This is a genomic window from Deltaproteobacteria bacterium (assembly GCA_019308995.1).
In the GTDB taxonomy this organism is placed as follows: Bacteria; Desulfobacterota; Desulfarculia; order Adiutricales; family JAFDHD01; genus JAFDHD01.
In genome coordinates this window covers 1-115,343 of sequence record JAFDHD010000002.1, presented here as the reverse complement: position 1 = coordinate 115,343, position 115,343 = coordinate 1, and the positions used below count along the sequence as shown (strand labels likewise).

The following is a 115,343-nucleotide window of genomic DNA, read 5'->3' as shown; positions in this document are numbered from 1 at the left end:
GTCGTTGATAATTCTTCGGCCTTTCGCATGGAGCCGCATATACCACTGGTTGTGCCCGAAGTCAATCCCAGGGCCTTGAAAGGCCATCCCGGGATCATTGCCAACCCCAACTGTTCCACGATTCAGATGGTCGTAGCCCTTAAGCCAATTTACGACGCGGTCGGTATCAGACGGATCGTGGTTTCAACTTACCAGGCCGTATCCGGGACCGGACAGAAGGCGGTTGAAGAACTGGCCGATCAGACCAGGGCCCTCCTCAGCGGCGCTGAGATGAAGAAAAAGGTTTACCCGCACCGGATCGCTTTCAACTGTTTGCCTCATATTGACGTCTTTCTGGATAATGACTATACCAAGGAAGAAATGAAGATGGTCAACGAGACCAGAAAAATCATGGGTGATGATTCGATCATGATCTCAGCCACAACGGTCCGGGTGCCTGTCTTTTACAGCCACTCCGAAGCGGTTTGGATCGAAACACAGGAAAAAATAACCCCGGAAGAGGTGCGGCGTCTCATGAAAAAGGCCCCTGGCCTGACCGTAATTGACGATCCGTCCAAGAATGATTATCCTCTGGCCTCGGAGGCCGCAGGTAAGGACGACACCTTTGTCGGTCGTATTCGGGAGGATATCTCCTGTGACCGAGGCATTATCATGTGGATCGTCTCTGACAACGTCCGTAAGGGCGCTGCCCTCAACACCATTCAGATCGGAGAAGTCTTGATCGAAAAGGGACTTCTTAAGGTTAGCTAGCCGGCCGGACTCGAACGATCCGCCCGGCTAGAAGTCAAGAAGAATCACCAGAAGGAGGAATTAATCATGCCGCTTACCGTTCCCGAGAGTCTCCTGGCCAAGCGACCGCTGAACGTGCTGGATAAACTCGGTCCTTCGAGCAGGGTTTGCCTGCTCAACTCCAGAGATATTTTAAACGTCCTCAGGGAAGAAAAAGTCATCATCATGGCCTGCAATACCCGCATTCGTCATGCCATTCCCGGAATCATGCGGGCGGCTGAAGAACTGGACGCCGTGGTCGCCTTTGAGCTGGCTAAGAGCGAAGGGCACATTGACGGCGGGTATACCGGGCAGACGCCTCAGATTTACTTTGAGACGATCGTCGAATATGCTGAAGCCGGTAATTTCACCCGGCCTTTTTTCATTCATGGAGACCATATCACGGTTAAGAACACCAGCGAGGAGGAAATAGCAGCGGCCCGGGCCTTGATCAAAGCCGAGTTGGAGGCCGGTTACAGCAGCTATGCCATTGACGCCTCCTTCAATGAAATCCCGGATAATATTCGCATCACTAGCTCACTGGCACAGCCCATCCTGGAGGCTGGCCTCGGACTGGAAGTGGAAGTGGGTGAAATCAAGTCGGCCGGTTCCGAGGGGACCGTTACCTCGGTTGACGAAGCGGTTGAATTCGTTTCCGGATTGAAGGCGAACAATATCTCAGCCAATCTGCTGGCTATTAACAACGGTTCCAAACACGGGAACTACCTTGACGGCGAACCGGTATCCATTGACCTGAACCGGACAGCTGAGATCTACGAAGCGATTAAAGAATATGGTTACGTCATCGCTCAGCACGGTATCACAGGCACCCCGCTGCATTTGGTGGGCCGTTTTGCCGACTATGGCATTCGCAAGGGTAATGTAGGCACCCACTGGCAGAATGTCGTTTATGAATTCCTGCCACCCGATTTAATGACTGAAATGAAAGAATGGGCGGCTGAGGCTGGCAAGAACATCAAAGAGGCTACCAAGCCCTTTAAAAACAAGATTGATTCAATTCCACAGGAGGCTAAAAGCCAGATTGTCGAGAAGGCCTTTCAGACGGCCAGAGAATATATCGAAGCCTTTAGGGCCGTGGGAACCGCCTCCAAGGTAATCAGCGGCCTGTCTTGAGCGGGCGCCTTGACTCAGAGATACATCTTCCTGAAATGAAAAAATAAGGCAGCACCGCTGGCAGTCTCAGTTCCAGACTCGAAATGAAAAATTGAGACGCTTTCTCTTGTTAAGGAGCCCATGCGCATAATCGGGGGAAAGTACCGGGGACGCCGCCTCATCGTTCCGCGCGGGCTGGCCGTCAGGCCCACGGCTGACCGCGTCCGGGAAGCGATCTTTAATATCCTGGGCCCTGGGGTGGAAGGACGCAAAGTCCTGGATCTTTTTGCCGGAACAGGCGCTCTAGGCCTTGAGGCTATGAGCCGGGGCGCGATCAGGGCGGTCTTTGTGGACAAACGGCCCGAAGCTCTGGCCGCTATTAACCGCAATATTGACGCATTGGGGTTGAAAGAATCAACACGGATCCTGAAGATTGACCTTAATCGAGGGCCGGGACCTCTTAAAAATGAAGCCAAACAATTTGACCTGGTTTTTATGGACCCACCATACTGCGAGGATTTGATCCAGCGAGCCTTGAGCATGATGGTTCGGTTCAGGCTCGCCTCCCCCGATACCCTGGTGGTGGCCGAATACTGGCGCAAGGAAGACCTGAGTCAGATCAGTAAAAATTGGTCCTTGACCGAGGAGCGAATATATGGTCAAACCAAAGTTGTTTTTTTTGTTTATAAGGGTTCTTAGGTGGATGATTAACCCGGGATAAAGTCGGGTTGTGTTTAGAGTTGTACATATTTCATAAGGAGGAACAGCATGTCAAAAACTGCAATCTACCCAGGTTCTTTTGACCCCATCACAAACGGACACTTGAGCCTGATACGCAGAAGCCTTCAGATCTTCGATAAAATCATCATCGCCGTGGCCGTCAATCCTGGGAAGGATGCGCTTTTCAGTGTCAACGAACGGGTGGAAATGATCCGTGAAGCCTTAAATAATGATAACCACGTTGAAGTGGACACCTTTGAAGGGCTGACTGTTGATTATGTCAAAAGTCGGGGTTCAAACATTATCTTGCGGGGAATCAGGGCCCTGTCTGACTTCGAGTTCGAGTTTCAATTGGCTCTGATGAACCGGCGCCTTAATCGGGACATCCAGTCAATCTTTATGATGACCGATTACAGATGGTTTTATATCAGCTCGGCCATTATAAAAGAAGCGGCCTCTTTTGGCGGCAACATTGAAGGCCTGGTGCCTGAAGTCGTTAACGCGCGTTTGAAAGAAAAATTCAAACAAAACAAAAACTAAAAATTAAACATCACCTCGTTTCCGTCAAACAGAAACGATGGACCCAAGACTTTATTCACCAAAAACCTGGGCTGAAAAAATAAATATCTGCGTCTCCTTTGAGCGCCAGCAATCTCGGTCCAGACCGGCTTTCAAACAGGTTTGTTCTAAAAAAGTCTGTTTGTCCCAGTTATTTTCCGTGGCGACCTGAGGGAGGAGCACCCCGCTGTAAGGCCCCTGGGTAATGTAAATCCCGTCGCGGCCGACCTCGATCTCATCAACGCTTTCCACCTCACGCATGGGTGACAGAGCTGAGATTTCCAGATCAATCTCCTGGAGTTCATCCGGCCTGAGCGGCGGGAACCGCGGATCCTGAAACGCCGCGGCCAGGGCCATCTCCTCGACAGTTTTACTTAGGGAATTTTGCGCCGAGAAGGTCCCAATGCAGCCCCGGAGTTGACCGGCCTTGCGTAGGGTGACAAAGGCGCCGCAAGGTGTGGAGAAGGGTGGTATGGGCTGAATTTCCGGAGGCGTTACGCCACCCTTAAGCCTGCCTTCAATGAATGATCTGGCCAGTTTGAGAAGGAGCTTCTGCTCCTCTGGATTAATTTTCTCCTCCATCATCATTCTCCCCCTTTTGAAGCCAGCTCGCAGCCTTTCGAGGCCGTAAACTCAAAATAATCATTAATGATTTTTGCATGGTCAAACGCCAGGGGCGCTGGCAGCCTCGTGGCCCAGAAAACCTCGGCCCGGCGAGCGTCATCTCTGCCTCTGGGGATGCCTCGAGCCTTGGCTAAAAAAACATGGGTCACAGAATGCTGCCTCGGATCACGGTTCGGATCTGAGTAGGCCCGAAATTGACGAAGCTCCTCCACCTCGAGACTGGTTTCTTCCAGGGCCTCCCGGCAGGCCGCCTGCTCCAGCGTTTCCCCATAATCAACATATCCGCCAGGCAGAGCCCAGCCCAAGGGCGGGTTCAAGCGTTCGATAAGCACAATGCCTTGACCCTCGATCTCGATGATAATATCCACTGTCAGGGCTGGGCTGCGATAGCGCTGGACCATACCCTGACAATGAGGACATATGAGCGGTTCACTCATCAGGACTAATCTTTGATGTGCTGGCGCAGGAAAGCGTTTAGCCGAATCTGATCCTGGGTGCTGAGGTTAGTAAATTGGATGCCCATCCCTTTTTCCTCAGTCTCTTTCAGCCAAACAACCTTACCGGCAGTATTGAAAGGCAGATCATCCCCTGGCAGGGTAAATTTGAGATTCACCTCGGTTCCAACTTGCAGCAGGTTATTGATCTTGAGGAAGAGGCCGCCACCGCCGATGTTTTTTGAGTAGGCTTTATAAAATTCATCGGCGCTCTTGTAATGAACCTCGATTGTCTGCTCCACCCGTTCTGTTTTCCGACCGGCCAGATTAGCGGCCACGTTGGTCATTTTGCGCAAACGTCGGGCCATAAAGTCAAAAACACGTCGAAAGTCGCTGGGCAGCTTGTTGTATTCCTGAATCAGAAAATCCCGGTCATAGACTCCCAATTTGACCTCGCCCGCGGCTTTGGCCGAGGCAGAGCGGGGCTTCCTGTCAACGAAGCTGACTTCACCAAAGATATCACCAGGTTGGAGAATATCAACCACGATCTTCTTGCCACCGATGACTTTATATATTTCCACCTTGCCAGAGAGGATGGTGTAAATCCAGTCCCCGGAACTGCCTTCTTGAAAGATGATTTCGCCGTCAGAATATGCTTCTTCAGCCGCGATACTCAGATCGCTCTGTAAATTTTCAGGACTCATTGAATTTAAAGCTCCTTTGGGTCGTTCTTTATATTGAATCCCAAATTTCTTTTTCAAACTGTGAACTTTATTTTATCACCCCGTCAGGCTAAAAGCAAATACACTTATTAAATCTCTTGTCTTAACCGCTTGAAACAAATATAGTTTATAAATATGAGCCCGGTTAGTTCAAAGGAAGATACCATTACTCAAGCCCTGGAGGCTCGTTTTTGCGAAGCTTTTTTGGCCCTGGTTAAACCTCAGCCAGGTCAAAGGCTGGTGGTGGCATTCTCTGGGGGTGCAGATTCAACCGCCCTGCTAACTCTCTTGCGGGCCGTATCAGGTGCGCTCGGTATTGAATTGATCACGGCTCATCTGGACCATGGCCTCAGAGGTTCCGAAAGCCAGAGGGACCGAAAAGCAGCTGAAAGCATGGCTCAGGAGCTGGACGCGCCTTTCATCTGGGCCAAGGCAGACTGCCAGGCTCTGGCCCGGGCCGAATCGCTTTCTGTGGAAGAGGCGGCGCGTAAAGCCCGTTACCGCTTCCTGGAGCGGGTTCGGCATGAGCGGAATGCAGATTATATCGCCACCGGCCACACGGCCGATGACAACGCAGAGGTCCTTCTCCTGAACCTGATGCGAGGCGCTGGTCCTCAGGGCCTGGCTGGTATCCCTCCAGTCCGGCAGGGACATATCCTGCGGCCATTATTGACTTTTTGGAAGGAAGAGCTTCTGGATTATCTAAAGGCCAAAGGCCTGAGCTGGGTTGAGGACAGCAGTAACAGGAGCTTGAGCTTTACCCGGAACCGGGTTCGTCACGATCTTCTCCCCCGTATGGCTCAGGATTATAATCCGGCCGTTAAAGCCGCGTTAGTCCGAACGGCCCGGCTTATTCAAGCAGAAGAATCGGCCTGGGAGGAAATCCTGGTCGGGTTAAAACCAGGTGTGGGTTGGGAGAAGGGGGAAGAGGCAATTCGGCTGCTGGCCGGACAGCTGACCGGTTTAAACCGGGCGTTGGGGCGTCGCCTGGTTCGAGAAGGGGTGCGGTGTTTAACCGGGCAGACTCAGGCCCTGACAATGGCTCATGTGGAGGACGTTTTGGAACTGGCATCTTCAGGCACGGACCGGGGTCTGGATCTTCCAGCAGGGCTTCGAGCCTGGGTCCAAGGGGAATATCTTTTTTTAGGCACGCCTCCACGTGAGGCTGATGTCTCTTTTGAGTATCCCCTGGTTCTTCCAGGCCTGGTTCATCTTAAAGAGCTCGGTCTTGAATTGCGAGCGGATATCTCTAATGAGTTTCAACATTCAGAGCCGCGGAATCTCGGCCCTTTTCAGGCAGTAATGGATTTAAACCGACTGGCACTGCCCCTGCTGGTCCGGAACCAGCGTCCAGGGGACCGTTTTCAGCCTTTAGGGATGAAGGGCCGTAAGAAGTTACATGATTTTTTCATTGACGCCAAGGTTCCGGCCCGTCTGCGGCCCAGAACACCCTTGGTCCTTGATCAGGAGGGTATTGTCTGGGTTGGGGGCTTAAGGATCGCCGAGAGGGTCCGTGCGGGAACTGAGACCAGGCAGGCAGTGGTGCTTACCCTTAAGAAGGCCGCTTTGACTTAAAAACGTATTTATCTTGAATATTTTCAAGAATCGAAATATAATTTAATGCTGTAAACAAAGAAAGTTGACTGAGCTGACAACCCCGTGTATAAGGGTTGACCCTGGGAGAAAAATTTTTGAGTCCTTTCTATAAAAATCTAGCTTTGTGGCTGGTCATCAGTCTGATGATGATCCTGCTTTTCAATTTGTTCAACAACCGCCAGCCGACCTCTAATCTGGTCGCATACAGCGAACTCATGACCTCCATTCAGCAAGGCGAGGTCTCCGAAGTGATTATCAAAGGCAATGAAATCACTGGCAATCGGATTGACGGCCAAAAATTCACGAGCTACGTCCCGAATGATCCGGATCTGATAAAAACGCTGCGGGCAAAGAATATCAAAATTTCAGCCGAGCCAGCAGACGATTCGCCCTGGTATATGACGATCCTCATATCCTGGTTTCCCATGCTCCTCCTCATCGGCGTTTGGATATTCTTTATGCGCCAGATGCAAGGCGGGGCTGGAAAGGGGCCTCTCTCCTTTGGCAAAAGCAGAGCGCAACTCCAAACCGATCAATTTCATAAGGTCACTTTTGATGACGTGGCCGGGATCGAGGAGGCTAAAGAGGAGCTGGAGGAGATTATTGAATTCCTGAGAGACCCGAAGAGGTTCACTCGCCTGGGAGGCCGCATTCCTAAAGGGGTCCTGCTCATGGGCTCGCCGGGCACGGGTAAGACCTTGCTCGCGCGTGCCATCGCCGGTGAGGCCGAGGTGCCGTTTTTTTCCATCAGCGGTTCCGATTTCGTGGAAATGTTCGTCGGAGTGGGCGCTTCCCGCGTCCGGGACCTCTTTGTCCAGGGTAAAAAGAGTGCTCCGTGCATCATTTTCATTGATGAGTTAGACGCTGTGGGCCGCCACCGCGGGGCTGGCCTGGGCGGCGGTCATGACGAACGCGAACAGACCCTGAACCAGCTTCTGGTCGAGATGGATGGTTTTGAGTCTAGTGAAGGGGTTATCCTGATTTCTGCCACGAACCGGCCTGATGTCCTGGACCCGGCCCTTTTGAGGCCCGGGCGTTTCGACCGGCAGGTAGTCGTGCCCGTGCCCGACATCAAGGGCCGGGAAAAAATCCTCGAAGTGCATACCCGCCGTATCCCTTTGGCCGATGACGTGGATCGTTCCGTCCTCGCTCGTGGAATGCCGGGTTTTTGCGGAGCGGATATCGAGAATCTGGTCAATGAAGCCGCCTTACTGGCTGCCCGCGAGAGCAAGGAAAAAGTTGACATGAGCGATTTTGAGGAGGCCAAGGACAAGGTCTTGATGGGCAAAGAAAGGCGGAGCATGATCATCTCTGACGAGGAGAAGCGCAACACCGCCTACCATGAGGCCGGTCATGTTCTGGTGGCCAAACTCATCCCCGGGAGTGACCCGATTCACAAGGTGACCATTATCCCCCGAGGTCGGGCCCTCGGCCTGACGCAGCAGCTGCCCATGGATGAAAAGCACACCTACCCCCAGGAGTTCCTGCTTGGGAATCTGGCGATGCTTTTGGGCGGAAGGTCGGCCGAGGAACTGGTCCTCAACGATATGACTACCGGCGCTGGCGATGACATCGAACGAGCCACCGAACTGGCCCGAAAGATGATTTGTGACTGGGGTATGAGCAAGAAGCTGGGGCCATTGGCCTTTGGCAAGAAAGAGGAGCAGATTTTCTTGGGGCGGGAGTTCGCCCAGCATCGAGACTACAGCGAAAAGACAGCTCAAATGATTGATGCTGAAGTCTCGGCTCTGATCAAGGGCAGCCATGACCGGGCCACGGATTTCCTGAAGCGGAACATAGATGTCCTTCATACTCTGGCCCAAACCCTCCTGGAAAAGGAGACCCTGGACAGCAATGAGATTGACGAGATCGTGGCTCCAGCCCTAGCCCGCGAGCAAGGCGATCAGGACCATGCCAGCGAACCGGCGCAGTTCGATCAAAAATCAGCAAGTTAGTAAATAATCTTGAGTAATTTCAGGCTTAAATGGGGTCAGTGGTGTCTGGACCTCAAAGCGCGGCCCCACATCATGGGTGTGATCAATGTCACACCCGATTCATTTTCCGATGGCAAAGACTTTTACGCTCAGGATTCGGCTGTGGCCCACGGGCTGCATCTCGTTGAAGCAGGCGCGGACATTTTGGATATAGGCGGGGAATCCACCCGTCCTGGAGCCAGGTCTGTGAGCCAAGAGGAGGAGCTGCGCCGGGTTATCCCGGTCATCGAGTCCCTGGTCAGGCAGGTTACTGTTCCCCTGTCCATAGACACCTGCAAATCCGGCGTTGCCAAGGCCGCCCTGCAAGCCGGTGCTTCGATGATCAACGATATCAGCGCCGGTCGGCTCGACCCGGAACTTATTTTAGTAGCCTCCCGAGCCGGTGTGCCTCTCATTTTGATGCACATGCAGGGAGAACCCCGGACCATGCAGGATAACCCGACCTATCAGGATTTGATGGGCGAGGTCAAGTCCTTCCTGGTTGAGGCCGCTGAAAGGGCCGAGAATATGGGCCTGGCCAGAGAAATGATCATCATTGATCCGGGCATTGGATTTGGTAAAACATTTAATCACAACCTGACCCTGATCAACCGCCTGGAAGAATTTATCGCCCTTGGACGCCCCGTTATGGTCGGCCCTTCCCGCAAGGCGTTTCTGGGACAGATTCTGGGCGGTGCCCTGCCCAAGGAGCGGGACGTGGCCTCGGCAGCCGTTATCGCGCTGGCGGCTTATAAAGGCGCGCATATCCTGCGGGTGCACAATATTGATCTGACTCGACAGACCCTGGCCGTGGTTAAGGCTGTCAAGCATGAAAAGGTGTGATTTAAAAAAACGACAGAGAATCCGTGAATCAGAATGAACGAAAGCTCTTTGGCACAGACGGCGTGCGCGGAAAGGCCAATGAGCACCCCATGACCCCCGAAATGGCCGTGCAGATCGGCCGGGGTGCGGCCTGCATTGCAAAAAAAGATGCCGGTAAGCGGGCCAAGATCATCATTGGCAAAGACACGCGCCTCTCAGGATACATGCTTGAAAACGCCATGGCCAGCGGTATCTGCTCCATGGGCGTGGATGTGCTTCTGGCCGGGCTTTTACCCACACCGGGTGTCGCCTTTCTGACCACGAGGCTGGGAGCCGACGCCGGGGTTGTCATTTCTGCCTCCCACAACCCATTTCAAGACAACGGGATCAAGATCTTTTCTCATGATGGTTTCAAGCTGCCCGATGAGGTGGAGGTTCAGATCGAGGACCTCGTCTTCTCAGGTGCAATGGACTCGCTCAGGCCCTTGGCCAGCGAGATAGGCCGGATTGATCGCCTTGAGGACGCGGCTCAGCGCTACGTTCTTTTCTTGAAAAGCACCTTTCCTCAGGACATGACGCTCGCCGGCCTGCGACTGGTCGTTGATGCCGCCAACGGTGCGGCCTATAAATGCGCGCCCGCGGTCTTTGAGGAGCTGGGAGCGGAAGTCATTCTCATCAATGCCGAACCCAACGGCGAGAACATCAACCTCAACTGCGGCTCTCTCCACCCTGAGGTAACAGCGGCTGTGGTTCTTGAGAAGCAGGCCGACCTGGGCCTGGCTCTGGACGGGGACGCCGACCGGGTCATCTTTATTGATCAGCAGGGAAAGATCGTGGATGGCGATCACATCATGGCCATTTGTGCCCGGGACCTGGATCGCCGGGGTCTCCTGGCCCGGAAAACCGTGGTCGCCACTGTCATGAGTAACCTCGGCCTGAAAATAGCCTTGAAAAATTTAGGCCTTGACCTGATTCAAACCGATGTCGGGGACCGTTATGTCGTTGAAAGGATGCGCCAGGGGGGCTATAATTTCGGCGGAGAGCAGTCCGGCCATTTGCTTTTTCTGGACCATAACACGACCGGGGACGGCGTCTTGAGCGCCTTGCAGGTCCTGGCCGTCATGAAACGGGAAGGAAAATCCCTGTCCGAACTGGCCGGGATCATGGAGAGCTTTCCGCAGATCCTGCTTAACGTCAGGGTGTCAAAACGGGTGGACCTGATGGAAATTCCTGAGATCAAGAATCAATGCCAGCTGATCCAGGAGGCCATGGGAGATGAGGGCCGGCTTTTAGTTCGCTACTCCGGGACAGAGCCGCTGGTCAGGGTCATGATCGAAGGCAGGGATGCGCAGGAAATCAGAACCATGGCCGAAGAAACCGCGGCCTTAATCGCCAGGGAGCTGGGATAAACGATGCTGATCGCCATTGACATTGGGAATACGAATACCGTTATCGGAGCCTTTGAAGGAGATACCCTCAAGGCGGACTGGCGTATCCGGACCGAAAGGGATGTGACCGTGGACGAGCTGGGCATGCTTTTCCGAAATCTTTTCGACTCCCAGGGACTCGATTTTGCACAGGCTGACGAAATGATCATCTCGTGTGTGGTGCCTCCCATGCTGGATGCTGTGGTAAATTTTGGACGGAAGTATGTACGCACCGAACCGTTGGTCGTGGGTCCTGGCATCAAAACGGGTATTCCTATACTTATTGACAATCCAAAAGAAGTCGGAGCTGACAGGGTCGTAAACGTGGTGGCCGCGTATGAGAGATATCACCGCGCCCTGATTGTCGTTGACCTAGGCACATCCACGAATTTTGATTACGTCTCCCCCAAAGGCGAATACGTGGGCGGCGTCATCGCTCCCGGCCTGATTATCTCCAGTGAAGCGCTCTTCCAGAAGGCCAGCAAACTCCAGCGTATTGAAATCTCGCGGCCGAAAAGGGCTATTGGCAGAGATACCATCTCCGCCATGCTCGCCGGCCTGGTCTATGGACACGTCGGCCTGATTGACGGGGTGGTCCGCCGCATGAAGACCGAAGCCGGGACCGATCCCATGGTTATCGCCTCCGGCGGCCTGGCACATCTGATTGCCGCAGAATCGGAGACGATTGACGAAGTCATCCCTGATTTAACCCTGGACGGTCTGAGGATTATCTTCAACCTTAATCGGACCCCTCGTGACCAGAACTGAACCCCGGAAACTCCTCCTTTCCCGGCCCCTCAGACAGGGGGATATCGTGGGGGTGGCTGCGCCCGCCGGTCCTTTTAACGAAGCCCGCTTTAAAACCGGTTTGGCTCGTCTCGAATCCCTGGGTCTGAAAACCCGCTGCCCTGGGGACATCTTCAAACAGGACGGTTTTTTAGCCGGTACGGATGAAAATCGGGCCGAAACAATCAACACCCTGCTGAACGACGAGGAGGTCAGGGCGATTTTTTGCGCTCGCGGCGGTTACGGATCAATGCGGATCCTCGACCGGATCAACCTCAGCCTTATCAAGGCCAAACCCAGGATTATGATCGGATTTTCCGATGTGACCGCACTGCTCCTGGCCCTGCACCATGCCACCGGCTTGGTCACCTTTCATGGTCCGGTTATTACATCCCTTTCTCAGGCCGATGAAGAAACAACCTCAATGCTCAAAAGAACGCTTTTTGGCCAGCCAGTCTTTCCTCTGGCTCTGAAGGATATTCGCGTCATTATGCCTGGGCAGGCTGAAGGCCCTCTTCTGGGAGGGAATTTAACCATTCTGATACATCTCCTGGCCACACCAGTCCTCCCAAACCTGGACGGAGCCATCCTCTTCCTTGAAGATACCGGCGAATCGCCTTACCGCCTGGACCGGATGCTGACCACCCTCAGACTCTCCGGGGTCCTCGAGCGATGTTCGGGCATAATTTTTGGGGAGTTTAACGATTGCGGATCAAGCTCTGAGGTACATGGCGTGCTTGAAAGGAACCTGGCCGGTTTCCACGGCCCTGTGGTGGCCGACTTCCCTGTGGGTCATGGATCGCGGAATCTAACCTTACCGCTCGGCCCTCGCGCCATCCTGGACACTCAGGCCCGGAGCCTGGACCTGACCGAACCATACCTGGCGTGAGAGAGAGTAACAGAAAAAGTGTGAATATCGGGCGACTGCAGGAAGAGATGGATCGGGCGGTTGCGGCCGGGGTTTTCCCGGGCGGTGTGCTGCTGGCGGCCCGAGGCAGTCAGGTGGCCGCGACTATTACCGCGGGCAGACTTGAATACAGCCTCAAGGCCAGCCCGGTCCGCACTGAAACTATATACGATTTGGCCTCCCTGACCAAGGTGCTCTCCACCGCCATCCTAACTATGATCTTTCTGGAACAGGGCCGGTTCGGCCTTGAGTCTTCCTTGAAGCAACTCTGGCCGGGCCGTGTGCCGCCGGATAAAAGAGGCCTGACCCTGACTCAACTTCTCAGCCACACCAGCGGCCTGCCAGCCTGGCGGCCTTACTTTGAGGTTCTTAATCAAGTCCCGATTGGAAAACATCGCACCCGCATGGCTGAATTGATACTCGAGGAGCCTCTTGAGTCTGAGCCGGGTAAGCGATCGGAATACAGCGATCTGAATTTCATCTTATTAGGTCTGATCCTGGAGGAAATCGCTCAGGCCCGTCAGGAACAGTTGTTTGAGGAGCTTGTTGCCAGGCCCCTGGGTCTCAAGCGAACAGGGTACCGGCCCATGGATCGCAAGAATCTTGCCTCAGCCGGGTCCATTGCTCCGACCGAAGACTGCCCTGACCGGGGCGGAGTACTTAAGGGTGAGGTGCACGATAAAAACGCCTGGGCCCTGTCCGGTGTGGCCGGGCATGCGGGCCTGTTCGGGACCGCGGGTGAGGTTTGGCGTATCATGGCTTCTCTGCGCGCCTCCTTTCGACATGAACCTGGCAGCCGCCTGGTCTTAAAACACATTGTTCAATCCTTCTGGCTGTGGGAGAGTCAAGCCATATCTTTAAACAGCGCCCTGGGTTTCGACAGACCGGTGGAGAACGATTCTGCGGCAGGTCATTATTTTTCCCGCGCCAGCGTCGGGCATCTCGGCTTCACAGGCGCCTCCCTCTGGTACGACCCTGACCAGGACCTGACTGTAATCCTCCTGACCAACCGCGTTCACCCCTCCTCAACCAACGAGGCCATCAAAAAATTCCGGCCGTTTATTCATGATCTGGTCTTTGAGAAACTGGTAGGTAAAAGATTGGTCAGAGGGAATTTTTGATAAAAGCTCTTTAAGGTTTCAATCAGGGTGTGGCTTCTGATGAGCCAATGGCAAGGCTTTCCAGAACCTTGACACCTACCCGAGGAGCATATATGCTTACGGGCCATGTAACGGGAGCATATGGATTCTAAAAAGCCCCGACGAGGTTTGATACCTACCATGGTAAAAACCGCCTTTATCTTTCCCGGCCAGGGCTCCCAGTTCGTGGGCATGGGGCAGGATTTTTACGAAGCCCATGCCTGGGCCAGGGAGATCTTTGACCTGGCCGACGAGGTCACGGGCAAGCAAATTACAAGGCTCTGCTTCGAAGGACCGCTCGAAGAACTGACCCTGACCGTTAATCTTCAGCCTGCCTTGACCGCGGTCAATCTGGTCTGCCTCAAAGCCCTGACCGAAAAAGGTCTGACCCCGGAAGCTACGGCCGGGCATTCCCTGGGAGAGTACTCCGCCCTAGCCGCGGCCGGTGTCATTTCATCCGCCGATGCCTTGAACCTGGTCAACCGCCGCGGCGAGCTGATGCACCGCGAGGCTGAAAAGCGGCCTGGAGCCATGCAAGCCATTATTGGCCTGACGCCCGACCGGGTCGAGGGAATAACGGAACTGGCCAGGGATAAGGGCACAGTCGTGGTGGCTAATTATAATACGCCCCAGCAAACCGTTATTACCGGTGAGGCCCAGGCTGTGGCCGCGGCAGCGAAACTAGCCGGGACTGACGGGGCCAAGACAGTGCCTCTTCAGGTCTCCGGGGCCTGGCACAGCCCGCTCATGGAGGCCGCGGCCGAGGATTTTGCCCGCGTCATTATGGAGACGGACTTTTCAAGGCCAAGATGCGATCTTTACTTGAACGTGACGGCCCGGATTGAGACAGACCCTGATGAAATCAAATCCATCATGGCCCGGCAGATGATCTCTCCGGTCAGATGGTTCGAAATCATCGAGAATATGCTGGCTGGCGGCGCGAGCCATTTCCTTGAAGTCGGTCCGAAAAAGGTTCTGGCCGGACTGAACAGGAAGATCGTACCCAGGGACGCGCCCGTGGAAACCATCAATATTCAGGACATGGCCGGTCTGGATAAGGCCGTGGAGAGTGTGGGGAGATAAAAACATGCCAGCCGCAGCGGCTGAAACAAAAGCGAAAATATCTTTCAGGGAAGAGAGATGCAAGGGCTGCGGGCTGTGTGTCGAGGCCTGCCCGCGCAAGCTGATTGTTGTGGGCAGCAGGCTCAACAACCAGGGTTATGCGGTGGCTGAACTCGAAGACCCGGAAAGGTGCAACGGCTGCGCTCTCTGCGCCGAGATGTGTCCGGACGTGGTGATTGAAGTATGGCGCTAGCGGAAAAAAACAAAAGAAAGAAGGTCCTTATCAAAGGCAATGAGGCCGTGGCTATGGGGGCGATCGAGGCCGGCTGTCGTTTCTATTTCGGCTATCCCATTACCCCTCAGAACGAAATCCCGGAGTACATGTCTGCTCATCTGCCCGAAGTAGGCGGGACCTTTATTCAGGCTGAAAGCGAGATCGCTTCGATCAACATGATGCTCGGGGCCGGCGCCACCGGCGTTCGGGCCATGACCTCCTCTTCATCCCCTGGCATTTCCCTGAAGCAGGAAGGCCTCAGTTACATGGCAGGCAGTGAGATTCCCGGGGTGGTGGTCAATATGAGCCGCAGCGGACCGGGCCTGGGCGGAATATCTCCCTCGCAGGGGGATTATTTCCAGGCCACCCGAGGCGGCGGGCACGGCGATTACCGCGTCTTTGTTCTGGCTCCGGACTCGATTCAGGAATGCTACGACCTGATCATGCTGGCTTTTGACATGGCCGACAAATATTCAAATCCGGCCATGATCCTGGGCGATGCCATGCTGGGCCAGATGAAAGAACCGCTGGAGCTTAAAAAATATGAGCCTAAAATATTCGAAAAGAAATGGGCCTTAACCGGCGCCAAGGGACGACCGGCCCAGTATCTCAAAAGCCTGTACCTTGATGATGGCGAATTGACCGAGCACAACTGGAAGCTCTTTCGCAAATACCAGCGCATGAAAGAGGATATTCGTGTCGAGGCCCTTTATCTAGAAGATGCCCGTCTGGTCGTGGCGGCTTTCGGTTCCATGGCGCGGGTCCTGAAATCCTCGGTTAAAATGGCCCAGGAAGAGGGGTTAAAAGTCGGCCTCATCAGGCCCATCACCATTTTCCCCTTTCCCCAGGATTTCATTCGAAAGACCTCGCACCAGGTTAAACACTTCCTGACCATGGAGTTGAACACCGGCCAGATGATCGAGGATGTGCGGCTGTCCGTGGAACCGGGTACCCAGGTTGATTTTTTTGGCCTGCCTCCCGGTTCCCTGCCCGCGCCGGACGTATTTTTAAAGGAGATCAAGAAGGCCTATTCAGAGTGATGGGCCTTAAGGAGCGCCGCCTCTTGGCGGTGAAAGAGGAAAATGAAACAGGTTTTTAAACGACCCGAAAGCTTGATTGATGTCCCCTTCCACTTCTGCCCGGGCTGCCACCATGGCATCATTCATCGTATCGTGGCCGAGGTCATTGATGAGTACGAACTCCGGGAGCAGGTTATCATCGCGGCTTCGGTCGGTTGCTCGGTCTTCATGTATGATTATTTTGACGTGGATGTGATCGAGTCGCCGCACGGACGGGCCGCCGCAGTAGCGACCGGCGTGAAGCGCGCCCGCCCGGATAATTTTGTTTTCACCTATCAGGGCGACGGCGACCTGGCGGCCATCGGCACGGCGGAAATTATCCACGTTGCAAACCGGGGTGAAAATGTGACGGTCTTCTTCGTCAATAACACCATCTATGGCATGACCGGCGGCCAGATGGCTCCCACGACCATGATCGGCCAGAAGAGCACCACCACTCCGAGAGGCCGGGACCCGCAGGAGGCCGGGCATCCGATTCACATGGCCGAACTGCTAGCCAACCTGGCCGGAACGGCCTATTCCGCGCGGGTAGCCGTCAACAATATTAAGAATTTGATGCAGGCCAAAAAAGCAACCCGGCAGGCGGTCGAGGCCCAGCTTGAAGGGATGGGGTTGGGGTTTGTTGAGTACCTGTCAGCCTGCCCCACCAACTGGAAGATGACACCGGCCCAGGCCTGCGAGCGAGTGGGCCAGGAGTTGATTCCCGCTTTTCCCCTGGGAGTTTTCAAGGAATTCAAAGCTGAAGCCCAGGCCAAGGCTGGTTAAGGAGCGATTTTTTGTACTTTGATCTGATCATTGCGGGTTTCGGCGGACAGGGCGTCATGTTCATCGGCAACCTTCTGGCCCAAGCCGCCATGCTGGAGGGCCGCAAGGTGACCTACCTGCCTGTTTACGGCGTTGAGATGCGCGGAGGCACCGCCAACTGCACCGTGGTCATTTCCGACCAGGACATCGGCTCCCCCAGCATCACCAACCCGAAGGGGTGTGTCGTCATGAACAAGCCCTCTCTGGTCAAGTTCGGGCCTCGAGTTAAGAACGATGGGCTGCTGCTGGTGAATTCATCTTTAATCAGGCCGGAAGAAGTGGAGGTTCAAGGCCCTGAAGTGATAATGGTTCCCTCAACCGAGCTGGCCGCTGAGGTGGGCAACGACCGCTTAGCCAACATGATATTCCTGGGCGTACTGATTGGCAGGACAGAGACGGTTGCTCAAACAAGCATCAAGCAGGCCCTCATCGAGACCGCAGGTTCAACCAACCACGAAATACTGGCCCTGAACACCAGAGCCGTGGAAAGAGGGGTGGCTTTCGGTCGCCAGGGGAGTTGAAAAGCCTTTCTATGGGATAAATCGCCTCAAGGCCCACGAACCGCGGCCTGATAATGATACGTTGACCTGGAAAGCCCTAGCAGTTCACACTGACGGCTCATTTAGAAAATATTTTGCAAACCCTCATAAGTCCCTTGTAAAGAAAGGTGAGCAATGAAAATTAATAAAGCAAGACTGCACCCACTCTATGACCGGTATGCCAATGAGGAAAACCGCCTCACACACGCCTTGCTCCACACCGTTAGTTCATCAGAATGGTTGTTTTCCAGATTTCTAAAGAATTTTGTAGGAGTGAATGTTTCGCTGGCTAACAATATTTGAGTCTGGCAGGTTGTTTTATTGGCGTTCTGTGAGGAACGCAATGATAATAGCCTGGCAATTCATTGCCAGGCTAGATATCCACAATTTTTTGAGTCCCATCGGGACGGTTTAAAAAAAAGTTATCAGCTCTTATCTTCCTCCTCCAGCTCCAGGTCGTCAAAATCCAGTTCAATCTCGTCGAGCTCCTCGTCCTGCTCCGGCTCAGCCGCTGCGGCCGTGGCCGCCTCCCCGGTGTCTTCGATGATCACGGTGGAGTCATCGAGCGAAATTCCCTCATCCTCAGCACCAGACGCGAGGGCCTCTTCCTGGATTAACTCCTCAGACGGCGCGGCGGTGGGGGTTATGGTATCTTCTTCCAGCTCCAGGTCGGTCAGCCCCAAATCTTCAATGTCGCTCTCTTCAAGGCCCTCTTCCTCGCCCAGCTCCAGGTCCAGGTCGGTGAGGTCCAGTTCTTCTTCCGGGGCCGCTTCAGGCTCTTCCTCGGGCTCCCGGGCAGGCACTGTGGCCTCCAGGGCTTCATCCTCAAGTGAAAGATCGCCCAGGTCCAGTTCTTCGGCTTCTCCTTCAGCAAGCTCCTCATCAGCCATGGAATCTATTTCCAGGTCAATTTCCTGTTCTGGCGCTTCCTCTGCCTCGGCTTCAAAGCTAACCGTCTCCTCTTCAAGTTCGGGTGAAACTTCCAGGCTAAGTTCAGGTTCGACTTCCTCTCCCGGTTCAAGAATCAGGGTCTCTTCAGCCTCCAGATCGGCCACGGGCTCGGCTTCTTCCATAACGACCACCTCGGAAGGCTCTTCAGTTTGAATCTCTAGCTCCTCACCCTCTTGAGGCAGCTCGAATTCAATCTCGTCTCCGGGCGTAACTTCAACCATGCCCGGCTGAATTTCTTCCCCCGGTTCGGCCTCGAATTCAAGAGTGGCCACCTCTTCCAGTTCAGCAGGCGCTTCGGCCTCCTCCGGCATCTCGGAGACCTCTTCATCATAAGTGCCCAGGTGTTCGGTCTCCTCCCCTTCAAAGGTGAAATCCTCGGATTCCCCTTGACTCAGCAGAGACCCCAGGAAGAAAACCGGCTTGGGAGTTACGGCTATGAGGCCGAGCTGCTCCCGCACCGGAGTCAGGCCTCGCCCGCATTTGGGGCAGACCTCGTTGTGATCAAAACTGGTCAGGCCACATTTGGGACACCTCATACGGCCCTCCTATTGTTCGGGCTAAAGAGATTTTTAAGTTTAACCTCTATATATTACACGGTTAAATGATAAAAATCAATCAAAATTTTACAAATCGCCCCAGGCGAAACCTAAAATAGCCATCAAGGCCAGGGCCGCTGTTTCGGAACGCATGACCCTCGGCCCCAGCCCCAGAATTTCAAAACCCGCCTCTTCGGCCCGGGAGACCTCCTCAGAGGTGAACCCGCCTTCAGGTCCGACCAGGACAAAGACGGAGCGCGGCTCAGGACTCTGGCGTAGCAGTTCCTTGAAGCGCGCTCCTAAGGCGCTTCTTTTTTCTTCATAAAGCATGAGCCTCAAGTCAGCTTGAGACGCCGCGGACAGGAAGACCTCCAGGCTGGCCAGAGCATGGATTTCCACCGGCCAGCCACGCTGGCACTGCTTCAGGGCCTCCAGGGCGATCTTTTGCCAGCGCGCCCGCCTCTTTTCAGCCTGGCTTTGGTTCATACGAACCGCGCTGCGGGCGGAGTAAAGGGGGATCAGCCTTTTCAGCCCCAGCTCGGTTCCCTTCTGGATGACCAGGTCCATGGGGGCGGCCTTCAGGACCGCCAGCCCCAGGGTCAGTTCCAGGGGGGACTCCTTGAGGGAGGCCTTCTGTTCTATGACGTCCAGTTCGACCCGGTCAGAGGCGGTCGAGACGATACGAGTCTCCCATTCATGCCCCTGGCCGTCTATTAAACAGACCTGGTCCCCGGGTTTGAGACGTAAGACGCGCAAGGCATGGCGGGCTTGTGACCCGGTCAATGCGGCCTGATCAGAGATTGGCAGCGCCGGATCAATCAGAAAGCGCCTCATGATGCCTCCGTTCTGGTCATGGTCAGGGTCGCCCATTCCCCCTTGACCGATTGTTGCGTCAGCGAAAGGCCCTGGGGTCGTTTTTTTCATCAGCGGCCATGAGAACAATTTTTCTCAGGCCTCATGGTAGCCCAGTTGCAGCTTTATGGCAAGATATGGGACAGGCTTTCCAGCCTGCCATTTTTCGGCGTCCAGCAGGTATCTATCCCCAAAGCTAATGATTAACTGATCTTTGTATATTTCCTTCCAGCCTCGTCAAAGACGACATAGCCGATATCTGTTCTTTCAGCCATTTCGACCAGGTGCGGGAGAAAATCGCCAAAGGTAAAGCCCAGGTGATTGCAAGGCCACAGGTCTATCATCTGTGCGCCGCTGATAGGGAGCTTTCCGTGGATGATGGGCCAGGACGCATTGTACTTCTCATGATCTTTTTTACTTACCCTGGCCGTTTTCATAACCGTGGCCACGAGATAATATCTTAAATTTTCTCTGGCCAGTCGGGCCACGGTCATTGTTTCACCGGCCGGGGTTCTGCCTCGCACCGCTGCCCGGCCGGTAGAAGCGTTCTTTTTCGCTGTAAATGCAACCGCAGTATTGCTGGCGGTACATGCCCAGCTCCTTGGAGCGGACGATTCCTTGCTTCCAGCCTTCACGGAAGTCCTGGTAAAAGAACTCGATACGCCTTTTCCGCGCCGCCTCGCGGCCGATCTCGGTGATGAGTTCATGGTTTTGATGCTTGCTGTGAAGGAGCGTCGTGGTGACGGCCTCGAACCTTCCCCTTTTGGCCACATGAACGGCCTGATTCAGGCGGAGGCGGTAGCAGAACCGGCAGCGATCCGTCTCCCGGAAGACCATCTCTCTGAGGAAGCCTTCGAGGTCGTATCCTTTGGCGAAGATGAGAGGCAGTTCAATTGATTCGGCATACTGAGCCAGAGTATCCCGCCGCCGGAGGTATTCCTGATAGGGATGGATATTGGGATTGAAGAAGTAACCGTGAACCTCATGCCCGGCCTCTCTCAGGGCCTGGACCGGATAGATGGCGCATGGTCCGCAGCAGATGTGAAGCAGAATCTTCATCTAAGGCCCTGGCTCGCCCTTTGGCCTCAGCCTTTCAGCCCAGGACATCCTTGACCGTCTCACCCAGGACGCCCAGGTCCTCGATGACGTGAATGCCTGCACCCTTCAGGGCAGCGATTTTATCGGCCGCTTTCCCGGATTTCCCGGAGATGATAGCCCCGGCATGACCCATGCGGCGGCCGGGCGGGGCCGTGCGCCCGGCGATGAAGGCAAAGACGGGCTTGCTGAACTCGGCCCGGATGTACCCGGCCGCATCCTCCTCAGCCCGCCCGCCGATCTCGCCCACCAGCACCACGGCCTCGGTCTGGTCGTCCGCCTGGAAATGCTTGAGAATATCCACAAAAGACTGGCCGATGACGGGATCGCCGCCGATTCCGAGGCAGGTGGACTGGCCCAGACCCACCTCTGAAAGCTGACTCACGACCTCATAGGTCAGGGTCCCGCTGCGGGAGACGACGCCGATAGAACCGGCTAGATGGATCGGGCTGGGCATGATCCCGAGCTTGGTCTGTCCGGGAGTGATGATGCCGGGGCAGTTGGGGCCGATGAGAATCACGCCCCGCTGGCGCAGGTAGTGCCAGACCCTGGCCATCTCGAGGACCGGAATGCCTTCGGTGATACACACCACCAGCTTCAAACCCGCGGCAGCCTCCATGATGGCGTCGGCGGCCATGGCGGGCGGAACAAAGATGATACTGGCCGTAGGCTGAACCTCGGCCATGGCCCGGTCAACCGTATTAAAGACCGGCAGACCGAAAATCTCCTGGCCGCCCTTGCCCGGGGTCACGCCTCCCACGACCTTGGTTCCGTATTCGATCATCTTCTCGGTATGGAAACGTCCTTCCGAGCCGGTTATCCCTTGCACGATAACCCGTGTGTTTTTATCCACCAGAATGCTCATATACGCTCCGCTATCTTACCAGATTCGCCACTTTTTTAGCTGCGTCTTTGAGATCATGGGCCACGGTAAAGTCCAGATCCGACTCGTTCAGAAGGCGCTGGCCTTCATCTTTATTAGTCCCCTCCAGGCGAATGATGATCGGGACCTTGACCTGGACCGTTTTTGCAGCCTCGATCACACCCTTGGCCAGAACATCGCAGCGAAGTATGCCTCCGAAAATATTAATCAGGATGGCCTTAACCCGCTCGTCGGACAGAATAATTCTGAACCCCTGAGCGGTTTCCTCAGCGTCGGCCCCGCCGCCCACGTCGAGGAAGTTGGCCGGTTCGGCCCCGGCCTGCTTGATCAGGTCCATGGTGGCCATGGCCAGACCGGCCCCATTGACCATGACGCCGATGTTGCCATCCAGCCGGATATAGTTCAGGTCGTGCCGACTGGCTTCGAGCTCCAGGGGGTCCATCTCGTTGGGGTCGGCCAGTTCTTCCATGTCGGGGTGACGAAAGAGGGCGTTGTCGTCAATACTGATCTTGGCGTCCAGGGCCAGGAGCTGACCCTCTGCGGTGATAACCAGGGGGTTGATTTCGGCCAGCGAAGCGTCCAGGGAAATAAAGAGGCGGTACAGGTTTGAAAAGAGAGCCGCCCCGCTCCTCAAGAGGCTGCCTCCCCATGTCAGGCCCTCGGCCAGATTGCGGCCCTGGAAGGCCAGGAAGCCCAGGCCAGGGTCCACCGCTTCCTTGAAGATAAGCTCCGACGTCTTTTCGGCCACCTCCTCGATTTCCATGCCTCCGGCCGGACTGACCATCATCACCGGCCGGGCCAGGTTCCGGTCCAGGGTCAGGCCAGCATAATATTCCCCCTCGTACGCAGGGGCCTCCTCGATGAGAACCTGCTGCACCAGGCGGCCTTCCGGCCCGGTCTGAGGCGTGATTAAGTTCTGACCCAAGAGTCCGCGAGCCGCCTCAAAGACCTCATCAGGGCTATCCACGAGCTTGACGCCGCCGCCTTTGCCTCGCCCTCCAGCGTGAATCTGGGCCTTGACCACGAGTCGACCCTGCTTCAGCCCCCTGGCGATGTCTTTTGCCTCTTCAGGTGTCCTGGCCACCGAGCCTTGAGGTACGGGAATGTCGAAACGGCTGAAGAATTCCTTGGCCTGATATTCATGCAGCTTCATTGAAAGGTAGCTCCCCAAAAGGATTCTGCTTCAAGGTGAATCCCGTTATACAGCAGAGCCCAGGGCGCCACAAGTATTTTTTCTCAAGTGAAAAAATTTTTGACGCCTTTGAACACGGCCGGACCGCCTGGGTGAAGCGGTCTCAAAACGATTCTTAAAGGCGGTTTTATAAAATTTTCAAATGGTTGTCTTTTGAAAAAGACAATTTTTTTTATCGGTCATGATTCAAAACGATGAGGGAGCCAGTTTTGGGCCTTCTTTATAAATTCCCTTGACCGGACTTCAAGATGAGTGGTAACTTACCGGGTGAATATGAGCGGGCGCTCGGAAAGATCAATGTCCGGGATTCCGCTGGCAGGAAAACCGTGGTGAGACCGGGGTGCCTCTCTGGCTTCACTACGGTAAGTATTCAATATTTTAGGCAAGTTAGGAGGAAGAACATGGGGATTAATTATTTTGACCGGGACGACCGGGACGCCAAGTTTTTGCTTTTTGAGCATTTAGAGGTGGATAAGCTCCTTAAGTACGACGCTTACAAGGATTTTACCACTGATGATTTCAGCATGATCGTTGACGAGGCCATCAAGGTTTGCAAGGAGGTCCTTGGCCCGACCTTGCAGGATGGGGATCAAATGGACGTTGAGCTTAAAGATGGCGAGGTCACGTTGCCCGAATCCTTTCATGAGTGCTGGAAGGTTATGGCTGAAAACGGCTGGATCGCGCCGGGGAACAGCCCGGAATTTGGCGGACAGGGCCTGCCTCAGGTTGTAAACGGGCTGGTAATGGAACTCTTCACCGGCGCCAACATGGCCATGTCTACCTATCCGGGCCTGGCCATCGGCGCGGGCCGGTTGATCGAAAACTTTGGCACCGAGGAGGACAAGGCCCTTTTTGTGGAGAAGATGTATACCGGTGTCTGGGCCGGGACCATGTGCCTGACCGAGCCTGACGCCGGTTCTGACAATGGTTATCTTCTCACCAAGGCCATCCCCGACCCGGACGACCCTAGCATTTACAAGATCCAGGGGAACAAGTGTTTTATTACCGACGGTCAGCATGACCTGACGGAAAACATCATTCACCTGACCATCGCGCGGATCGAGGGAGCGCCGGCCGGGACCAGAGGCGTCAGTCTTTTTATTGTGCCCAAGATCTGGGTCAACCCTGACGGATCGCTGGGCGAACCCAACGACGTCATCTGCAGCAACATTGAGCACAAGATGGGGATCAAGGGTTCTATCACCGCGGTCCTTAATCTTGGGGAAAATGGGAACTGCCGCGGCATTCTTCTGGGTGAGCCTAACACCGGCATGCGCAAGATGTTCCAGATGATGAACGAGGCCCGAATCGGGACCGGTATTCAGGCCCTGGGCATTGCGGCTTCGGCTTACGATGTGGCCCGCAAATACGCCAAGGAAAGAATCCAGGGTCCGCCCTTTACCGACCGCCGGGCGCCGCGGGTTCCGATCATCCAGCATGAGGACGTGCGGCGCATGCTCATGAACCTCAAGGCAGGCACCGAGGCCATGCGGGCCTTTGCCGGGAAGCTTTTTTACCTGCTCGATATTGCCGAGAATGATCCGGATGAAGCCATCCGGCAAGGTGCTGAAAGGCAGGTTGATCTGGTCACGCCGCTCATCAAGTCCTACTGTTCGGATTTCGGTTACAACCTCTGCCGCGATGCCATGCAGGTCATGGGCGGCGTGGGGTATTGCAGCGAGTTCCCGGTTGAACAGTATGCTCGCGACTGCAAGATCCTCTCTATCTGGGAAGGCGTCAACTTCATTCAATCCCTGGACCTGGTGGGCCGCAAACTGATGATGGAAAACGGCCAGGTCTTTCAGGACTGGCTCAAACAGGCCCTGGCCTTTGCCAAAGAACACCAGGAAAACCCTGACTTTGGAATTGACTTCGAACTTTATCAGAGAGCGGCTCAAATCGTTGGCGATTTTGTCCAGACCTACATGCAGCAGTTTGGAGAGGACGGAAACATGCGCCTGATTCCCCTGACCTCGACCCGCTTCCTGGATTGCTTTGCCGAGGTCTATATGGGCCAGCTCATGCTGGAGCAGGGTCTTGTGGCCCGGGAAAAATTGAAAGAGGTTGATCCCGGCTCGTCAGACGGCGTCTTTTATCGAGGCAAGATCGAGACGGCTCGCTTCTACTGCCGCAATATCATGACCAATGTTTTCTCTCGCTATGAGCCCCTGAAGGTAAAAGACACCTCGGCCATAGACATCCCGGAGGAGGCCTTTTAAAAAGATCAGGCCGCCGGGTTATTAAAACAGCAGGGGAGTCCCTTATAACTAAGGGGCTCCCCTTATACTTTTGAGACTCATAAACTCAGGACTTCACGATCTCCTGAATAATCATGCCGTTTCCCCTAAAGGTTGACCCCTGGCCCAAAGCAAGATATAAATATCTCCCCAATGTCTCGATCCTTGAAAAGAGTTCTAGGTCAGGGTACGAATCTCCCTGACATAAAACACGGTTAATACTACAAGGCTGAAAATCGTTATTAGAAAGGAACCGCTCAAATTACCAGAACAGCTTTTATCACCGGCATCACCGGCCAGGACGGCTCCTACCTGACCGAGTTTCTTCTTGAACGCGGCTACCATGTCTGCGGACTGGTCTGGACGGGTGAGGCCGGGACGCCCGCTTGCCTGTCGAGCCTCAAGGATCAGATTGATCTTTATCCCGGTGACCTGAGCGACATGGCTTCCCTGAGGCGGGCCCTTAAGGCCTGCCAGCCGCATGAGATTTACAACCTGGCCGCGCAGTCCAGCATTACTTTATCCTGGGAGAAGCCGCTTCTCACGGCTGAAGTCACGGCCATGGGACCCCTGCGTCTCCTCGAATGCATGAGTCAGATCGTGCCTCGGGCCAGGTTTTTTCAGCCGTCTTCCAGCGAGGTCTTTGGCAACCCGGAACAAAGCCCTCAGACCGAGGAAACCCCCTTTGCCCCTCGAAACCCATACGGCTGGGCCAAGGCCTTTGCGCACCGCATGCTCAAGGCTTACCGGCAAAGGCACGGCCTCTTCGTCAGCCTGGGGCTTCTTTACAACCATGAATCCCCCCGCCGGCCGGAAACCTTTGTCACTCGAAAGATCACTCGCGCCGCGGCCCGAATCAAGATGAGGCAGGAGGATCAACTGATTATCGGTGACATATCAGCCGTTCGAGACTGGGGGTATGCCAGGGATTACGTGGAGGCCTTCTGGCTGATGCTCCAGCAGCCTGAGCCCGACGACTTCGTCATCGCCTCCGGGCAGGCTCATACCGTGGAGGAGTTCTGCCAGGCCGCCTTTGAAGTGGTGGGCCTTAATTACCGGGACTACCTCACCGTGGACAGATCCCTGTACCGGCCCTGGGAAACCAGACCCCTGGTGGGCAACCCGGCCAAGGCCCGTGCCCGGCTGGGCTGGAAACCGGCGCTCAATTTTCCCGATCTGGTCACGCTGATGGTTGAGACCGATCTAAAAGCCGTGCAAGGGGCTGGATGAACCTGACCCTGACAGTCATCATCCCGATATTCAACGAGCGGGAGACCGTGCTGACGGTGCTCGACCGCGTTCTGGCGGTGGACCTGGACAAGGAAGTCATCCTGGTTGACGACGGCTCCACAGACGGCACCGCCGAGGTCCTCAAAGCCGCTGAGCCGAAATATCCGGGCGTGCGGTTCCTTTATCATGAGCAGAACCAAGGCAAGGGGGCGGCCATCCGCACGGGCTTGTCCCGGGCCCGGGCCCGCTTTACCATCATCCAGGACGCGGACCTGGAATACGACCCTGAGGAATACCCCAAACTGCTGGCCCCTCTCCTTGAAGGACAGGCCCGGGTCGTTTACGGTTCGCGCGTTCTGGGTTCCAAAAAAGTACGATCCTACCACCGCTACTACTGGGGCGGACGCCTGCTCTCCTCGATCACCAACCTGCTCTATGGTTCGTCTATCACGGACGAGCCGACCTGTTACAAGGTTACCGAGACCCGGATCCTGCAAAATCTTGGCCTGAAGGCCGTGGGGTTTGAGTTCTGTCCTGAAGTGACCGCCAAAATCCTCCGCGCCGGTTTTAAGATCCATGAAGTACCTATTTCCTATCATCCCCGTTCCTTTGAGCAAGGCAAAAAAATCAAACCCAGAGACGGCCTGATCGCCATCTGGACCCTGCTCCGGTATCGCTTCGGGAAGCGGCCTCCACTGAAAGGCTGAAGGAAAAAAGAAGTAGGTCAGGCTGCGAAGCTCCCTGACAAAATATATCAAGGTAAGAGTCAAATATAACCAGCCACCAAATGGTCCCGTCCGAATTATAATGTCTCTAGAAATCCCCCTTTTTTAAAGGAGGAGAGAGGGGGATTTTTTTATTTTGTGCCATATTTCGGCCTGGGTACTCCTTCAGTGATTGGCAGTAACAGGTTTATGATCAGAGGGGATAAATAGCGCATGGTGTATTATTGATATTGATCAATAATTGAACTCTTAAGTTAACAGACTGCCTTGAAAATGCCAAAAAATATAAGACGTTATAATGGTGCCGGCGGGACCGCCGATTTTTTCTTGACAGGCTAAAACCCTTAACGTATTATTTGAGTCGTTTTATTTTAAGGTATTTTGGCGCACTCGTGTTAATTAAGTTTTTTGTTTCTAGGTACCCTCTTTGTGAATTTTGGGAGAGAGCGATAGAGTTTCTAACTAGACATAGGTTAGGTAAGGTAAAAATTTAGCGGCTGCCTTAATTTTTTTTCAAACAAAAAGAAGTAACGGAAAATATCCTCAAAAAGGACAGGCAAAGGTTTTCAGGAAAGATAAGGTCGCTCCAGGGGATACACCCTGTGTGGGATAAAGGAAGCAGTTTTTAAACCACAAACGAATCTCCAACTAACCACCATAAACTCAAACCTATAAGGAGCATAGAAAGCCATGAAAAAAACTAGGATTTTACTGAGTGTCGTATTGGCGGCCTTTCTGGTTATGACCATCGGTGTTCCTGCTTATGGGGCCAAGACGATCAAGATCGGTGTGATCGGCCCGATGAATTTTATGCAGGGCAAAGGACATTGGAATGGGGCCGTCATGGCCGCTGAGGAAATCAATGCCCAGGGTGGCATCCAGGTAGGCAGTAAAAAAATGAAAATTGAGCTCATTAAGGCTGACTCTAATGAGTTCTTAAGCATTACGGACGCCACCAACGCCATGGAGCGTGCCATAACTTATGACAAGGTTGATTTTCTGGTTGGTGGTTTTCGGACTGAGGCTGTTCTGGCCATGCAGGACATTGCCATGGACTACAAAAAGATCTTTATTGGTTGCGGAGCGGCCCACCCCACACTTTGCATCCGGGTGGCCCGGGATTATAAAAGGTATAAATACTTTTTCCGTGGTACTCCTTTTAATTCGATGTTCCTGGTCAAGACCTGCTTCGCTCATCTGGGATTTGTCGGTAAGGAGCTTAAAACACAGCTGAACATCCCCAAGCTGAAAGTGGCTATTGTTGGAGAAAAGCAGGTCTGGGTGGAACCGATGATTGGTGTGGCCAAGACGACTATTCCTAAGCTGGGCATGGAACTGGTCGGCGTCTGGCGGCCGTCTCAAACTGCGACTGACGTGACCGCCGAGCTTTCGGCTGTCCAGCGTTCAGGGGCTCATATCGTCTTTACCATTTTTTCCTCATCGGTCGGCATAACATTCGCCAGACAGGCCGGGGAGCTCAAGGTACCGGCCGTTATGGTCGGGATTAATGTTGAGGCCCAGAAAGATGGTTTTTGGAAGGCCACTCAAGGGATGGGTAATTATGCCATGACCATGAATACCTATGCCCGGGGAGTTGAAGTTAACGAATTGACCAAACCATTTATCGAGAAGTACATTAAGTTATTTGGAGAAGTCCCCACTTATACTGCCGACACTTACTCGGCCATAGCTATAACCCTGAAAAAGGCCATAGAAAAGGCGGGTACGCTCGATGCGGATAAGCTGATTCCTGTAATGGAAACTATGGAGGTAATGGTGCCTTCGGGCCGGGTTAAATATATCAAAGACGCCAAAGGCCGGAAGCTGCATGACCTTGCCTGGGGGCCTGGTTACCTGACCAGCCTCGGTGTCCAATGGCAGGATGGTGAGTTGAAGGCTGTTTGGCCAAACGGCTGGCAGGGCGTGACCTATAAGGGCGTAGTTCCCTATAAGATCGCGCCCTGGATCGTCGAGAAGTATAAAAAATAATTCATTAAACGGCCCTGCCCCTTTTAAAATCAAGGGGCGGGGTTCTTTTAAAGGCGCCTGAACGAAAAACAACAAAACGAGGGCCTATGATCTTAGACATCATCGTTAGCACCTTGATTAATGGCAGCGTATACGCCCTTCTCGCCATCGGTTTCTCCTTAATCTTCGGTGTAGCCCGCATTGTGAACATCGCCCACACCGCCTTTTACATGATCGCCGCTTACTGCATCTACTTTGCAACCCATAGAATCGGCCTCCATCCCCTCTGGGGGATGCTGGCCGCGGTAGTCCTGGTCACCCTCATCGGCCTGATCTCTTATAAGTTCTTCATAGATCCGATTCGCGAGCATGAGGCCGCGGTCTTAATCGCCACCATTGCTTTGGCCATGATCTTTCAGGAAGTTATGCTCCTTATTTTTAGCGGTGACTTCCTGAGTGTGCCATCTCTGGTCAAAGGATATGTATTGGTCCTGGGAGTGAAGGTCTCTTACCAGCAGCTGCTGACTATCGCTGGGGCCCTGATTATCCTGGCCGCAGTCTGGATGCTATTAATGAAAACTAGACTGGGTCTGGCTGTCCGGTCCACGGCCGACGACAGGGAGGTGGCCAATCTGATGGGCATGAACGTGGCTCGGGTGGCCATGATGACCATGGGTATCTCCGTGGCCCTGGCTGCCTTTACCGGCGCCGTGGTCGTGCCTCTCACCATCCTGAATCCTCATATGTGGATGCATCCTCTGATTATGATGATGGCCGTGGTGGTCCTGGGCGGACTGGGCAGCATCAAGGGCAGCTTCGCTGGGGCCTACATCCTGGGATTTTCTGAAGCCCTCGTGGTTTTTTTGATCCCCATGGGTTCTTTCCTAAAGGGTTCGGTGGCTCTGTCCATCATGATCCTGGTGCTGTTGATCAGGCCGGAAGGCCTCTTTGGCGTTGCTTTTGAGGAAGAGAGATAGGCATGGGTTTGCTTGGTTTCTATTTACGAAGACTTTTTACCATCTTTAAAGGGGAAGTGCTCGTTCTCCCCAGCCGCATCGTGGTTTTAATTTTTTTCCTGAGCTTGCTTCTTTTACCGATTGTTACACAGGACCCCTACCTGCTGCGCATCCTGATTCTCACCAACATCTTTGCCATTCTGGCCGCCAGTTGGGACCTCCTCTCCGGTTTTACCGGCCAGATGAATTTCGGGCATGCCCTTTTCTTTGGGGTCGGGGCTTATACCACGGCTCTTTTGAATCTGCATGCCCACATTCCTTCATGGGGCAGTATTCCCCTCGGAGCGCTGGCCGCGGTTCTGGCCGGCCTGATTGTCGGCATCCCCAGTCTGAGGCTCAAGCACACCTATCTGGCTCTGACCACCCTGGCCTTCCCGATTATCTTGCTTGGGATCGTCTTTGCCATTCCGGACGTCACCGGAGGCGAGATGGGCCTTTCCGGTCTGAGCCGCCTCTCTAGATCCCGCGTCATCGATTACTACGTTACAACCATTCTCATGCTCGGCCTGTGCACGATCATGTGGAAGATAACCGACTCGAACACAGGCATTATTTTTCATGCCATCAGGGAAGATGAGGTTGCGGTCAGGACCGGAGGCATCAATACGACCCGATACAAGCTGCTGGCCTTCTGCCTCAGCGGTTTTTTCGCCGGGATATCCGGCGGGCTTTATGCGCATTTCATGAGGATCGCTGGCCCCTCGACCCTGGAAGTCTCCATGTCTTTCCAGGTTGTCATCTGGGCGGTCTTTGGCGGGATAGTCACGATCTACGGGCCTGTGGGCGCGGTCTTTCTTCTCGTTCCCTTGCTGGAGTTTTTCCGCTTCTGGCCCGAGGTTCGCACGTTGATGTTTGCGGTTGTCATCCTGTTGATTCTCCTTTATATGCCTCAGGGCCTTCTGCCTTGGATACGCGACAAGGTGGAAAAAGAATGCCCGCGCTGCAAGATCAGAAACATAGCCACCCGAAACACGTGCCGCATCTGTGCCGCGCCTCTGGATTAAGCAAGAACGACTTTCCGCGTATTTTGCATAAAGAGGAAAAGTAAGATGGAAGCAAAGGAAGCATACATATCCAAACCCTGGCTGAAATTTTATCCGGAGGGTGTTTCGGAAAAGATCGAGACTCCTGAAATATCCGTGCCCGACATGTTTGAGCAGATGTCGGAAAAGTATGGTAACAAAACGGCCCTGGTCTTTTATGGCAAAAAAATCAGCTACAAGCAGCTCCGAGAGTTGATTGACCGGTTCGCTACCGCCTTGGCCGACCTGGGGGTAGGCAAGGGGGATACAGTGGCTCTCTATCTTCTGAACTGTCCCCAGTACGTGATTGCATACTTCGCCGTGCTTAAACTAGGCGCCAAGGTCACGCCTATCAGCCCGGTTTACACTAGCCAGGAAGTCAAACATCAGCTGGAAGACAGCGAGGCTAAATCAATAATTTGCGAGGATATCCTTTACGATAATGTTGACAAATCCGGCGTTGAGCTTGAAACGGTTATCCTGAGTCACATCGCGGATTACCTCCCTTCCATGAAAAAAATGTTTGGAAAGAATATTACGAGCCGGGTCTACCGGGAGATGGAGGTTCCGAGCCCTGAAATGATTAAACAGGCTGGATTGCACCAATTTCAGGATTTGGTCAAGAAGTATCCGCCCGAGCCTCCGTCAGTCACGATTGATCCTAAAACTGACATCGCCGCCCTGCCATACACAGGCGGTACCACCGGGCTTCCGAAGGCCGCAATCCTGACGCATTATAATATGGTGTCCTTGCGGGCTCAGACGGTCTCCTTCTGGCCGTTTTTTGAGGAAGGCAAGGAGACGGTCATTGCCTTCCTGCCTTTCTTTCATATCTACGGCCAGGTGGTGCTCATGCTCGCCGGTCTGACCCAGGGTCACACCATCGTGTTATTCACCACCCCGGACCTGGATGAGATCCTTTCGGCCGTGGAGCGGCACCAGGCCTCAGCCTTCTATGGGGTCCCGACCCTCTATGAGGCCCTCAAGGAATATGACAAAACCAGCCGTGTAAACTGGAAGCGGTTCAAGATGATCGTTTGCGGGGCCGATACCTTGCATGAATCCACGACTCAGGATTGGGAGAGGCGGACAGGGACCAAAATCCTGGAAGGTTACGGCATGACCGAAACCACGGCCGTCAGCCATGGCAGCCCCTATGACCGCCCCAAGACCGGTTCATTCGGGGTGCCCATCCCGGGCGTGAATGCCGCCATCGTCGAAGTGGATGGAACGGATTGCGTTCCGGTGGGCGAGGTCGGTGAGATGATCCTCAACGGTCCAAATATGATGGAGGGCTACTGGAAAAGAACCCAGGAGACTGAAGAGGCGATCATCGAGATTGACGGCGAAAAATGGCTACGCACCGGGGACCTGGTCAGCATGGACGAGGAGGGGTATTTCCATTTCTTTGACCGCAAGCGAGACCTGATCAAGTACAAAGGTTATTCAGTCTTCGCCCGTCACGTGGAAGAGGTGCTGTACATGCATCCGCAAATAAAAGCCGCCGGTGTGGTGGGCGTGTCTGATCCCAAGGTGGGGCAGATTATCAAAGCATATGTCGTTCTCCAGAGTGAGGCCCGAGGCAAGATCTCTGAAGAGGAGATTGTTGATTTTTGTAAAGATAACCTGGCTCATTACAAGATTCCCAAGATAATCGAGTTCAGGGGTGAGCTTCCGAAGACGGACGTAGGCAAGGTCTCGCGGCGCGAACTCAGGGAAGAGGTCGAGGAGGGATGAGATGAGCACGCCTTTTCTGGAGATCGAAGAACTGAACAAGGGCTTCGGAGGCCTCAAAGCCGTTAGCGATATTAACTTCAAGGTGGACCGGGAGGAGATGATCGGCCTTATCGGTCCCAACGGCGCAGGTAAGACCACCCTGGTGAGACTGATCCTGGGTATCATCAAAGCAGACTCCGGAACGATCAGGTTCAAAGGCAAAAAGATTACCGGTAAGAAAACCTGGAGTATCGTAAATATGGGTATTGTCGGCACCTTCCAGAATATGCGGCCCTTCCGACGGCTGCCCATCATCGCCAACGTCATGGTCTCCTGCCTTTCGCCTCGTGCCATGAAGCGCGGGGAATGGGTCAAGAGAATCGAGGCCAAGGCCATGGACGCCCTTGAATTCGCCGGCATCTCCGATATGGCCCTGGAGGATGCCTCCACGCTTTCCCAGGGTGATCTCAAACGGCTCGAGGTCGCCCGGGCCGTGGCTACAGAACCGGAACTGCTCCTGTTGGATGAACCGTTCGGGGGACTCAGCCCGGCTGAAACGGACCTTATGGGCAAGTCTATAAAAAGACTTCATAAGGGCGGTCGCTTCGGCCGGCTGCACAGCGAAGGACCGGCCATGATCATCATCGAACATAAGCTCCAGCAGTTGATGAAAATTACCGAGCGTATCATTGTGCTCAATTACGGAAAAATCATCGCGGATGGCACCCCGGAAGAGGTAGTGAAAAACAAAGAGGTGATCGAGTCTTACCTGGGCGAAGGAGACCTTTAACGTTGCTGCTTGAAGTCGCGAATCTCACGGTCCATTATGATAAGGCCATGCTCATCAACGACCTGAGCATGCATGTTGATGCCGGTGAATTGGTCAGTCTGGTCGGTCCCAACGGGGCAGGCAAATCTACTCTACTCAGAGCCATCACCGGCCTCGTCGCCTGGGAAAGGGAGATTACACGCCGGTCCGTCGGCGAAGACGTGACGATAAAAGGGACGGTGACCTTCGATGGTGAGAGAATAGATGAGGTCCCGGCCCATGAAATTGTCGCCAGAGGCTTGATTCACTGTCCGGAAAGAAGAAGGCCTTTTCGTGAGATGTCCACGCGCGACAACCTCCTGGCCGGCGCCTACCTCCTGAAAGATAAAAAGGAGATCGAGGAAAATCTGGAAAAGGTGTATCAGCTTTTCCCGGTGCTTAAAGAGCGAGCCAAACAGATTTCCGGGACCCTGTCTGGAGGTGAGCAGCAGATGCTGGCCCTTGGCAGGGCGCTCATGTTCCGACCCAAACTGCTCTGCATTGACGAACCCTCAACCGGGCTTGCCCCCATGATACGTAAGGAGGTTTTTGACCGAATTGCTGACATTCGTGATCTGGGCATCACGGTCCTGCTCGTGGAACAGGAAGTCAGCCTGGTCTTCAAGATGGCCTCGCGAAATTACGTCCTCTCATCAGGGAAAATCATTGCCCAAGGAACCGGCGAGGAACTGCTACAGGATGAAATCATCCGCAAGACCTATCTCGGGCTCTAACCCTTGTTCCCCCGCCAACGGTCTCCCGAAAGCGGGCTGATTCAATTACTTACATTCAAGACCCTGTAAAAAACATGAATGTCTTCACCACGTCTCCGGCTTCATACATGTAAATGCTGGACAACTGCCTCAGGGTTGGGTATTCTTCCGATAGCGTCACAAGGCAAGGCACGGACAGAGGTTATGAACCGATCCTGAAAGGCAAGAAAGCTTCAAGGAGGTTAGTTTAATATGAATAAAGAGGTTGCATCCATGTTTTCTTTGGAAGGTAAAACCGCCCTCATCGCCGGGGCCAGCCGAGGCATCGGTGAGGAAATCGCCAGAGCCTGCTCCCTGGCCGGGGCAAAACTGGTCGTGAGCAGCCGCAGGCCGGAAGGCATAAAAGAGGCGGCCGAAAGAATCCGCCAAGCGTCCGGCGGTGAAGTGCTGCCCGTGGCCTCCAACATTTCATCGGCCGAAGACCGGAAAAAACTGATTGAGACGGCCATGGACTGGGCCGGGGGGATAGATATCCTGGTTAACAACGCCGGTACAAATCCGGCCTGGGGTCCTCTGGAGGATGTCTCTGAATCGGCCTGGGATAAAATTTTCGAGGTGAACCTGAAAGGACCGTTCCTCCTTTCCCAGCTTGTCTTCCACGCCTGGATGAAGGATCACGGCGGCTGTATTCTTAACACCGCTTCTTTGGGCGGGTTCTCCACCTCATCCGGAACCAATGTTTACAACATAACCAAGGCCGCTCTGATTCATCTGACCAGGTGCCTGGCCAGCGAGTGGGGAAAGAACGGTATCCGGGTCAACGCCCTGGCTCCGGGTTTGATAAAGACCAGACTGAGCCAGGCGCTCTGGGATCGGCCTGATAGCGAACAGGTCGCTGCAAACTGGCCTGTTTCCCGGCTGGGCAAGGTGGAGGATCTGGCCGGTATTTCTCTGCTCCTGATTTCAGACGCCGGGTCCTTTATTACCGGTCAAACCTGTATTATTGACGGTGGCTCGTCGGTTGCTAGGTAGTTGAAGATTCCCCTTATCAGGAACTTTTTAATGAGGAATAAGTGAAACAGTATCGTGTCGCGGTCGGGACAGTCAATGACAGGAACGTTTTATGCTTGCTTACTGTTTCTAAAATTCCTATAATCATGGGCCAGACAAATGGGGCGATCTTCAGGAACATGATGGCTTCGGCCCGCGGCTGAAAGGAGTTTCGGAAGTATAACAACTCGGTGACGTGATCGCTCTGCGGTTAACAGGGGAGAACATGTATCATGCGGACGCTTATGATATACCAGGTTTTCCGGACCGCAGGGCTCAGTGAGCCCAGGTCGGCCAGGTGGCCAATCAGGTCTTAATTCACATTTTGTGTGATAAAAATGCCTAAGGAGGAAAAATCATGAGAGATGTAGTAATCGCAGGATATCTAAGGACGGCGCAATCTCGGTCCCGCCCAAGGGACCCTGGCAGAGACTGGCTTCATAAGATGAGAGGCGATGAATTGCTGGCCATGCTGCTCCCGGAGCTATTGAAGAGAGCGAATGTGGAACCCAAAGAAGTGGATGACTTTCTTGTCGGTTCCGCCATGGGTGTCAGCGAAAATTGGACTTACGGCGGCCGGAGTCCGATATTTTTAGCCGACTTTCCTGAAACGATGCCAGCCAAATTTGTGGATCAGCAATGCGGGTCCGCCATGGCCGCGACGCATATTGCGTATATGGAGATCGCCACAGGCAACGCGGACATCGTGATGACAGGCGGAATCGAACACATGACCCGTGTGCCCATGGGCGGCGGCGGTGACGCTATCAAGCCCAATATGAAGATGTTTACAGACGAAAAATATAAGCACTGGGACTTCGCCACAGCCATGAACATGGGTCTGACCGCTGAAAAACTCTTCAAGCTCTCAGGCAAGTTCACCAAAGAGGACATGGATGAATGGGCGATGCGCTCCCACCATCGTGCCGCAGAAGCTCAGGAGGCCGGTTTTTTTGACGGTGAGATCCTGCCTATCGAGGCCGAGCAGGCGGATGGGAGCACCATGAGCGTCAAAGTTGACCAGGCCGTTCGTGCGAGCACGACCATGGAAGCTCTGGCCGGACTCAAGGCTGCGTATGTTGAGGATGGAGTCATCACCGCCGGTGTATCTTCACCCCTCAATGCCGGGGCCACCTCGCTGCTGCTTATGGCAAAAGAAACAGCCGAAAAGAGAGGCCTCAAACCCATGGGCACCATTCGCGCCATCGGCTTCGCCGGTGTGGACCCCACCATCATGGGCGCCGGACCCGTGCCGGCCACGAAAAAGGCCTTGAAGATGGCCAGTATGGAGGTCAAGGACATAGATTTCTGGGAAATCAACGAGGCCTTCTGCATCGTGACCCTGAACGCCATGGAAGAGCTGGGGATTGACCCGGAGAAGGTTAATATCCATGGCGGCGGAGTGGCCATCGGCCATCCCCTGGGAGCTACCGGAAATCGTCTCATCGGGACCCTGGCCCGGATCTTGGAAGAGCAGGGCGCACGTTGGGGTTGTGCCACGGCCTGCTGCGGCGGCGGACAGGGTGTGACCACAATCATCGAAAAAGAAGATTAATAACAGTAATCATTGATAATCCTGGCGCCGGGAGGGCACAGACTCTCCCGGCGTTTTTTTTCTAAAACAGCTTTTACAAGAAGTTCCTTCTGAAAAGATCGCTTCAAATACTTGCCGCACGGCCGCGGTTCCTCAGACAGACGCGGCCCTGATAATTTTCAGGATTATCCTTTAAGAATAGGTTCCTTTAGCAATCCTCGCATCCGAGAAGGGGGATTGTCATTTTTGTAGAATCAGACATAAGCCTGCCAAATACGCCTGCTAAATACGCCTACCAAATAAAAAAGCCGGTACCCGCTCTAATTGCGCAGGTGTAAATATCTCAGGAAGGTTCGGGTCGGTTCATAAAGCTTGCTCACGAGGTTTAAAAATATTATTATAACTCCTGAGTCGTTAGTTTTTAAATTGGCCCTATTTTGCATAGCTTAAGAAGGGAGAAGATTATGGAGAAGATCGATTCGGCCAAGGTTGCCGCTCAAATCGCGGACAGGCTGAATCGGCCGGCTGACGAGAAAAACCCGGCGTTTTTTTTCAAGATTGAGGAGAAGTCCTTCGAGGTTGTCAGTTGCGAGCCGGTCGAGGGTGGAGAAATCAAGGTGTGCTTTAAGTTCGAGGGGATGGTCAACCACTTGGATGAGCCTGTGACCTATCTGGCCAGCGGTTCGGTTGTGGTTCAAACCAGCGGAGATATCAGGCCTGAAAGCATTGAGTTCTGATTCAGCAGTTTAACCCCCTGCTGGGGACATATCGAAATGGCAGAGGAAATACTAATCATTAAAAATGTGGTCAAGTCCTTCAACGGACAGCGGGTCCTTGACGGCGTCTCTTTAACCGTTCAGGAGGGAGAGTATGTCAGTCTGGTCGGTGAGTCTACGACGGGCAAGACGACCCTTTTTAAAATTATTGTCGGCCTCATTCCCCCTGACAGCGGGCAGGTCATCCTTTTTGGCCAGAATATCACCGCGATGAATGAATTTAAAAAAAGAAACCTGCTCAAAAACATAGAGATGCAATTTCAATCCGGCGCCCTGTTCGATTCCATGACCGTTCGAGAAAATATCAGATTCATTCTGGACGAGGAAACAAATCTTTCTCACAAAGAGAAAGACGAGATTATCGAGCGGTTGCTCCGGGGTGTGAACTTATGGCACGCCATTGACAAATACCCTTATGAGCTTTCAGGTGGTATGCAAAAGAGGGTGGCTGTGGCTCGTACTCTCTCGACCTCTCCACGGCTGGCCCTGTTTGACGAGCCGGCGGCCGGGCTGGACCCTGTGACCTCGGCCCGTATTATCAAGGTTATAAAGGCTCTGGTAGCTGAACACCGAATGACAATCATCGTTGCCACGACCAGCGTTCATATGGCTCAAGAATTTGCCAAGCGTTTCGTTTTGCTTAGAAACGGTCTTATTCACACCGACGGCCTATGGTCCGAACTCCTGGTAAGTGGCGACGATTATACTAAAAAATTCCTCAGCCGGGATCTGAAGCTTTAATTCGGCTCCTTTGATTTTTTAAGGTTGGAATTTTTTACGGTTCCCTCCTGAAATCCCCTTCAAGAACTTTCTCGAAAACTAAGCGAGCAATGGATTGGTTGTGAGTTTTTATCAAAATAAGGTATCAATGCAATATGATCGAGAGGTTGGATAAGGTCACACGACCTGGGCGCTACCTCGGCGGCGAGGTTAACGCCGTTGTGAAGGATGAGTCCGACGTGGACCTGAATATCGCTCTGGCCTTCCCTGAAATTTACGAAATCGGGATGAGCCATCTCGGGCTTAAAATCCTCTATGGCATGATTAATGAACACCCGAGGTTTTGGGCCGAGCGGATTATGGCTCCCTGGATTGATAGGGAGGATGAGCTCAGGCGGCAGAAACGTCCCCTCACCAGCCTGGAATCCGGCCGACCTCTGGCCGAATTCGATCTGATCGGATTTTCTCTCCAGTATGAACTCACCTATACCAACGTCCTGAACATGCTAGACCTGGCCGGTCTGCCTTTACTGGCCCGGGAGCGGGGATCGGAAGCGCCTTTGGTTGTCGGTGGCGGGCCGTGCGCTTTTAACCCGGAGCCTGTGGCTGACTTTTTTGACTTTTTTTATCTGGGCGACGCTGAAGCCGGTTTCATGGAAATATTAGACCAGCTAGCCAGGTGGAAGTCAGCCGGGGGTTCCAAGCTAGAGCTATTGATCAGCCTGGCCGGCCAGCCAGGCGTTTACGTGCCTTCCTTTTTTGAACCGGTTTACGACTCCCGGGGCTGCTTGATCGAAGTTAAACCGCTTCGATCAGGCTACGAACAGGTCAGCCGGGCCATTGTTCCGGATCTCGATTCGGCCTACTTTCCAGAACAGCCTGTGGTGCCCCTGACCAAGCCGGTGCATGATCGTTTGACCCTGGAAATCGCGCGCGGCTGTACTCAGGGCTGCCGCTTCTGCCAGGCCGGATTCCTTTATCGCCCTGTCCGGGAACGAAGTCCAAGGCGTATTCTGGAGCTGGCCGCTTCGAGTCTGGCTGCGACCGGATGGAATGAAGCCTCCCTTCTTTCTCTTTCGGCCGGGGATTATACCTGCCTGCCTCAGTTAATGACCGCTTTTATGGATGCTCACGCGGCAAATAACGTCGCTCTTTCTCTGCCCAGCCTCAGAGTCAAAAGCCTGACCCCTGAACTGATGCGCCAGATCAAACGGGTCCGGAAAACCGGCTTCACCATAGCGCCTGAAGCCGGGACACAACGCCTCAGAAATGTGATCAACAAGAACCTGAATGACGATGATCTAATCACTGCCGCCCAGGAGGCCTTTCGACTGGGCTGGCGCCTGATCAAGCTTTATTTCATGGTCGGTTTGCCTACCGAAACTAAGGAGGATGTAGAGGCTATCAGTAACCTGGCGCGGCGAGTCAGGTCAGATTCCAGAGGCCAGGTAAATGTCAGCTTTGCCACCTTTATTCCCAAGGCCCATACGCCGTTTCAGTGGGAGTCCATGCTGGACCTCGGTGCGATGCAGGCCCGGCTGGACATGCTCCGCCGCCGACTCAAGGGACCGGGATTAAGGCTCAAATGGAACCAGCCTGCTTCGAGTCTCTTGGAAGGCATCCTGGCTCGAGGAGACCGCCGCCTGGGGGCGGTGCTGCAAATGGTGCAGGCCAGGGGAGCCCGCTTTGAAGGGTGGACTGAACAGCTTAACCTGAATCTCTGGCATGCGGCCTTGGCCGAAGCCGGTTTGGACCCGGGAGCCTACCTCCGGGCCAGAGAGATGGAGGAGGTTTTACCCTGGTCCCATCTCAATTGCGGAACGGCAGTGGAATACCTGAAGGCCGAGCGGGAGAAGGCCTTTCAGGGCCGGATGACGGAAGACTGCCGTGAGGGCGAAAGTGCCTGCGGCCAGTGCGGGGTCTGTGACTTTGTCAAAGTCAAGCCGCGTCTTTGCGGCCCGGATCAGGATATTCCCGTGATCGTTAGAACCCCCCCGGCCAGGGGTCCGATAAAACGGCTTTGGATCAATTACGCTCGGGAGGGTCCGGCCCGTTTTTTAAGTCACCTGGAAACAGTGGATGTTTTTGTTCGGGGCCTTCGGCGGAGCGGCCTTAATCTTAAGATGAGTCAGGGGTTCCATCCCATGCCGCGGCTTCATTTTGCCACACCCCTCCCGGTTGGGCTGGCCAGTCTGGATGAATACGCGGAGGCGGAATTCATCAATCCGCCGGAGATGGATAGAATTCGGGAGCTTCTATCCGGCGCGCTTCTGCGTGGCTTCACGCTTTTAAGGGTTATGAACGCGCCCAGTCATGGGACGAGGCTCAGAGCCAGGGGAGCACGCTATAAGGCCACGGCCGTAAAAGACCTTTTTAATCCCGAGACTCCGGATCGAATCGCCAGGCAGGATAGGATCATGGTGACGAAAAAAGGGAAGAAAGGACCCAGGGAGGTGGACCTCAAACCACTGCTCGGGGGATTAAGGGTCTTGACGGAGCGTCAGATTGAAATTACTCTGTTTATTGGGGCCGGGGCCTCGGTGCGGGTTGATAAGGCGGTTGAAGTGCTGTTCGAACTTACCCCGGCTGATGTTGATCAGATCGAGTTCCTTAAAATAGAAACCTTACTATCATAAGGATGACAAATGAATAATGAATTAATCATCAACGTCCGGTCCTATGAAACCCGGATCGCACTGGTTGAAAACGGGACCGTGGTCGAATTTTACCTGGAGCGCCCATCCACGGAAGGTATTGCTGGTAACATATACAAAGGTAAAATCATCCGTGTCCTGCCAGGTATGCAATCCGCTTTTGTGGATATTGGTCAGGAACGCGCCGCATTCCTATACGTGGGCGACGTTTATGACCAGGAAAGAGAGTTTGAGCAGATGCTTACCACGATGGAGCGGGAAGGAAACAGCCTCTCAGAAGTAAGTCCTGACCTCGAAAAAACCCGGAAAATAGCTAATGACCGCTTCCAGATCGAGGACCTTTTACACGAAGGTCAGGAGATCATCGTCCAGGTTTCCAAGGAACCGATAGGCAACAAAGGAGCCAGAGTAACCTCTTACGTCACCTTGCCCGGCCGCCACCTGGTGTTTATGCCGACCATAAAGCATATTGGAATTTCGCGGCGTATCGCGGATGAAGAGGAACGTCAGAGGCTGAAGCATATTATCGAAGATCTCAATGTTGCGGAAAATGGTTTTATCGCTCGTACCGCCAGTGAAGGTGTCTCGATGGATAGAATCAAACCAGAAATGGAGTTCCTGATCAAACTCTGGAACCGTATTCAAGAACAGGCCAAACACGCCCAAATTCCCAGCCTCCTCCATCAGGACCTTGACGCCCCTCTCCGCGCGGTTCGGGATCTGTTTACCCAGGAGGTGGACCGCCTGGTGGTGGACTCTGAAAGCGAGTATAATAAAATTCTCAAGTTCATTGATACCTTTTCACCCCACCTGAAATCATCAGTCGAACTTTACCGGGGCCCAGGACCCATCTGTGATTATTACGACCTGGAAACCGAAATCAACCGCGCCTTGGCCCGAAAGGTCTGGCTCAAGTCCGGAGGCTACATTGTGATCGAAGAGACCGAAGCCCTGGTGACCATTGACGTGAACACCGGCCGTTATGTGGGCAAACATAATCTGGAGGAGACCATCATCAAGACCAACCTCGATGCGGTCAAGGAAATCGCATACCAGCTGCGCCTGCGAAATATCGGTGGATTGATCGTTATTGACTTCATTGACATGGAACGCGAGGCCAACCGGGAGAAGGTCCGCACGGCCCTCATTGACATCCTGCGCCGGGATAAGGCCAAAACCAATGTTTTGAAGATGTCTGAGCTGGGTCTGATCGAAATGACGCGCCAGCGCACCCGGGACAGCATCGGCCGCGTCCTGAGCGAGCCGTGCTTCTACTGCCAGGGGGAAGGGTGCCTTCTTTCCGAGACCTCGATCTGCTACGAGGCCTTTCGCGATCTGGAGCGAGAAGCCGTACAATCTTCCGCCATTTCGATGACCCTGACGGTGAACCCCAAAATCAAGGAACGGCTGCTTGATGAGGAGCAGCATTCCTTGAACGAGCTGGAACTGAGGCTGGGCAAACACATCACCGTCCGGGAGGACCCCAGCCTGCACCTGGAGAATTATCGCGTCGAGACTGGTTGAAACTAGTGGCCATATAAGCTGGTATGATAATGTTCAGAAATGTAAAATTGGGGAAATTGGGAGCTTTAAAAAACTTAGTTCGCGATTGTAAAGCACACATAATTCTGAAAAAAGAACCCCGATCTGATAGAAGATTTCCTCCATACCGACCTCGACATACATGCCTTTTTCCCGCGCATAATAGCCTGGCTGCTGGAGGCGCGGGCCAGGGGCGATATCCGGCCGGAGGCCCGTCCTGATTTCCTGCTGGCGGCCTTTGACAGAGTTTACTACGCCCCGGCCAAGGACGATGATTTGCGAAAACTGTACCCGGATATAGCTGAATTTATCAAAGAAATATTTAACTTCTTTTTTTACCAGATCATGGGAAAACCCGCGGCGGAGTGACAGGCATGCTGGTTTCATCACGCCCAAGACTCGGGCTGATACTATTCCTGGGAATTTTGGGGACGTTTCTTATGAACGCCGGCCAGGGATTCGGCCTCACTTCGGAATTGAAAGGCCAGTTATCCGGTTTTACCAGCGAAACCCGTAACCAGGGTACCTGGCAGAACACTACCGGCCTGCGTTACATCCCGCAGTTGACCCTCACCCATCCCTTGAGCGGGTCATCTTTTCTTGGAACCGAAATTTCCCTAAATAGTCTTCTGCGGTATGACAGTCTGGAATCTGAAGGCGACTTGAATGTGAATCTATACCGACTGAAACTGCGTCTGGCCACAGCCCAGACTGAGACCCGCATCGGTCTTCAAAAAATAAACTTCGGACCGGCCTACCTGCTCCGCCCCTTGCAGTGGTTTGACCGGGTAGTTCCCTCCGATCCCTTGGGTCTAACCAAAGGGATATACGGACTCCGGTTCAAGTACAGCGCGCTCAACAACGCCAGTTACTGGCTCTGGGGTCTTGTCGGCAACGACGAACCAAAGGGACTGGAGAGTTTGGCCTCGGTGTCCGACGTCCCGGAATACGGCGGACGCCTGGAATATCCGATTCCATCCGGCGAACTGGCTGTTACCTTTCATCGCCGCCGGGTAAATGGTGACGCGATTCAGCTCCCTGATTTTACGGAAAATAGATACGCCCTGGATGGACGATTCGACGTGGGGGTCGGTCTGTGGTTGGAATCGGTGGCAATTCAGCAAAAATCAAACTTGCTCCCCTTTGAATGGACAAAAATGCTTACCCTCGGTCTTGATTACACCTTTGACGTGGGGCACGGCCTGTACTTCCTGATCGAGCACCTGACCACGGTCTCGTCAACATCTTTATTCAAATGGGATGAGGATTCTCAGATCACGGCCTTTTCGTTGAGCTATCCCATCGGCCTCCTGGACACCTTGTCCCTCATCGGTTACTATTCATGGGATTTTGATAAACATTTCTTGAACTTAACCTGGCGTCGCACTTATGACAGCGTAGTTTTTAATGTAACCCTTTTTCATTCACCTCAAGCCCCGGCAAACGCACCGGCCTTTGAGACAAACTCGTTTTCGGCCGGTTACGGAGCCCGGATCATGATAATATATAACCATTAAAATAGTAACGTAACAGCCCATCAGATAAATGGACCGCAGAAATTCAAGGAGAACAAAATGGAAAACAACACTGTGGTGAGAACGGAAAATCTGGTCAAGCAGTATCCAATCGGCGGCCGAAAATTTACCGCTTTAGATGATATTAACTTGATCATCAAACCCGGGGAATTTACCGGCCTCGTGGGACCCAGCGGGTCGGGCAAAACCACTCTGTTAAACATCATCGGTGCTCTGGATAATCCAACTGAAGGCAAAGCCATCGTAATGGGGAGCAATACCAGCGAGCTGACCCACAAGCAGTCGGCAAAGCTGAGAACCGAACACCTGGGATTTATCTTCCAGACCTTTAACCTGCTTCCGGTCTATACCGTTTTCGAAAACGTGGAGTTTCCCCTGCTTTTACTCGACATGACTTCCTCTGAACGAAGAGACGCGGTCACCCAGGCCATCGAATGGGTTGGGCTGTCCGATAAGATCAAGTCCAAACCGGCTCAGTTGTCTGGAGGCGAATGCCAGCGAGTGGCTATCGCCCGGGCCATGGTCAAGAAGCCCAAGCTGGTCCTGGCGGATGAACCCACAGCCAACCTGGACGCGGCCAATTCACACCACATACTGGAAACCATGGAGCGGCTGAATAAGGATCTGAACACCACCTTTATCTTCGCTACCCACGATGAGAAGGTTATCGGTTATTTGCGCCGGAAGATAACTTTAGTCGATGGGAAAGTTTTTAATGACAGCCAGATGGACCCTCGACCGGCGAAATAATTTCCAGCCAAGGGAAGTAACTCGCAGAAAGAAAAGAGAGGAAATTAGACATGCTGATACCTAAATTAGCTTTTCGAAACATCGCGGGCGCTGGTGTGAGAACCTGGCTGAATGTCTTCGTGCTGTCCATCGCCTTTGTCACCATTATCTGGGTACAGGGGTTGATCGAAGGCATGGGCAAATTCGCCATGGACGATATGATTGACAAGGAGATGGGCGGCGGACAGTTCTGGCATCGAGTCTATGATCCATATGATCCTTTGACCGTGGAGGACGCGCACGCCCGGCCTTCACCCCAACTGGCCGAACTGGTTTCCAGACACCAGGCCGAACCCATCCTCATAACCACAGGGGCCATCTTCCCGGACGGCCGGGCACAAAACCTGCTCATAAAGGGGATCAACCCTAAGCAGGAGATTATCAATCTGCCGACATCGGTCCTGGAAGGCAGTGATCCAGGCATCATTCCCGCGCTGATAGGGACCCGTATGGCCAAGCAGACAGGGCTTAATAAAGGTGATTATGTCACCATGCGCTGGCGTGATATTCACGGTACCTTTGACGCCATGGATATTCAGATTGTTGAAATCATGAACGTAACCGTGCCTTCGGTAGACAACGGCCAGGTCTGGATACCTATCGAAAACTTGAGAAAGATGCTTCAGTCTTCACCTGACGAGGCCACTCTGTTTGTTTTAGCCAAAGACATAGACATAGAAACTATTCCTCAGGAATCCGGGGAATGGATATACCGCGATCTGGATTACCTGCTAAGCGACATTCTGGAACTCATTAAAACCAAATCAGCCTCAACCACCATCCTGTACGCCCTTCTCCTGGGTATGGCCCTGCTGGCCATATTCGACACCCAGGTCCTGGCTATATTCCGGAGACGCAAGGAAATGGGCACACTCATGGCCCTGGGTATGACCAGAGGCAGGATCATCAGCCTTTTCACCCTCGAAGGGGCCATGCACGGTATGCTGGCCCTTCTGGTGGGCGCGGTTTACGGCGTTCCTCTCCTTTATTTGACCGCGAAAAAAGGTATCCCGCTCCCTGAGGCCATGAGTGATTTTGGAGTGGCCATATCCAGCACACTCTATCCGAGTTATGGGGCCAAACTACTATTTGGAACTATTCTGCTAATCTTAATCACAGTAACCATTGTCAGTATGATACCCACCCATAAACTTGTAAAACTCAAACCAACCGACGCGCTGAGGGGGAAATTATCATGACCTGGTTTTTGCTGAAAGGCTTACTGAGAGACCGGCACCGGAGCCTCTTCCCCATACTGGTCGTTATTGGGGGAGTGGCTGTTACCATACTATTATTTTGTTTCATGCTTGGTTATGCCGATGATATAGCCATTACCAGCGCCAACCTGGATACCGGCCACGTCAAAGTGATGACCCAAGCCTACTCTGAGATTGCCAGCCAGGTGCCGAATGACCTGGCAATTACAGGTGCCGGCGCCCTGGTAAAAGAGCTGAAAACCGGTTACCCAAACATGGATTGGGCGGTAAGAATCAAGTTTGGCGGTTTGCTGGATTTTCCGGATGAAAAAGGGGAAACAAAGGCTCAGGGTCCGGTATTCGGCCTGGCTCTGGATTTAATCTCTCCTGATTCACCGGAACGCCGGCGGCTCAACCTGGAACGAGCTCTAGCCAAGGGACGTTTGCCTCAATCCGCGGGTGAGGTTCTGATCAGTGACAAATTCGCGCAAAATCTGGGTATAAAAATCGGGGAGATGGCCACCCTTATAAGCTCCACGGTAAACGGTAGTATGGCCATCCAGAATTTCACCGTGGTGGGTACCATCAATTTCGGGGTCGGTCCCATGGACCGAAACGCCATGCTGGCTGATCTGTCAGATATCCAATATACGCTGGACATGGAAGACAGCGCCGGTGAGATCCTGGGGTTTTTTAAGAATCAGGTGTTTCAACGGGTCGAGGCGGATGAGGCTGTCAAACGTTTTAACACAACCCATACAAAAGAAGATCCGCTTACACCGATCATGCTTTCCCTCCGGGATCAGAACGGCCTCGGGGAATTATTGGACCTGATGGGCATCGAAGTAGCTATCATTGTCATCGGTTTTATATTTGTGATGTCAATTGTCCTCTGGAATACCGGATTGATGTCGGGTTTGAGACGTTATGGTGAGGTCGGAGTGAGACTGGCCTTCGGGGAATCCAAGCGCCACGTTTACTGGTCTCTGGTGTATGAATCATTTTTGATCGGTATTATTGGCTCGATCATCGGAACCGCTTTTGGATTGGGTTTCTCATTCTACCTTCAGGAATACGGCCTTGATTTTTCAAATATGACCCAAGGCTCAAACATGCTCATGTCCAATGTAATGAAGGCCAAAATCGTACCGGCCAGCTATGCGATCGGTTTTATTCCCGGTCTGGGTGCGACCGTTATCGGTACCCTGATCGCCGGTATCGGAATATTCAAACGGCAGACATCGCAGCTTTTTAAGGAGTTGGAAACATGAAAAAGATAGTACTGATACTAGCCCTGTTTTTGCTGGCCTTCGGCTCGGCGGTTCAGGCTCAGACCGCGGAAGAGGTTCTGCGGAAAGTTGACGAGAACATGGTCCTGGATCAGGCCATTAGTGTGACCGAAATGACCATCCACGGCCGCAGCGGCACCCGGACCATCAGGGCCAGAACGTGGATAAAAGGTCGAGACCAGGCCTTTGTCGAGTATTTATCCCCGGCTCGGGAAAGAGGGAAAAAAATGCTCAAAATTGGAAATAAAATCTGGAATTACACCCCGGAACCAAATGACCGCATCATCGCCATTTCCGGCCATCTCCTCAAACAATCGGTCATGGGCTCAGACCTTTCTTACGAGGACATAACTGAAAATGAAGGATTATATGAAAAGTATCAGGCCGAAATGACAGGCCGGGAAAGCATATTCGGTCGGGACTGCCTGGTATTGAGCCTGACGGCTAAAACGACAGATGTCACTTACCATTCACGAAAAATATGGGTTGACGCCGAGAGATGGCTGCCGCTCAAAGAGGAACGGTTCGCCCGTTCCGGCCGGTTGCTGAAAAAGACGGAAATAACGGAAGTATTTCAGGTCGAAGGCCGCTGGTACCCGAAAAAGATGAAGTTCAAAGACATGCTTTCCAAAGGCAAAGGCACGGAATATATAATCGAATCTATTGATTTTAATGTGAAAATACCTGATCACAAGATGACCAAAGCCGCGTTGCGGAAATAACACCTTATCAGGCCACGAGCTCCGGGACCTTATCTATGCCAACTACTATGGCCGCACCTTCCTGGGCGCGATTCGCAGGGTGGTCATGCCTGTCGGCATGGTATCCCTGGCCGGCGGCCCCCTCTTCGCGGCCCGGCTCAAAGATGCCACGGGCAGCTACTGGCTGGCTTACCATATCTTTCTTTTCATCTTTATCGCGGGCGCTCTGGTCATGTACCTGGCCAAACCGCCTGTGAAACCGGAAGGCAGGCGTGTTTGACTTAGAACGAAAAATATTTTAATTTTTAGCACATGAAAGACCGCTGCAGAAACCGGCAGCTGAATATTCCATATAAGGATGAACAAGCAATGCAAGCACAACAACGAAAAAGGAGGGAAAGATGAAAGCAGCTGTTTATTACGGAGTACAGGACGTTAAAACGGAGGAGGTGGAAAAACCTGTCATCGGGGATAATGAAATCCTGATCAAGGTCAAGGCCTGCGGTATCTGCGGCTCGGACCTGCACATGTACAAATTGGGCCTGTTTGCCGATATGCTCTGCCGCCCATTGGACAAGGGCGGAATACCCGGACATGAATTCAGCGGCGATGTGGTCGAGGTCGGGAGCCAGGTGCAGGGCATCGAAATCGGAGACCGCGTGGGGACCTTCTCCCGAGGAGGCATGGCCGAGTACACCCCGGTTACTGTTTTCCCGGGCTTAAACGTCTTCAAGCTGCCTCCGGAAGTCAGCTATGAGGAGGCGGCCACCCTGGAACCCCTGGCAAATTCTCTGCACGCTATGCTAAAGGCCAACCCGGCCAGCGGAGAAAACGCTGTTATTTTCGGAGCGGGAATCATCGGGCTGGGCGTTATTCAATGCTTGAAAGCCCTGGAGGTTGGCCTGAACAGGCTCATCATGGTGGATGTGTCGAAACACCGCCTTGAATTTGCCAAACGGCTGGGCGCTGATGAGGTTATCAATGCGGCCGAGGAGGACACGGTGCAAAAGGTCACGGAGTTGATCGGCTCAGCGCCGCTCATGTTTTATTCAGCCGTGACCGCGCCCCTGGTTGATATTGTGTATGACTGCGTCGGATACATCAAGGAGCGCCCGGAACCTCCGGTCATCCAGCAGGCCATGGATCTGGCCCGTGATTTTACCGGCCGCATCGTGGCTCACGGGATCTTCGAGGAAAACGTGTCTTTGAACCTCCTGCCCATGGTGGCGAAGCAGATTAACATCCTCGGGTCATTCGGTCTTTTACCCCCAGAGGTGGAACAGGCCTTAGAATTGATGAGGACCAAGAAGGTTGATCGCCAGGGGCTTATCAGCCATGAGTTTCCCCTGGATCAGGCCGGGGAGGCCTTTGAAATACAGTGCCAGGTGGAGGAGTCCGTGAAGGTACTGCTTAAACCTTAACCGGCCGGGAGTTATATTTGTCAGGGGGCTTCGCACTCTGCTGGCCAGGTGATACTGGCCCATGGGTATAATCACCGGGCTTTCCCCTTTAAATTGGAGATAGGTCTTATTCTGATTCGGCGCATGATGGCTTTTTCAGTGAAGCCGTCCGGCTATGGCGCTTGCAGCCGCGATTTTTTGCCTTCCCGAGTTCGGTCTCAAATCGAAGAAAAGCAGTTTAATATGAAAAATTCTATCGGATCCTCTGTTTACTTTTCATATTTTCCTGGAAACTCTTTATAAACCGGGCCTTGGCCCCGTTTTCTTAGCTCTTGGGCGGTCTGGATGATATGGTTGAAGCGGTGTTTCAATTCATAGAAGCCGTGCCACCAGGCGTAATCAGGCGCCATCATGGCCGCGCCCATTCTGGCTCTCCTGCCTTCGTGATGCCACAACTCGTAGAATTCCCATTCCAGGGGTTCGTCGAAATATCTTTCCCTTGAAAGCAGGCCCTCATCATAAAGCTCGTCTAGGCGCGCCTTTATTGGTTTGAAATAATTCTCATTGTAATTGGAGACCACCTTGTCCAGATTATGGAAATGACCGTCGGTCCAGCTTGGGGAGTGACACTGCAAACAGACCTGCTTCATTTTTTGGCGTTCTTCTTTCCAGTCTGTTCGGGCCGGAAAGGGTTTGAAGGCGCTGGGTCTCACCGTCAACGGGGCCTGCGTCTCCCAGGCGAGCCTTTCCGTGAGGTCATGCGTGCGGGGAACCGCTCCGGCGGCGGACATATGGCAGGCCGCACAGGTGGGCGTCCGGAAATCTCTGCCTGCCTGCCACTTTCTATCATCAGGACTCCAGGTCCATCCGTCGCCTTCGGCGTGGTAGATGCTGCCATGTTTGGATTCGTTGTAAATCTCTATCTGCGGGTGGTCGGGTCCAAGATGACACTGTTCGCAGGCCTCCGGCTTTCTCGCCTCCACCATGGAAAACCGGTGCCGGGTGTGGCAGCTGCTGCAACTACCCAGGCTGCCATCGGGGTTGATGCGGCCGACTCCCACGTTCGGCCAGGTGCCTGAAACGGGCTTTCCATGCTGAACCTTGACCACGGTTCCGTGACAGGCATAGCAGCCGCTCAGCCGTTCAATGGCGTTGTTCATGCCGTCATTTAACCAGTGGTCCACCTTCCATATAATGGCATGCGTGTTCGCGTGTTTGCTCAAGGCATACTGCCTGGCCTCCTCAGGATGGCAACTGGCGCACCTCTGCGGCGTCACCACCACGGCGATGGGGTTGGGGTTATTTTCAAAATGCGCCCGGCTGGCCAGGTCATCCGAGGCAGCCATATGACACTTGTAACAGTCCACGCCGACCCTGGCGTGAACGCTGGCCTGCCAGTCATGAAATATGCCAGGCGTTTTGGCCTGATGACACTGGATACAGCTTTTTCCCGCCAGAACCTCCGCCCGTCTTTCAGGCAGCAGGCTCAAGGGAAACCCCCACCGCCAGACACTAATGCAGGCCAGAATCAAAAAAATGATCGCCAGATTGGTGTAGGCCATGACGATAAAAACCTTTTGAGCCGGTCTGGCTTTTAGCGGCTCTATCTGTTCTGCTGAAATTTCACCGCGATATTTCACCCTTTCCAGGACCTCCGGACCGTGAGGCGCATCCTGCAGCAGGGCCTCGGTTAGGTCCTGACCGGCGGTGTGCTTCCCTAAATGCCGCCCTCCCTTCCATTTCTCACTCTCACTGACATCGTAGAGCTTGTTTTCAAAGATTACATAGGCCGGTTGGCCTGAGGAGCCGTCAAAATAGCTCAGGTTCGCCCGGGTGATTTCTTCGGTGTCAAGCTCAAGGCCCGGCTTCTGCCTCTCCCTTTTCATGCGGCGGTTTACCACGGTGATGGCGGTGACGCCAATGGCGACCATCAAGGCAAAGAGGAGGATTTTGATGAAAAGCATGAGGCCGAAGGTGTTGTTAAAGAACTGCTCCCACCTGCTGATGCGCGCCCAGGTCAGGTAGATGCCGCTTAGAGTCAGGGTGACCATACAGGAAAGGCCCAGGATGCGTTCCGCCTTGGGGATGCCGCCCGTGAGACGCGCGGGGTTCACAAAGATATGGATATAAAAAATGGCCCCGAAAAACACGATGGCCGCCAGGAGATGAATGTAGCCTATGATGAATCTCAGGGTCTTGCGGAAAGGGGTTTGCAGGGCTTCGGCCTTTTTCAGTATCCTTTCGGGAATCGGATACTGGTAGCCGTTTTTTATATAAGCAAAACCGACGGTCTTGAGCGCCCCGCCGGTGCTTTGCTCATGGCAGAAGATGCAGCCTTTCCCGGTTTTCCTGGCATAGACCTCGGTCGCCTGTGCCGGCGAAACAATGGACAGGAAAAGGAAACCGGCCGTAACCAGAAGGAGCGCTGCCACACATAATTTCCGCTTCATGGTTCCTTCCCGTGGCAAACTGCAAGTGAAAGTGAAAAATTAAAATTTCCGTTACTAAGTCAAAGAAGATAATTGTAAAGCGCCTGGCAGTCAAGTTAATATTGTCAGGGCCACCTAGTTCGCGGGCCACCCTGACCTACAAGGCTGACAGGCCGAAGCGAGGCATTTGACGGAGGCCTGGCCAGCGCCTAAATCTTGCTCAGACGGGACTTGCGGCGCCGGGCGGCGCGAGACGGCCGCCGCGCCGGACCCTTCTTGCGAGTGGATCGGGAGGGCTGGTAGTCTTCCTCTTCTTCTTCCACCCCTTTTTTGTCTGAACAGGAGGCCTGTTCCATGCGTTCTTCAAACTCCGGGGAGGAAACAGCCGTGGCTCCAGCGGCTTCCACGGCCTGGCATAAGGCCTGGTCCGAGCTGACCACCACCGCCTGCGAACCCATGCGCCGGGCCAGGCGGATAATGACCTGGTCGGCCGTCTCTCTGGCTGAAGAGTAAACCACCTTGATGCCACGGGTCTTTTCCGCGGTCTGCCTCTGGATCGGCCCTTCGGCCGCATCAAAGACCACGGTGACGGGATGGGGCTTGATGCGCCTGTATGAGGCCAGGCGGGCCAGGAGCGCCTCGCGGCCGAATCCAAGCCCCCGGGCCTCCTGCCGGGAAAGGCTCTGGCTCTGACGAATGAAATTGTAACCGTCAATGATCAGATGCAGGGCCATGGCTTTATATCAATGTCTGTTTGAGTCATATTTAAAATCTGTGTGAGAAAAGTTCACGCGCCGCCTTCAAGCCTTCCTGGATCATCTTTACCAGGCGCCTGTTCAAGAAAAATACGATCTAAGTCCCTCGCAGACAAATTCAGGGCTTCTGATCGAGGTCCTGGTGTCCCCGAGGAGAGTGGCGTTGCCTGCGTCGGAAATATCCATTGGAGGCAGCGGCCCCCTCTGGATGAGGCGCGCCTGGGTCCAGAAGCTCTTTTCTCCGATAAGGCCTGAGTAGATGAACATGTTGAAGCTGTAATAGTTCTGGTCATCCATGTACTTGAAGACCCTGACCAAGCCCGCGGCCAGGTCTTCAAGGTCTTTATGGGACAGTGAGAGGATGGACTCATGTTCCTGAAAGATAGCCCGCACATCCATCTGAAAAGACCTGGGAACAAAGCTGGCCAGCCAGGCCGTGCGGCCCAGAACGCCAATGAATCTCTCCTGAAGCCTCTTCTCCTCGAGGATAAGGTCGGCCCAAAACACCGAACCGTTCCGCCGGTAATACCGCTTTGAAGCCTCCAGTAATTCCTTCTGATAAACCATGGGGAAACGGCTGGCAAAGGCCTGAAGATGCGGGTGCACCATACTGCTGTTGGCCGGGGGGAGGTAGTTCCACATGATGCCGCAATACTTCGCCCTGGGGTCATATTGATGAACTTTTTTAAGGTAGCTCTGCGAAGCGAGGAGTGCGTCGGACAACATCTGGGGCGAAAAATCCGGCAACCCGACAAAGTGCTCGGAGCTGACCACGGTTACGGCGCTGTACTGCATGTAAGGGGCCGCATTGGGGAAGACCGTGGCTTCACCCACAGCGATCCTTTCATCAGCGCTAAAGGCAGGCGTAAATTTGGGGGTGACACTCTTTATTTTTTCACTGCAAAACGGACATCCTCTTTCAAGAGATTTCGCCACAATAGGCGACAGGTCGGTTTTAAAGGGATTCTTGAAACGAATATCCCGCACCAGTCCCATATCTTTTGTCAGCGGGTCAACTCTGTATTCCAGAGGCACTTCCTTTTCCGCATAATCGTTTCTGGGGTCGAGGAACCTGGAGGTGGTGCGGATTTTACGAAACTTGACAGCCACGGCGAACCTCCATTCGTTTATCTATTTTTAGATCCTAACCATACATTTGACTTACGCCACTTGAATGAACCTGACACGCACCTTGATCGTCTTTAATGCTTTTCGTTTCTTTTTCAGGCTGGAGTATAGGAAGAGATGATTTTAGGTGTCAATGGAAAAGAGATTCAAGCACCCGTGGTATTCGGGCCGGTCTAGGGGCGGAAATGGCCGGGCCGCACCAGAGCGCAAGATGAATCGTGTCTTTACTGTGATCCGGTTTTATGGCGTGGGGATTGATTATCTTTGAAAAATATTTTAGGTTCATTTTCAAAAGAGTTGATGAAAAAACCGGGTAACCAGATATTTGACATCTATTTCTTGTGCCGGGGAAATCCCCCCTTTTTCTAAAGGGGGATTTTTAAACTTTGTAGGTCATGGTGGTTCGCGAAGTGAGGCGCCCTGACATTTTTGGACAGGATATTGTAGGATGATGGCTGTCATTCCCTTTTTAAAATTTTTTGTCAGGGAGATTCGCACCCTGACCTACATGGGGATTGGTTTAACTAAATGTTAACTTTTCAATTATGTTTGTGGGGCAGGCTTTCTAGCCTGCCATTTCCAACCTCCATTCACCCTGGTGTATCTTTATAGGACGCTTTAGTTAAATTCCACCCGCTTACTTAATCTTATAAGGAGATTGAAGATGGCCAGAATGGTTAACGAAGAGGAACTCAAACATCATTTCATCGAGGCGACCGGGTTGAACTGGCACTACGTGGAAATGGGCCGGGGCGAGCCGGTGGTCCTGCTGCACGGCCTGCCTGAAAGCTGGTATTCCTGGCGCTACCAGATTCCGGCCCTGGCCGAGCATTTTCGCGTCATAGCCCCGGACCTCAAAGGTTACGGGCAGTCGGTCAAGCGCGACGGCGATTACTCCATGCCAGGCGTCATCCGTGAGCTTACGGCTCTGCTGGACGCTATGGGCCTGGATAGATACCGGCTGGCCGGACACGACTGGGGAGGTCTCATCGCCTCCTTCCTGGCTGTCAGTGACGCCGAGCGAATCGTGGGATACTGTCACATGTCCACGCCGACGCTTCGCTACGATCCCAAAATGGCCCCGCATCACCGCCAGTTTCGCGAAAACCCGGAACAGGTCATCAGGCTCATGAAAAACGCCGAGCAGTTTATTCATGGGGTTTACCAGAGTTCATGCCTGAAGGGGGTTAATGCCATATCCGAAGAAGAACTGGCCCGGGCCATTGAGGAAGCCGGGTATCCGGGCGTGGCCGAGGCTCTCCCCCGCTACTTCCGGGACAGTGTAGGGGCAGAAGGCGTGAACACCATGGAAAGGTGGGGGAAGATGACTTTTCCGGTGCGGTTCATTTACCCAGACCACGACCCCCGCCAGCCTCTGGATTACGTTCGTCCCGGCCTGGAAGAGGCGGTGCCGGGTTTTGAGAGCTTCGTTGTCATCAACGATTCCGGCCATTTCTCCATATGGGAACAGCCGGATCAGGTCAACAGGGCCATGCTCGAATTCTTTCTGGGTTCATAAGCTGACTTGAACTTAAGGCCAAGTTGCGATCAAACATCGCAAAAATACGGGCGGGGATAAACCCCGCCCCTACAATACCGATTTGGAGTTTTAGACTAGGGGTGGGGTTTATCCCCACCCTCTTCCAAAGCTTGAAAACAGTTTCTTTGCAAAATAACCCTGCGGCTTCTGCCGGAAGGCCGGGCGCTCACAATGACAGGAACATGAGTTTTATATATATTTAAATGCAACTTAGTATAAGGCCCGCAAATGGACACACCGCTTCACAGACTGCTTTTTAGCGCAGGGACTGCTTTCTTTTCAAGAAAGGTCCTCACCCCGGCGCGGCCATGAGCCTTGATGAAACCCGTTTTAAAACGGGCCGGGAATCCTGCCACGCGGCTCAGATATCTCAGACCTCACTCACCAGCTTATCAAATTCTTTGATTTCCACCACAGGCGAGGTCGTAAAGGAGACTCCCGTTAATTTGTTCAATGCCACCGAGGCGGTCAGCGCCTTTTCGGCATCTGGGAAATCTATGGTAAAGACAAGGTCGTATTCTCCAAGCGCGGCATACATAGAAACGACCTTTCCGCCGTGCTTGCCGATCAGCTCCTCGGCTTTATCAGTCCGTTCGGAGCTGACGCCTTTGAGGGCCTCGGAAGAGTATTTCCCGAACATCATGAATAGAGGCATGGCCTATCCTCCTTTGTTCTTAAAAGATTAATAAAAATTTAACGGGTAACTAGAAGTGATGAAAAAGTAAAACGCCTCAGAAGTCAAGCAGAATTTTTTCCTTGAAAAGGTCACAAGAAGAATGGTGGAATCCAGAAGTAATGATTTAAAGACGATATAAAGATTAAAGGCAAATCACTCTTTATTTACCTGTAAACACCGGCTTCCTTTTTTCCGTAAAAGCAGCTATCCCTTCACGCCCATGGGGATGTTCGGCGCATAATGATAAGGCCTCCCGTTCCTTTTCCAACTGGGTCTCAAATGATGTATTAAAGGATTCATTTATCAATTTTTTTGAAGCCGCAAAAGAGAACAAAGCCCCTTTTGTTATTTCTTCAACCAAGTTCATGGCCCTAGCCAGGGCCTGGCCGTCCTCTACCACTTCTGTTACGAGCCCCCAGGATAGGGCCTGTTCAGCCGAAATAGGGGTGTCAAAGGCCGCAATTTCTAAGGCCCTAGCCATCCCCACTAATCTAGGTAAGGTGAATGTCCCACCGCCATCAATGCTCAATCCATTGGAAGTATAGGCCTGCCTCAAAAGAGCCGATGCTTCTATCACCCTGAAATCGCAGGCCAGGGCTAATGAAAAACCCCCTCCCGCGGCAACACCATGAATGGCCGCCGCCACCGGCTTTGGCATCCGGCGTATTTCAAGAACAGCCTGATGGAACCTGGCCGCAAGTTCATGAAGGGCCTGGCCGTACGTCTTTCCAGATCGGGAGACCCATTTTAAATCTCCTCCGGCACAGAAGGCCTTGCCTTCTCCGGAAATAACCACGCCAGCTACGATTTAATCCCTGGCAAGCTCAATAAGCCTTTCTGACAGAGATTGGATCATCTCTAAGTTGAATGCATTAAAAGCCTTTGGCCGATTCAGGCTTATCCTGGCAATACCCTCTCTTATATCTATCTTCACAGATTCATCCATCTCGCACCCCCTCTAGAGGTTAGAAAGAGGTTGGCTTCATCGCTTAGTTCCACGCCATGACAATTTCTAATAGCGTTTAAGGCATGCCATTGCGAGCCCTTTGCTTGCGCTCCGGCCAGACCCCGCGCAGCAGTCTTTTATCATCTAGTTCCCGAGCACAGCCTCCAAACCCGGGAACTAGATGAAGCCGTTTTCAGGTGCTCCAGCCCCTTTTTGAGCCTCAAGGTTTACTTGAGTTTAAAATTCGGGTCTTCAAAGATCTGGTACACGACAGCGCCTTCCACGGTGTCAGCCACGGGCAGGTCAAGGGCGTAGCTGAGCGTGGGCACGATGTCGGTCAACCACATGGTCCTTTGCATCTTGTACCCCTTTTTCAGACCCGGCCCATTCAGGATCATGACCGAGCGCTGGTCGCCGATACCGTACGATGACGCCGGGAGCTGCTGGCCGTGCTGGCCTCCGAATTCAGGGTAAAGCGCATAGATGACATCGCCGACATAATCGCCATACAGGCCCAGGATACGGGCGTCCTGCTTGGAGAGGGCCATGGCGATGGGCCTTGTGCCAGTCTGCGGGTCCTTCCAGGTCAGCAGGGCGTCAATGATCTGCCGCTGGACGTTTCCGTAGTCCTCGGGTTCCACGATCCCGTCCGGGTCTCTGCCTTTGAGGTTGATATAGACGTGAATCTCCCTCTGGGGGATGACCTTTGATTTCTTGTGATTTGGTCTATTGGGAAATCGCGGGACGATTTTAGCGCTCATGATATCGCTAGCATCTCCTCCTTTAGCCTTCTCGACCTCCTCGAATACCAGCAAGCCCGCCTTTTCCATGATCTCGTTCGGGTTGACGGTCGGGCCGTTAGCTGTGGCGCCGTGGTCTGAAACGATTATGATCAGGGCGTCCTTTCCGGCCGCCTCCATGATCCTCCCCAGCATCCGGTCCAGGCTCTGGTACAGGCTCCGGTCCGCCTTCCTCGTTTTTTTGACCTTCTCCTCGTCCTTGGTGACAAGAGGCTCCATGTCTGTAATGGCGGCGTGGTAGAACCAGTCCGGGGCATGGGCGTGCATGAAGAAAAGGTCCCACTCCTTGTTTTTCAGCAGATACTCCACGGCGTCGGCGTAGAAGATATTCTGCCAGTTCGTGACCTCCATATAAGTGTCGAGGTCAATCCATTCCAGGGTGTAGGCCACGTATCCGCCGTTATTGGCCATGACCCCTTCCTTGGACTTGATTTCAGTGCAGACCTCTTCCGGAAAGGACCAGCCGCTTTCCTGGCCCAGGGAAGTGAAGTAGAGCCTGAAATCCTCAGCGTCATCGGAAAGCTCCAGGAGCTTGGCCCTGAAATGAACCACCTTTTCTTCACCGTTTTTAAGCTTCAGGGTCGTGGTGATCTTCTGGCTCCACTCGCCCACGCCAATAGTAAAAAAGGCTTCGCTATAGTCCCGGCTCGGGGAGACCGTGACCTTGTCATAACCGTCGCCCTGAGTATCCTGCGCCAGGACATACCAGGAGGTCGGGGCTGGCTCTTCCATGGCCTGCTGAAAATTCAGCCCCGCCACCGCTTCCAGGTCCTCTTCGCCCTGAGACTCCGGGACATTCTCCCAGTCCTCAGCCTCCTCGAACTTAACCCGCACCGCGCCGGGTAAGATCTCGGTGGTAAAGAGATGTTCACCGGAGAAATTGATTCCAGAGTTCAGGCCTCGAAATGGCCGGCGCCATTCCCCGGGGGTAAGCCCTCCGCCCCCGAGCATGATGACCCCCTCCTTGACGCGCGGAGGCCAGGAAGAGGGATAGTTGAAGACGATGCTTTTTTTGCCGGCCTTGGCCGCTCTCTCCCAGATAAATTCCGCCTTGCATTCATTGGCGTCAAAGCCCTGATGAATTTTGTGCAGCGGATCGCCGGGATTGTGAACGTGAAAATCGGTGATGCAGTGGGTACCCGCCCAGCTCCCGGTAACGATGGTGGTCCAGTTCGGCGGGGTCACCGTGGGGAAGGGAACCAGGCAGTGCTCCGCCATGACTCCGCCGTCAATCAGTTTCTTGAAATTGGGAAGAACGCCTTCCTCGACATACTGCGATATAAACGTTGGGGATGCGGCATCCATGCCGATCACCACAGCCTTCTTGGGCATTTTGGCCATAACTAATTCCTCCTTTTCGTTAGGATTGTCTGCGCTTGATGAAGTTCAAGTTGACCCGCTCTTATGCTTGCAAAATACCTCTTGAAAGTCAATCCTTTTCAGGTTCAGGACTTTCCCAAATTTAGAGGATATCAGGGCCTGGCCGTCCGGAGGGCCATGTGATAATGGCGCGGGCATAAAATCCTTTTTTTTATGGCCAGGACTTTGGTAAAATTACTGAACTGAACTGATCATTTTTTCATTACATATTAACTTGAACCTGCAGGCCGGTCCTGAAAGAAGCGATTGGTCGGGTTTTTTCCAGATACCGTTAAAAGGGAATAGCCAGCGTGAAAATACATCGAGGCCCGCGCTTGTTTTACGGATGGTGGATCGTCATCGCCTGCAGCGTTCTCGGTGTGCTGTCCAGCTCATCCAGGTTTTCCTTCACCCTGTTTTTCCCGACTTTGCTTGAGGATTTGGAATGGACCAGGGCCAGGCTGGCCTTTGGTTTTACAGTCAGCTGGTGGGTCTCGTCAATTACGGCCTTGATTGCAGGCCCGGTTGTGGACAGATATGGGCCCAGACTCGTCATGACTCTCGGCGGGTTTTTAACTCTCGTCGGGCTGGTGCTCACCTCCCGGATGTCGAATGTCAAGGAGTTTTATATCTACTTCGGGATCATTTTAGCCGTGGGAGGCGGATTGGCCCACGGGGTTCCGGCCGCCTCGACGGTGAGGAAGTGGTTTTCCCGGCGGGCCGGTCTGGCCGTGTCAATTTCATCTGTGGGCGGAGGCATGGGACTGGGGGCCATCGCCCTGGTGGCCCCGTGGCTGATCAAGGTCTTGGGCTGGCGCGGTAGCTGGTTTTACCTGGGTCTTGTCCTCGGAGCCGGGATCATGCTCATTTCCTTCCTGGTCATAAGAAAGGACCCTGAATCCATGGGCCTGCTGCCAGACGGCGTTCAGAAGCCGTCGAACGACCCCGCCGCAGGGCCGGCTGCGCCAGTAGCGTCCGTTCTTGAATGGGAGGACTGGACGGTGCGGGAGGCCTTCAGGACCCGTTCCTACTGGTGCCTGGTGGCCGGGCACGCCATCATCAGCATCCCGCTCATGGGCGCGCTGACCCACATGGCGATCTGGGGCGTGGATATCATACACGCCCTGGGCATCCCGGTCGAGGCGGGCATGGGCAAGATCCAGTTCAGCATCTTCGCCTCGGCCATGGCCGCGGTCATCGGGGCCTTTCTCGGCGGCGCCCTGTCCGACCGCGTGGGCCGGAAACCTGTTTTCACCGCCAGTTTCATCCTTTACGGAGCTTCCATGATCTACGGGGCTGTCATCACCCAGGCGGTTCCGTCGCTGGCTGGCGTGATTATTTTTAACATATCGGCCGGATTCTTCTATGGCCTGGGTATGTCTTTATGGACCGTATACGTGGGGGACATCTTCGGGCGCGCCGCCCTGGGCGCGCTTTACGGCCTGCTCTTTTTTATCGGAGGCGTCGTTGGAGGCAGCGGGGCGGTTCTTTACGGATTCATGCGTGATCTGACCGGATCATACGTCCTGGCTTTTACATTGGGCGCCGTGTGTTCTTTAGCGACCCTGATCCTGACTCTGCTGACCGGAATGGAAAAAAAGCGAACCGCCTCATGAGCCCATACAAGGGGTGATTTCTTTTTGACTCACCTTTCCGTTTTCCCTATACTGGCATCAGGAAAAGCGGGCTCTCATGACCTCGCCTCTTGCTGGCCGACCCTTCCTGTTTCTGAGGTTGCAGAGGTTTTGAAGGTTTTTTATTTCAGGCCTTTTTAAAATGGGGGTGGTGGTCGCAGCTGCATCCTGTCAGCTTCCCGGGAAAGTGGCAAAAAACCATGTTGCCACACCATGCTGTGAGGTTCGATTATGTCAAATCAGGCGCTCTATTACGAAGTACACGGCAGCCATGGGCCTTTTATCCTCTTGGTTCACGGTATCCTCTCCAGCCGCGCCCAGTGGAAGCTCAACCTGGAAGCGCTCAAGGCCTTCAGCCGGCCGGTCATCATCGAGCTGTTCGGACATGGGCGTTCGCCCGCGCCCGACGATCCTGAATGTTACAGCCCTGACAGTTACGTGCGCCAGTTCGAGCGGCTTCGCTGTCAACTGGAGGCGGAACGCTGGTTCGTGTGCGGCCAGTCGCTCGGCGCGTCGCTGACCCTCCGCTACGCCCTCTCTCATCCTGAACGCGTCACGGCTCAGATTTTCACAAACTCGCGGTCGGCCCTTTCTGACAACATCCCGGCAGAAGCCATGAAACCGGTGGCAGAGCGTCTTATCAAGGAGGGTCGTAAAGTAATTGATAATTTTCCGCTGCATCCGGCGCGGAGCCGTCGTCTCAAGCCCGAGATCAAGCAGGCCCTGGTTGAAGACGTGAAATTGATTGACGTCCACGGACTTGCTTATACGATGCTCTATACCGTCACCGCCTGCTCGGTACGCCGGGTGATTCATCAAAACCGGGTCCCGACCCTGCTGGTTGTCGGCCGTTTCGACAAGCAGTTTGCCTCGCTGCTGGAGTTTGTCCAGCAAACCATGCCAAAGCTTGAGGCGCTGGTTTTTGACGGCGGCCATGCAGTCAACATTGATGCGCCCGAGCGGTTTAATGAAGCGGTGCAAGGATTTATTTCACGATTTATTGATATCTGAGGAAAAGGGAGAAGAAACCATGGCCATCATGACCGCACGCCAGGCCATTATGGAAATTTTTTTGGCAGAAGGCGTTCAATATGTTTTTGGTAATCCTGGCACGACCGAGCTGGGTTTTCTTGATATTCTGGCGGACTATCCGCAGATAAAGTACATCCTCTCCCTGCACGAGGGGGTCGCCCTGGGCATGGCGCACATGTACGCCAGCGCCTCGGGCAAGACCGGCGTCGTGAACCTGCACGTGGCGCCAGGACTGGGTAACGCTATCGGCGCTCTGTATAACGCTTCGGTAGGCAAAATGCCGCTGGTGGTCACGGTCGGGCAGCAGGACAGCCGCATGCTGGTCCGTGAACCCATCCTGGCGCACGACCTGATCGGTATGGCCAGACCCCTGACCAAGTGGGCCGTTCAATTACAGCATGCCGAAGAGATTCCGATTATTTTTCCGCGGGCCTTCAAGACGGCGCAGGACGCGCCGCGCGGGCCGGTCCTGGTCGCCCTGCCAGACAACGTCATCGAGGAAGAAGCGGATTTCCCTCCGCCTCGCCCCACCGTTCCTTTTCGCCGCATTCGACCCGATCAACAAGGCGTCGCCGCGGCCGCGGCGCTGCTCGCCAAGGCCAGCACCCCGGTAATTATTTGCGGCGAGGGAGTGACATGGTCTCAAGCCCAAACGGAACTGGTTCAGCTGGCCGAGCTTTTAGGGGCTCAGGTCTGGAGCACCATGTTCACCGGGGCCCTGAACTTTCCGGCCTCACATCCCCAGTTTCGCGGGGAGCTGCAGGCCGAATACAGGACCATCCGCACGGCGCTCGGTGAGGCTGACCTGGTCCTGGCCGTGGGCGCCAATCTCTTTGATGAGTCATTCTACGCCAAAGATTCTCCCCTGCCTCAAGGCTGTGTCCTGATACAGCTGGACAATTCGTCCTGGGAAATCGGAAAGAACATCCCGGCGGCTGTGGGCCTGCTGGCCGATCCCAAACCGGGTCTGCAGGAACTCCTGGCAGCGGTGACATCGAGCATGGATGAACCGGCCAGGAAAAGCGCCGCCGAACGCCGCGCCGCCATGACGGCTCAAAAGCAGCAGGAGCTTAAGCGCCAGGAGAAGCGCGCCCGGGATAAATGGGGCAACATGCCGATCTCCCCGCCGCGTTTCATGGCCGAGCTGCGTGACTGCCTGCCAGGCGACGCGGTGATCTATAACGAGACCATCACCGCTTCAGCCGACCTGATGCGCACCCTCCTGCCTGAGAAGCCTGGAAGTTATTTTGGCAATCATGGCGGCGGCATCGGCCAGGGACTGCCTGGAGCGCTCGGGGTCAAGCTGGCCTGTCCCGAGCGGCCGGTGGTGGCCCTCATCGGCGACGGCTCAGCCATGTATACGGTGCAGAGCTTCTGGACCGCGGCGCATCACCATATTCCGGTGCTCTATATCATCCTGAACAATCAGACCTATCGTATCTTGAAGTACAATCTGAACCGGTACCGGCAGGCCAGGCGCCAGGAGCCGCGCCCTAACTACCCCTTCATGGACCTGACCGACCCGCCCCTGGATTTCGTGGAAATCGCCCGCGGCATGGGGATTGAAGGAAAGAGCGTCACCCGGCCGGAGGATGTAAAACCGGCGGTCAAGGAAGCGCTGAGCCTCGATAAGCCATATGTTCTGGAAGTAAGGACTGAAGGGCGCCTCTCAGCACGGTGAGCATCCGGGAATCAGTCTTCGACAAAGGCAAAAACTTGAACTGAATTTTAACAGGGAGAATAAAGCCATGGCACGCGAGGACATTTTGTTCAACAAGGAAGATCAGATCGCCACCATAACCCTGAACTGCCCGGAAAGAAAGAACGCCCTTACTTACGAGATGATAGACCAATGGGCGCAAGGGCTACAGGTTTGGCGCGACGATCCTGAGGTCAAGGTCATCATAGTCACGGGCGCGGGAGACGCCTTTTGCAGCGGGGTGTATTTTCAATCGCGGCCAGGAGAACAGGCAAAAGAGCCGACGCCGTTTGAACGGAAAAGTGTTTTATGGGACCGGATTCACCGCATCCCCTTAACCCTGGAAGACATTGATAAACCGGTTATCGCCGCCTTAAACGGCGTGGCTGTGGGCGCGGGACTGGATATGGCCTTGATGTGCGATCTGCGCTTTGCCGCCGCGTCGGCGCGTTTCTCCGAAGGATACGTCAAGGTCGGTCTCGTGCCCGGTGACGGGGGAGCCTATTACCTGCCCCGGCTGGTGGGCATTGCCAAGGCCCTTGAACTTCTGTGGACCGGGGACTTTATTGAGGCCCACGAAGCGGAACGCATCGGTATGATCAACAGGGTCTTTCCGGACGACCGGTTGATGGAAGAAACCTACCGGTTTGCCAGGCGGCTGGCAGACGGCCCCACCAAGGTTATCCAGCTGATCAAGCGCGCCACCTACCAGAGCAGCCGGGTGGACCTGAGGACGGCCCTGGATATGATTTCCTCTCACATGGGCGTGATCCGATCCACGCAAGACAGCCAGGACGCCTTAAAGGCCATGATGGCCGGATTGAAGGACGATAAAAAATAACCAAATTAATATCGTCAGGAAAACCTGCAAGGCCTGGCTGCCCCCCCCTTTTCTACAAGGGGGATTGAGGGGGATTTTTTAACTTTTCTTCGGTGGGTCGCGCAGCGACAGGAGGTTAATCGAAAGAAGGATTTTATGGCTGGCTGGCTGGCTGGAAAGCCTGCCCCACAATTTCTTTATGAAGTGATGGAAGCAGCCTTGTAGGTCAGGGTGGCTCGCGAAGCGAGGTTCCCTGACGTTTTTAATCTAGCTTCTCCAATTCATTAATTTCAATCTTTTGTATTCCTTGTCCTTCGCAACTGGCCGTCATTCCTGCGCAAGCAGGAATCCAGATGCAGATTTTATCTAAGGAAATCTTGTATCAATCATGAACAGGAAGGAGCGTACATATATCCATCATAACCTGTTAATTTTTTTATTAATTACTTCAAAACGAATACTGGCTCTATATACCTTTAAAGACCTTACACTAGGAAGAAAGTATGAGTTTTTTCCCTGAAATGCGCTAAAAAATCATACTTTCTTCGTATTGACCCGATAAAAGAGTTGGATAGGCTTGTAAAAGAGGCCGAGAGTATCTGGCTTCTGGGAAAAGAGTGGTGTCATGAACCTGAAACGATTGATCCTCCTGGCCCTGTTGGCAGTGGTGTTCGCGCTGGCGGTCGTGTCGCTGGAAGCGAGACATATCTTCAGGTCCGCTGATTCAAGCCTTGCAAGCACCTCAAAGGCAGTGGCCGAATCACGCAGGGTCTTGAGGCCCGGCCCGTCTGCGCCGGTTGTGGTCAACATTGTAGCTCAAAAGCTTGAGCAGCAGAAGTCCAGGGAAATGGACCCGGCCACGTACGACCGGTACATCGAAAAGGTCGCCCAGCGTCACGGGGTTTCCCCGGCCCTGATCAAGGCCGTCATAAAGGCTGAATCGCGCTTCGACCCTCAGGCCATCTCGCGCAAGGGCGCCATCGGCCTGATGCAGGTCATGCCTGCCACCGCCAAAGCGCCCAGTATCAGGAACCTGTTCGATCCTCATTACAACATCCAGGCCGGGGTGAAATACTTGAAAAAACTGCTAGTTATGTTCGATGGGAATGAAACCCTGGCTCTAGCGGCGTACAACAGTGGCCCGCGCAAGGTGAAAAGATACGGCGGTGTGCCTCCCTTTCGGGAAACCCGGGTCTTTGTGAAGCGGGTCCTGACATATTACGAAATATTTCAGGATTCTTAGCGCGTCTGCTTCTTCCTGCCCGTTAAATTATCCGAGCGTCCAAGAAGAAAATCCCCCTCCATCCCCCTTTTAATAATATCTGTCCCAGCCTGGCAGGTGATAAAAATTAATAAAATCAATAAGCAAGGTCGCTGTATAATCTTGAACCACTGCTTTAAGCATCTTCAGAGTGGGTTTGGATATTGCCGTCAAATAAGGCTCAACTCACTAGAAGAGACCGCGGCTGTCCATGGAAATAATAGGAATAAAAAGATTAAAAAAAGTGCTTGACAGGCCATTTAACACTATATATAGTATTTCTTGCTAATAGAAACACAATATAAGCAAATAAAAAGGAGGGGGAATTCCCTTCCGGAGGTTGAGGTTTTTTAAATGGCCAGTCTCCAAGAAACGGATTACGGTCCGGTCGGAGTTCAGTTTGAGGATGCAACAGACATCGCTGTGTTTGTAAGATCCTCTGATGATGATTTTAAGGGGTGGAATCGTCAGCGCATCGTGGACGCCCTTCTCAAGGAGACCATGATTGACCACGACACGGCCGATCTGGTGGGCCGCGAGGTGGAGGAGATCATCCGCAAGGTCAAGATCAAATTTGTTTCTGCGCCTCTGATAAGGGAACTGGTCAACGCCAAGTTGATTGAACTGGGACTGGAGGATGAACGACGCATGCACACCCGGCTGGGGATGCCTATCCATGACGTCAAACAGCTTATCATGCAGCAGAACAAGGAAAACGCCAACATGCCTCACGGTCCGGAGGCGACCAACCTGACCCTGGCCGAAAACATCAAGAAGGAGTTCGCCTTCCTCAATGTCTTTGACCGGGAGGTGAGTGACGCTCACCTGGCTGGTGATATTCACTTGCACGACCTTGGCTTCATTGACCGGCCATACTGTTCAGGTCAATCACTGGAGTATATTAAGAAATTTGGTCTATCCCTGCCCAACGCCCTTTCCCTGGCCAAGCCAGCCCGGCATGCCGAGGTTCTTTTGGCTCATATGGTCAAGTTTGCCGCGGCCTTGCAGTCTAATTTTGCCGGGGCCATCGGGTGGGACGCGGTCAATCTCTTTTTCGCCCCCTATCTGCTTGAACTCAATGACCGCCAGGTGAAGCAGCTGGCCCAGATGCTCATCTTCGAATTTTCTCAGCAGGCTGTGGCCCGCGGCGGCCAGGCCATCTTTTCTGACATCAACCTCTACTGGGAGGTCCCGGATCATTTCGTTGATGTCCCGGCCATCGGCCCGGGGGGAGAATATGTTGAGAACGAAGACCCGGCTACCAGGGAAGAAAAACAGTATTTGACCTATGGCGATTTTGAAAAGGAGGCGCAGCGATTTATTTGGGCCCTCTTTGAGACCTATCTTGAAGGGGATGGGGCGGGACGCCCGTTCTTTTTCCCCAAGCCTTTGGTTCATATTACGGAGAAATTTTTCAAGACCCCGGGTCATGAGGAATTTCTGAACTTGATCTGCCAGGTCGCCTCGGAAAAAGGCAATACATACTTTGTCTTTGATCGAGGCAACACTGCTAAGATCTCCGAATGCTGCCGGTTGTCCTTCAAACTAGAGCAGAGCGACCTTGAAGACGCCAAGATCCCCTGGCGCATGCGTTATTCCGCCATACAGAATGTGACCATCAACCTGCCTCGCTTGGCCTTTCGGGCCGACCGGGACGATACCAAGCTGATGGCCCTTCTCCGCGAGCAGATAGAGCTAGCCGTGAAGGCGCACCTGCAGAAGAAGGCCTTTATCGAGAAGCTTCTGGCGGCGGGAGAAAAAAGTCCCCTTTCTCTGCTGTGTATGAACCATGACGGCGAACAATACCTCAGGATGCATCGAGCCAGCTATCTCATTGGTATGATCGGCCTCAACGAGATGATCCAGTACCACATCGGCACCCAGCTCCACGAGTCGGATGAGGCCATTCGGTTCGGGCTGAACGTCATTGCCAACATGAAGATCCTGGCGGACAAGTATCGTGAGAAATACGGGGTGCACTTTGTGCTGGAACAGACCCCGGCCGAAAGTACGGCCTACCGTTTCGCCAAGCTGGACCTGGAACGTTTTCCCGAACAGACCAGGGAGGTCATCAAAGGCGATCTTGAAAAAAACGAGGTCTACTACACGAACTCAACCTTGTTCAACATCGGGGCCGAGATGAATCCTATCGAGCGGATCAAGCTGGAAGGCCTCTTTCATCCCCTCATTGAAGCTGGCGCCATCACGCACATCTTTCTGGGCGAAGCGCAACCTTCTCCTGAGTCCCTGGCCAACTTCGTTACCAAGACCTTTCGCTGGACCAAGAACGATCAGGTGGCCTTTTCGCCGGAGTTTACAAGCTGCCGGAGCTGCTATCGCACGGCGCGGGGACTGCTTGATGAATGTCCTTACTGCGGATCAACCGACCTGGAAGGCATTACCCGGATTACCGGTTACTTTACCAAGCTCTCATCCTGGAATAAAGGCAAGTTAGGGGAACTCAGAGATCGTTACCGAAACCAGGCGGTGTTTGGTAAACCGCAGCCCGCCCGGGCGACCGAGTCTGCTACCGGGTAAAGTTGAGCGTCATCTGAGAGGAGGAGGACGGTGACTCTGTTCACAAAAGAGAATTGCGGGAAGTGCGAGAACATCAAGCGCGCCTTTGACCTGAACAAGCTGGGCATCAACATCGAGGTCATCAAAGCGGACGACCCTGAAGTGCTGGCTAATCTGGCCTGGTATGAACTGGTGGAATTAGTGGAAAAGGGGGCGCTGCCTATTCTGGTCCTGGACGACAGTACGCATGTCAAGTACGAGCTGCCTGTGCGCCGTTTTCTGGAACGGCACATTGCCGCCATGAATGAGCAATCTTAAGAAGAGGTTGATCTGTGGCTAGTCAATTTAGCATAAAAATCAAAGGATTCCTGGAGTCCTCCTTTCTGGACTGGCCGGGTCAGGTGTCTTCGGTTATTTTTCTGGCAGGCTGCAACTTTCGCTGTCCCTTCTGCCACAATTACGGCCTGGTCCTCAACCCGGACGAGTACCCCACTTTAGATTGGGATGTAATAAAAGCCCGGCTCAAGGTATTCCATAATTGGATTGACGGAGTGGTCATTTCGGGCGGGGAGCCGACCATAAGCCCCGGCCTGCCAGACTTCATTCAGGACATCAGGGCCGCGGGGTTTAAAGTCAAGCTGGATACCAACGGCAGCCGGCCCGAGGTTCTGGCCGACCTTTTGGACCGGGGCCTGCTCGATCATGTGGCCATGGACGTCAAGGCCCCTCTGAACGAGCTTGCCTATGCCCGAGCCGCGGGCCGACCAGGATTTCTAAACAAGGTCAAGGATAGCCTGGCCCTCCTCAAATCGTCAGGCCTTCCTTATATCCTCAGAACGACGGTTGTGCCCGGGCTTCATACGGAAAGCGACATCCTGACCCTGGCTAAAGAGTTGAGCGGGGTTCCGGATTGGCGGTTACAGCTCTTCAAACCGGAAAACGCTCTAGACTGCTCCTACCGCAGGCTGGAGCCTATGAACCATGATTTTTTCGACCACCTTGATCAGAAGGCTCACCAGATATTAAGACAATCTGCTTGAGAAAATAATTCTGGTATAAACTCCTTCCCTCTGGAAGAGGCCGGCGCCAGCTAAACACTCCTTACGGCCCCAGTCCAATCGTTCAGGTCCCAATAAAAATTAGCCTGCCCTTGACGCCGGTCTTCCGGGGTCTTATATTAACTATCAAAATGAAACCTGATAGCTTAGGGGAATAAGGAGAGATCATGATCGAGGTAAGCACAAAGGCAAATGAGAAGGTCAGAGAACACCTGGAGGCGAATAAAACCAGCTCGCCCATTCGCGTCTTTCTTGACCAGGGCGGGTGAGGCGGTCCGTCTCTGGCATTAGCTCTGGATGAGCCGAAAGACACGGACGAGACAAAGGAATATAACGGGGTCACTTACATGATAGATAAAGAGCTGCTTAACATGATTGAAAAGGTCAGCATTGATTTTATTGACCAGGGTATCCGCGCCGGGTTTTCAGTCATCCCGGGGAAACCCTTGCTCGGCGACGGCTGTTCTTCCTGCGGCACGACCTGTTCCTATTGACGCCCCTTAAAAATGAGTATAAAAAAGACTCGGATGATTTGCCGGGTCTTTTTATATTTATACCTTTAGCAAAGGAAAGCATGACTGAGAGCTGTTCGGTATACCGGGATACCCAGATTCTATTAGCCCTGCGGCGTCGTCTGGCAGAGGAAGACTTGAGCGAGGAGGGGCGGCAGCGGCTGGAGGCGGAGATATCCCGGCTGGAAAAACAGTTAAAAATCTCTTAACATCAAAAAAATGCCAGCCTCTGCGACCGCTAGGCCTGCCCTATCCTGTATTATCGGTTTTTTTAAGGGGAATTTCTGATAAAGAAATTCCCCTTGTCTGTATTTGTCCGCTTCCGGCTTGTTTTATTTTGCGTCCAGCCAGGACATCATCTTCCGCAGCTTTTCCCCGACGGTATTGATAGGATGCTCCGCCTCCCGCCGCCGGGCGGTCTTGAAGACCGGCTGGCCGCATTTGTTCTCCATGATCCACTCCCGGGCGAACTCACCGGACTGGACCTCATTCAGAATTTTTTTCATCTCGCGGCGGGTTTCTTGAGTGATGATTCTTTTGCCACGGGTGTAGTCGCCGTATTCGGCCGTGTTGCTGACGGAGTAACGCATGTAGCTGATGCCGCCTTGATAAAAGAGATCAACGATGAGTTTTAGTTCGTGCAGGCATTCGAAGTAGGCGATTTCCGGCTGATAGCCGGCCTCAACCAGGGTGTCGAAACCGGCCTTGACCAGCTCGCTCACGCCGCCGCACAGCACGGTCTGCTCGCCGAAAAGGTCGGTCTCGGTTTCCTCTTTGAAAGTCGTGACGATGGTCCCGGCCCGCGTGGCGCCGATGCCTTTGGCATAAGCCAGAGCGGTCTCAAGGGCTTTGCCTGAGGCGTCCTGATGGATGGCCACCAGGGCGGGAACCCCGGCTCCTTGTTCGTATTCCGACCTGAGGAGATGTCCGGGACCCTTGGGCGCGATCATGACGACATCCACGAACAGGGGCGGGACGATTTGATGGTAGTGGATGTTGAACCCGTGTGAGAAGAGCAGCGTTTTTCCTTCGGCCAGGTTTTCTTTGATGTCATTTTCATATATGGCGGCCTGCGCGTCGTCCGGGGCCAGGATCTGGATGATATCCCCCTGCTCCGAGGCCTCACCGGCTGAGACCGGTTCAAAGCCAAAACTTTTGGCCAGTTCATAGTTCTCCGTACCCGGAAGCTCGGCCACGATAACATCCACCCCGCTGTCACGCAGGTTCAGGGCCTGAGCATGGCCCTGGCTCCCAAAGCCGATGATGCATATTTTCTTTTTCTCTAAGACCTTCAGGTCAGCATCCTTCTCGTAGTAAATTTCCATGTCAAACTCCTTGCGTTTATTAGGTGAACGTTACTTCTTGCTTCGGGCGATGGCGATCTTCCCTGTCTTCACGATTTCCTCGATGCCCAGCGGGGTAAACAGATCGAGAACGGCCTGAATCTTGCTCTCCGAACCGGTGACTTCAACCGTATAAAAGTGCGGTGAGGCATCAACGACCTTGCAGCGGAAGATGTCCACGATACGAAGGACCTCGGCCCTGGATGCGGCTTCGGCCCGCACCTTGATGAGCAGCATTTCACGCTCGACAAACTCGGTCTCGGTCAGGTCAACAACCTTAATGACGTTGATCAGCTTGCGCAGCTGCTTGATGATCTGTTCAATGATGGGTGGAGACCCGGTCGTCACGAGGGTGATTCGGGAAATCGTCGGGTCCAGAGTCTCTCCCACGGACAGGCTTTCGATGTTAAAGCCCCGTCCGGAAAATAGACCGGTCACCCGGGAAAGGACTCCGGGCTCGTTGTCAACCAGAACTGAAATGGTTCGTCTCTCGTTTTGCATCATCTTTAAGCTAAAAGCATATTTGTTATAGGAGCGCCGGCCGGAACCATGGGGTAAACACATTCCTCCTGTTCCACGCGGAAGTCAATAAGCACCGGACGCTTGATCCTGAGGGCCTCCTCAAGGACCGGGGTCACTTCGCTCGGTTTCTCGGCTCTCAACCCTACCGCGCCATAGGCCTCAGACAGCTTCACAAAATCCGGCGCGCCGGTGAGTGAGGTGGCAAAGTAGCGTTTGTTGTAAAAAATTTCCTGAAACTGGCGCACCATGCCCAGGTACTGATTATTGAGGATGGCCACCTTCACCGGAAGCTTGTTCTCCACCGCGGTGGCCAGCTCCTGGATATTCATCTGGATGCTGCCATCCCCCGCGATATCAATGACCAGCTTCTTTGGATGGGCAATCTGAGCTCCCAGGGCGGCAGGCAGACCGAATCCCATGCAGCCCAGTCCGCCTGAGGTGATAAAGGTTCTAGGCTTGGTGAAGTGGTAGTACTGCGCGGCCCACATCTGGTTCTGGCCCACCTCGGTGGTGATAATGGCGTTTCCTTTGGTCAGGCGGTAGATTTCTTCAACCACGTACTGAGGCTTTATCGGGCCGTCTTTGGCCTGGTCATATTTAAGGGAATAAGTCTCGCGCCAGGCCTTGATCTGCCGGAGCCAGGCCCGGTGATCGCTGGCGCCTCCCCTGACCCGATCCTTGAACTCTTTGGCGGTCAGATTCAGCAACTTGACCAGAGCGTTGCGGCAGTCGCCCACGATGGGAACATGGATGTCAACATTTTTTTTGATGCTCGTGGGATCAATATCAATGTGGATCAGCTTGGCGTCAGGGCAGAACTCGTCAAGCTTGCCCGTGACTCGATCGTCAAACCGCGCCCCGATGGCAATGAGCAAGTCGCAGGCCGCCACAGCCATATTGGCCTGATATGTCCCGTGCATGCCCAGCATTCCCAGCCACAACTCGTGGGTCCCCGGGAACCCTCCCAGGCCCATCAGGGTCGTGGTCACCGGAAACCGCATCTTTTCGGCCAGCGTTTTTAACTCCCGGTGCGCCCCGGAGCTGATGACGCCGCCGCCAGCGAGAATAACCGGCTTCTTGGCTTGAAGCATCAGTTCAAAGGCCTTGCGGATTTGTTTAGGGTGGGCCTCGTAAGTGGGTTTATAGCTCCGCATCTTCACCTTACGAGGATACCGAAACTCTGCCTTCCTGGCAATGACATCCTTGGGCAGGTCCACCAGAATCGGGCCGGGCCGGCCAAAAGAGGCGAGGTGAAAGGCCTCCTTGATAATGGCGGCCAGCTTCTCAGTCTCTTTGACCAGGTAGTTGTGCTTGGTGCAGGACCGGGTGATGCCGACGATATCCACTTCCTGAAAGGCGTCGTTGCCTATAACACCGGTCGGCACCTGGCCGGTAAGGACTACCAGGGGGACAGAATCCATATAGGCGCTGGCAATGCCAGTGACAGTGTTGGTCGCGCCCGGGCCGGAGGTGACCAGGACCACACCCACCTTGCCCGAGGCTCGAGCGTAACTGTCCGCCGCATGAACCGCCGCCTGCTCATGCCGGACCAGGACATGCCGGATTTTGGTGCTGGGCAGCTTGTCATAAATGTCGGTTATGACTCCACCGGGATAGCCGAAAATAACTTCCACACCCTCCCGCATCAAAGACTCAAGGAGGATCTCTGCGCCACTCGATTCCATTTTTACTCAACTCTTTCGGTAGCGGGCCAGGATGGCTTCGATTCGATCTCGGCCAGCCAGTTTCAATTTTTGCAGCCTCTTTTTTTCCAAACCTTCTTCCGTGGTCAAATAAGGCCGCTTACTAAGTTCGTCCACTCGATCACCCAGTTCCTGGTGTTGAGCCAGCAGCTTTTTCAGCTCCGGCTCCTTATCGAGCAGGCTGGCGATGAGTTCTTCATCTCTTTTTTCCATGCACCTTCCTCGCCCTTGGAATTTCACTTAGTTTATCAAATTGTATTTACTGTTTTTTTCAGTCACTGTCAATGATCTTGAGTTGTAGTGTCAGGGTGCGAAGCTCTCTGACACAAAATCTGGTTATTATTGTCAGAGAGACCCGCTTCGCGGGCCACCCTGACCTACAAGGCTTGAGCTTGCCTCTTCAGTCCTTCAGTCCTCTTGATGAAAATGCCTCCCTCTTTTTGACTATATCCCGCGAGAGATAAGGATGGTTTGTTTCAAATTAAAAGGTAGTATATAATGAGATTTAATGGAGAAAAAGGCAAGGCCCTTATGAGGGAGCCAAGGAAAGTGGAACTGAAAAGCCCAAAAGATAAAGAATTACAGGCCCGGGACTGGAGGCGCAAGTTCTCCGCTGCCGAGCCGCGGTTAAGCGAGGCCAAAGCTGAGTACGAGGAGCTTGGCTTTGAAGTCCTGATCGAACCGGTGGACTGCAACCCTGATAATCCGGAATGCACAGCCTGCCTGGCTGAAAACCCCGGCCAGGTCAAGGTCATCTATACCCGCCCCAAAGAAGACCTCCCATAATCATACAGCTCGCACGATGCTATCTTCCTGTCTATTTATCGTCTATTCATTCTTCGTGTCTTAGAGCGGCTGGCAAAAGAACATTCCGATTGAGCCTTATTAAGGGGGAAGCGAAGGAGTGAAGTGACAAAGCAATCCCTGGCCTTTTCAATCGGAACGTAATTTTAACGAGAGCTTTAGGTCTTTTGCTTCCGGGCGGGTGCATGGAGGGGGGCGTCGAGGGCGGCATGGGCCGCCTCCATGACAGCCTCAGACAGGCTGGGGTGGACGTGAATGGTTGAGGCCAGGTCTTCTGTTGTGGCCCCAAGCTTCATGGCCAGGGTAGCTTCAGCGATGAGGTCCGTGGCATGGGGGCCGATGATGTGGACACCCAGGATCTTCCCGGTCTTGGCTTCAGAGATAATCTTGACCTGACCGGTGATTTCGCCCATGGCCTGAGGTCTGCCCAGGCCGCGGAAAAGAAAAGAATCGGAGCGAAAGTTCAGGCCGCGTTCTTGAGCCTGGATTTCGGTCAGACCGACGTCAGCCATTTCCGGGGAAGTAAAGATACCGGTCGGAACCGCGTCGTAATTCATGACCTTTTGTGCGCCCATGCAGTTTTCCACCGCTGTCAAGGCCTCGGCTGAGGCGACGTGCGCGAGCATGATCTTTTCCGGGCCCAGGATATCCCCGACTGCATATACGTCCGGGATGTTGGTCTCCATTTTTTCATTGGCCACGATCCAGTCCCGGGGGTGCAGCTCCAGGCCCAGTTCCTCCAGGCCCATATTTTTGGTGTTCAATTCCCGGCCAATGGAGACGAGGACCCTGTCGGCCTCAAGAACAATCTCTTTTTTGTCTTTTTCTTTTACTTCCTTAAGAAAAGGGGAAGGCCCTAAGGTGAGCCTGACCTTATGCCCTGGCGCATCCTCAGACCCTATCACCGTCTTGTTTAGAAAGAGCTTGATTTTCTTTTTTTTCATCTCCCGCGCCAGGATTCTGCTGCTATCCGGGTCCACCGACGGCAGCCCCACCACTCTGTCAAGGGCCTCGACAATGGTGACCCTAGTGCCCAGAGCATTGAAGATGAAACCGAACTCGGCCCCGACCACTCCTCCGCCAATGATCACCATTTCCTCCGGAATGTCGTCAAGCAGCAAGGCCTCGTTTGAGGAAATAATCTTCTGCCCGTCAACAGGAAAATCCGGGTAGTTCAAAGGATTAGAGCCGGTGGCCAGGATGAGTTTATCCCCGGTGATCTCGATGGACCGGCCCTCCTTAGTTTGGACCCGGACGCGTCCCGGATCCATAACATAGCCGGTGCCTTCAATAAACCTGATCCTGTAGCTGTCAATAATCTTGCGGATGCCGGTGACCAGCGTATCCACGACCTTCTGCTTGCGGTTCATAATGGCCTGGATGTCCGGCCGAACCTCTCCTTCGAGCACTACCCCGAATTCATGGAGACGGTGAGTCGTTTCCAGGGCTTCGGCCGTGGCCTTAAGGGTCTTGGTCGGGATGCAGCCCCGGTTCAGGCAGGTGCCTCCCAGGTTGTTGTTCTCTATCAGGGTAACCTGGGCCCCAAGCTGCGCCGCCCGGATAGCGCCGATGTATCCGCCAGGGCCTGATCCCAGGATTGTCACTTTGATGGGCATTGATGGGTTGTCTTCAATCCTCTTCCATAAGGAAAGATCGTATCTCCAAATGATTTGGCCGGGCTGAAGACCTCATGTTTTAAAACTCAGATCAAGGTTCATCTCCGCGGCCAGGCCTGTCAGCTCCTCCTTAATGGCGGCCATGAATTCTTCAGCCGGGACGCCTGCTTCCAGAATCAGATTGAACAGGGGCGATCCCGAGAGCGGGGCCCTGGTGACCCTTGTGTTCAAGGATTGAATATTGATGTTATGTTCGTGCAGAATATGAACTACTTTTTGCATGATACCCGGGTGATCCATGGCCTTTAGTTCAAGCTTCAAAGGCAGTTCTGCCAGCGCGGGAAGGTCTTCCGGGTCTTTGGCCTCATGGATTGAAACTTCAAACCCCAGATTCTCAAGCTGGCCCAATTCCGCCTTGATCGTCTCCAGCTGCCTCTTGGTGCATGAGATGAGCGTCATGATGGAAAAGCATCCGCCCATGATCGCCATGCGGCTGTCCTCAATGTTTGCCTGGCGCGCGAAAAGGAAGGTGGAAACCTCATCCACGATTCCCGGCCGGTCCGGTCCCAATAAAAACAAAATCGCAAATTCTTTCATTCTTGCTTTCCCCTCTTCTTAAACCCCTCAACCTGTAAGACACGGCTGCCTGGCGGCTTTGGTTTCATCCAGCCTGCCTCTTATGCATTTATGAGGCGCTTCATGCAGAAGAGGCGCCTTCTCTTCCGCCTCGCTCACAATGGCCTTGCAGGCTTCAATAAAAAGGTCCAGGTCCTCTTTGGATTCTGTTTCCGTGGGCTCGATCATAATCGCGCCGTTCACCACCAGCGGAAAGTAGACCGTGGGCGGGTGAAAGCCATAGTCCATCAGGCGTTTGACCATGTCCAGGGTCGAAACCTTGAAGGCCCTTTGGAACTGATCCGTAAAGACGCATTCATGCATACAGGGGCGATCAAAAGGCAGGTGGAACACCCCCTTCAGGCTTTCCTTGACATAGTTGGCGTTCAAGACGGCGAGCTGGCTGGCTTTTTTAAGGTTGTCAGGACCCAGGCTCCTGATATAGCTGTAGGCCTTGATCATGACGCCGAAATTGCCATAAAAGGCGTGCATCCTGCCGATGGTATCCGGGAAGTCTTCGGAGAGGCGAAAGCTTCCGTTTTCCTGGACCGGTCGAGGCACGGGGAGGAAGGGCTCGAGCTGTTTGTTGACGCATAACGGCCCGGAACCGGGCCCGCCTCCACCATGAGGCGTTGAAAAGGTCTTGTGGAGATTCAGATGGAGGAGGTCCACCCCCATAGCGCCCATGTCCACGATTCCCATGACCGCGTTCAGGTTCGCGCCGTCACAGTATACCAGCCCGCCTCTTAAATGGACGATTTCGGCGATCTGTTTGATGTTCTCTTCAAAAAGGCCGAGGGTATTGGGATTGGTGACCATGATTCCGGCCGTATCCTCGTTCATGACGGAAGCGATCGTTTCCGGGGTCAGGATTCCCTGTTCGTTGGACTTAACGGGCACGGCGCGAAAGCCGCACAGGGCCGCGCTGGCAGGGTTGGTGCCATGGGCCGTATCCGGGATGATGATTTTCGACCGACCCTGGCCGTTTTTTTCATGAAAAGCATGAATAATGAGCATGCCGGTCAGCTCCCCCTGTGCCCCGGCCGCAGGCTGCAGGGTTACGGCGTTCATACCGGTTATCTCCGCCAGGAGACGTTCGAGTTCAAACATCAGCCGCATCGCCCCCTGGGAGCATCGGCCTGGAAGCAGCGGATGCGCAGTGGCAAAGCCGGTTAAACGCGCCATCTTTTCATTGATTTTGGGGTTGTATTTCATGGTGCATGAACCAAGGGGGTACATGCCGGTGTCCACGCAGAAGTTCCACTGGGAGAGCCGGGTATAATGACGGACCACATCCACCTCGCTCAGGCCGGGCAGGTCGGGAACCTGGCCGATGAGCGCTTCGTCCAGAGAGGCAGGCTCGACATCGCGCCGGGGAAAAGAAAACCCGCATCTTCCCGCTCTTCCTTTTTCCCAGAGTAACGGCTCGTTAATCAGCAGACCCGTGGTTCCTGGAAGTTCTTTCATGACGCCACCTCCCCTACCAGAGCGTCCATGTCCGTCTTGCTCTTGGTTTCGGTAACGCACAACAGGTAGTGACCCTTAAGCTCCGGAAAGTAAGGCGCCAGGGACAGGCCGGGCACAATTTTTTTCCGAAGCAGGCCATCATGCGCGGCTTCAAAGTTATCCGGGTATTTCACCACGAACTCGTTGAAGGTCGGGCTTTCAAAGCTGATAACGCATCCGGCCTTTTTCAATTCACGCTTGAGATACTCGGCCTTGTCATGGTTCAATTCAGCCAGCTCCCGCAGACCGGCCCCTCCGGCCGAAGCCAGGTAGATAGCCGCCGTGAGGGCGCAGAGGCTGCTGTTGGTGCAGATGTTGGAGGTCGCTTTTTCGCGGCGGATGTGCTGCTCCCGGGTAGCCAGGGTGAGGACAAACCCCTGTCTGCCTTCGGCATCCGACGTCCGACCCACCAGCCGGCCGGGCATGTTGCGCACGTATTTCATTTTAGTGGTGAATATCCCCAGCCCCGGGCCGCCGTAGGACTCAGGGATGCCGAAACTTTGTCCCTCTCCGCACGCAATATCCGCCCCCTGGCATCCTGGATTTTTCAAAAGCCCGTAAGCCATTGGTTCGGTAAAGCAGGTAATGAAAAGAGCGCCTCCTTGGTGCGCCAGTTCCCCCGCGGTCTGAAGATTCTCGATGCATCCGAAAAAATTGGGGGATTGGAGCGCGACCGCTGCCAGATTTTCGGCTCCCTCCAGTTTCGAAAGGTCGGTTAAACCGTTTTCCAGATAAGGAAGTTCCAATACGCTGTGACCGACTGGCTTGAGGTAGGTTTGAACGACTTCCCGATACAGGGGATGAACCAGGCTTGAAAGAGCGACCTTTTTCCGTCCGGTTATTCGAACAGCCATTAGTATCGCCTCGGCCAGGGCGGAGGCGCCGTCATACAGGGAGGCATTGGCCACCTCCAGGCCCAGCAAACGGGCTACCAGCGTCTGATACTCGTAAATCGCCTGAAGCGTGCCCTGACTCATTTCCGGCTGGTACGGGGTGTACGGCGTCACGAACTCGGAACGGCCCGCGAGATGGGTCACCGACGCCGGGATAAAATGCTCGTAGCTCCCGGCCCCGATAAAAACCTTGTACTCCGGCCGCACGGCCATCAGGCCGGAGGACTCCATCATCAGGTCCTGTAATTCCCATTCGGTCAGGGGCTGAGGCAGGCTGAGATCACTGGGACGGCGGCAATCCTCCGGGATCATCGCAAAAAGATCCTCCAGGCCGCTCAGACCCACTAAATCAAGCATGGAGGCGATATCTTCATCAGTGTGAGGCAGAAACCGCATTTACTCCATCTCCTTTAATATGTCCAGATAATCTTCCCTGGTCAGGAGATACTCCCATTCTCCCGGTTCGCTCGGCGCAGCCTCGATCATCCAGCCTTCCTCATAAGGATGTTCGTTCACGTTTTCCGGAACATCCTCCAAGGCGCTATTGACAGCCAGAACCTCACCGCTGAGAGGCATATACAGCTCAGTGACAGTCTTCGTTGACTCCACAGTCCCGAACTCTTCCCCTTGATGAAACGTATCGCCCACCTCGGGCAGCTCCACAAAGACAATGTCACCCAGCTGGTCCTGGGCATAATCGCTGATGCCAACCCGGACCTTGTCGCCTGTATGTCTGACCCATTCATGTTCCTCGGTATAGCGCACGTCATCTGGCAAATCTAATTCGTCAATTTCTTTCATAACCTGCTCCCTATCCTGGTAACATTTCGCTGATAGGTTTGTTGGCGGTGCGATTCGGGCGAATATCATCCACGATTTCAACCGTTATCTCCCGCCGCCTATCTTTGAGCTTGACCATTTGACCATAATCCAGCCGGGTTTTGACCCTCACAAACCCGCAACTTAAACCCCGCAATACGGCGTCGCCCGGAAGGTCGGGAGAGGCAACGCTGTATATCCGGCCCCTGATCCTTCCGATGGCCGTGTCCGTAACGCATGTCATGACCAGACCTAACTCATCGTCTTCCAAATCCAGCACCAGGGCCGGGTCATGAACCGAAACCTTACGGGGATCGTACCCCGCAAAGGCATAGGTGTACTCCGCCTTAACGGCTCTTTTAAGAGCCGTGTCACCAATGAAACGCTTGGTGAAATCCGTGAAGTCGGCGTTATAAGGCAAGGCAAACGTCCACGGATTATTGACAAACAGCCAGGGGCCGATATCCTGATGGGAAAGAGGAAGCATGGCCCCGGCTCTGAGTGAATCCCGGGCCGCCAGGCCGCAAGGTCTCATTTCAAACGGTTCTCCGGCTTTGATGATCATTTCCCAACAAGGCGCCAAATGTTCAAATTCGATAAAGATTTCAAACCCGAATTCTCCGGTATACCCGGTGCGGGAAAGCAGGATCGGGGTGCCGTCGGTTAAAAGAACCATCTCAGCGGAAGGGGAAACCTTATCATAATGGCCTTTGTATTTAAAGTAGGCCATATCTTCAAGCACTTTTTGAGGCTCCTTTAGAATCCTGACTAAGACTTTGCCAGCCATGGGGCCCTGGACGTCTAATTTACCCAGTTGACCGGTCAGGTCGGTTATCCGGACGTCACCCCCCTCCAGATGGTCCGATAAATGCCGGGCGATCTTCCCGCCCATGCCAGCATTAACGACGATCATAAAGGTTTGGGGGTTCAGGGGGTATACGATGGCGTCGTCAATCACTTCTCCGGCCTGGTTCAAAAACACACCATAGGCACAGCTTCTTGCGGCTGAGGGACTTTCATCTTTATTGACATAACGGCTCAGGTCCCTGGTGAAGCATCGCTGCAGCAGTTCAAAGGCGTCGGGTCCGGCGGCCGTGACCGCGGCCATATGGCTGGTGTCGAAGAGGCCCGCGCTGAAGAGGACGGCCAGGTGTTCATTTTTAGCGCCCGCAGGGTACCAGAGGGGCATGTCATAGCCGCCAAAGTTCCCCATGCTGGCCCCTCTGGAGATGTGCCAGTCATAGAGGAGCGTTTTTTGGGTATCTTTTTGCATTGTCGCTCCAGGCGCGCCGTGCGGCTTCAGTATCCCACCCTGTACATGACATAATCTTTGAACCCGGTGGTCACTCTCATGTAGCTGCTGAGCTGTTTGTTCAGCTCCTCATCGCCGGTGTCCACCAGCAGCGGCCGACCTGATAGAGAGATCAGTTTTTCTTTTGTGGCGATAATCACAATATTCTTTTTCCCCACTTGCTGAATCACACGCGGGCTGATCTGCTGGTTGCCACGCCCGAACAGATAGCCCTGGCCGCCAATGACCGTCACGATAATCTTGGCCTGGTGATCTTTTACGATATCCAGCAGTTGATTTTCAGAAACATCGCTCGCCACCAGCGCACGCCTGCGGACAACGTCAACTCCAAGCAGCGTATTCTTAAGCCCTAAACGTTCCATGACGGCCCTGGTGGTGGTGCCCGGTCCGATGATATAGTAGCTGTCATCCTCCTTCATGCCAGCGATAACATCCGCCGCTATTCCCTGCAGGGTCTCCTCCCCGGACAGAGCGCCTCTGGATTTTGCGTGCTGAATATACCGGCTCTCTTCAGGCACGCGCAGGTATCCATAGAGCCTGGCTGAAACGACGCCCTCCCGGAAGGCTTGCTCATCAATATCCATGACCTCTGCCTCCCGCAGTTTTTTCAGTCTGCCTTGCAGGAACATGGCCGCCACTTCCCCGGCGTTCCGGGGTGTTACGGCGTAGACTGCGGAATGAATCTTCACACCGGCAGGTATGCCAAGCACGGGAACCTTATCCCCGATAGCGTCATAGATATTCCGAGCCGTCCCGTCCCCGCCGGCAAAAAGGATGAGGCTCACACCGGCGCAAGCCATTTCCCGGGCCGCGGTTTGCGTGTCTTCAGGGGTGGTGCCTCCACTGATGATGGACCCGATCACCTCTGGTTCAAAGCCAGCCGCGAGACATTCTTCCTCACCCATTTCAGCAGGGTATGTGATGACCTGGGTCTGGTTTTTTTGTTTTAAGATTAATTTGAGCGCTTCGACCGTGCGCCGGGGAGACTCCGGCCGCGCTCCCATCTGCCTGGCCTTGTTTATAATGTCAAGGCTGTCGCTTCCTTTGAGTCCGACGCGGCCGCCCAGGCCAGCAATCGGATTGACGATGACGCCCAATTTTTTCATAAGCTTTTAAAGGAGAGGGCTCCCTTACCTGTTTGTCCAACCTGGCTAGACCAGTCCTTTCTTTTTTGCCTGCCGCCAGGTGGTGGCGATTTTTTCCAGTTCAAAGATAAGCGGATTCTGAACCATATGGATAGTGGAATGGTGCGGCGCGTTCTTGACCAAGTCCGGCTCTTCATAAGCCTCCCTGGAAATTTGACGCAGCACCGCTACAAACTCGTCAATGTCATCCTTTGAATAGGAATCGCAGGGTTCCGGCGTAAACGGTTCTGGCACCACCTGCGGGTGATGGCTGGTGAAATAATGCTGCAACCCGTAATCAGCCATCCGGCGTTCAACGTCTTCGGTGTCCACACCGGTGTCTTCTTTCAGTTTTTCCCAGGAGTATCGAACCTGTTCCAGTCTGCGTTCATCTTTGGCGTAATAAACAACCACCCCCGGGATTTCCCTGATCTTCTTATCCATGTAGTTGTTATTCAGCACAGCGCACTCGGCGACCTCCCGTAAGCCCTCAGCCCCATGCTGCATGATCCAGGTGTAGGTCTTCAAGGCGAGCGGGGTGTTGCCAAAGAAGGACCTCACCCGCCCGATGCTTTGGGGGCGATTATAGTCCAAGTAATATCCCTGGCCGTCAAACTCGACGCGAGGCACAGGCAGAAACCCGGCCAGCTCCGACCTCACACCGACAGCGCCCATGGCCGGACCCATGCAGCCGTGTGGGGCGGAGAAGGTTTTGTGAAGGTTAAAATGACAAAGATCGAATCCGGCTTCCCTGGCCCGGGTAACGCCGAGTAAGCCGTTGGCATTGGCCTGATCGTAGGAACACAAGGCGCCAGCATCGTGGGCCGCCTTAACGAATTCAGCAATCTCAGGATTGTAAATGCCGGTATCTTCAGGGTTGGTGATAAAAATCCCGGCCGTCCGTTCAGACAGGGCCTCTTTCAAGGCCTCCAGGGTCGGGTACCCGTTCTCGTCCGGCATGAGGGTGATGACCTTGTACCCGGCCGTGGCCGGCGCGGCGGCGTTTACCGGATGCGAAAAGATGGTGGTAATGATCTCGTCGCGCTCGTGATCGCCCCGGTCGGCGTGATATGCTCTGACAAGGCATGCGTTCAGAAAGACGGCCTGGCTACCTCCGCCGGGCTGAAAGCAGAAGTAGTCAAGCCCGGAAATCTCTTTTAGAAACTGTTCCAGCCTGTAGTAAATCTCCAGGATGCCCTGCATCGTCTCGTCGTCCTGCAAAGGATGGATGGCGGTCATACCCGGATGTCTGGCCGCCAGGTGCTCCTGAACCTTGGGGCTGTACTTCATGGTGCAGGTTCCTTCTCCAATATCAATATTTACGTCCGCTCCCATGGTTTCCTGAGAGAGCCGCATAAAATGCCTCAGGACGCGCGCCTGGGCCACCTCGGGCAGCGCGGGCGGGGTCTTTCTTCTGAGCTGGTCGGGAATTACGGACAGCCCATCGCCAATGATGGCGCTAATCTCCTCCCCGGCCTGCGGCACCAGGATCCCTCTTTCGCCAGGGACGCTCATCTCGAAGATGATCTGTTCATCCCATTTAGCTTGATGGAACTTCCGCAGCAGGGTCTCTTTATCTCGCGGCATCTTTTTTCTCCTTTTTTATTTCAAGCCGTCTTTCAAAACTTTCGCGCCTTACAATCCGACTAGTTCACCGCGCCTTCCAAGGCAGTAACCAGACTATCAATATCTTCCCTGGTCATGATCTCTGTGACGCAGAAAAGAGCACACTGGCCGAGTTCAGGGAATTCACCAGAGATGTCTTTCCCGCCGAAAATCCTTAACTTAAGCAGGGCCTTGTTAATCTGGCTCACGGTTTTTCCGGTTCCATCGAATTTGACCAAGAATTCTTTAAAAAAGGGTGAGCTGAAAGCCAGCTCGATCCCCTTGAGTTCTGAGATTCCTTTAGCTGCATATTGGGCTTTCTGCATGATTGCCTGGCCAATCTCCGTCATCCCCTTGGGGCCCATTAGGGAAAGATACACTGCGGCGGTAATGGCCCAGAGGGCGCAGTTGGTACCCGTGTACTCCTTGCCTTGTTCGCGAGTGGCGTAGGAAGACAGATGAGGCATGACATATCCGAATCCATACTCGCCCTCCTCAGAGGTTTTGGTCAGGCCGAACATCAGGTCCTTAAATTCTGCGATGTACCTCATATCGTCGTGTACCGCGATGAACCCGGCCTGCCCGCCGCCGCTTTGCATGTGCATCCCAAGGCTGTGGATGTCGCCGCAGGCAATGGTCGCGCCGTACTGAGCCGGAGGAGCGATCGCCCCCAGAGAGATCGGGTCGGTATACACGATGAACTCGGCTCCGCTTTCACGGGCGATCTTGGCGATTGCTTCGGCGTCGGCTTCGATCAAACCGAAATAGTTTGGATTTTCAAGGAACACGGCCGCGGTTTCCGGGGAGATTTTCGATTCCAAGTCGTTCATATCAAGCAGCCCGGTTTGAGGGTCAAAATCAATCATCTTGATATTAAGCAGCGGCTCGCGAATGCCTTGGAGGTAGTTCTGCACGACCATCAAAACCTCGGGGTTCATGGACCGGGAGAGAAGGACCTCATTCCGGCCGGTCATTCTCGAGGCCATGCGTAAGGATGTCGCCGCGGCCTGCGCGCCATCATAAAGAACCGAGCTCAAATGATCCATGTCCAGCAGTTCGGCCATCAGGCTGGCGTATTCGAAGAGGGCCTGATACTTCCCATGGTCGGCATAGGTGCCGCCCGAGTAGGCGGTCAAAAATTCCCCCCGGCCGTTGATCTCATCGCAAACCGCGGGCACGAAATGCTGCGCACACCCGGCGCCTAAAAAATTCAAATATTCTGAACAGTTTTTATTCTTGTTGAGCAGCCCCTCCATATGTCTTTTAATCGAATACTCATCCAGGATCGGCTGCGGCAGGTTTAGTTTACCCTGAAATTGCAAATGCTCGGGAATGTCGGCGAAAAGGGCCTTCACATCGTCCAAGCCCACTTCCCTGAGCATCTCGGCCTTAATCTCCTTCACCGAGTTCGGCACATAGGGATAAACAATATTTTTCTCACTCATGATCGCTCCTCCAGCTCCTATTAGATAAAGAGGTGGTCAAATATAATATAAGGACGAACCAAACCAGGTAATCTCCGATGCCTGTAATTTATTTTTAATTATTAAGCAACCTTTTAATTTAATTTTCAGAATGTTTAGGGATTGTTTAATCAGTGTTTAAGCGATTTAATGTGAAAGCTCCGATTTTGAACGGATCGAAAAGATGGAATAAAGGCCGCGTTGATTAAAAATGAGATAAATTCCAAGCTAATCAGAAAATCCCACGGGTTTCCAGATCGCAAACAGGTCTATCAAAATATTCGCTTAGACCGCCTCCATCGCCTCTCGTCTTTCAGGGCTTTCTGAAGGACGGGCGAACAGGATCACCACGGCGGCCATGATTTGGAGCACCGCCATGGCGGCAAAGATCAGGCTGTAGGTGCCGGTGAGGTCAAAGACGTAACCGGCCAGCAGAGGGCCGGTAACTCCGGCGATCATAAACATCGGCGCCATGAATCCGCCGATCTTCGCAAAAGCCGCCCGTCCAAAATATTCTGCCCGGATGGCCGGGTCCAGAGGGATACCGCCTCCAAAACCAACGCCAAATACAACAACGAAGAGGTATACCAAACTCATATGCCGCGCGCCTATCAGGATGAAGATGCCTGCCGCCTGAAGTAAATATGTCACCAGAAAAAGATAGCGTTTATCAAAAAAATCTCCGAGCCATCCGAATGTAAGCCTTCCTGCAATGCTGATCAGAACCATGAGGCCCAGGGAAAAGGCGGCTTTTTCAGGTGAAAATCCTGCATCTGTCAAGGCAGGCACAACGTGGACTGTAATGACGGAATGACCCATGCCCGAAAGGACGAAAGCGGTCAAAAGGAGCCAGTAGGATTTCGATAAAAGGGCTTCCTTAAGCGTCCAATCCCTTCCCGGAGATTCATTGGAAATATTCTTCATTGAACACGGCTCAGTCTCAGGAGGGTCTCCATCCGATCTGAGTCCCATGTCCTGCGGCCGATGTCTTACTACCAGAGACAGAGGCAGGCAAACCGTCCAGATGATGATACCTGCCACCACGAAAGAGAGACGCCAGCCCAGATACTTGATGAGCAAAGCGGCGGCAGGCGCGCAGACGAAACCGCCCACACCGGCGCCAATGGCCAGGACCGAAAGGGCCCGTGACGGCTTGCGCACAAACCAGTTGGAGATGGCGGTCATGGTCGGCAGATACAGCATGGCGCTCATGCCCAGCGAGACCAGAATGCCATACACCAGATAGAATCCCAGAAGGGACCGGATAAAGTACATCATGATAAAGCTGAGTCCGAGAACAAAGGCCCCACAAAAGATAATGATACGCGGCCCATACTTATCCGTGGCCCAGCCGAGCACTGGTGAAAAGATACCGCCCTGGATGCTCCTCAAGGAATATGCCCCTGAGGTCATGGCGCGCGTCCAGCCAAACTCATTCATCATCGGTTTGAAAAAGACGCCAAACGAATACAGCCCCAGCCCGTAGCCCAGCAGGCAGATGATGCTCGACGCTAAAACGATCCACCACCCGTAAAAGACCTTACCAAGCGCTTGAGAGATCAGCTTAACAGGCATTCCTTGTCGCTTCTCCGAGGAAACCGGCCCTTGGAATGAGCCCGGGGATTTTTCAGCGGTTCTTTTGCTCCTGGTACTTCACCAGGCCGTGCATGGCCTTGGCGCAGTCAAGCGGGCTGTCCAGGAACGGGACGTGATGTCTCTTGTAAATCTCATAAATCGGACCTGATTTCAACGTTTCATTGACGATGATTAAAGGTTTGTTGAACCGGTCCGGGATGGTGGCCACGGCTTCGGTTTGTTTCAACCGGCTGATCATGCTTCGCGAACTGGCCGTCCGGTCAAAACGGCCGTAGCCATAAGAGATGATCAGTCCGTCAATGTATTCCTGGCGGGCGACGATCTCCATGATCTTGACATAAGCCTCAGCGCCCTTGAGCGCGATCAGATCAATGGGGTTGACCGGCGGCGGGGCAAAGGAGTTCATCTGCTTTAAGATTTCAGCCTGAGCGTCAACGCTCATGACCGGAAGCTCCAGGCCTATTCTGGAGCAGGCTTCTGCCGCGGTGACACAAAATCCACCTCCCCCGGAAAGTACTGCGAAGGGCTTGGCCTTGACGGCTCGGCCGATCGGACTATAAACCAATAACCCTAAAAGGGGACATTTTATGTTGCACTTATGGGGACATATTGACGTTGCTTAAACATCTTGTGAAAATTCCCTTGACAACGGGTGATAGAATGGATTACTATGCCTCAAAATTGTAAAATGTGATTTAATCGATTTAATCGGTTTAATCGGTTAAAAACGTCTCTTGTCGAGGCACTACAGGCCTCTCACGCTGAATTTTTCAGGTTAAGAGGGATGTCGGAGGGCGTGAAGAAAGGAATTCGCGGCGCCTACCCCATAATTCCGCATAATGTTTCGTCGGCGCTATAAAGGGAATTTTTATACGCCGTCCGGTCAAAATATAGTTTCTTGTCAATTCAGTCAACTTTTAATGCACAGCTTAATCCTGATTTTGGAGGCTCTGATTCAATCATCCGGGACGATGTTACCGACGATTACTTGAACCATGAGCTTAGCCAGAATTCTGAACCAAAATGCTTGCAAAAAGGAGAGGTTACCATGACCAAGGAAACGAAAGGATTAAACCGAAGGGAATTTATTGAATTATCGGTTGCTGGTACTGCTGCTATTTCTTTGTCTCCAATTTCAGCAGTGGCTGCTGAGCCCAAAAGGGGCGGCACCGTGAATGCCTGCATTGGGTGGTTGATCCAGACCCCTGATCCACATAGATGGGGTGGCGGCTGGGCGCGGCGCCATATGAGCCTGGTTTATGAAGGCTTAACGCAACCCACCTCCATGGGGGATCGGCTGAAAGCTATCCAGGAAAAAAGCATAGCTGCCGTGGGCGATGTAAAGCCCATGCTGGCCGAAAGCTGGGAAATTGAGAACAACGGCAAGCGTTACGTCTTTCATCTGAAAAAAGGGGTGAAGTTTCATAACGGCAAGGAGCTTGACTCCGAGGATATCAAATGGAATTACCAGCGGATCCAGGATCCGGCAAACCTCGCGCATGGGAGAGGAATTCTCACCATGTTTTTGGATTCCATGGAAACCCCGGACAAATATACCTTTGTGGCCAACCTCACGCAGTCGTACGGCGGCTTTCTCATGGCCAACGCCTGGGTAAACGCGCCGATTCTGCCCAAGGACTGCGTGCCAAAGGGCGTGATTTGGGGCCAGACCAAGACGTTTACCCCGCCCACCGCCGGCCCTCCGGGAACCGGTCCCTTTATACTCGCCGAGTATAAGCAAAAATACCGGGCCGTTTACGATGCCTTCAAGGATTACCGCGTTAAAGGATTGCCTTATCTGGATCGTGTCATCTATAACGTCATTACCCAGGAAACACCCCGAACCCTGGCCCTGAGGGCCGGAAACGTACAATTCGCCATTATGCTTGAAGCCAATTATCTCTCCAGAAAACTGAAAGGCCAAAAGACAAGCCAGGTTTTTTGCGATAAAAAAGAAGGATTATGCTTTTATACGACCCCCTATAAAATGAGCCCGTACACGCTTTATTTGAATTGCCATGATACGAAAGGCGGCTCACCATTCAAGGATGTTCGGGTGCGGCAGGCACTGGATTACTGCCTCGATCGGGAGAAACTGGCCAAGGCGGTCTGGGGGGATCTGGCGGTGCCGCTGGGCCAGCCGTTCAACCCGCAAGTTTCTCCCTGGGGATATTCCGATATTTCTTACCGTAAACGGGATATTGAGAAAGCCAGGCAATTATTAAAAGAAGCAGGGTATCCCAACGGCGTGGATGTGAACTTCTATATTACCACGACTTTCGGCAAACAGAGCATGGTGGCCCAGGTGGTGCAGCAGATGGCCGCTCCGGCCGGTCTTCGCATCAAGATCATCACTGAAATGGGGCTGCAGTACTGGGGCCGGCTGACGAGCATGAACTATCACATTCTTCACTATTCGTTGGGATTTGAGGACCCCATGAAACCAATTTTCGACTGGCTTCATACAGATCAAGAAAAACCTTACAACGGATATGCCCCGGTAACTGGTTTAAAAGATCCAGTATTGGATAAGCTCCTTGATCAAGTGGCAGCTGAAGATGATTTTAAGAAGAGAAGAGACCTGTTTAAAAAAGCAGTATTGAGAATACAGGATCAGGCCGAAATCCTGCCTTACTTGTCGCCAATATATGGGTGGGGATGGACGGATAAACTCAAAAACGTAGATCCCAATAAATATTTCTGGCCCGAACAAGCCCTGCGCGAAGCCTGGCTGGAAAGCTGATCCTGGTCGCACAGCCCGGAAAACATCGGAAAAAAGCGATATTAAAGGCTTCTGATGGTTTCCGGGCATTTTTTTAGACATCATCCACGCGCATCGCAGCATGGCGTGTCGGGTAAGCGGTTGCTTTAATTAAAATTTTTAAACATCCTCGATGTTGCATCTCGGAACGAAGCCAGGCGGGCCGATCAAGATTGCTTTATAGATAATTTTACTCAGGAATTAGTGTCCTTCCACCTTGGGAAATCCACTCACCGATACGATTGCCATAGAATCCGTCGGATTAATCGGAAAGAACCTCAAACCCTTTCATACGGATTTAAAAAACGAAGAGACGGCGGGCAACATGCTCATCGCGAGCGCCATGGCCGGACTCTCCTTTACAAACGTCGGGCTGGGAGTCGCACACGACATGGCTCACGCGCTGGGCGGACATTACAACATCGCTCATGGCGTGTCCTGCGCCGTGGCCATACCCCATGCGATGCGGTACAATCTAAACGCCGCCCGGGATAAATTCGCGAGAATCGCCCAGGGTGTCGCTTTGCGAGATGAACGAGACGGAACCGCGCCCGGGGACCAGGTCTGGCCAGTAGATGGTGTTGACCCTTCCGGCAGAACTCCAGACACCCATGCAGTTCGGTCCGATAAAATAGAACCCGGCGGCCTTTGCTTCCGTGGTCAGCCTTTCTTGTAAGGCGGCGCCTTCAGAACCGATTTCAGCAAAGCCGGCCGTAATGATGACGCCTCCTTTGACCTTTTTAGCAATACATTCTTTTATGATCCCTGGAACGAGGGCTGCATTGACCACGATGACCGCCAGGTCAATCTCCCCGGGGAGATGTGCGAGACTCGGATAACAGCGCATGCCCATAACTTCTCGTTCGTTCGGATTCACGGGATAAAGCTCATGACGGTAGTTCGCCGCCAGCATGGTCATCATAGTTTCAAAGCCCCAGCGCTTCGGATTGTTGCTCGCCCCGATAACGGCCACGGAACGCGGACTGAAAATTGCCTCCAGTGAAGCTTTCATGCGAACGTCCATCTAGTTTCTCCTGTGTATTCACTTTGCATTTTCAAGAAGTACCCATCCCTCATTTCACTATATATAAGTAGAATGCTTGGGCCTGATCTTGCAACTCTATTTTTAGTTGTTAAAAAAAATTTTCTTAGTCATACCGCTTCCTGGCGGGTGGCCTTGACAACTTTTGTTGTCGGGGTGCGGATTCCTGCCTGGTCAGGCATGAATACAAACAAAGGGACCATTGCCACGCCGGCGGTAATTGAGACCGGTTGGCCCGGCCTGACAGGGAGGGCCGGTTAGGATCAAACTGTTGCGGCTACATGACCTGATAGGGGTCCAGGTCAAGGGAAAGGGAGACCCCCTTGCCTTTGAGCAGACGGCGTGTTTGTTCGATCCAGGGTTTGAGAAAGGCATGGAGCGGTTTGACCTGCTGACCGTGTATCAGGATTTGAAAACGGAACTTGCCTTTAATCTTAGCCAGTGGCGCTGGAGCTGGTCCGACGATTTTGAGCCAGGCGTCGGACCGTGCTTTTGCGATCCGCCGCGCCTGGTGCGCCGCCTCCTCAGCCAGGTTTTGGGTTTTAACCTCTGAGTTTCCCTGGAAGCGCACCAAGGCAAGCCGGGAGAAAGGCGGGTAGTGGAGCGTGCGGCGCTGGGCCAGCTCCTCCTCGTAAAACCCCAAAAAATCATGGTCCTTGGCTCTCAACAGGCTGTAATGCCCGGGGCTCAGGGTCTGGATGATGACTCGACCCGGAGTTTCGCCCCGACCGGCCCGGCCGGCAACCTGGGCCAGAAGCTGGAAGGTGCGCTCTCCGGCTCGAAAGTCAGGCAGATGCAGTCCGAGGTCGGCCTCGATGACCCCCACCAGCGTGATATTGGGAAAGTCATGACCCTTGGTAATCATCTGGGTGCCGACCAGGATGTCGAGCTCTCCCTGACGCAGCATGCGGAGAATTTTTCCCAGGCTTCCTTTTGTGCGCGCCGTGTCTGCATCTAGGCGGCTGACCCGCGCCTCGGGAAAAATTTTTTTCACCTCTTCTTCCAGTCGTTCGGTGCCCAGGCCGATGAACCGGAAGGCCTTTGAGCCGCAGGCCGGGCATTTCTTGGGCTGAGGAATCTCAAAACCGCAGTAATGACAGACAAGATGATGCTGGCCGTCAGGTTCGTTTGGGCCCTGATGCAGCGTCAGGGAAACGCTGCAGTTGCGGCATTTGATGACATGACCGCAGGAAAGACACATGGGCAGCGGGGCCAGGCCGCGCCGGTTCAGAAAAAGCAGGGCCTGCTCTCCCCGGGTTAAAACCTCTTTCAGCGCCTCCTTTAGTGTCGGTGTCAGGGCGCCGCGAGCGCGCCTGGAGCCGCGGCGAAGGTCAATGACCTCCACTTCAGGGAGACGGCCTTTGCCAACGCGCTGGCTGAGGGTCAGGAGATTGTAGCGGCCGCCGCAGGCGTGCGTAAAACTCTCCAGGGACGGGGTGGCTGAACCCAGAATCACCACTCCTTTGGCGTGGCTGGCCCGAACCAAAGCCAGGTCGCGGGCCTGGTAGCGGAGTTTTTCTTCCTGTTTGTACGCCCCGTCGTGTTCTTCATCAACCACGATCAGGCCCAGGTCTTCCAGGGGCGCGAAGATGGCCGAGCGGGCGCCCAGGACCAGGCGCACCTGTTTCCGGCGGATCTTGAGCCACTGGTCGTAGCGTTCGCCTTCAGAAAGACCGGAATGTATCACAGCCACGTCCTCGTCAAAGCGGGCGCGCAGAAGACCTTCCATGGCTGGAGTCAGGGATATCTCCGGCACGATGAGCAGGGCGGTTCGGCCCTGCTCGAGGGCCTGGGCCGCGGCAGCGAAATAAACCTCGGTCTTGCCTGACCCGGTGACGCCGTGGAGAAGAAAGGGGGCGTATTTCCGGCTTTGAACGGCTTTAGTCAGGGTCTTGATGGCCTGAGACTGCTCCGCAGTCGGTTCACAGGGCTTTGGATCAAAGGAGAGGGCCCGGCCCAGGGAATCCCTGTAAACCTCCTTTTCCTCGATTTCGACTCGGCCCTTTCTTTGGAGCCGTTTGACCATCTCGTGCAGTGAAGGAAAGCGCGCCCTGAGATCGGCCATTGGGAGAGGCCCCTGGTCGGTCAGGAGATCGAGCAGCTCCTTTTCTCTGGGGCCGAGCCGGGCGGCTGGATCATCGGGAGCGCCAGGGGCCGGAGTCAGCCAGCGTTCAGTCCGGGCGCGAACCCGATCTCCTTTGAGGCGGGTCTCACACCTGAGCCAGCCTCGAGCCTCCAGGCGGCGGATCAGGCTCAGGGGTTCTGTTTTATCCCCGGCCAGGCGGGCCAGGGCCAGGCCCTTGCCTCTTGCCAGGCGTTTGAGCAGCCGGGCCTCCTCCGGCGAGGCGCTTCCGTCTGAGCAGGCCTGACGGCCGGCCGGGGTAAGCACGGCCATGCGCCAGCTCATGACCTTGAGGCCGGCTGGCAGGGCCTCCGCAATAACCTGGCCTAAAGGATAATGATAGTAGTCGGCGGTAAAGCGAAACAAGGAGATAAGGTCCGCTCCAAAAAGGGGCTCGTCGTCGAGGGGCTGCAGGATCTCTTTAATCTCAATCCCAGCCTCTGGAAGACCACCGGGTAAAAGAATGTCCAGGACATACCCCGTGACCTGACGGGGGCCGAACGGAACTAGAACCCGGCTGCCCGGCTCAAGGCCAGGGGCCAGTTCGGCCGGGATCAGATAATGAAAAGTCCCAGGCACGGGCAGGGCCACGGCCACTTCGGCCAGAGAGTCAGATAAGGAATTCACTCCAACTTCTTCTGTAACCTTTCCATCATCTTCCGGATTCTGATCACATCCGGGTCTTGGGCCAGGATTTCTTCCGGGTCAAGGGCCGAAGCCTCGGGCCGGTCGGCCTCTTGCCGATCGGTGAGATATGCCTCGGTCTTGGGGTTGATGATCAGGGATTTGAGGGTCATGGTCAAGGCCGGGCTGTTATCCTGTCGGGAGACCAGAACGTCCGGCCAGTCCACCCGCTGCTCATGGAGCCGGTAGTTCAAGAGTTCGAGATCATACCCAGGAGCGTTTCGGCCGGGTGGCAGGATGAGCCGCGTCAGGCGCAGTGTTTCACGGTCAAACCAGGCCTGAGACTGGGACAGATCACCAGCACGGGCGCCGAGGATAAAAACGATCTTGTTATGATGTCTGCCCAGGGATATTTTTTGCAGGTTGAACCCAAAGGCAGAAAGAAGTTCACGCAGCCTGGTGGCTTCTGAATCAATCAGGAGCCGAAAGAGGAGAAAGGGCTGAGGCCAGGGTGTCTCCTGAGCCTGATCACCGATCAAGGCAAGAGTCTTGACCCCGGCTGCCAGAAAAACCTCTTCCCGATCGAACCAGGTGAGGTTGAGCCGGATTCTGTCTGGCGCGCGAAAGGTGATCTTCTCCAGAAGCCTAATTTGGCGCAGCGACTCCGCAGCGTCAGCGCTCTCTTCCCGGCCCTCGGTCAATGAGTCGGCTTTCTCTTCAATGGAGGGACTGGCAGACTCGTAGACCGCCTCCAGGGAGTTCAGGTGGACCCTTCTGGCCGAAATATCGGTCAGGAGTTCATCCACCGTGGGGACATAAGGCCAGGCTGAAGCTGGCCAGGTCAAGATCAGAACAAGGATTAAAAGACGCCTCATCAGGTTCGTTTCACATTGGCCCTGCCGCGGTGACTCACCGGGGAAGCTGAGAGGAAGAAAGGCCGCTTGTTCGTTCAAGCCTTATTCGAAGCAAGCAGCGGGCCGTATTTCGCCTTTTCCACTTCGATCACATCAATGATAGATCGCATGATCTCCGGGTCTTTCTCCTGAACCCGCTCCCAGGAGGGAAGTTCACTGTCAGGGGTAACGTCCTTCATCAGCCGTTCCTCGACCTGGGCCACGGTTCCGATGAGCCCTTGATCGTTATAAACTTTAAACTCCTCATGAGTCGAGACGAAACGGATGATGCTTTCTGCGATATGCTGGGGTGATTCCAGGATGGAGCCGGCATAAAGCACAGCCTTGGCAAAAACCTCATGCACGGTTTCCTCTTCAGTATCACGGTCGTAATCTAAACCGTTAAAACGGGCGTTGTCTGAATACTTCTTGATCAGGTCCTCGGCAATGGAACTGTAGGTCACGGTCAGGTCCCGGAAGAAATGATCCGAAACCTCCAGCCCTTCCTCGATAATCAGGGCCTTGAAAAGCGTGGTTACAATATCAACCGCCATTTTATGGAGGCCCTTTGATGGATCGTCCTTTGAGATTTCTTGATGTTTGTGCTCAAAGGGTTCGTTGGTAAATTCTACCTGGGCGACCTGACTGGCCTTGCGCCAGGCCTCGATCAAGGTAAATATCTCGATGCCCCAGTGAGAGGCATAGCGAAAACGCTTGATGAGGTCAATGTCCATGACGACCTCACCGGAAAGCTGGTAATTGAACGAAAGAAGAAAATCAATGAGCCGGATCATCTTCTCTTCATGGCTTTCGGTGAATTTGCGCTTAAGGGCCAGGAGCAGCGGGTCAAGTAAAAGCCTCTTGACCCGGCCGTACATCCGCCTTCCATCCCACCGGGCATAAAACGCCTTGGAAAATTCATAGTTGAGGACCAAAACCGGGTAGAACAGCCTGTCAAGTTGAACCTTTTTGAAGGTCTTGATATCCGCGTCCAGGATACCAACCGAGGTGGCCCCCAGGGCCAAAGCCACGCCAAAAGACAAAAAGAGATTCCGGCCTTTGCCTCGAGCGGACAGATCCAGGCCATCCCGTTCTAACTGATTGTAAATGGAGGAAAATCCAGGGCCGTCGTTCCATTGAATAAAGAAATTCCGCAGCCCTTGAACGGTCAGAATCTCCCGGAGCAACTGGATGTCGTCCTGAGTGGCCTGGTCAACCCCGATGATTATTTTGGCTAGGTAGCGAGCACGCCTCAGCTCATGAATAATATTCTCAAAAACCGGGCGATTTTCTAGCATATTAAACTCAGAGACCAGTGCGGGTATGATCAGGACCGGCTTCTTCCACTTGGAATGGCTCAGTAGCTGCTGGCGGAGCTCTGTTCTGGGGGAAAGTTGATAAAAGGTGGTTAGATTGGTGCATTGCTGCGAAAAATTGGTCATGGCCTCCCCCTCATGCTATTTTTTTTATGAATTCGGCCATATCTCAAACGCGTGAATATTATCATGATTAAAACTCAAAAATAGTCTTGGGTTATATTGTTGTACTGATGATAATTTCATATCAGTTTTCAAGCCAATCGTCAACCAGACGTCCCAGACTTGAGCGATCTGATGCCAGACAAAGCCAGGTCTTTATCTTTGATCGGTCAGATTTTGAGGAACTTATGGGCTTCCCTTGCTTTCAAGCCCTCCCTCTGATATATTTTTTTAGCTGCGAATATAAAATCGCGGAACGATTAACCTAACGAAATAAGAGAGGTTTTATTTGTGAAAGCCAAGGTAGAAAAAACATGTTTGGATACACAGTGCCAGGAGTTCTGGAAGGAGCTTCCAGAGGAGTTTTCAAAATATACCGCCAAGTTTGTTTACTGCCCCATCTGTGCCGAGGAGCTACATATTCAATGTTCAAACTGCAGAGAGGCCTTGATCAATACGGAGTTTAAGTTCTGTCCTTGGTGCGGGGTCGAGCTTGATGGGTAGATCAAAAGAATAAGGTCAGGTCGTATCAGCCGATACTTTGACAGCCCCGCATGATACAACTGCCTGAAATTTTGGTTGAAATCAGTCCGGCCAGACTGGCGAACAAGTTGGGGTTTCCCACCACAGAGATCAGCTCCTTCCTGGATGAGGTTCATGGCCTGCTTAAACCGGCTGGGGTCTTTAATGAAGTTGACCCCAAGACCGGTCTGGGGCTTAAGAAACAGGGACAAAAAAGTTGTTAATTTTCTGCTTGATTGGTATGTTTGTACTTTATAATCAAACAGCTGGTGAAGCAAGTTGAAATATCTTCCGATCAACCTCGACGTGCAGGCCCGGCCCTGTCTGGTTGTAGGCGGGGGTGAGGTGGGCCAGCGCAAGGTCCAGGGTCTTCTGCGGAGCGGCGCTAGAGTGCGCCTGGTAAGTACGGAGCTGACTCAGGGCCTGCGCGACCTGATCGAGGCTGGTCAGGTCGAGCTTTTAGGCCGCAGATATCAAAGCAAACATCTGGAGGGCGTGGCCCTGGCCTTTGCCTGCGCTGATGATTCCGAGATCAACACACAGGTAAGCCGTGACGCCAAAGAGCAGGGAATCTGGGTGAATGTGGCTGATAACCCTGAGCTGTGCAGCTTTACCCTCCCGGCCTCAATCTATCGAGGCGATTTGATTATCAGCGTTTCCACCAGCGGCCGCAGCCCGGCCTTGGCCGCCCGCATTCGAGCTCGGCTCGAAAACGAATTTGGTCCGGAGTATGAGCGTTTCCTTGAACTTATGGGACGAATCCGGACTAAAGTCCAAGCCGAAGGCCGTCTGGCTGAAGAGAACCGGGAACTGTTTCTGCGCCTGGTGGACTCAGACCTGATCGAGGCCCTGGCCCAGAATAACCTGGCCCGGGCTGAAGAAACAGTGGTCAGGATCCTCGGACCAGCCTACACACTGAACGCCCTGGGCTTTAAGGCCGCGGGAGAGAAACGCTCATGATCGGTGCTCTGTTTGCCAACCTGGCCATATTACTATATATTTTGGGTGCGGCCGGCTACCTGGTCTTTATCTTTCGGCAAAACAAACAGGCCGGGCAGGGGGCCGCCTGGATGATCCGCCTCGGTTTCGTTCTACAATCCATCTCCCTTATCCTGCGCACGGCCGATCTGGGGCAGCTGCCAATCCTGAATATGACCGAAGCCCTGGGCTTCTATGGGTGGGCCCTGGTGGGGGTTTATCTGCTCCTGTCCTTCAAGTTCGACATCCCGGCCCTGGGCGCCTTTGTCTCCCCGATGGCGGCCGCCATGATTCTCCTGTCCCTGCTCATCCCGGCCAGGCCTCTGACCGTGGTTCCGATTTTCCAGAGCGTCTGGCTGACCGTGCATCTGGGCGCCATCTTTATCGGTTATGGGTTTTTCTCTCTGGCCTTTGTGGCCGGGGTGATGTATCTCCTGCAGGAACACCAGATTAAGGCCAAGCTTACCGGTGGACTCTACCGCCGCTTGCCTTCTCTCAATGCCCTGGACACCCTGAACTACTACAGCCTGAGCATGGGCTTTCCCATGATAACCCTGGGCATCATCTTCGGGGCCATATATGCGCAGCTCTCCCTGGGGACCTACTGGCGATGGGACCCCAAGGAAGTCTGGTCCCTGATCACCTGGCTCATTTACGCCGCCTTGCTCCACCAGCGCCTGACGGTCGGCTGGCGCGGCCGGCGGGCCGCCCTACTGTCCATCGTCGGTTTTTCGGTCCTGTGTTTTACTTTTTTAGGCGTGAGCTATTTTTTTTCGGGCTACCACAGCTTTGACAGCCTTAAACGGCTACAGATGAAATGAATATCATCCTCCTAGGCCTTAATCATCAGAGTGCTCCAGTTGAGCTCAGGGAAAAAATCGCCCTTGACAACTGCGAACCGGCCCAGCTCTATCAGGAATTCAGAGGGCTGAAATGTGTGGATGAAGGCATCTGTTTTTCGACCTGCAACCGGGTGGAGGTGCTCCTGACCACCTCCGCTCCTGCTGAGGAGGCCGTGGAGGAGGTCAAGTCCTTCCTGGCCGCTCAGAATGGGATTCCGGCCAGCGAGTTCGAGAAGCTCCTTTATGTTTACCAGGCTCAAGAAGCCGTGAGCCATCTCTTTCGCGTGGCCTCAAGTCTCGATTCCATGGTCGTGGGCGAACCCCAGGTGCTGGGCCAGATTAAGGCCTCTTACCGGGATGCCGTGAAAAACCACGCCTCCGGGGTTGTCCTCAATAAACTCCTGCACAAGGCCTTCTCGGTAGCCAAACGCGTCCGGACCGAAACGGGTATTGCCAGCCACGCCGTCTCGGTCAGCTACGCTGCTGTGGAACTGGCCCGTAAGATTTTCGGGGACCTCTCCGCGATAAAAATTCTGCTCATCGGCGCGGGCGAGATGGCGGAACTGGCCGCGGAACACCTGCTCCATCAGAAGGCCTCGGAAATTATCGTGGCCAACCGCACCCTGGAAAGAGCCTTGATCCTGGCGAAACGCTTCAATGGTCAGGCTGTTGCTTTTGAGGAGATCCCCTCCTTGCTCGTTAAGGTGGACATCGTCGTCTCTTCAACCGGAGCGCCGGAAATGGTTGTCTCGGCAGAGATGGTTCGGTCCGTGCTCAAGGCCCGCAAACACCGGCCGCTCTTCTTTGTGGATATCGCCGTTCCCAGGGATATTGACCCGGAGGTGAACAGCCTGGGCAACGTTTACCTGTATGATATTGACGATCTGAAGGGTGTTGTCGAGGAAAACCTGTCCGCTCGAACCCATGAGGCGGGCCGGGCCAAGCGCATCGTGGAGGAGGAGACGATCAAGCTCATGAACTGGCTTGAGACATTGGACGTTTCTCCCACCATCATCGCGCTGACGGAAAAGACTGAAAAAATTCGAAGCGCTGAACTTGAGCGCACCATAAACAAGCTTGATATTTTGAGTGAAGATCAAATCAAGGCCCTGGAGGTCATGACCCAGTCTCTGGTTAAGAAAATTATTCACGATCCGATCATGTTCATCAAGCATTTCGGCCATCACGACCGGAAGGATGATTACCTGGAACTTACCCGCCGGCTTTTTAACCTAGACCAGGCCGAAGAAAGGTCCCCGGATGAGGAGGAGCCGGATCAGGCTTAATCAAGGCCCCTGGTCATGCTCATATACGAATGGAAAAGAAAGAGAGTCTAACCCCAAATGAATGAAGGAGGTCAGTTAAAATGGCGGATGATCCAGGCATCGGTTACAGAGTAGTGGCCACGGTTACAGGGGTGAAACGTGAGTGCAGCGCCGGTCACAAGGAAGGAGATACGTTCGAGATTAGCTGTTACAACCCCGGCGGTTTGTGCGGGTTTTTTTATCACGACATCTTCCCCGGCCTTCAGACCTTTCAATTCGGAGGCAGCCTCCCCTGGTGGGAAGGCGATACGATTGAATTACAATGCGTAGACACCTATAACCTTGTAACCTTGAAGCTGGAGAGGTTTAAGCGAGAGTAATAACGTTAAACAGTTGACTTGTAATAGCCCAGGCTTGATTTCATTGAGTTTAAAGGGAGTTTTTTATTTTCACGAATAGGTTTTAATAAAAGGCTGAAAATTCGATTGGTTTCTGTAAGCTGTAATTTATCAATATTACATTACAGTAATTGGCAAGTAAGCTTAAATCCGTAAACATAAGTTATAAGGGGTGGTAGTTGTGAAAAAATCGGATGTGGAAAAAAAATTACCCAGATGGGTGAATAGTTGTGGTGGTCGAAAAAAATGGGCTGATTGGGTGAATAATCGGGCGACCAGTTTTTCGGCAAGAGCCAAAAGGAAATCAGAATGCCCTGAAAAACATACAGTGCCTCGCTGGCGTGAGGCTGTTGTATGTTCCCTCAACAAGATGCCTGACAACAGAGCCCACTTTTCAAAGTTACCACTTTCTTTAAAGCGCGAAGCAACTGATCCCCTTTACCCATCTGCCGATCACTTAGAAAACCCTGAGAACTTTCATTTGGTGCTCGAAACGAGACTTGTAAATGATATGAAGACGATTCTTACCGAAAGCGAGTTTAAGAAAGTTCTCGCACATCTTGTTTGGGCACTAAAGATAAAATCCAGGAAATTACCTGAGAATTGGCAATGTCAAAGAGACTTTAGATGATGTACAACACTATCCAGTTTGCAGCCAAACACAATAAAAGCGGCACATGGTTGAATTAGTTGAATAATTTTTCTCGCAAGAAAATAGAAAATTATTGCCGAATATCAGGCGATGTCCAGATCGTCTTTGGATACACACCTGAGATGAAAGAAATAGTCGGATTGGAAGATTACTGATACGTCCAGTATATGCCAGGTTATTGGTGAGAGCCCTAAGACTTTTCTGGCCTTTACCAACACAGGCTCCCTCCGGCTTCCTGTTGCGCCGGGCTGGATATTTGTGATACCATTGGTTTGTCATACAAGGCGTTCAAGCTTTCGGCGACCTTCAAATTGAAGGCAGGTGAGCCCTTTGATAAAAAAGATTCCCCTTGAAAAGGCCCAGCCGGGCATGATCCTGGCGCAGCAAATCATTCGAGATGACGGGGTGCTCCTGTGCCAGAAAGGCTCGGAACTGACCGGGAGCCTGCTGAAGATGCTGGAACGCCTGAACTATGAGACGGTTCAGATTGAGGTTGGCGCCACGGAGACGTCGGAGGAGCAGGCGGCGCGGCTGGCTAAAGAAGAGGCCGAACTTCAGAACCGTTTCGTCAAGGTTGAGTCCGATCCCGTTCTGGCCGAACTGAAACGCGTTCTGCTCAAAAGGCTCAAGGAGGCCGGATGATGGAACGGTCCGAACTTAAAAGGAACATCCAGCGGATCAAGAACCTGCCGACCATCCCGCCCATTGTGGCCAAGATTTCCAAAATGGTCGAAAGCCCGACCACATCCTCGGCCGACGTGGGCAAGGTCATCTCTCAGGACCAGGTCCTTTCGGCCCAGATCCTGCGCATGGCCAACTCCCCGTTTTTCGGCATGTCGCGCAAAATTTCCTCTGTTACGCAGGCCCTGGTCATCCTTGGATTCGATGTCATCAAAGGCCTGGTCCTGACTTCCTCGGTTTTTGAGATGATGCAGAAGAGCATCGTCGGCCTGTGGGAGCATTCCATTGGCAGCGCGGCCACGGCCAGGGTGCTGGCTAACCTGGTCGGTCAGTCTGAAGAGGAGGAGGTTTCTGTGGCCGGCCTGCTCCACGATTTAGGCAAGGTGGTCATGTCCGTCCAGCTCGAGGACAAGGCCAGGGACGAAATTGTGGCCCTGGTCCAGAAGAAAAAAACATCCCGCTATGAGGCAGAAAACGAGGTCCTGGGGTTCACGCACGCCCAGGTGGGCCTGTGGCTGGCCGAACACTGGAAACTGCCTCAATCACTGGCCGAACCCATGTGTTACCACCACCAGCCGGAAAAGGCGCGCCACGCCCCGAAGCAGACGGCCATTGTGCATCTGGCCAACATCATCATCCGGGCACGCGGCTTCGGCTTCGGCGGAGACCCCTATGTCCCGCCGCTGTCCAAAGAGGCCTGGGAACTCTTGGGCCTCAAGACCGACGATTTCCAAGACATCCTCGAAGAGATGGAACCCAACCTCCTTAGTTTGGCCGATTACTATTAAAACAACATCTCCTTCATGGCATTTCAAATCAAATGTAAGCTGATCATCGGTAAGGAACTCGTTTAGTCCTCTCTCATCTTCTTCGCCTGGCTCAGGAACTGATCCAGGTTCTTTTTGATCTCTTTTTTATCAAACTTGCCCACGCTGGTTTTGGGTATTTCGTTGGTGATGAGGATATAATCTGGCAGCATCCATGCAGTTATCCTGCCTTTTTCCACACCTTCAGCATCGAGCCATTTGATAATGTCCTCCTCCTTTTCGGTGGCCCCGGGCACCAGGGAGACGATGCCCATGGGCCTTTGGCCCCAGATGGGGTCTGGAATGCCGACGTAGGTGGCTTCCAGGACAAAGTCGGCCGTGGAGGTCAGGTTTTCGAGCAGCACGGTGGGCACCATCTCCGCCCCGCTGCGAATCATATCCGAGACCCTGTCCACGATGGTGATGTAGCCGTATTCATCCTTCTTGGCAACGTCGCCGGTGTGAAACCAGCCGTCATACCAGACCTCAGCGGTCCTTTCAGGCTCTTTATAATACTGCTCCATGACCCAGGGTCCTCTGATCACGATTTCACCGATGGTTTCGTTGTTCTGAGGCACCTCCTTGCCTTTTTCATCAACCACCTGGACCTCTAAACCGGGCAGGGAGAGGCCGGTCTTGACCTTGACCTCGTCCAGTTTTTCCTTGGGCCAGTCCCACATGAACCGCTTCACAAAAGCGACGATAGTGGTCGGCGCGGTTTCGGTCATGCCATAACCGGACCCGGCGGAAAATCCTGGAATCATCTTTTCAGCCTTGAGTTTCAAGCCTAATGGCAGGGCGCCGCCTCCAACGCCAAGGGCCCGCAGACTGCTCAAATCATGTTTGTCTAACAGACCGCTTTCAATGAGCATGGCCAGGACCGTTGGCACCACCCCGGCGCTGGTTACCTTCTCTTTTTCCACTAGTTCGAGGAAGCCATCAATGGTAAACCGGCCAGGCAGCACGATTTTATTGGCGGCAAAAACGGTTCTGAAAGGCGCCCCCCAGGCGTGGATATGGAACAGGGGCGTGTTGATCATGGGAACCGCGTTCTCGCCCAGGTGGATGGCGTCAGGATCGGTATTGAAGTTTAATATGTGTCCCCCGTGCAGTGTGAGCAGATAAAGCTGCCGGTGCGTGAACATAACGCCCTTGGGCAGCCCCGTGGTCCCGGTGGTGTAACAGAGTGTAGCGTATGTGTCCTCATGCAGATGCGGCCATTCGAACTCGGGCGCTTGATCCCTGATCAAGGCCTCGTATTCATAAAGAGGCTCGATCTTGGTCTTGGGCAGCCCCGGCCGGTCTGAAATGTACACGAATCTTTCGACCGTGTCTTTTATCCGGTCGTATATTCCTTCAACAATGGGCAGGAAGATATCGTCGAAGAAAATAACTTTGTCTTCAGAATGATTGATGGTGTGGGAAATGTGGTCCAGGGAAAGCCTGATATTGATCGGATGCAGGACAGACCCGGAGCATGGCACGGCATAATATAGTTCCATGTGGTAATGGTGGTTGAGCGCCATGGTGGCGACGCGATCGCCCGGCTCTCTCGGCTTTCCCGGCTTGACCTTGAAGGAACCCCTCAAAACATTGGCCAGACGGCAGGTGCGCTCGTACCACTCGCGCCAGGTAAATCGGAAATACTGCCCGGTGTCAGGATTTCTATAAACGAGGCCGATGTCGTCCGGATACATGCTCACCGGTCTTTTCATGAAGGTTGTCAGAAGCAGCGGGTAATTAACACTGTACTCAGGATAGGTCTTCACTTCCATTTCTTCCCTTGCTTTTGTTATTTCTTCAGGACCCAATATAAATCACTGCTGGTGAGTAAGGCTCGCCTTAAAATGTACTTATGTTATAAGGCCTTTCGCCGGATGATCGTAGTGGATGAGCGATTTTGTGTCAATTGAAAATCCGGATCATATAAGAAAAAAAGCGGAGCCGTTTATGACTCCGCCTCGGTGTTATCCGTGGATGTTTGATAGTCTTTTTTTAATTTTTTTTTGCGCTCACGGGCGTCCGTCCTTAAACCACAAAGGATGTGAGTATGAGTATAAATTCAGGTCCTTTAAGTACATGTCGTAGTTAAATCCCTGCACAGACTTCCGGTAGGCCATTGCCACCATCTCCCACCACATCCAGACGTCCTCGTAATTTTCGTAGATCGCTTCTTCCAGTTGGTGATAGATTCTGGCCCGCTTTTCCTGGTCGAGCTCTATTCGCCCCGCCTCGATAAGGGGAATAACCTTCGGGTTATTGCTTCGGCCCCAATTGAAGCTGCCCGTGGGGCCATAAAGCCAGTTGACGAATGAGTCAGGGTCTTGAATATAACCGACATCGCCCACGCATAGATCGTATTCGCGATTTTTTCTCTTATCTGTCATGGCAACCGGGTCTAGCGCTTCCACTTTCCAGTTAACGCCCACCTTGGTCAGCATGGCCTTGATGGCTTCGGTTAAGGCCGTGGCTTCGGGTGAATTGCCCATATGACCTTTGAGTTTCAGACCGTCCTTGTATCCTGCGTCAGCCAGAAGCCTTCGGGAAAGCTCAGGGTCATAGCTCAACGGCTTGAGATTGGGGTTGTGCGCCCAGTGGTTGCCCGGGAAGAGGCAGCTGGCTATGCGGCCCAGGCCGAACTGGGTTCCATGAATCAGGGCCTTTCGGTCAATGGCGTGTGAAACAGCTTGGCGCACCCGGATGTCCTGGCACGGCCCTTCGGCATGGTTGAAGCTGAGGGCCCGGACGGTATAGTGAGGAAAGACGTGGACATTGAAATTGGGGTCGTTTTTTATCTTGATGTAAAGGGCCTTATTGACAACCATTGAATCAATCTTTCCGGCCCGCAGGTTGGCGAGTTGTATGGACGGGTCAGGAATAACGGTAGTCTTGACGCCGTCAAAGTAAGGCATATCCGGATGGCCGACGCTGCGGCCGAACCACCAGTTGGGATTCCGTTTGACTTTGACATAATTGCCCGGTCTGGCTTCTTCGAGGATGAAGGGGCCGGTGCCCAAGGGGTAATGATCTGTACTCTTTTTTGCTTCTGCTTTTTTGGCCGCGGCCCTGGCTTCCTCTTCGGCCCTGGCGGCTGCTTTCCTGTCTTCTTCTTTCCCGCTGGCGGCGGCCTGCTTTTTAAGCCTTTTAGCTCTGGCCGCCTCGTTCTTGGCTTCCCGGATGAGCACATCCCCTTTCAAGGCCTCGGCCGATATGATGAAGGCAAAGAAACCGGTGGGAAAGGAAGCCCACGGCTCCTTGGTGCGCCACCTGAGCCTGTATTCATCAACCACCTCGATGGACTTGAAGCGCCGAAGGTCGGCCCGGGTCCAGCATCCGTTCCGCTTGTCCTTCATCCACTCGATCTGGTATTTGACGCTGGCTGCGTTCATGGGAGAGCCGTCGTGAAACTTGATCCCTTCCTTGAACTTCATGATCACGGTCAGGGGGTCCGGGTACTCCCAGTATGCCATGAGCCACGGGTTCTTCTGGTTGTACTTCCCGTCCGTTCCGGTGATTCCCTCATAAAAATGGGAAATGACCGTCCAGTCATTGACCGGCCAGTGGTTGGGGTTCATATAACCGACGTATCTCGCGGCGGCCGTGCGAAAGTAACCGCCCCGCACGGGCTTAGTCGGCCAGTATTCCTGACCCCATTTCATCCAGGTGTATTTATACCTCTTGTCCCAGACAGGTTTACCTCCGGCATCAGAGTATGCTGCGGCCGGGATCATCACGAGAGCCGCCGCTAAAATAAAAACCGTCATGCCCAATATCTTTGCCAGGACAATCTGCATTTTTGTAAAGCTCATCGCTCACCTCCTTATAAATCTGGCACTGTCTCCCTGGAAATTCCATCTTGCCTCTCCTTGTTCGAATCTTTATTCACAAGACATGGTTTCACCCCTTTGTCACGGCCTGATCAACAGGCAGGCAGTGGTTTTAATAAATCATTAATATTATGAAGCGGTCAAGTCTTGTGGGCCAGGCGTAAGAAAAACTGACCCTCGACTAAACTCAAGTCAGCCTCCAGCTAGACGTTGGATTTACTAAAAACAGGGGAAGCCTGTCCCAGAACACACCCAATATATGGACATTCTATCTTGACTTACCACCAGTTATAGTGTATTATAGGGTAAGACTTGACAGAAGAAGGAAGCGTACGATCGGGAAACAACGCTCAAGGGGTCAAGCTTCAAGCTCGAAGGGGATGGCCCTGATCAAGCCTGCGGGCTGAGGCAGGTTCACGAGCTTGTTTTCAGGTCCAAGACATAAAACCTGAACCCTTGATTCCGAGGATAATTTAAAGTACATTAGTGATGCTGGTCGCTTTATTGAATCAAGGACAGAGCAGGTTTGGGTCGTGATTATTTCAAACAGTAAAAACGTTAAAGATATTAATGACATAAATGAATTCATTGAAAGGCTGCGGCGTAACGAGGAGATTGCGCACAAGTTTTTTGAGATCGAAGTCAGCATTCTATCAATCACCAATTTCAAGGACCTGTTTGAAAGGCTGCTCACCGAGATCAGAGATAAATTCGAAATTCCTTATGTCTGGATTTCTTTAATTGGCGAAAACGATGTTGTTCATTTCATCCGGGACCTGGCCTCCTCAGAGGTGCTCAGACAGAGGTTAAATATCATCGAGAAGGAGACGCTTCTCAAACTCGTTGCGGATAATACCAAACCTTTGATTTTCAACGAGGACTTGAGCCACTTTTACCGGCTGTTTCCGCCGCATGAGAAATACCTGATCAAATCGGTTGCGATTGCGCCCATTACACTAAACCACGAGATTATCGGGAGCTTGAATCTCGGCGATCCTTCCAGCACGCGTTACTGTCCGGGCATGGACACGACCCTGCTGGAGCGATTGACCGTTAAGATTTCGTCGTGCCTGTCGAATGTTGCGGCCCACGAAAAGCTCAGGCTGGCGGCTTCCCACGATCATCTCACCGGTCTGCTTAATCGCCGGGTCATGGAGTCTATTTTAGAGCGGGAGTTCAAGCGCGCTCTTCGCTACGAAAGCCCTTTATCGCTGGTTCTTCTCGATCTGGACGGTTTTAAAACTATCAACGACAGATACGGCCATGATGTCGGGGACGAGGTGTTGAGATACGTAGGGAAGCATTTCGCGACGTTGAGCCGCGAAACCGACGTTGTGGCGAGGTTTGCCGGAGACGAATTTGTAATCATCCTCCCGTCCACGACACTCAGCGAGGCTCACAAAAAAGCCGAGCGCCTCAAGACCTTTTTGCAGAAAAACCCCTTGATGCTGGATAGAATCACCATCCCGGTCACTTTCAGTTACGGGATCGCCATGACGCAGGACCCTGGGATACACGACCCAGCCTCCCTGCTCAAGTGGGCGGATGAGATGCTGTATGAGGACAAGAGGCGAAAGGAGAAGGATGGCCGTGTGATTCAGCTGGAGCGGTGAAATTAGACCCCGGACCTTCCCTCAAATCTTATCTGGAACGAATTCCCCCTGAAAAAAAACATTTCAAGCGCGAAAGAGCCGGTCTGCGCCCTGTTCCGGTGGTGAGGCGCAATTCTGAGCGAGCTTCCCAGAGGCTGGTCATGGAAGGAGTATCACAGCCAATTCTTCGGCGCTCCTGATGTTCGACAATCAAGCATTACCTGTATAGCGAGCCGGGCGTCTCCATGCTCAAGGCCGAGGCACGGCCATCTATGTTGTCGAGTTATTTGACTAGGCAGATGAAAAAAAGGAGGAGGAAGGAAGGCCTGGCCTTCCTTCCCCTAAAAGGCAGAGCATCAATCAGTTAAACAGCGGTTTGAGGAAAGAGCAGAAAAATATCCCTCCCCTCGCTGAAAGACGCCTGAAACCTGTTTTTGCTCTTCTGGCTGAAGGGCGTTTTATGCCTTGTTTGTGTTAAAACTGGAGCAATTGCCCCGGCCGGTTCTAGTAAGTAGAAGGCCTATCGGATCCTGGCCCCGCCTTTTCGCTAATGGCTTTGATCGCTGCACCGATGTTAACCAGAAGCACAAAGATACCTACATAAATCATAAGAACTCCGACACTAGCAAGGACGCTGCCAACCACGTCAGTCATTTACTTCACCTCCTTACAAGGAAAGAATGAGCAGGAACGTTTTTCTCTCTCTTTGCCGCGTTTAATTTTAACTCCAACCCTTTCAACCTGTCCCTTGCCTCGGCTTTCCCCAAGGCAAGGGAATTCCCGATAGTTAAGCCGGTTAATTATTGCAGTTGACAATCCCTTTGACCAACTCCCAACCTTTAAAATTTTTTTCTTTCCAGGTTAAAATCGTCCACTCGTTCTTTTAATTCCTTACCCACTTTGAAACTTGGTAGTTTCTTGGGCTTGACCTCACTGGGCTCACCTGTTTTAGGGTTTCGGCCGGTATAACCGTCGTAGCTTTTCACCTTGAACGATCCGAAGCCTCTGATCTCCGCCCTTTCTTCCTGCTTCAGGCCGTCTGCAATGGAATCGAAGAAGTTATTGACGATCAACTCGGCCGTTTTAAGGGTCAGTCCTTCGCGCATAGCCAATTCTTCGATTAATTGAGATTTGTTCATGAATGCTCTCCAACAAAGCTGGCCACCTTTTTTTCTGCCTGCGCTGCGGCGTTTCAATTAAAGCACATTAAGGTCCAGCTTGATTTCATAAGAGGATTGCTTGAATTTTAGGCCGTTTGAGAGGCAAATGTCAAGAAATAATAATAAAAAACCACATATCGTGTTCTGAAACATGGATAATCCTGGAAACAGCCGGTGGAGATTGCCCCCATTTTATGTTTTTCTTATGGTGAAGCCAACGCTTCCATCAAAAAAATTAACAATCGCTAAAGTATCTATTCAAAACCCAGCCAGGTTGTAATGGTTTCGAGAGGCGCTCGTGCGGATTGAACTTTATTTGCCGGGAATTCCCAGTCCGGGTAGCCAATAGTGATACTCCAGTAAATTTGCTTGGCCTTGGGAATACCCGTAAACCGCCTGACCACATCCGAGAACATGGTGCCTTGCGTGGTGATGCAGGTGCCCAGGCCGTAGTTCAGCGCGGTTAGACAGATGGTCTGAGCCAGCCCGCCGACGTCCGAAGCGGCGCGCCGGGGGTCAAGTGAGTTGTCCGTATAAAGAATGAAGGCCGCCGGGGCGTCAAAAAAACGAAAACCTCTCTGCATCCATGCGTTCCGCTTCTCCTTGTCATCCCTGGCGATATCCATCAACTGAAAAATCTGCACCGCGAGCTCAACCTGCCGCTTTTTGTAAACGCCTTGATAAGGCTGGTGCGGGGCATCCGAAGTGGGGGTCTTTCCGGAGATCAACGCCTCGATATTGCCTTTCTTGATGTCATCCAAGGCCTGCCCGGCAACGACGATGATCTCCCAGGGCTGGCTGTTGTCTGCTGACGGCGCGCAAGTTGCGATTTCCAGGATTTCTCTCAGGATTTCCTTGTCAACCGGATCGGGTTTATAACCCCTGACGCTCTTTCTAGTTCGGATGGCCTCGATAAGGTCCATGTGCGGTTCCTCCCGGCGTGATTTCCGCAAGATATGCTTTGCAAGTAATGAAATTATGAGCCTTCAGGAATCTTGAGGAAAGGCGGCAGCTCCGGACGATGCCTCAGGTCAGTCAGGATCGGGTATCTAAAGCCCGCCTTGTGTGTGTCTCCCAGCGCCGTGGCGACCCCTTGGACCTTGTCTCCGGGAATGGTGAAGATGATCTCATGATCCTGGGTTGAGCCGAAGATGCGATCGCCTCCTGAGGGAAGGACGACCCGGCATTCATTACCGCGGACCGTGCCAGCCACGATGTCACCGCAGTCACCCAAGCCGGTGGCAACGGCGGATACGCTCCCTTCCATGCCGCGGCTGGCCGCCTGAGCCAGCCTCATGACTTGGGCGGAGTTCCCGTAAATGAGCACCACATCCGGTTCGAACTCAGCCCGTTCAAGAGCCGCTGACACAAGGTAACTGTACTTTCCAGGCTCGAAACATTTCTCGGCGGAAAAAGGAAATCCCTCGCCGGGTAGTTCCTTCAGGAAGCCCATGGTCGCGGCGCCGCCCAGGCAGCACTGATCATCCTTACCCACGGCCAGTGTCCACCCGAAACGCCTCGACAGGCCCATGGCCTGACACAGGGTCACCGGATATCCCAGGTCCTTGAGCGGCTGCCTTGCTTTTTCCGGAAGATCTTCTTCAGATTGGCACAGCTTGAGAGCCAGGGGAAATGTCTGAGGCCTGATATACTGATTAAGGGCTTCGTTTACTTTTTTAAAATCCATCGTTCCCTCCTTCTTAGGTTTTATTGAGTTAAACCGGGGTGACGAGACCCATAGCCTAACGGATAACGGCATTAATTACCAGCAGAAGACAGCCATCACACCCATAAGCGCCTTTAAACTCAACTGGCCGCCATTTCAAAATCCTAGTCAGAATGGGTGTTTTTGACCTCGAAGCATAACACACCGCCTGGCATCATCGCAACTTAATCCAGCTTAATCCAGCGGACTAGCAGACATGAGCTGAAGAGGAGCCTTAAAGGCTGTATCAGCCTGGCTGGCTTAAATGAAACAGTTGATAAAATGACCGCGAGTCATGAGCAGGCGGGAGGCCTGAGCGGCATTCAGGAAAGGCGTGACACGAGAGGATTTAAAGGCTTCCTGACGCGGGCGGTGCTCAGGATTCTGCCTGAAATCATTCGACGCAATCTCGCTAGTGCCCACAAGGGATAGCTCAAAGCCGGGTTTTTTTTGCGCTTTGGATATCTTCATAACAACCGCCTAAGCGTTGTAAGACCGGGCCTTCCATCCCGGGCAGCAGGAATCGGTCTCAAACTTGACGATCAGGTCCCCCCGGACAGCCGTGAAAGGATCGTAATGACCCCGGCCTCTGAGTCTGTACTCGCCGCGCTCCATGGCGTCAGCCGGGACATTGACCTCGATGATGGTGTTATGACTGATCACGCCCTGTGTTTCGCACCGAGCACAGGCCACGCGTGTAAAACATTGCGCCTGGGGTTGAGTTTCGTAGGAGTGGCCGAGGCCCAGACAGCGGGGGCAGGTTTCTTCCTTTTTCCATGGCAGGTAAAGCCTTAGCCCTGGCTGGGCGGCCGCTAAAGAGACCTCGATCACATAAATCACATTTAAGCCTTCATGGTAGATTCCTTTGAACTGCCATTCATCAGTCTCAGGCGGCCTGAAGCCTGTATAGGAAGCAGCCGGCGCCTGAAAATCGCGTTTGTATCCTGGCAGATTCCCCATCAGGGCCTGGTAGGCCTCATAGACCTCCTGAAACCGGGCCGCATCACCGGCCCCTAACCGGGCTGAATCAGGGTGAAACTGCTTGGCCAGCCGCCGGTAAGCCTGTTTGATTTCACTCGCGCCAGCATTAGGCGCCAGATTCAGGACTTGATAATAGTGTTCCATTTTTCCCCCCTCTAGTTCGGACAACCAGTTGTCCTGAAATAGGGCAAGTCCTGTGCCAGGTTCGATTTTTTATAAAATATCATGTTATTTTAATAAGATACCTTGTTTGAGTCCATATGCGTCCTCCTGAAAAGTGTGCAAACGTATTCACACTAAAGATGGAAAAGAGAACATGAATATAAGAAAGTTCAAAGAAAAAGCAGGATAATCTTGAGGATCAGAAGGCAGGACCTGGGGTTTAAAAACCGACTGGCTACATAACTATTTAATATTAAAAGATATTTTTCTTTTACTTTATTAAGGGTTCAAAGGAGCCTTAACTGTGCATTTGTTTTCACACCAGGTGTGAAAACAAAGGTCCGATCAGATCAGGTCAACCCATCTGAAGAGACCAGGCCACAGGTCAAGGCAGAAATTTTTGTTAAAAAGTGTAAAGTAACACTTGACACATGACAATCAATATGCTAAACAAGTTTTATCAGATTAATATTATGGAAATATTAAATATGTCTGAAACCAAAACCTTAAAACCCTCCGAAAAAAAGAAACCCGTGCCTCCAGGACTCAAGATGAAGGAACTGGTCAGGGCCACCGGTGTGCCCAAGTCAACTATCCTCCATTACCTGAAAGAGGGACTCCTGCCTCTACCGATCAAGACCAGCCGCAACATGGCTTACTACGACCCGGCCTGCGTGGAGCGTATCACCTTTATCAAGCTGATGCAGTCCAAACACCGTCTCCCCCTGGCCGTGATCAAGAACCTGATCAACAAGCAGGAACAGAGCCGGGAGGTTGAGCCGCTGGTTGAGCTGAGCGCGGCCATCTTCGGCCGAGCCGACCAGGAGCTTCTGGACAAGAAGACCTTCTGCCAGGCCACGGGTTTTACGCGGCGCGAGGTGGACGACCTTGTAGGCGCCGGACTGCTGATGCCGCTGGAAAAGGACCGTTTCGACACCGAGGACCTGGCTATCGGCCACACCCTATTCCGGGGTAAGGAACTGGGGATTACCATCGAGGAATCCGCCTTCTATCTCCCTTTGGCCCGGCAGATTGTTGACCATGAGATGGCCCTGCAGGCTCGCCGCACCCAGGACCTCTCCATGGAGGATATGGCCGCCTTTACCCTTGAGATCACCAAGTCGGCCAGGGCCCTCAGGGCTTACATCGTGGACCGGATTTTTCAGCACCGCATCATGTCCGGGAAAGGAGAAGGCGGGCCGGGAGAAAAAAATAAATCGGCCCACGGCCCTAGCTGCTTGGTGAGGCACAGGGCCTTATGACCCAATAACCCTAAACATCGAAGGAGAGGAAGAGCATGAAAATACTTGCTATTAATTCCAGCGCCCGCTCTGGAGGGCAGAGTAAAACCGAAATGATGTTGACCGCTTTGGTCAAAGGCATGCGCGAGGCTGGGGCTGAGGTCGAAGTCGTTAACCTGCGCCAGAAAAACGTCAAGTACTGCATCGGCTGTTTCACCTGCTGGACCAAGACCCCCGGCCGGTGCGTTCACAAGGATGACATGACCAATGAGCTGTTCCCCAAATGGCTTGAGTCCGATCTGGTTATCCACGCCACGCCCCTTTACCACTACACCATGAACGCCGCCATGAAGACCTTTATCGAGCGGACGCTTCCGGTTAACATGCCGTTTTTCGAGGAGCGCAACGGCGTCACCAGCCATCCCCCGCGGCATACCCAGCCATCAGTGGTGATGATTTCCGTGGCCGGATTCCCCGAGAAAAGCGTTTTCAATCAGCTCAAATCCTATGCTAATTACCTTTTTCACGACAGGCTCGTGGCTGAAATCTACCGGCCAGCCGCCGAGTTTATGACATCGGGGTTATTTATGGAAGAGACCAGAGACATACTCGAAGCCACCGAGCAGGCCGGCCGGGAACTGGTAAAGTCCATGAAAATTTCCCCTGAGACCATGGCCCGGATAACCCAGCCGGTCGGTGATTTTGAATCCATCGCCCCCATGGGCAACCTGATGTGGAAGACCTGCATTGCCGAAGGGGTAACCCCCAAGGAGTTCAATCAGAAAGGCATGATCCCAAGACCTGACTCCATTGATACCTTCATGACCATCCTCAAGATAGGGTTCAATCCCGAGGCCGCGGGCGACATGAAGGGTGTCTTTCAGTTTAACTTTTCCAGTGAGGTGGAAGGCTCATGCCATTTCATCATTGATCGTGGAAACATAGAAGCAGTATCCGGCCAGAGCGAGAACCCCGACCTGACCATCGAGGCCCCTTTTGAGGTCTGGATGGATATCATGACCAACAAGGCCGACGGCCAGGAGATGCTTGTTCAGCAGAAGTACCGGACCGATGGCGACCTGGCCCTGCTGATGAGGATGAATCAGCTGTTTGGCAGATAACACTCTGGGGTAGAGTTTTTTTGTTCAATTTTAAGGTCTTTCTCATTGTGCCCCTTTTCTTACAAGGGGTGCGGGCGAGCGACGATAGACCAGGGGGGCACGATGTTTGTGCCCTTTCCCACAGGGCTGGATTTTAGTTATTGACAAGCTGCACTATTGCAATAAAAATTGAACCATAATACTATTTATAATAGTTAGTCGGTGAAGGAGGCAAGCGACAGGTATTTATAAAGACACAGCATAACAGGATTTCTGAGGACGTGATCAACCAGATTTAGGAGGCTAATCTCAGCGGTCAACTTGGGCCGGAGGTCTGCCTCCCGGCGGAACTGGAACGCTGACTTTTAATGAAAGGAATGACAGCCATGTCGAGTCATGACGAATTTGCTTTTCTTGACGCCACAGCCCAGGCGGAACTGGTGCGCTCGAAGGAGGTTCAACCCATCGAGCTGGTCGAGGCGGCCATTGAGCGTATTGAACGTTTGAACCCGAGCCTTAACGCGGTCATCACGCCGATGTACGACCTGGCGCGTGAGGCGGCCAAAGGTGAAATCCCTGACGGGCCGTTTACCGGGGTGCCTTTTCTGATGAAGGACATCGGGGCCTATTATGCTGGGGTGCGCATGGCCATGGGAACGGCCCTCCTGCGTGATTTTGTGCCTGATCATGACAGTGAACTGACAATAAGGCAAAAAAAGGCCGGTCTGATCTCCCTGGGCAAAACTAACACGCCGGAGCTCGGCCTTCTCCCCACGACCGAGCCTCACCTCTTCGGCCCCAGCCGTAACCCCTGGAACACTGAGAGGACCACCGGCGGTTCCAGTGGGGGTTCGTCCGCGGCGGTCGCTTCGGGTCTGGTTCCCATGGCCCACGCCAATGACGGCGGCGGCTCCATCCGCATTCCAGCCTCCTGCTGCGGGGTCTTTGGCCTGAAACCCAACCGGGCGCGCAACTCCCTGGCCCCTGATTTTGGTGATATGTTCTCCGGCCTGGTCATTGAGCATGCTGTCACGCGCTCGGTGCGTGACAGCGCCGCCCTGCTAGACGCCACCTCAGGCCCGGTTGTCGGCGACCCCTACTGGGCGCCGCCGCCGGCCCGCCCTTTTCTTGAGGAGGTCGGGGTGGATCCCGGACGGCTGCGCATCGCCTTTACCACTGCTGCGGTTACCGGAACACCGGTGCATGCCGACTGCCTCGCCGCGGTGCGTGACGCGGCCGTGCTGTGTGAGGAGCTGGGACATGAAGTGGTCGAAGCGGCGCCAGCGACTCCAGGGGGTGAAGAGATGTTCGCGCAGGCCTTCACCGTTCTGTGGGCCGGAGGGTTGGCTTCGACCATCAATGGAATAGCCCTGCTAACCAATCAAACCCCTCAGCCAGATAATTACGAGCCGCTTACCTGGGCCCTGTACGAGCAGGGGCGTCAGTTTAGCGCCTCGGACTACCTTCTTTCGATACAGATGCTGCAAAGGGTTGCTCGCGATATCGCCAAATTTTTCGTGGATTACAACATACTGCTCACGCCGGTGCTGGGTGAGCCGCCCGTTCCTATCGGCACCTTTGACGCGCCAGAGGAAAATCCCATGCAGGCCTGGGAGCGCGTGGTTCAGTTCGCCCCCTTTACGGCCACCTTTAACGCCACCGGGCAGCCGGCCATGTCAGTGCCGCTTTTCTGGAACGAGGAAGGTCTTCCGGTGGGTGCTCATTTTGTGGGGCGCTTCGGCGATGAGGCTACCCTTTTCCGGCTGGCGGCCCAGCTTGAACAGGCCCGGCCCTGGGCTGACCGCCGACCGCCGGTTTCTGTATGATCCTGGGGGAACCCTTTTTTTGAAAAAAAAGGGTTCCCCCAAACCCCCTCCTAAAAAAACTAACAAGGCTGCGGCTGCCAATGCAGCCGCAGCCTTCTAAATAATTTTTGAAAAAGATTCC

General features: G+C 53.6%; 107 protein-coding genes and 1 pseudogene (1 of these 108 running past the window's edge). 65 read left to right on the top strand and 43 right to left on the bottom strand.

The annotated features are described in order from the left end of the window. From JRI95_01150 to coaD, 4 genes are all read left to right on the top strand, one after another. Positions 1-750, top strand: the 3' portion of a protein-coding gene (locus JRI95_01150) for an aspartate-semialdehyde dehydrogenase (protein MBW2060149.1). It extends 276 nt beyond the left edge of the window; the window shows 750 of its 1,026 coding nt (coding positions 277-1,026); its start codon lies beyond the left edge, outside the window; the stop codon is at positions 748-750. A 66-nt stretch (positions 751-816) separates the two neighbouring features. Then, positions 817-1,902, top strand: coding sequence for a class II fructose-bisphosphate aldolase (locus JRI95_01145; GenBank protein ID MBW2060148.1), 1,086 nt, complete (start codon positions 817-819; stop codon positions 1,900-1,902). A 120-nt stretch (positions 1,903-2,022) separates the two neighbouring features. Further along, positions 2,023-2,580 carry a 16S rRNA (guanine(966)-N(2))-methyltransferase RsmD gene (gene rsmD, locus JRI95_01140; GenBank protein MBW2060147.1) on the top strand — a complete coding sequence of 186 codons (558 nt, stop codon included), beginning with the start codon at positions 2,023-2,025 and terminating at the stop codon, positions 2,578-2,580. Between the two features lie 69 nt (positions 2,581-2,649). Then, positions 2,650-3,141, top strand: coding sequence for a pantetheine-phosphate adenylyltransferase (coaD, locus tag JRI95_01135; protein ID MBW2060146.1), 492 nt, complete (start codon positions 2,650-2,652; stop codon positions 3,139-3,141). A gap of 51 nt (positions 3,142-3,192) precedes the next feature. Here coaD and amrA read toward each other — a convergent pair whose 3' ends face one another. Genes amrA through JRI95_01120 form a run of 3 tightly spaced genes read right to left on the bottom strand, consistent with a single transcriptional unit; the run spans position 3,193 to position 4,921 of the window. After that, positions 3,193-3,741, bottom strand: a complete 549-nt coding sequence (gene amrA / locus JRI95_01130) for an AmmeMemoRadiSam system protein A (GenBank protein MBW2060145.1) — start codon at positions 3,739-3,741, stop codon at positions 3,193-3,195. Between the two features lie 2 nt (positions 3,742-3,743). After that, positions 3,744-4,220, bottom strand: coding sequence for an NUDIX hydrolase (locus JRI95_01125; protein ID MBW2060144.1), 477 nt, complete (start codon positions 4,218-4,220; stop codon positions 3,744-3,746). A gap of 5 nt (positions 4,221-4,225) precedes the next feature. Further along, positions 4,226-4,921: a TIGR02266 family protein gene (locus tag JRI95_01120; GenBank protein ID MBW2060143.1), complete on the bottom strand. Its 696-nt coding sequence runs from the start codon at positions 4,919-4,921 to the stop codon at positions 4,226-4,228. Positions 4,922-5,074: 153 nt separating this feature from the next. On the opposite strand from JRI95_01120, the gene tilS reads away from it, so the two are divergent. From tilS to JRI95_01060, 12 genes are all read left to right on the top strand, one after another. Then, positions 5,075-6,514 (top strand): tRNA lysidine(34) synthetase TilS, encoded by a 1,440-nt coding sequence (gene tilS, locus JRI95_01115; GenBank protein MBW2060142.1) that lies wholly within the window; start codon positions 5,075-5,077, stop codon positions 6,512-6,514. 116 nt (positions 6,515-6,630) lie between these two features. Then, positions 6,631-8,490 carry an ATP-dependent zinc metalloprotease FtsH gene (ftsH, locus tag JRI95_01110; protein ID MBW2060141.1) on the top strand — a complete coding sequence of 620 codons (1,860 nt, stop codon included), beginning with the start codon at positions 6,631-6,633 and terminating at the stop codon, positions 8,488-8,490. A gap of 72 nt (positions 8,491-8,562) precedes the next feature. After that, positions 8,563-9,351, top strand: a complete 789-nt coding sequence (gene folP, locus JRI95_01105; GenBank protein ID MBW2060140.1) for a dihydropteroate synthase — start codon at positions 8,563-8,565, stop codon at positions 9,349-9,351. Positions 9,352-9,374: 23 nt separating this feature from the next. Beyond that, positions 9,375-10,739 (top strand): phosphoglucosamine mutase, encoded by a 1,365-nt coding sequence (locus JRI95_01100; protein ID MBW2060139.1) that lies wholly within the window; start codon positions 9,375-9,377, stop codon positions 10,737-10,739. Between the two features lie 3 nt (positions 10,740-10,742). After that, positions 10,743-11,525 carry a type III pantothenate kinase gene (locus tag JRI95_01095; GenBank protein MBW2060138.1) on the top strand — a complete coding sequence of 261 codons (783 nt, stop codon included), beginning with the start codon at positions 10,743-10,745 and terminating at the stop codon, positions 11,523-11,525. Beyond that, entirely contained in the window at positions 11,512-12,432 is a 921-nt protein-coding gene (locus JRI95_01090) for an LD-carboxypeptidase (GenBank protein MBW2060137.1), read from the top strand. Before JRI95_01095 ends, JRI95_01090 begins: the two co-directional genes overlap by 14 nt. Positions 12,433-12,452: 20 nt before the next feature. After that, positions 12,453-13,571 (top strand): beta-lactamase family protein, encoded by a 1,119-nt coding sequence (locus tag JRI95_01085; protein MBW2060136.1) that lies wholly within the window; start codon positions 12,453-12,455, stop codon positions 13,569-13,571. 159 nt (positions 13,572-13,730) lie between these two features. Continuing rightward, positions 13,731-14,672: an ACP S-malonyltransferase gene (gene fabD, locus JRI95_01080; GenBank protein MBW2060135.1), complete on the top strand. Its 942-nt coding sequence runs from the start codon at positions 13,731-13,733 to the stop codon at positions 14,670-14,672. A 4-nt stretch (positions 14,673-14,676) separates the two neighbouring features. Then, positions 14,677-14,904 (top strand): ferredoxin family protein, encoded by a 228-nt coding sequence (locus JRI95_01075; protein ID MBW2060134.1) that lies wholly within the window; start codon positions 14,677-14,679, stop codon positions 14,902-14,904. Next, positions 14,895-15,965: a 3-methyl-2-oxobutanoate dehydrogenase subunit VorB gene (locus JRI95_01070; protein ID MBW2060133.1), complete on the top strand. Its 1,071-nt coding sequence runs from the start codon at positions 14,895-14,897 to the stop codon at positions 15,963-15,965. The genes JRI95_01075 and JRI95_01070 overlap by 10 nt, the downstream gene beginning before the upstream one ends. A 42-nt stretch (positions 15,966-16,007) precedes the next feature. Continuing rightward, the gene (locus tag JRI95_01065; GenBank protein ID MBW2060132.1) at positions 16,008-16,769 is read left to right on the top strand and encodes a 2-oxoglutarate oxidoreductase; all 762 of its coding nucleotides are present in this window, start codon (positions 16,008-16,010) and stop codon (positions 16,767-16,769) included. Positions 16,770-16,780: 11 nt separating this feature from the next. After that, a complete protein-coding gene (locus JRI95_01060) occupies positions 16,781-17,329 on the top strand; it encodes a 2-oxoacid:acceptor oxidoreductase family protein (protein MBW2060131.1) in 549 nt (182 codons plus the stop codon). A gap of 443 nt (positions 17,330-17,772) precedes the next feature. Here the strand turns inward: JRI95_01060 and JRI95_01055 are convergent, their stop codons facing one another. The 6 genes from JRI95_01055 to sucC all read right to left on the bottom strand — a co-directional run bounded on the left by JRI95_01055 (position 17,773) and on the right by sucC (position 22,817). Next, on the bottom strand, positions 17,773-18,834 hold the full coding sequence (locus tag JRI95_01055; GenBank protein ID MBW2060130.1) for a hypothetical protein: 1,062 nt from the start codon (positions 18,832-18,834) through the stop codon (positions 17,773-17,775). A gap of 87 nt (positions 18,835-18,921) precedes the next feature. Beyond that, entirely contained in the window at positions 18,922-19,668 is a 747-nt protein-coding gene (locus JRI95_01050; protein MBW2060129.1) for a 16S rRNA (uracil(1498)-N(3))-methyltransferase, read from the bottom strand. A 221-nt stretch (positions 19,669-19,889) separates the two neighbouring features. Further along, complete coding sequence (locus JRI95_01045) at positions 19,890-20,210, bottom strand: hypothetical protein (protein MBW2060128.1); 321 nt, start codon at positions 20,208-20,210, stop codon at positions 19,890-19,892. Continuing rightward, positions 20,185-20,745: an epoxyqueuosine reductase QueH gene (locus tag JRI95_01040; GenBank protein MBW2060127.1), complete on the bottom strand. Its 561-nt coding sequence runs from the start codon at positions 20,743-20,745 to the stop codon at positions 20,185-20,187. The genes JRI95_01045 and JRI95_01040 overlap by 26 nt, the downstream gene beginning before the upstream one ends. 34 nt (positions 20,746-20,779) lie before the next feature. Continuing rightward, positions 20,780-21,646 carry a succinate--CoA ligase subunit alpha gene (gene sucD, locus JRI95_01035; GenBank protein ID MBW2060126.1) on the bottom strand — a complete coding sequence of 289 codons (867 nt, stop codon included), beginning with the start codon at positions 21,644-21,646 and terminating at the stop codon, positions 20,780-20,782. A gap of 10 nt (positions 21,647-21,656) precedes the next feature. Further along, positions 21,657-22,817 carry an ADP-forming succinate--CoA ligase subunit beta gene (gene sucC, locus JRI95_01030; protein MBW2060125.1) on the bottom strand — a complete coding sequence of 387 codons (1,161 nt, stop codon included), beginning with the start codon at positions 22,815-22,817 and terminating at the stop codon, positions 21,657-21,659. 440 nt (positions 22,818-23,257) lie between these two features. Here sucC and JRI95_01025 point away from each other — a divergent pair, with 440 nt between their 5' ends. The 16 genes from JRI95_01025 to JRI95_00950 all read left to right on the top strand — a co-directional run bounded on the left by JRI95_01025 (position 23,258) and on the right by JRI95_00950 (position 42,549). After that, positions 23,258-25,075 (top strand): acyl-CoA dehydrogenase, encoded by a 1,818-nt coding sequence (locus JRI95_01025; protein ID MBW2060124.1) that lies wholly within the window; start codon positions 23,258-23,260, stop codon positions 25,073-25,075. A gap of 279 nt (positions 25,076-25,354) precedes the next feature. After that, positions 25,355-26,323, top strand: coding sequence for a GDP-mannose 4,6-dehydratase (locus tag JRI95_01020; protein MBW2060123.1), 969 nt, complete (start codon positions 25,355-25,357; stop codon positions 26,321-26,323). Continuing rightward, positions 26,320-27,030 carry a glycosyltransferase family 2 protein gene (locus JRI95_01015; protein MBW2060122.1) on the top strand — a complete coding sequence of 237 codons (711 nt, stop codon included), beginning with the start codon at positions 26,320-26,322 and terminating at the stop codon, positions 27,028-27,030. Before JRI95_01020 ends, JRI95_01015 begins: the two co-directional genes overlap by 4 nt. Positions 27,031-27,738: 708 nt before the next feature. After that, positions 27,739-29,037 carry an ABC transporter substrate-binding protein gene (locus JRI95_01010; GenBank protein MBW2060121.1) on the top strand — a complete coding sequence of 433 codons (1,299 nt, stop codon included), beginning with the start codon at positions 27,739-27,741 and terminating at the stop codon, positions 29,035-29,037. An 86-nt stretch (positions 29,038-29,123) separates the two neighbouring features. Further along, positions 29,124-29,993, top strand: a complete 870-nt coding sequence (locus tag JRI95_01005) for a branched-chain amino acid ABC transporter permease (GenBank protein MBW2060120.1) — start codon at positions 29,124-29,126, stop codon at positions 29,991-29,993. Between the two features lie 2 nt (positions 29,994-29,995). Beyond that, entirely contained in the window at positions 29,996-31,036 is a 1,041-nt protein-coding gene (locus tag JRI95_01000; protein MBW2060119.1) for a branched-chain amino acid ABC transporter permease, read from the top strand. Between the two features lie 45 nt (positions 31,037-31,081). After that, positions 31,082-32,791 carry an AMP-binding protein gene (locus tag JRI95_00995; GenBank protein ID MBW2060118.1) on the top strand — a complete coding sequence of 570 codons (1,710 nt, stop codon included), beginning with the start codon at positions 31,082-31,084 and terminating at the stop codon, positions 32,789-32,791. Position 32,792: 1 nt separating this feature from the next. Beyond that, complete coding sequence (locus tag JRI95_00990; protein ID MBW2060117.1) at positions 32,793-33,560, top strand: ABC transporter ATP-binding protein; 768 nt, start codon at positions 32,793-32,795, stop codon at positions 33,558-33,560. A gap of 5 nt (positions 33,561-33,565) precedes the next feature. Then, the gene (locus JRI95_00985) at positions 33,566-34,312 is read left to right on the top strand and encodes an ABC transporter ATP-binding protein (GenBank protein ID MBW2060116.1); all 747 of its coding nucleotides are present in this window, start codon (positions 33,566-33,568) and stop codon (positions 34,310-34,312) included. 231 nt (positions 34,313-34,543) lie between these two features. Beyond that, positions 34,544-35,323, top strand: a complete 780-nt coding sequence (locus JRI95_00980; protein ID MBW2060115.1) for an SDR family oxidoreductase — start codon at positions 34,544-34,546, stop codon at positions 35,321-35,323. A gap of 41 nt (positions 35,324-35,364) precedes the next feature. Next, on the top strand, positions 35,365-35,505 hold the full coding sequence (locus JRI95_00975) for a hypothetical protein (GenBank protein ID MBW2060114.1): 141 nt from the start codon (positions 35,365-35,367) through the stop codon (positions 35,503-35,505). A gap of 194 nt (positions 35,506-35,699) precedes the next feature. Further along, positions 35,700-36,896, top strand: a complete 1,197-nt coding sequence (locus tag JRI95_00970) for an acetyl-CoA C-acetyltransferase (GenBank protein ID MBW2060113.1) — start codon at positions 35,700-35,702, stop codon at positions 36,894-36,896. Between the two features lie 443 nt (positions 36,897-37,339). Further along, a complete protein-coding gene (locus tag JRI95_00965) occupies positions 37,340-37,612 on the top strand; it encodes a hypothetical protein (GenBank protein MBW2060112.1) in 273 nt (90 codons plus the stop codon). Between the two features lie 36 nt (positions 37,613-37,648). Beyond that, on the top strand, positions 37,649-38,392 hold the full coding sequence (locus JRI95_00960) for an ATP-binding cassette domain-containing protein (protein MBW2060111.1): 744 nt from the start codon (positions 37,649-37,651) through the stop codon (positions 38,390-38,392). A 134-nt stretch (positions 38,393-38,526) separates the two neighbouring features. Continuing rightward, positions 38,527-41,007 (top strand): TIGR03960 family B12-binding radical SAM protein, encoded by a 2,481-nt coding sequence (locus JRI95_00955; protein MBW2060110.1) that lies wholly within the window; start codon positions 38,527-38,529, stop codon positions 41,005-41,007. 9 nt (positions 41,008-41,016) lie between these two features. Beyond that, positions 41,017-42,549 (top strand): Rne/Rng family ribonuclease, encoded by a 1,533-nt coding sequence (locus tag JRI95_00950; GenBank protein ID MBW2060109.1) that lies wholly within the window; start codon positions 41,017-41,019, stop codon positions 42,547-42,549. Positions 42,550-42,582: 33 nt separating this feature from the next. Here the strand turns inward: JRI95_00950 and JRI95_00945 are convergent, their stop codons facing one another. After that, positions 42,583-42,954, bottom strand: coding sequence for a hypothetical protein (locus tag JRI95_00945; protein MBW2060108.1), 372 nt, complete (start codon positions 42,952-42,954; stop codon positions 42,583-42,585). Here JRI95_00945 and JRI95_00940 point away from each other — a divergent pair. The 7 genes from JRI95_00940 to JRI95_00910 all read left to right on the top strand — a co-directional run bounded on the left by JRI95_00940 (position 42,942) and on the right by JRI95_00910 (position 49,498). Further along, on the top strand, positions 42,942-44,084 hold the full coding sequence (locus tag JRI95_00940; GenBank protein MBW2060107.1) for a hypothetical protein: 1,143 nt from the start codon (positions 42,942-42,944) through the stop codon (positions 44,082-44,084). The genes JRI95_00945 and JRI95_00940 overlap by 13 nt on opposite strands. A gap of 57 nt (positions 44,085-44,141) precedes the next feature. Continuing rightward, positions 44,142-44,852, top strand: coding sequence for an ABC transporter ATP-binding protein (locus tag JRI95_00935; protein ID MBW2060106.1), 711 nt, complete (start codon positions 44,142-44,144; stop codon positions 44,850-44,852). Between the two features lie 50 nt (positions 44,853-44,902). Then, positions 44,903-46,090, top strand: coding sequence for an ABC transporter permease (locus tag JRI95_00930; protein ID MBW2060105.1), 1,188 nt, complete (start codon positions 44,903-44,905; stop codon positions 46,088-46,090). Further along, complete coding sequence (locus JRI95_00925) at positions 46,087-47,358, top strand: FtsX-like permease family protein (protein MBW2060104.1); 1,272 nt, start codon at positions 46,087-46,089, stop codon at positions 47,356-47,358. Before JRI95_00930 ends, JRI95_00925 begins: the two co-directional genes overlap by 4 nt. Continuing rightward, positions 47,355-48,098: an outer membrane lipoprotein-sorting protein gene (locus JRI95_00920; protein ID MBW2060103.1), complete on the top strand. Its 744-nt coding sequence runs from the start codon at positions 47,355-47,357 to the stop codon at positions 48,096-48,098. The genes JRI95_00925 and JRI95_00920 overlap by 4 nt, the downstream gene beginning before the upstream one ends. 85 nt (positions 48,099-48,183) lie before the next feature. Further along, complete coding sequence (locus tag JRI95_00915) at positions 48,184-48,357, top strand: hypothetical protein (GenBank protein MBW2060102.1); 174 nt, start codon at positions 48,184-48,186, stop codon at positions 48,355-48,357. A gap of 121 nt (positions 48,358-48,478) precedes the next feature. After that, the gene (locus JRI95_00910; protein MBW2060101.1) at positions 48,479-49,498 is read left to right on the top strand and encodes a zinc-binding dehydrogenase; all 1,020 of its coding nucleotides are present in this window, start codon (positions 48,479-48,481) and stop codon (positions 49,496-49,498) included. Between the two features lie 248 nt (positions 49,499-49,746). On the opposite strand, the gene JRI95_00905 is transcribed toward JRI95_00910, so the two are convergent. The 3 genes from JRI95_00905 to JRI95_00895 form a co-directional block, all read right to left on the bottom strand. Further along, the gene (locus JRI95_00905) at positions 49,747-51,927 is read right to left on the bottom strand and encodes a CopD family protein (protein MBW2060100.1); all 2,181 of its coding nucleotides are present in this window, start codon (positions 51,925-51,927) and stop codon (positions 49,747-49,749) included. A 188-nt stretch (positions 51,928-52,115) separates the two neighbouring features. Then, positions 52,116-52,640 (bottom strand): NYN domain-containing protein, encoded by a 525-nt coding sequence (locus JRI95_00900; GenBank protein ID MBW2060099.1) that lies wholly within the window; start codon positions 52,638-52,640, stop codon positions 52,116-52,118. 102 nt (positions 52,641-52,742) lie between these two features. After that, positions 52,743-53,771: a hypothetical protein gene (locus JRI95_00895; protein ID MBW2060098.1), complete on the bottom strand. Its 1,029-nt coding sequence runs from the start codon at positions 53,769-53,771 to the stop codon at positions 52,743-52,745. 682 nt (positions 53,772-54,453) lie between these two features. Here JRI95_00895 and JRI95_00890 point away from each other — a divergent pair. Beyond that, positions 54,454-55,308: an alpha/beta hydrolase gene (locus tag JRI95_00890; protein MBW2060097.1), complete on the top strand. Its 855-nt coding sequence runs from the start codon at positions 54,454-54,456 to the stop codon at positions 55,306-55,308. A 391-nt stretch (positions 55,309-55,699) separates the two neighbouring features. On the opposite strand, the gene JRI95_00885 is transcribed toward JRI95_00890, so the two are convergent. From JRI95_00885 to JRI95_00875, 3 genes and pseudogenes are all read right to left on the bottom strand, one after another. Then, positions 55,700-55,984, bottom strand: a complete 285-nt coding sequence (locus tag JRI95_00885) for a GYD domain-containing protein (GenBank protein MBW2060096.1) — start codon at positions 55,982-55,984, stop codon at positions 55,700-55,702. 181 nt (positions 55,985-56,165) lie between these two features. Continuing rightward, positions 56,166-56,951 (bottom strand): annotated as a pseudogene (locus JRI95_00880) (enoyl-CoA hydratase/isomerase family protein). A gap of 227 nt (positions 56,952-57,178) precedes the next feature. Then, on the bottom strand, positions 57,179-59,092 hold the full coding sequence (locus JRI95_00875; GenBank protein ID MBW2060095.1) for an alkaline phosphatase family protein: 1,914 nt from the start codon (positions 59,090-59,092) through the stop codon (positions 57,179-57,181). Between the two features lie 329 nt (positions 59,093-59,421). Between JRI95_00875 and JRI95_00870 the strand changes: the two genes are divergently transcribed. From JRI95_00870 to JRI95_00825, 10 genes are all read left to right on the top strand, one after another. Further along, positions 59,422-60,726 carry an MFS transporter gene (locus JRI95_00870; GenBank protein ID MBW2060094.1) on the top strand — a complete coding sequence of 435 codons (1,305 nt, stop codon included), beginning with the start codon at positions 59,422-59,424 and terminating at the stop codon, positions 60,724-60,726. Between the two features lie 249 nt (positions 60,727-60,975). After that, on the top strand, positions 60,976-61,755 hold the full coding sequence (locus JRI95_00865; GenBank protein MBW2060093.1) for an alpha/beta fold hydrolase: 780 nt from the start codon (positions 60,976-60,978) through the stop codon (positions 61,753-61,755). Between the two features lie 19 nt (positions 61,756-61,774). Continuing rightward, complete coding sequence (locus JRI95_00860; protein MBW2060092.1) at positions 61,775-63,457, top strand: thiamine pyrophosphate-binding protein; 1,683 nt, start codon at positions 61,775-61,777, stop codon at positions 63,455-63,457. Positions 63,458-63,524: 67 nt separating this feature from the next. After that, complete coding sequence (locus JRI95_00855; GenBank protein MBW2060091.1) at positions 63,525-64,316, top strand: enoyl-CoA hydratase/isomerase family protein; 792 nt, start codon at positions 63,525-63,527, stop codon at positions 64,314-64,316. Positions 64,317-64,920: 604 nt separating this feature from the next. Next, the gene (locus JRI95_00850) at positions 64,921-65,538 is read left to right on the top strand and encodes a lytic transglycosylase domain-containing protein (protein MBW2060090.1); all 618 of its coding nucleotides are present in this window, start codon (positions 64,921-64,923) and stop codon (positions 65,536-65,538) included. Positions 65,539-65,910: 372 nt separating this feature from the next. Next, the gene (gene nrdD / locus JRI95_00845; protein MBW2060089.1) at positions 65,911-68,094 is read left to right on the top strand and encodes an anaerobic ribonucleoside-triphosphate reductase; all 2,184 of its coding nucleotides are present in this window, start codon (positions 65,911-65,913) and stop codon (positions 68,092-68,094) included. Positions 68,095-68,124: 30 nt separating this feature from the next. Next, positions 68,125-68,391, top strand: coding sequence for a hypothetical protein (locus tag JRI95_00840; protein ID MBW2060088.1), 267 nt, complete (start codon positions 68,125-68,127; stop codon positions 68,389-68,391). Between the two features lie 14 nt (positions 68,392-68,405). Next, positions 68,406-69,113 (top strand): anaerobic ribonucleoside-triphosphate reductase activating protein, encoded by a 708-nt coding sequence (locus tag JRI95_00835; protein ID MBW2060087.1) that lies wholly within the window; start codon positions 68,406-68,408, stop codon positions 69,111-69,113. 365 nt (positions 69,114-69,478) lie between these two features. After that, positions 69,479-69,625 carry a hypothetical protein gene (locus tag JRI95_00830; protein MBW2060086.1) on the top strand — a complete coding sequence of 49 codons (147 nt, stop codon included), beginning with the start codon at positions 69,479-69,481 and terminating at the stop codon, positions 69,623-69,625. Between the two features lie 80 nt (positions 69,626-69,705). After that, positions 69,706-69,852, top strand: coding sequence for a hypothetical protein (locus tag JRI95_00825; protein MBW2060085.1), 147 nt, complete (start codon positions 69,706-69,708; stop codon positions 69,850-69,852). A 123-nt stretch (positions 69,853-69,975) separates the two neighbouring features. On the opposite strand, the gene ilvC is transcribed toward JRI95_00825, so the two are convergent. The 4 genes from ilvC to JRI95_00805 are packed head-to-tail and all read right to left on the bottom strand — an operon-like array spanning position 69,976 to position 73,424. After that, on the bottom strand, positions 69,976-70,968 hold the full coding sequence (gene ilvC / locus JRI95_00820; protein MBW2060084.1) for a ketol-acid reductoisomerase: 993 nt from the start codon (positions 70,966-70,968) through the stop codon (positions 69,976-69,978). Between the two features lie 30 nt (positions 70,969-70,998). Continuing rightward, positions 70,999-71,490, bottom strand: coding sequence for an acetolactate synthase small subunit (gene ilvN / locus JRI95_00815; protein MBW2060083.1), 492 nt, complete (start codon positions 71,488-71,490; stop codon positions 70,999-71,001). 2 nt (positions 71,491-71,492) lie between these two features. Continuing rightward, positions 71,493-73,193: a biosynthetic-type acetolactate synthase large subunit gene (ilvB, locus tag JRI95_00810; protein ID MBW2060082.1), complete on the bottom strand. Its 1,701-nt coding sequence runs from the start codon at positions 73,191-73,193 to the stop codon at positions 71,493-71,495. A 6-nt stretch (positions 73,194-73,199) separates the two neighbouring features. Further along, the gene (locus JRI95_00805; protein ID MBW2060081.1) at positions 73,200-73,424 is read right to left on the bottom strand and encodes a DUF465 domain-containing protein; all 225 of its coding nucleotides are present in this window, start codon (positions 73,422-73,424) and stop codon (positions 73,200-73,202) included. Between the two features lie 336 nt (positions 73,425-73,760). On the opposite strand from JRI95_00805, the gene JRI95_00800 reads away from it, so the two are divergent. After that, positions 73,761-73,997, top strand: a complete 237-nt coding sequence (locus JRI95_00800) for a hypothetical protein (protein MBW2060080.1) — start codon at positions 73,761-73,763, stop codon at positions 73,995-73,997. 176 nt (positions 73,998-74,173) lie between these two features. Here the strand turns inward: JRI95_00800 and lpdA are convergent, their stop codons facing one another. The 11 genes from lpdA to JRI95_00745 form a co-directional block, all read right to left on the bottom strand. Further along, positions 74,174-75,631 carry a dihydrolipoyl dehydrogenase gene (gene lpdA / locus JRI95_00795; GenBank protein MBW2060079.1) on the bottom strand — a complete coding sequence of 486 codons (1,458 nt, stop codon included), beginning with the start codon at positions 75,629-75,631 and terminating at the stop codon, positions 74,174-74,176. 72 nt (positions 75,632-75,703) lie between these two features. Then, complete coding sequence (locus tag JRI95_00790) at positions 75,704-76,228, bottom strand: ACT domain-containing protein (protein ID MBW2060078.1); 525 nt, start codon at positions 76,226-76,228, stop codon at positions 75,704-75,706. 27 nt (positions 76,229-76,255) lie between these two features. Next, positions 76,256-77,713: an aminomethyl-transferring glycine dehydrogenase subunit GcvPB gene (gene gcvPB, locus JRI95_00785; protein MBW2060077.1), complete on the bottom strand. Its 1,458-nt coding sequence runs from the start codon at positions 77,711-77,713 to the stop codon at positions 76,256-76,258. Beyond that, positions 77,710-79,041: an aminomethyl-transferring glycine dehydrogenase subunit GcvPA gene (gcvPA, locus tag JRI95_00780; protein ID MBW2060076.1), complete on the bottom strand. Its 1,332-nt coding sequence runs from the start codon at positions 79,039-79,041 to the stop codon at positions 77,710-77,712. The genes gcvPB (JRI95_00785) and gcvPA (JRI95_00780) overlap by 4 nt, the downstream gene beginning before the upstream one ends. Further along, the gene (gene gcvH, locus JRI95_00775) at positions 79,042-79,446 is read right to left on the bottom strand and encodes a glycine cleavage system protein GcvH (protein ID MBW2060075.1); all 405 of its coding nucleotides are present in this window, start codon (positions 79,444-79,446) and stop codon (positions 79,042-79,044) included. 10 nt (positions 79,447-79,456) lie between these two features. After that, positions 79,457-80,737, bottom strand: a complete 1,281-nt coding sequence (locus tag JRI95_00770; protein MBW2060074.1) for an aminomethyl transferase family protein — start codon at positions 80,735-80,737, stop codon at positions 79,457-79,459. Positions 80,738-80,763: 26 nt separating this feature from the next. Then, positions 80,764-81,882, bottom strand: a complete 1,119-nt coding sequence (locus JRI95_00765; protein ID MBW2060073.1) for an ATP-NAD kinase family protein — start codon at positions 81,880-81,882, stop codon at positions 80,764-80,766. 45 nt (positions 81,883-81,927) lie between these two features. Continuing rightward, positions 81,928-83,487 carry an aminomethyl-transferring glycine dehydrogenase subunit GcvPB gene (gcvPB, locus tag JRI95_00760; GenBank protein MBW2060072.1) on the bottom strand — a complete coding sequence of 520 codons (1,560 nt, stop codon included), beginning with the start codon at positions 83,485-83,487 and terminating at the stop codon, positions 81,928-81,930. A gap of 59 nt (positions 83,488-83,546) precedes the next feature. Further along, on the bottom strand, positions 83,547-84,950 hold the full coding sequence (gene gcvPA / locus JRI95_00755; protein ID MBW2060071.1) for an aminomethyl-transferring glycine dehydrogenase subunit GcvPA: 1,404 nt from the start codon (positions 84,948-84,950) through the stop codon (positions 83,547-83,549). 303 nt (positions 84,951-85,253) lie between these two features. Further along, positions 85,254-86,543 (bottom strand): MFS transporter, encoded by a 1,290-nt coding sequence (locus JRI95_00750; GenBank protein MBW2060070.1) that lies wholly within the window; start codon positions 86,541-86,543, stop codon positions 85,254-85,256. 52 nt (positions 86,544-86,595) lie between these two features. After that, positions 86,596-87,129 (bottom strand): hypothetical protein, encoded by a 534-nt coding sequence (locus JRI95_00745; protein ID MBW2060069.1) that lies wholly within the window; start codon positions 87,127-87,129, stop codon positions 86,596-86,598. A gap of 483 nt (positions 87,130-87,612) precedes the next feature. On the opposite strand from JRI95_00745, the gene JRI95_00740 reads away from it, so the two are divergent. Then, positions 87,613-89,307 carry an ABC transporter substrate-binding protein gene (locus JRI95_00740; GenBank protein ID MBW2060068.1) on the top strand — a complete coding sequence of 565 codons (1,695 nt, stop codon included), beginning with the start codon at positions 87,613-87,615 and terminating at the stop codon, positions 89,305-89,307. A gap of 493 nt (positions 89,308-89,800) precedes the next feature. Here the strand turns inward: JRI95_00740 and JRI95_00735 are convergent, their stop codons facing one another. The 4 genes from JRI95_00735 to JRI95_00720 form a co-directional block, all read right to left on the bottom strand. Further along, complete coding sequence (locus JRI95_00735; GenBank protein ID MBW2060067.1) at positions 89,801-90,349, bottom strand: CoA-binding protein; 549 nt, start codon at positions 90,347-90,349, stop codon at positions 89,801-89,803. Positions 90,350-90,644: 295 nt separating this feature from the next. Beyond that, positions 90,645-93,116 (bottom strand): primosomal protein N', encoded by a 2,472-nt coding sequence (gene priA, locus JRI95_00730; GenBank protein ID MBW2060066.1) that lies wholly within the window; start codon positions 93,114-93,116, stop codon positions 90,645-90,647. Next, on the bottom strand, positions 93,113-93,988 hold the full coding sequence (locus JRI95_00725) for a hypothetical protein (protein MBW2060065.1): 876 nt from the start codon (positions 93,986-93,988) through the stop codon (positions 93,113-93,115). Before JRI95_00725 ends, priA begins: the two co-directional genes overlap by 4 nt. A 74-nt stretch (positions 93,989-94,062) precedes the next feature. Beyond that, on the bottom strand, positions 94,063-95,448 hold the full coding sequence (locus JRI95_00720) for a hypothetical protein (protein ID MBW2060064.1): 1,386 nt from the start codon (positions 95,446-95,448) through the stop codon (positions 94,063-94,065). Positions 95,449-95,775: 327 nt separating this feature from the next. Here JRI95_00720 and JRI95_00715 point away from each other — a divergent pair, with 327 nt between their 5' ends. From JRI95_00715 to JRI95_00675, 9 genes are all read left to right on the top strand, one after another. Further along, positions 95,776-95,988 carry a hypothetical protein gene (locus JRI95_00715; protein ID MBW2060063.1) on the top strand — a complete coding sequence of 71 codons (213 nt, stop codon included), beginning with the start codon at positions 95,776-95,778 and terminating at the stop codon, positions 95,986-95,988. Between the two features lie 50 nt (positions 95,989-96,038). Beyond that, positions 96,039-96,230, top strand: coding sequence for a hypothetical protein (locus tag JRI95_00710; GenBank protein ID MBW2060062.1), 192 nt, complete (start codon positions 96,039-96,041; stop codon positions 96,228-96,230). A 55-nt stretch (positions 96,231-96,285) separates the two neighbouring features. Continuing rightward, complete coding sequence (locus JRI95_00705) at positions 96,286-96,966, top strand: bifunctional precorrin-2 dehydrogenase/sirohydrochlorin ferrochelatase (GenBank protein MBW2060061.1); 681 nt, start codon at positions 96,286-96,288, stop codon at positions 96,964-96,966. Next, positions 96,963-97,805 carry a c-type cytochrome biogenesis protein CcsB gene (gene ccsB, locus JRI95_00700; protein MBW2060060.1) on the top strand — a complete coding sequence of 281 codons (843 nt, stop codon included), beginning with the start codon at positions 96,963-96,965 and terminating at the stop codon, positions 97,803-97,805. The genes JRI95_00705 and ccsB overlap by 4 nt, the downstream gene beginning before the upstream one ends. Next, entirely contained in the window at positions 97,802-99,112 is a 1,311-nt protein-coding gene (locus JRI95_00695; protein MBW2060059.1) for a glutamyl-tRNA reductase, read from the top strand. Before ccsB ends, JRI95_00695 begins: the two co-directional genes overlap by 4 nt. 80 nt (positions 99,113-99,192) lie before the next feature. Beyond that, a complete protein-coding gene (locus JRI95_00690) occupies positions 99,193-99,471 on the top strand; it encodes a TIGR04076 family protein (protein ID MBW2060058.1) in 279 nt (92 codons plus the stop codon). A 199-nt stretch (positions 99,472-99,670) separates the two neighbouring features. After that, positions 99,671-100,120 carry a hypothetical protein gene (locus JRI95_00685; GenBank protein MBW2060057.1) on the top strand — a complete coding sequence of 150 codons (450 nt, stop codon included), beginning with the start codon at positions 99,671-99,673 and terminating at the stop codon, positions 100,118-100,120. Positions 100,121-100,471: 351 nt separating this feature from the next. Continuing rightward, positions 100,472-100,783 carry a hypothetical protein gene (locus JRI95_00680; GenBank protein ID MBW2060056.1) on the top strand — a complete coding sequence of 104 codons (312 nt, stop codon included), beginning with the start codon at positions 100,472-100,474 and terminating at the stop codon, positions 100,781-100,783. Then, positions 100,780-101,610, top strand: a complete 831-nt coding sequence (locus JRI95_00675) for an HDOD domain-containing protein (GenBank protein ID MBW2060055.1) — start codon at positions 100,780-100,782, stop codon at positions 101,608-101,610. Before JRI95_00680 ends, JRI95_00675 begins: the two co-directional genes overlap by 4 nt. A 62-nt stretch (positions 101,611-101,672) precedes the next feature. Here the strand turns inward: JRI95_00675 and JRI95_00670 are convergent, their stop codons facing one another. Both JRI95_00670 and JRI95_00665 read right to left on the bottom strand, forming a co-directional pair. Continuing rightward, entirely contained in the window at positions 101,673-103,403 is a 1,731-nt protein-coding gene (locus JRI95_00670) for a long-chain-fatty-acid--CoA ligase (protein MBW2060054.1), read from the bottom strand. A 237-nt stretch (positions 103,404-103,640) separates the two neighbouring features. Next, on the bottom strand, positions 103,641-105,437 hold the full coding sequence (locus JRI95_00665; protein MBW2060053.1) for an ABC transporter substrate-binding protein: 1,797 nt from the start codon (positions 105,435-105,437) through the stop codon (positions 103,641-103,643). A 551-nt stretch (positions 105,438-105,988) separates the two neighbouring features. Here JRI95_00665 and JRI95_00660 point away from each other — a divergent pair. Then, positions 105,989-107,068 (top strand): sensor domain-containing diguanylate cyclase, encoded by a 1,080-nt coding sequence (locus tag JRI95_00660; protein ID MBW2060052.1) that lies wholly within the window; start codon positions 105,989-105,991, stop codon positions 107,066-107,068. Positions 107,069-107,551: 483 nt separating this feature from the next. Here the strand turns inward: JRI95_00660 and JRI95_00655 are convergent, their stop codons facing one another. From JRI95_00655 to JRI95_00630, 6 genes are all read right to left on the bottom strand, one after another. Then, positions 107,552-107,701, bottom strand: coding sequence for a hypothetical protein (locus JRI95_00655; GenBank protein ID MBW2060051.1), 150 nt, complete (start codon positions 107,699-107,701; stop codon positions 107,552-107,554). A gap of 185 nt (positions 107,702-107,886) precedes the next feature. Then, on the bottom strand, positions 107,887-108,186 hold the full coding sequence (locus JRI95_00650; protein MBW2060050.1) for an integration host factor subunit beta: 300 nt from the start codon (positions 108,184-108,186) through the stop codon (positions 107,887-107,889). Positions 108,187-108,461: 275 nt separating this feature from the next. Beyond that, positions 108,462-109,130: a nitroreductase gene (locus tag JRI95_00645; GenBank protein MBW2060049.1), complete on the bottom strand. Its 669-nt coding sequence runs from the start codon at positions 109,128-109,130 to the stop codon at positions 108,462-108,464. Between the two features lie 53 nt (positions 109,131-109,183). Further along, entirely contained in the window at positions 109,184-109,894 is a 711-nt protein-coding gene (locus tag JRI95_00640; protein ID MBW2060048.1) for a DUF169 domain-containing protein, read from the bottom strand. A 279-nt stretch (positions 109,895-110,173) separates the two neighbouring features. Further along, a complete protein-coding gene (locus JRI95_00635) occupies positions 110,174-110,383 on the bottom strand; it encodes a hypothetical protein (GenBank protein ID MBW2060047.1) in 210 nt (69 codons plus the stop codon). A 9-nt stretch (positions 110,384-110,392) separates the two neighbouring features. Further along, complete coding sequence (locus JRI95_00630) at positions 110,393-111,037, bottom strand: J domain-containing protein (GenBank protein MBW2060046.1); 645 nt, start codon at positions 111,035-111,037, stop codon at positions 110,393-110,395. Between the two features lie 506 nt (positions 111,038-111,543). Between JRI95_00630 and JRI95_00625 the strand changes: the two genes are divergently transcribed. The 3 genes from JRI95_00625 to JRI95_00615 all read left to right on the top strand — a co-directional run bounded on the left by JRI95_00625 (position 111,544) and on the right by JRI95_00615 (position 115,222). Further along, on the top strand, positions 111,544-112,317 hold the full coding sequence (locus JRI95_00625; protein MBW2060045.1) for a MerR family transcriptional regulator: 774 nt from the start codon (positions 111,544-111,546) through the stop codon (positions 112,315-112,317). Between the two features lie 35 nt (positions 112,318-112,352). After that, complete coding sequence (locus JRI95_00620) at positions 112,353-113,417, top strand: NAD(P)H-dependent oxidoreductase (protein ID MBW2060044.1); 1,065 nt, start codon at positions 112,353-112,355, stop codon at positions 113,415-113,417. A 365-nt stretch (positions 113,418-113,782) separates the two neighbouring features. Next, positions 113,783-115,222 carry an amidase gene (locus tag JRI95_00615; protein ID MBW2060043.1) on the top strand — a complete coding sequence of 480 codons (1,440 nt, stop codon included), beginning with the start codon at positions 113,783-113,785 and terminating at the stop codon, positions 115,220-115,222. Positions 115,223-115,343 lie beyond the last annotated feature (121 nt).

Excerpts from the sequence above, each read along its gene's own strand:
- JRI95_00790 (MBW2060078.1), bottom strand. The coding sequence starts at position 76,228 with ATGAAAGAATTTGCGATTTTGTTTTTATTGGGACCGGACCGGCCGGGA.
- nrdD (MBW2060089.1), top strand. The coding sequence starts at position 65,911 with ATGGCCAGTCTCCAAGAAACGGATTACGGTCCGGTCGGAGTTCAGTTT.
- JRI95_00980 (MBW2060115.1), top strand. The coding sequence starts at position 34,544 with ATGAATAAAGAGGTTGCATCCATGTTTTCTTTGGAAGGTAAAACCGCC.
- JRI95_00905 (MBW2060100.1), bottom strand. The coding sequence starts at position 51,927 with ATGAAGCGGAAATTATGTGTGGCAGCGCTCCTTCTGGTTACGGCCGGT.
- JRI95_01055 (MBW2060130.1), bottom strand. The coding sequence starts at position 18,834 with ATGAGGTGTCCCAAATGTGGCCTGACCAGTTTTGATCACAACGAGGTC.
- JRI95_00625 (MBW2060045.1), top strand. The coding sequence starts at position 111,544 with ATGTCTGAAACCAAAACCTTAAAACCCTCCGAAAAAAAGAAACCCGTG.
- JRI95_00945 (MBW2060108.1), bottom strand. The coding sequence starts at position 42,954 with ATGAAACCAGCATGCCTGTCACTCCGCCGCGGGTTTTCCCATGATCTG.
- JRI95_00965 (MBW2060112.1), top strand. The coding sequence starts at position 37,340 with ATGGAGAAGATCGATTCGGCCAAGGTTGCCGCTCAAATCGCGGACAGG.
- JRI95_00995 (MBW2060118.1), top strand. The coding sequence starts at position 31,082 with ATGGAAGCAAAGGAAGCATACATATCCAAACCCTGGCTGAAATTTTAT.
- JRI95_01065 (MBW2060132.1), top strand. The coding sequence starts at position 16,008 with ATGAAACAGGTTTTTAAACGACCCGAAAGCTTGATTGATGTCCCCTTC.
- JRI95_00765 (MBW2060073.1), bottom strand. The coding sequence starts at position 81,882 with ATGAAAAAATTGGGCGTCATCGTCAATCCGATTGCTGGCCTGGGCGGC.
- JRI95_00675 (MBW2060055.1), top strand. The coding sequence starts at position 100,780 with ATGATGGAACGGTCCGAACTTAAAAGGAACATCCAGCGGATCAAGAAC.
- sucD (MBW2060126.1), bottom strand. The coding sequence starts at position 21,646 with ATGAGCATTCTGGTGGATAAAAACACACGGGTTATCGTGCAAGGGATA.
- JRI95_01120 (MBW2060143.1), bottom strand. The coding sequence starts at position 4,921 with ATGAGTCCTGAAAATTTACAGAGCGATCTGAGTATCGCGGCTGAAGAA.
- amrA (MBW2060145.1), bottom strand. The coding sequence starts at position 3,741 with ATGGAGGAGAAAATTAATCCAGAGGAGCAGAAGCTCCTTCTCAAACTG.
- JRI95_00825 (MBW2060085.1), top strand. The coding sequence starts at position 69,706 with ATGACTGAGAGCTGTTCGGTATACCGGGATACCCAGATTCTATTAGCC.
- JRI95_00655 (MBW2060051.1), bottom strand. The coding sequence starts at position 107,701 with ATGACTGACGTGGTTGGCAGCGTCCTTGCTAGTGTCGGAGTTCTTATG.
- JRI95_01095 (MBW2060138.1), top strand. The coding sequence starts at position 10,743 with ATGCTGATCGCCATTGACATTGGGAATACGAATACCGTTATCGGAGCC.
- JRI95_00970 (MBW2060113.1), top strand. The coding sequence starts at position 35,700 with ATGAGAGATGTAGTAATCGCAGGATATCTAAGGACGGCGCAATCTCGG.
- JRI95_01040 (MBW2060127.1), bottom strand. The coding sequence starts at position 20,745 with ATGAAGATTCTGCTTCACATCTGCTGCGGACCATGCGCCATCTATCCG.
- ilvC (MBW2060084.1), bottom strand. The coding sequence starts at position 70,968 with ATGGAAATTTACTACGAGAAGGATGCTGACCTGAAGGTCTTAGAGAAA.
- JRI95_00710 (MBW2060062.1), top strand. The coding sequence starts at position 96,039 with ATGATACAACTGCCTGAAATTTTGGTTGAAATCAGTCCGGCCAGACTG.
- ccsB (MBW2060060.1), top strand. The coding sequence starts at position 96,963 with ATGATCGGTGCTCTGTTTGCCAACCTGGCCATATTACTATATATTTTG.
- JRI95_00620 (MBW2060044.1), top strand. The coding sequence starts at position 112,353 with ATGAAAATACTTGCTATTAATTCCAGCGCCCGCTCTGGAGGGCAGAGT.
- JRI95_00855 (MBW2060091.1), top strand. The coding sequence starts at position 63,525 with ATGGCACGCGAGGACATTTTGTTCAACAAGGAAGATCAGATCGCCACC.
- JRI95_00955 (MBW2060110.1), top strand. The coding sequence starts at position 38,527 with ATGATCGAGAGGTTGGATAAGGTCACACGACCTGGGCGCTACCTCGGC.
- JRI95_01050 (MBW2060129.1), bottom strand. The coding sequence starts at position 19,668 with ATGAGGCGCTTTCTGATTGATCCGGCGCTGCCAATCTCTGATCAGGCC.
- JRI95_00640 (MBW2060048.1), bottom strand. The coding sequence starts at position 109,894 with ATGGATTTTAAAAAAGTAAACGAAGCCCTTAATCAGTATATCAGGCCT.
- JRI95_00930 (MBW2060105.1), top strand. The coding sequence starts at position 44,903 with ATGCTGATACCTAAATTAGCTTTTCGAAACATCGCGGGCGCTGGTGTG.
- JRI95_00915 (MBW2060102.1), top strand. The coding sequence starts at position 48,184 with ATGCCTGTCGGCATGGTATCCCTGGCCGGCGGCCCCCTCTTCGCGGCC.
- JRI95_00875 (MBW2060095.1), bottom strand. The coding sequence starts at position 59,092 with ATGGCCAAAATGCCCAAGAAGGCTGTGGTGATCGGCATGGATGCCGCA.
- JRI95_00725 (MBW2060065.1), bottom strand. The coding sequence starts at position 93,988 with ATGAGGCGTCTTTTAATCCTTGTTCTGATCTTGACCTGGCCAGCTTCA.
- JRI95_00645 (MBW2060049.1), bottom strand. The coding sequence starts at position 109,130 with ATGGACCTTATCGAGGCCATCCGAACTAGAAAGAGCGTCAGGGGTTAT.
- tilS (MBW2060142.1), top strand. The coding sequence starts at position 5,075 with ATGAGCCCGGTTAGTTCAAAGGAAGATACCATTACTCAAGCCCTGGAG.
- gcvH (MBW2060075.1), bottom strand. The coding sequence starts at position 79,446 with ATGAAAGAAATTGACGAATTAGATTTGCCAGATGACGTGCGCTATACC.
- JRI95_00750 (MBW2060070.1), bottom strand. The coding sequence starts at position 86,543 with ATGCCTGTTAAGCTGATCTCTCAAGCGCTTGGTAAGGTCTTTTACGGG.
- coaD (MBW2060146.1), top strand. The coding sequence starts at position 2,650 with ATGTCAAAAACTGCAATCTACCCAGGTTCTTTTGACCCCATCACAAAC.
- JRI95_00950 (MBW2060109.1), top strand. The coding sequence starts at position 41,017 with ATGAATAATGAATTAATCATCAACGTCCGGTCCTATGAAACCCGGATC.
- JRI95_00770 (MBW2060074.1), bottom strand. The coding sequence starts at position 80,737 with ATGCAAAAAGATACCCAAAAAACGCTCCTCTATGACTGGCACATCTCC.
- gcvPA (MBW2060076.1), bottom strand. The coding sequence starts at position 79,041 with ATGCGGTTTCTGCCTCACACTGATGAAGATATCGCCTCCATGCTTGAT.
- JRI95_00990 (MBW2060117.1), top strand. The coding sequence starts at position 32,793 with ATGAGCACGCCTTTTCTGGAGATCGAAGAACTGAACAAGGGCTTCGGA.
- JRI95_00665 (MBW2060053.1), bottom strand. The coding sequence starts at position 105,437 with ATGAGCTTTACAAAAATGCAGATTGTCCTGGCAAAGATATTGGGCATG.
- folP (MBW2060140.1), top strand. The coding sequence starts at position 8,563 with ATGGGTGTGATCAATGTCACACCCGATTCATTTTCCGATGGCAAAGAC.
- JRI95_00695 (MBW2060059.1), top strand. The coding sequence starts at position 97,802 with ATGAATATCATCCTCCTAGGCCTTAATCATCAGAGTGCTCCAGTTGAG.
- JRI95_01125 (MBW2060144.1), bottom strand. The coding sequence starts at position 4,220 with ATGAGTGAACCGCTCATATGTCCTCATTGTCAGGGTATGGTCCAGCGC.
- lpdA (MBW2060079.1), bottom strand. The coding sequence starts at position 75,631 with ATGCCCATCAAAGTGACAATCCTGGGATCAGGCCCTGGCGGATACATC.
- JRI95_00910 (MBW2060101.1), top strand. The coding sequence starts at position 48,479 with ATGAAAGCAGCTGTTTATTACGGAGTACAGGACGTTAAAACGGAGGAG.
- JRI95_00935 (MBW2060106.1), top strand. The coding sequence starts at position 44,142 with ATGGAAAACAACACTGTGGTGAGAACGGAAAATCTGGTCAAGCAGTAT.
- JRI95_00940 (MBW2060107.1), top strand. The coding sequence starts at position 42,942 with ATGCTGGTTTCATCACGCCCAAGACTCGGGCTGATACTATTCCTGGGA.
- JRI95_00890 (MBW2060097.1), top strand. The coding sequence starts at position 54,454 with ATGGCCAGAATGGTTAACGAAGAGGAACTCAAACATCATTTCATCGAG.
- JRI95_00925 (MBW2060104.1), top strand. The coding sequence starts at position 46,087 with ATGACCTGGTTTTTGCTGAAAGGCTTACTGAGAGACCGGCACCGGAGC.
- ilvN (MBW2060083.1), bottom strand. The coding sequence starts at position 71,490 with ATGATGCAAAACGAGAGACGAACCATTTCAGTTCTGGTTGACAACGAG.
- JRI95_00860 (MBW2060092.1), top strand. The coding sequence starts at position 61,775 with ATGGCCATCATGACCGCACGCCAGGCCATTATGGAAATTTTTTTGGCA.
- JRI95_01075 (MBW2060134.1), top strand. The coding sequence starts at position 14,677 with ATGCCAGCCGCAGCGGCTGAAACAAAAGCGAAAATATCTTTCAGGGAA.
- ilvB (MBW2060082.1), bottom strand. The coding sequence starts at position 73,193 with ATGGAATCGAGTGGCGCAGAGATCCTCCTTGAGTCTTTGATGCGGGAG.
- JRI95_01005 (MBW2060120.1), top strand. The coding sequence starts at position 29,124 with ATGATCTTAGACATCATCGTTAGCACCTTGATTAATGGCAGCGTATAC.
- JRI95_00690 (MBW2060058.1), top strand. The coding sequence starts at position 99,193 with ATGGCGGATGATCCAGGCATCGGTTACAGAGTAGTGGCCACGGTTACA.
- JRI95_00900 (MBW2060099.1), bottom strand. The coding sequence starts at position 52,640 with ATGGCCCTGCATCTGATCATTGACGGTTACAATTTCATTCGTCAGAGC.
- rsmD (MBW2060147.1), top strand. The coding sequence starts at position 2,023 with ATGCGCATAATCGGGGGAAAGTACCGGGGACGCCGCCTCATCGTTCCG.
- JRI95_00735 (MBW2060067.1), bottom strand. The coding sequence starts at position 90,349 with ATGGACGTTCGCATGAAAGCTTCACTGGAGGCAATTTTCAGTCCGCGT.
- JRI95_01025 (MBW2060124.1), top strand. The coding sequence starts at position 23,258 with ATGGGGATTAATTATTTTGACCGGGACGACCGGGACGCCAAGTTTTTG.
- gcvPA (MBW2060071.1), bottom strand. The coding sequence starts at position 84,950 with ATGAGTGAGAAAAATATTGTTTATCCCTATGTGCCGAACTCGGTGAAG.
- JRI95_00650 (MBW2060050.1), bottom strand. The coding sequence starts at position 108,186 with ATGAACAAATCTCAATTAATCGAAGAATTGGCTATGCGCGAAGGACTG.
- gcvPB (MBW2060072.1), bottom strand. The coding sequence starts at position 83,487 with ATGCCGCGAGATAAAGAGACCCTGCTGCGGAAGTTCCATCAAGCTAAA.
- JRI95_00830 (MBW2060086.1), top strand. The coding sequence starts at position 69,479 with ATGATAGATAAAGAGCTGCTTAACATGATTGAAAAGGTCAGCATTGAT.
- JRI95_01070 (MBW2060133.1), top strand. The coding sequence starts at position 14,895 with ATGGCGCTAGCGGAAAAAAACAAAAGAAAGAAGGTCCTTATCAAAGGC.
- JRI95_00920 (MBW2060103.1), top strand. The coding sequence starts at position 47,355 with ATGAAAAAGATAGTACTGATACTAGCCCTGTTTTTGCTGGCCTTCGGC.
- gcvPB (MBW2060077.1), bottom strand. The coding sequence starts at position 77,713 with ATGAAAGAACTTCCAGGAACCACGGGTCTGCTGATTAACGAGCCGTTA.
- JRI95_00960 (MBW2060111.1), top strand. The coding sequence starts at position 37,649 with ATGGCAGAGGAAATACTAATCATTAAAAATGTGGTCAAGTCCTTCAAC.
- JRI95_01000 (MBW2060119.1), top strand. The coding sequence starts at position 29,996 with ATGGGTTTGCTTGGTTTCTATTTACGAAGACTTTTTACCATCTTTAAA.
- JRI95_00720 (MBW2060064.1), bottom strand. The coding sequence starts at position 95,448 with ATGACCAATTTTTCGCAGCAATGCACCAATCTAACCACCTTTTATCAA.
- JRI95_00740 (MBW2060068.1), top strand. The coding sequence starts at position 87,613 with ATGACCAAGGAAACGAAAGGATTAAACCGAAGGGAATTTATTGAATTA.
- JRI95_00630 (MBW2060046.1), bottom strand. The coding sequence starts at position 111,037 with ATGGAACACTATTATCAAGTCCTGAATCTGGCGCCTAATGCTGGCGCG.
- JRI95_00805 (MBW2060081.1), bottom strand. The coding sequence starts at position 73,424 with ATGGAAAAAAGAGATGAAGAACTCATCGCCAGCCTGCTCGATAAGGAG.
- JRI95_01015 (MBW2060122.1), top strand. The coding sequence starts at position 26,320 with ATGAACCTGACCCTGACAGTCATCATCCCGATATTCAACGAGCGGGAG.
- JRI95_01010 (MBW2060121.1), top strand. The coding sequence starts at position 27,739 with ATGAAAAAAACTAGGATTTTACTGAGTGTCGTATTGGCGGCCTTTCTG.
- JRI95_00865 (MBW2060093.1), top strand. The coding sequence starts at position 60,976 with ATGTCAAATCAGGCGCTCTATTACGAAGTACACGGCAGCCATGGGCCT.
- JRI95_00850 (MBW2060090.1), top strand. The coding sequence starts at position 64,921 with ATGAACCTGAAACGATTGATCCTCCTGGCCCTGTTGGCAGTGGTGTTC.
- sucC (MBW2060125.1), bottom strand. The coding sequence starts at position 22,817 with ATGAAGCTGCATGAATATCAGGCCAAGGAATTCTTCAGCCGTTTCGAC.
- JRI95_00670 (MBW2060054.1), bottom strand. The coding sequence starts at position 103,403 with ATGGAAGTGAAGACCTATCCTGAGTACAGTGTTAATTACCCGCTGCTT.
- fabD (MBW2060135.1), top strand. The coding sequence starts at position 13,731 with ATGGTAAAAACCGCCTTTATCTTTCCCGGCCAGGGCTCCCAGTTCGTG.
- JRI95_00885 (MBW2060096.1), bottom strand. The coding sequence starts at position 55,984 with ATGCCTCTATTCATGATGTTCGGGAAATACTCTTCCGAGGCCCTCAAA.
- JRI95_01145 (MBW2060148.1), top strand. The coding sequence starts at position 817 with ATGCCGCTTACCGTTCCCGAGAGTCTCCTGGCCAAGCGACCGCTGAAC.
- JRI95_00635 (MBW2060047.1), bottom strand. The coding sequence starts at position 110,383 with ATGAAGATATCCAAAGCGCAAAAAAAACCCGGCTTTGAGCTATCCCTT.
- JRI95_00615 (MBW2060043.1), top strand. The coding sequence starts at position 113,783 with ATGTCGAGTCATGACGAATTTGCTTTTCTTGACGCCACAGCCCAGGCG.